At 67.8% G+C, this 113,354-nt stretch carries 104 protein-coding genes (1 of these 104 running past the window's edge); 50 read left to right on the top strand and 54 right to left on the bottom strand.

Translation table 11 applies throughout. From position 1 onward, the window contains the following. A protein-coding gene (locus tag DDE23_RS04630) for an MFS transporter (protein WP_107750751.1) crosses the window boundary here: on the top strand, positions 1–311 show its 3' portion. It extends 853 nt beyond the left edge of the window; the window shows 311 of its 1,164 coding nt (coding positions 854–1,164); its start codon lies off the left edge, out of view; it ends in the stop codon at positions 309–311. Here the strand turns inward: DDE23_RS04630 and DDE23_RS04625 are convergent. From DDE23_RS04625 to DDE23_RS04610, 4 genes are all read right to left on the bottom strand, one after another. After that, positions 302–997, bottom strand: a complete 696-nt coding sequence (locus DDE23_RS04625) for a hypothetical protein (protein WP_107750752.1) — start codon at positions 995–997, stop codon at positions 302–304. The two genes, DDE23_RS04630 and DDE23_RS04625, sit on opposite strands and share 10 nt — an antisense overlap. Before the next feature lie 78 nt (positions 998–1,075). Then, entirely contained in the window at positions 1,076–2,473 is a 1,398-nt protein-coding gene (locus DDE23_RS04620) for a TolC family protein (RefSeq protein ID WP_107750753.1), read from the bottom strand. A gap of 53 nt (positions 2,474–2,526) precedes the next feature. Continuing rightward, on the bottom strand, positions 2,527–3,180 hold the full coding sequence (locus DDE23_RS04615) for a protein-L-isoaspartate O-methyltransferase family protein (RefSeq protein ID WP_107750754.1): 654 nt from the start codon (positions 3,178–3,180) through the stop codon (positions 2,527–2,529). Between the two features lie 181 nt (positions 3,181–3,361). Continuing rightward, the gene (locus tag DDE23_RS04610) at positions 3,362–4,078 is read right to left on the bottom strand and encodes a glutathione S-transferase N-terminal domain-containing protein (RefSeq protein WP_107750755.1); all 717 of its coding nucleotides are present in this window, start codon (positions 4,076–4,078) and stop codon (positions 3,362–3,364) included. A gap of 132 nt (positions 4,079–4,210) precedes the next feature. On the opposite strand from DDE23_RS04610, the gene mscL reads away from it, so the two are divergent. Beyond that, positions 4,211–4,666 carry a large conductance mechanosensitive channel protein MscL gene (mscL, locus tag DDE23_RS04605; protein ID WP_107750756.1) on the top strand — a complete coding sequence of 152 codons (456 nt, stop codon included), beginning with the start codon at positions 4,211–4,213 and terminating at the stop codon, positions 4,664–4,666. A 56-nt stretch (positions 4,667–4,722) separates the two neighbouring features. Here the strand turns inward: mscL and DDE23_RS04600 are convergent, their stop codons facing one another. From DDE23_RS04600 to DDE23_RS04590, 3 genes are read right to left on the bottom strand one after another with little or no spacing between them, the layout of a single operon-like run. Further along, positions 4,723–5,424: an NYN domain-containing protein gene (locus DDE23_RS04600; protein ID WP_107750757.1), complete on the bottom strand. Its 702-nt coding sequence runs from the start codon at positions 5,422–5,424 to the stop codon at positions 4,723–4,725. A gap of 53 nt (positions 5,425–5,477) precedes the next feature. Next, entirely contained in the window at positions 5,478–8,897 is a 3,420-nt protein-coding gene (mfd, locus tag DDE23_RS04595) for a transcription-repair coupling factor (RefSeq protein WP_107750758.1), read from the bottom strand. A 3-nt stretch (positions 8,898–8,900) separates the two neighbouring features. Further along, positions 8,901–9,422 (bottom strand): component of SufBCD complex, encoded by a 522-nt coding sequence (locus DDE23_RS04590; RefSeq protein ID WP_238149902.1) that lies wholly within the window; start codon positions 9,420–9,422, stop codon positions 8,901–8,903. A gap of 128 nt (positions 9,423–9,550) precedes the next feature. On the opposite strand from DDE23_RS04590, the gene hemB reads away from it, so the two are divergent. The 4 genes from hemB (at position 9,551) to DDE23_RS24850 (ending at position 13,344) form a co-directional block, all read left to right on the top strand. Continuing rightward, positions 9,551–10,549, top strand: coding sequence for a porphobilinogen synthase (gene hemB / locus DDE23_RS04585; protein WP_107750760.1), 999 nt, complete (start codon positions 9,551–9,553; stop codon positions 10,547–10,549). A gap of 133 nt (positions 10,550–10,682) precedes the next feature. Then, positions 10,683–11,261, top strand: coding sequence for a lipid-binding SYLF domain-containing protein (locus DDE23_RS04580; RefSeq protein ID WP_107750761.1), 579 nt, complete (start codon positions 10,683–10,685; stop codon positions 11,259–11,261). A gap of 119 nt (positions 11,262–11,380) precedes the next feature. Beyond that, positions 11,381–13,024 (top strand): HAL/PAL/TAL family ammonia-lyase, encoded by a 1,644-nt coding sequence (locus DDE23_RS04575; protein WP_157957969.1) that lies wholly within the window; start codon positions 11,381–11,383, stop codon positions 13,022–13,024. 92 nt (positions 13,025–13,116) lie between these two features. After that, a complete protein-coding gene (locus DDE23_RS24850; protein ID WP_133239520.1) occupies positions 13,117–13,344 on the top strand; it encodes a hypothetical protein in 228 nt (75 codons plus the stop codon). A gap of 193 nt (positions 13,345–13,537) precedes the next feature. Here the strand turns inward: DDE23_RS24850 and DDE23_RS04570 are convergent, their stop codons facing one another. Then, on the bottom strand, positions 13,538–14,581 hold the full coding sequence (locus DDE23_RS04570) for a YeeE/YedE family protein (protein ID WP_107750763.1): 1,044 nt from the start codon (positions 14,579–14,581) through the stop codon (positions 13,538–13,540). Between the two features lie 227 nt (positions 14,582–14,808). On the opposite strand from DDE23_RS04570, the gene DDE23_RS04565 reads away from it, so the two are divergent. Continuing rightward, complete coding sequence (locus DDE23_RS04565) at positions 14,809–15,726, top strand: MBL fold metallo-hydrolase (RefSeq protein WP_107750764.1); 918 nt, start codon at positions 14,809–14,811, stop codon at positions 15,724–15,726. Between the two features lie 166 nt (positions 15,727–15,892). On the opposite strand, the gene DDE23_RS04560 is transcribed toward DDE23_RS04565, so the two are convergent. The 3 genes from DDE23_RS04560 to DDE23_RS04550 all read right to left on the bottom strand — a co-directional run bounded on the left by DDE23_RS04560 (position 15,893) and on the right by DDE23_RS04550 (position 18,010). Next, a complete protein-coding gene (locus DDE23_RS04560) occupies positions 15,893–16,960 on the bottom strand; it encodes a YeeE/YedE family protein (protein WP_107750765.1) in 1,068 nt (355 codons plus the stop codon). Positions 16,961–17,077: 117 nt separating this feature from the next. After that, positions 17,078–17,470, bottom strand: coding sequence for an ArsR/SmtB family transcription factor (locus tag DDE23_RS04555; protein WP_238149901.1), 393 nt, complete (start codon positions 17,468–17,470; stop codon positions 17,078–17,080). A 123-nt stretch (positions 17,471–17,593) separates the two neighbouring features. Beyond that, the gene (locus DDE23_RS04550; protein WP_238149900.1) at positions 17,594–18,010 is read right to left on the bottom strand and encodes a thioredoxin domain-containing protein; all 417 of its coding nucleotides are present in this window, start codon (positions 18,008–18,010) and stop codon (positions 17,594–17,596) included. A 181-nt stretch (positions 18,011–18,191) separates the two neighbouring features. Here DDE23_RS04550 and DDE23_RS04545 point away from each other — a divergent pair, with 181 nt between their 5' ends. The 9 genes from DDE23_RS04545 (at position 18,192) to DDE23_RS04505 (ending at position 26,211) form a co-directional block, all read left to right on the top strand. Further along, complete coding sequence (locus tag DDE23_RS04545; protein ID WP_107750766.1) at positions 18,192–18,929, top strand: cytochrome c biogenesis CcdA family protein; 738 nt, start codon at positions 18,192–18,194, stop codon at positions 18,927–18,929. Positions 18,930–18,945: 16 nt separating this feature from the next. Continuing rightward, positions 18,946–19,542, top strand: a complete 597-nt coding sequence (locus tag DDE23_RS04540; protein WP_107750767.1) for a thioredoxin family protein — start codon at positions 18,946–18,948, stop codon at positions 19,540–19,542. A gap of 211 nt (positions 19,543–19,753) precedes the next feature. Then, a complete protein-coding gene (soxX, locus tag DDE23_RS04535; RefSeq protein WP_107750768.1) occupies positions 19,754–20,233 on the top strand; it encodes a sulfur oxidation c-type cytochrome SoxX in 480 nt (159 codons plus the stop codon). A 40-nt stretch (positions 20,234–20,273) separates the two neighbouring features. Further along, the gene (gene soxY, locus DDE23_RS04530) at positions 20,274–20,690 is read left to right on the top strand and encodes a thiosulfate oxidation carrier protein SoxY (protein ID WP_107750769.1); all 417 of its coding nucleotides are present in this window, start codon (positions 20,274–20,276) and stop codon (positions 20,688–20,690) included. A gap of 39 nt (positions 20,691–20,729) precedes the next feature. Next, positions 20,730–21,059, top strand: coding sequence for a thiosulfate oxidation carrier complex protein SoxZ (soxZ, locus tag DDE23_RS04525; RefSeq protein WP_107750770.1), 330 nt, complete (start codon positions 20,730–20,732; stop codon positions 21,057–21,059). Positions 21,060–21,094: 35 nt separating this feature from the next. Then, positions 21,095–21,964 (top strand): sulfur oxidation c-type cytochrome SoxA, encoded by an 870-nt coding sequence (gene soxA / locus DDE23_RS04520; protein ID WP_107750771.1) that lies wholly within the window; start codon positions 21,095–21,097, stop codon positions 21,962–21,964. A 159-nt stretch (positions 21,965–22,123) separates the two neighbouring features. Beyond that, a complete protein-coding gene (gene soxB / locus DDE23_RS04515) occupies positions 22,124–23,821 on the top strand; it encodes a thiosulfohydrolase SoxB (RefSeq protein ID WP_107750772.1) in 1,698 nt (565 codons plus the stop codon). A gap of 22 nt (positions 23,822–23,843) precedes the next feature. Continuing rightward, entirely contained in the window at positions 23,844–25,142 is a 1,299-nt protein-coding gene (gene soxC / locus DDE23_RS04510) for a sulfite dehydrogenase (RefSeq protein WP_107750773.1), read from the top strand. Further along, positions 25,123–26,211 carry a c-type cytochrome gene (locus DDE23_RS04505; protein WP_107750774.1) on the top strand — a complete coding sequence of 363 codons (1,089 nt, stop codon included), beginning with the start codon at positions 25,123–25,125 and terminating at the stop codon, positions 26,209–26,211. Before soxC ends, DDE23_RS04505 begins: the two co-directional genes overlap by 20 nt. Positions 26,212–26,384: 173 nt before the next feature. On the opposite strand, the gene DDE23_RS04500 is transcribed toward DDE23_RS04505, so the two are convergent. Next, positions 26,385–26,957: a biotin transporter BioY gene (locus DDE23_RS04500; RefSeq protein ID WP_107750775.1), complete on the bottom strand. Its 573-nt coding sequence runs from the start codon at positions 26,955–26,957 to the stop codon at positions 26,385–26,387. A gap of 229 nt (positions 26,958–27,186) precedes the next feature. Here DDE23_RS04500 and DDE23_RS04495 point away from each other — a divergent pair, with 229 nt between their 5' ends. Then, positions 27,187–27,894, top strand: coding sequence for an SDR family NAD(P)-dependent oxidoreductase (locus DDE23_RS04495; protein ID WP_107750776.1), 708 nt, complete (start codon positions 27,187–27,189; stop codon positions 27,892–27,894). A gap of 5 nt (positions 27,895–27,899) precedes the next feature. On the opposite strand, the gene DDE23_RS04490 is transcribed toward DDE23_RS04495, so the two are convergent. After that, positions 27,900–28,379: a peptidase S1 gene (locus DDE23_RS04490; protein WP_202863210.1), complete on the bottom strand. Its 480-nt coding sequence runs from the start codon at positions 28,377–28,379 to the stop codon at positions 27,900–27,902. Between the two features lie 264 nt (positions 28,380–28,643). Here DDE23_RS04490 and DDE23_RS04485 point away from each other — a divergent pair, with 264 nt between their 5' ends. Together DDE23_RS04485 and DDE23_RS04480 are read left to right on the top strand one after the other, a co-directional pair. Next, on the top strand, positions 28,644–28,988 hold the full coding sequence (locus DDE23_RS04485) for a hypothetical protein (protein WP_107750777.1): 345 nt from the start codon (positions 28,644–28,646) through the stop codon (positions 28,986–28,988). Beyond that, on the top strand, positions 28,981–29,580 hold the full coding sequence (locus DDE23_RS04480; protein ID WP_107750778.1) for a DedA family protein: 600 nt from the start codon (positions 28,981–28,983) through the stop codon (positions 29,578–29,580). Before DDE23_RS04485 ends, DDE23_RS04480 begins: the two co-directional genes overlap by 8 nt. Here DDE23_RS04480 and DDE23_RS04475 read toward each other — a convergent pair. Continuing rightward, positions 29,577–31,400: an ABC-F family ATP-binding cassette domain-containing protein gene (locus DDE23_RS04475; RefSeq protein ID WP_107750779.1), complete on the bottom strand. Its 1,824-nt coding sequence runs from the start codon at positions 31,398–31,400 to the stop codon at positions 29,577–29,579. The genes DDE23_RS04480 and DDE23_RS04475 overlap by 4 nt on opposite strands. Before the next feature lie 108 nt (positions 31,401–31,508). Here DDE23_RS04475 and DDE23_RS04470 point away from each other — a divergent pair, with 108 nt between their 5' ends. Further along, the gene (locus DDE23_RS04470; protein ID WP_107750780.1) at positions 31,509–31,901 is read left to right on the top strand and encodes a YccF domain-containing protein; all 393 of its coding nucleotides are present in this window, start codon (positions 31,509–31,511) and stop codon (positions 31,899–31,901) included. Positions 31,902–31,957: 56 nt separating this feature from the next. Here DDE23_RS04470 and DDE23_RS04465 read toward each other — a convergent pair whose 3' ends face one another. The 13 genes from DDE23_RS04465 to DDE23_RS04410 all read right to left on the bottom strand — a co-directional run bounded on the left by DDE23_RS04465 (position 31,958) and on the right by DDE23_RS04410 (position 44,832). After that, positions 31,958–32,383, bottom strand: a complete 426-nt coding sequence (locus tag DDE23_RS04465) for a hypothetical protein (RefSeq protein ID WP_107750781.1) — start codon at positions 32,381–32,383, stop codon at positions 31,958–31,960. A 148-nt stretch (positions 32,384–32,531) separates the two neighbouring features. Further along, on the bottom strand, positions 32,532–33,296 hold the full coding sequence (locus DDE23_RS04460; protein ID WP_107750782.1) for an alpha/beta hydrolase family protein: 765 nt from the start codon (positions 33,294–33,296) through the stop codon (positions 32,532–32,534). Positions 33,297–34,036: 740 nt separating this feature from the next. Next, positions 34,037–34,645, bottom strand: coding sequence for a hypothetical protein (locus tag DDE23_RS24845; RefSeq protein WP_146179594.1), 609 nt, complete (start codon positions 34,643–34,645; stop codon positions 34,037–34,039). 278 nt (positions 34,646–34,923) lie between these two features. Further along, positions 34,924–36,876: a DNA topoisomerase IV subunit B gene (parE, locus tag DDE23_RS04455; RefSeq protein ID WP_107750783.1), complete on the bottom strand. Its 1,953-nt coding sequence runs from the start codon at positions 36,874–36,876 to the stop codon at positions 34,924–34,926. 254 nt (positions 36,877–37,130) lie between these two features. Then, positions 37,131–37,790 (bottom strand): glutathione S-transferase family protein, encoded by a 660-nt coding sequence (locus tag DDE23_RS04450; protein WP_107750784.1) that lies wholly within the window; start codon positions 37,788–37,790, stop codon positions 37,131–37,133. A gap of 135 nt (positions 37,791–37,925) precedes the next feature. Further along, positions 37,926–38,255, bottom strand: coding sequence for a hypothetical protein (locus tag DDE23_RS04445; protein WP_107750785.1), 330 nt, complete (start codon positions 38,253–38,255; stop codon positions 37,926–37,928). 120 nt (positions 38,256–38,375) lie between these two features. After that, positions 38,376–38,807: a Na+/H+ antiporter subunit G gene (locus DDE23_RS04440; RefSeq protein WP_107750786.1), complete on the bottom strand. Its 432-nt coding sequence runs from the start codon at positions 38,805–38,807 to the stop codon at positions 38,376–38,378. Positions 38,808–38,819: 12 nt separating this feature from the next. Beyond that, on the bottom strand, positions 38,820–39,089 hold the full coding sequence (locus DDE23_RS04435; protein ID WP_107750787.1) for a K+/H+ antiporter subunit F: 270 nt from the start codon (positions 39,087–39,089) through the stop codon (positions 38,820–38,822). Beyond that, positions 39,086–39,577: a Na+/H+ antiporter subunit E gene (locus tag DDE23_RS04430; protein ID WP_107750788.1), complete on the bottom strand. Its 492-nt coding sequence runs from the start codon at positions 39,575–39,577 to the stop codon at positions 39,086–39,088. The genes DDE23_RS04435 and DDE23_RS04430 overlap by 4 nt, the downstream gene beginning before the upstream one ends. Position 39,578: 1 nt before the next feature. After that, the gene (locus DDE23_RS04425; RefSeq protein ID WP_107750789.1) at positions 39,579–41,213 is read right to left on the bottom strand and encodes a monovalent cation/H+ antiporter subunit D; all 1,635 of its coding nucleotides are present in this window, start codon (positions 41,211–41,213) and stop codon (positions 39,579–39,581) included. Between the two features lie 10 nt (positions 41,214–41,223). Continuing rightward, positions 41,224–41,571 (bottom strand): Na+/H+ antiporter subunit C, encoded by a 348-nt coding sequence (locus tag DDE23_RS04420; RefSeq protein ID WP_107750790.1) that lies wholly within the window; start codon positions 41,569–41,571, stop codon positions 41,224–41,226. 1 nt (position 41,572) lies between these two features. Next, on the bottom strand, positions 41,573–44,419 hold the full coding sequence (locus tag DDE23_RS04415; RefSeq protein ID WP_107750791.1) for a monovalent cation/H+ antiporter subunit A: 2,847 nt from the start codon (positions 44,417–44,419) through the stop codon (positions 41,573–41,575). A 206-nt stretch (positions 44,420–44,625) separates the two neighbouring features. Beyond that, complete coding sequence (locus tag DDE23_RS04410; protein WP_107750792.1) at positions 44,626–44,832, bottom strand: cold-shock protein; 207 nt, start codon at positions 44,830–44,832, stop codon at positions 44,626–44,628. A gap of 306 nt (positions 44,833–45,138) precedes the next feature. Between DDE23_RS04410 and DDE23_RS04405 the strand changes: the two genes are divergently transcribed. The 5 genes from DDE23_RS04405 to DDE23_RS04385 are packed head-to-tail and all read left to right on the top strand — an operon-like array spanning position 45,139 to position 50,129. Continuing rightward, positions 45,139–45,798 carry a transglycosylase SLT domain-containing protein gene (locus DDE23_RS04405; RefSeq protein ID WP_107750793.1) on the top strand — a complete coding sequence of 220 codons (660 nt, stop codon included), beginning with the start codon at positions 45,139–45,141 and terminating at the stop codon, positions 45,796–45,798. Beyond that, the gene (gene flhA / locus DDE23_RS04400; protein ID WP_107750794.1) at positions 45,795–47,873 is read left to right on the top strand and encodes a flagellar biosynthesis protein FlhA; all 2,079 of its coding nucleotides are present in this window, start codon (positions 45,795–45,797) and stop codon (positions 47,871–47,873) included. The genes DDE23_RS04405 and flhA overlap by 4 nt, the downstream gene beginning before the upstream one ends. Beyond that, positions 47,870–48,655 carry a flagellar biosynthetic protein FliR gene (locus DDE23_RS04395; RefSeq protein ID WP_238149899.1) on the top strand — a complete coding sequence of 262 codons (786 nt, stop codon included), beginning with the start codon at positions 47,870–47,872 and terminating at the stop codon, positions 48,653–48,655. Before flhA ends, DDE23_RS04395 begins: the two co-directional genes overlap by 4 nt. Then, positions 48,652–49,746, top strand: coding sequence for an EscU/YscU/HrcU family type III secretion system export apparatus switch protein (locus DDE23_RS04390; RefSeq protein ID WP_107750795.1), 1,095 nt, complete (start codon positions 48,652–48,654; stop codon positions 49,744–49,746). The genes DDE23_RS04395 and DDE23_RS04390 overlap by 4 nt, the downstream gene beginning before the upstream one ends. Then, a complete protein-coding gene (locus tag DDE23_RS04385; RefSeq protein WP_107750796.1) occupies positions 49,746–50,129 on the top strand; it encodes a hypothetical protein in 384 nt (127 codons plus the stop codon). Before DDE23_RS04390 ends, DDE23_RS04385 begins: the two co-directional genes overlap by 1 nt. Before the next feature lie 79 nt (positions 50,130–50,208). On the opposite strand, the gene DDE23_RS04380 is transcribed toward DDE23_RS04385, so the two are convergent. Further along, the gene (locus DDE23_RS04380) at positions 50,209–51,585 is read right to left on the bottom strand and encodes an FAD-binding oxidoreductase (RefSeq protein ID WP_107750797.1); all 1,377 of its coding nucleotides are present in this window, start codon (positions 51,583–51,585) and stop codon (positions 50,209–50,211) included. Further along, positions 51,582–53,237: a thiamine pyrophosphate-requiring protein gene (locus DDE23_RS04375; protein WP_107750798.1), complete on the bottom strand. Its 1,656-nt coding sequence runs from the start codon at positions 53,235–53,237 to the stop codon at positions 51,582–51,584. Before DDE23_RS04375 ends, DDE23_RS04380 begins: the two co-directional genes overlap by 4 nt. A gap of 428 nt (positions 53,238–53,665) precedes the next feature. On the opposite strand from DDE23_RS04375, the gene DDE23_RS04370 reads away from it, so the two are divergent. From DDE23_RS04370 to DDE23_RS04355, 4 genes are all read left to right on the top strand, one after another. Further along, positions 53,666–54,694 carry a TRAP transporter substrate-binding protein gene (locus DDE23_RS04370; protein ID WP_107750799.1) on the top strand — a complete coding sequence of 343 codons (1,029 nt, stop codon included), beginning with the start codon at positions 53,666–53,668 and terminating at the stop codon, positions 54,692–54,694. A gap of 73 nt (positions 54,695–54,767) precedes the next feature. Next, positions 54,768–55,280, top strand: a complete 513-nt coding sequence (locus DDE23_RS04365) for a TRAP transporter small permease (protein WP_238149898.1) — start codon at positions 54,768–54,770, stop codon at positions 55,278–55,280. Between the two features lies 1 nt (position 55,281). Then, positions 55,282–56,574 (top strand): TRAP transporter large permease, encoded by a 1,293-nt coding sequence (locus tag DDE23_RS04360; RefSeq protein ID WP_107750800.1) that lies wholly within the window; start codon positions 55,282–55,284, stop codon positions 56,572–56,574. Further along, positions 56,574–57,026 carry a DUF3237 domain-containing protein gene (locus DDE23_RS04355; RefSeq protein ID WP_107750801.1) on the top strand — a complete coding sequence of 151 codons (453 nt, stop codon included), beginning with the start codon at positions 56,574–56,576 and terminating at the stop codon, positions 57,024–57,026. Before DDE23_RS04360 ends, DDE23_RS04355 begins: the two co-directional genes overlap by 1 nt. 79 nt (positions 57,027–57,105) lie before the next feature. On the opposite strand, the gene mdlC is transcribed toward DDE23_RS04355, so the two are convergent. Continuing rightward, positions 57,106–60,234 (bottom strand): benzoylformate decarboxylase, encoded by a 3,129-nt coding sequence (gene mdlC, locus DDE23_RS25680; RefSeq protein ID WP_272947868.1) that lies wholly within the window; start codon positions 60,232–60,234, stop codon positions 57,106–57,108. Positions 60,235–60,338: 104 nt separating this feature from the next. On the opposite strand from mdlC, the gene DDE23_RS04340 reads away from it, so the two are divergent. Then, complete coding sequence (locus DDE23_RS04340; protein WP_107750802.1) at positions 60,339–61,235, top strand: LysR family transcriptional regulator; 897 nt, start codon at positions 60,339–60,341, stop codon at positions 61,233–61,235. 3 nt (positions 61,236–61,238) lie between these two features. Here DDE23_RS04340 and DDE23_RS04335 read toward each other — a convergent pair whose 3' ends face one another. Then, the gene (locus tag DDE23_RS04335) at positions 61,239–61,988 is read right to left on the bottom strand and encodes an RlmE family RNA methyltransferase (protein ID WP_107750803.1); all 750 of its coding nucleotides are present in this window, start codon (positions 61,986–61,988) and stop codon (positions 61,239–61,241) included. A gap of 26 nt (positions 61,989–62,014) precedes the next feature. Beyond that, positions 62,015–63,172 (bottom strand): Ppx/GppA phosphatase family protein, encoded by a 1,158-nt coding sequence (locus tag DDE23_RS04330; protein WP_107750804.1) that lies wholly within the window; start codon positions 63,170–63,172, stop codon positions 62,015–62,017. 237 nt (positions 63,173–63,409) lie between these two features. Here DDE23_RS04330 and DDE23_RS04325 point away from each other — a divergent pair, with 237 nt between their 5' ends. The 8 genes from DDE23_RS04325 (at position 63,410) to DDE23_RS25000 (ending at position 68,934) form a co-directional block, all read left to right on the top strand. Next, positions 63,410–64,111, top strand: a complete 702-nt coding sequence (locus DDE23_RS04325) for an outer membrane protein (protein WP_107750805.1) — start codon at positions 63,410–63,412, stop codon at positions 64,109–64,111. Positions 64,112–64,331: 220 nt separating this feature from the next. Next, the gene (locus DDE23_RS04320; RefSeq protein WP_107750806.1) at positions 64,332–64,979 is read left to right on the top strand and encodes an outer membrane protein; all 648 of its coding nucleotides are present in this window, start codon (positions 64,332–64,334) and stop codon (positions 64,977–64,979) included. 224 nt (positions 64,980–65,203) lie between these two features. Continuing rightward, positions 65,204–65,524, top strand: a complete 321-nt coding sequence (locus DDE23_RS04315) for a virulence factor (protein ID WP_107750807.1) — start codon at positions 65,204–65,206, stop codon at positions 65,522–65,524. 10 nt (positions 65,525–65,534) lie between these two features. Next, positions 65,535–66,440: a methylenetetrahydrofolate reductase gene (locus DDE23_RS04310; protein WP_107750808.1), complete on the top strand. Its 906-nt coding sequence runs from the start codon at positions 65,535–65,537 to the stop codon at positions 66,438–66,440. 92 nt (positions 66,441–66,532) lie between these two features. After that, positions 66,533–66,940 carry a hypothetical protein gene (locus DDE23_RS04305; protein WP_107750809.1) on the top strand — a complete coding sequence of 136 codons (408 nt, stop codon included), beginning with the start codon at positions 66,533–66,535 and terminating at the stop codon, positions 66,938–66,940. 109 nt (positions 66,941–67,049) lie between these two features. Further along, complete coding sequence (locus tag DDE23_RS04300) at positions 67,050–67,724, top strand: HAD family hydrolase (RefSeq protein ID WP_107750810.1); 675 nt, start codon at positions 67,050–67,052, stop codon at positions 67,722–67,724. After that, a complete protein-coding gene (locus tag DDE23_RS04295; protein ID WP_107750811.1) occupies positions 67,721–68,701 on the top strand; it encodes a methyltetrahydrofolate cobalamin methyltransferase in 981 nt (326 codons plus the stop codon). Before DDE23_RS04300 ends, DDE23_RS04295 begins: the two co-directional genes overlap by 4 nt. 89 nt (positions 68,702–68,790) lie before the next feature. After that, entirely contained in the window at positions 68,791–68,934 is a 144-nt protein-coding gene (locus tag DDE23_RS25000) for a hypothetical protein (protein WP_157957968.1), read from the top strand. Positions 68,935–68,938: 4 nt separating this feature from the next. On the opposite strand, the gene DDE23_RS04290 is transcribed toward DDE23_RS25000, so the two are convergent. Both DDE23_RS04290 and DDE23_RS04285 read right to left on the bottom strand, forming a co-directional pair. Continuing rightward, positions 68,939–69,388 (bottom strand): hypothetical protein, encoded by a 450-nt coding sequence (locus DDE23_RS04290; RefSeq protein WP_116548227.1) that lies wholly within the window; start codon positions 69,386–69,388, stop codon positions 68,939–68,941. Between the two features lie 86 nt (positions 69,389–69,474). Further along, positions 69,475–70,089: a LysE family translocator gene (locus DDE23_RS04285; protein WP_107750813.1), complete on the bottom strand. Its 615-nt coding sequence runs from the start codon at positions 70,087–70,089 to the stop codon at positions 69,475–69,477. A gap of 71 nt (positions 70,090–70,160) precedes the next feature. Here DDE23_RS04285 and DDE23_RS04280 point away from each other — a divergent pair, with 71 nt between their 5' ends. Together DDE23_RS04280 and DDE23_RS04275 are read left to right on the top strand one after the other, a co-directional pair. Then, the gene (locus DDE23_RS04280) at positions 70,161–70,772 is read left to right on the top strand and encodes a Pr6Pr family membrane protein (protein WP_107750814.1); all 612 of its coding nucleotides are present in this window, start codon (positions 70,161–70,163) and stop codon (positions 70,770–70,772) included. Positions 70,773–70,837: 65 nt separating this feature from the next. Then, positions 70,838–71,248 carry a universal stress protein gene (locus DDE23_RS04275; protein WP_107750815.1) on the top strand — a complete coding sequence of 137 codons (411 nt, stop codon included), beginning with the start codon at positions 70,838–70,840 and terminating at the stop codon, positions 71,246–71,248. Positions 71,249–71,251: 3 nt separating this feature from the next. Here the strand turns inward: DDE23_RS04275 and DDE23_RS04270 are convergent, their stop codons facing one another. The 4 genes from DDE23_RS04270 to DDE23_RS04255 all read right to left on the bottom strand — a co-directional run bounded on the left by DDE23_RS04270 (position 71,252) and on the right by DDE23_RS04255 (position 78,765). Further along, a complete protein-coding gene (locus DDE23_RS04270; RefSeq protein WP_107750816.1) occupies positions 71,252–72,799 on the bottom strand; it encodes a trimethylamine methyltransferase family protein in 1,548 nt (515 codons plus the stop codon). A 97-nt stretch (positions 72,800–72,896) separates the two neighbouring features. Next, on the bottom strand, positions 72,897–75,314 hold the full coding sequence (locus DDE23_RS04265; RefSeq protein WP_170121788.1) for a GcvT family protein: 2,418 nt from the start codon (positions 75,312–75,314) through the stop codon (positions 72,897–72,899). 8 nt (positions 75,315–75,322) lie between these two features. Continuing rightward, positions 75,323–76,210, bottom strand: coding sequence for a homocysteine S-methyltransferase family protein (locus tag DDE23_RS04260; RefSeq protein ID WP_272947869.1), 888 nt, complete (start codon positions 76,208–76,210; stop codon positions 75,323–75,325). 134 nt (positions 76,211–76,344) lie between these two features. Further along, positions 76,345–78,765 (bottom strand): GcvT family protein, encoded by a 2,421-nt coding sequence (locus DDE23_RS04255; RefSeq protein ID WP_107750818.1) that lies wholly within the window; start codon positions 78,763–78,765, stop codon positions 76,345–76,347. Between the two features lie 174 nt (positions 78,766–78,939). Here DDE23_RS04255 and DDE23_RS04250 point away from each other — a divergent pair, with 174 nt between their 5' ends. After that, positions 78,940–79,848 carry a metal ABC transporter solute-binding protein, Zn/Mn family gene (locus tag DDE23_RS04250; RefSeq protein ID WP_107750819.1) on the top strand — a complete coding sequence of 303 codons (909 nt, stop codon included), beginning with the start codon at positions 78,940–78,942 and terminating at the stop codon, positions 79,846–79,848. Between the two features lie 211 nt (positions 79,849–80,059). Here the strand turns inward: DDE23_RS04250 and ade are convergent, their stop codons facing one another. Together ade and DDE23_RS04240 are read right to left on the bottom strand one after the other, a co-directional pair. Beyond that, positions 80,060–81,751 (bottom strand): adenine deaminase, encoded by a 1,692-nt coding sequence (ade, locus tag DDE23_RS04245; protein WP_238149897.1) that lies wholly within the window; start codon positions 81,749–81,751, stop codon positions 80,060–80,062. Then, positions 81,748–82,620, bottom strand: a complete 873-nt coding sequence (locus DDE23_RS04240) for an NAD(P)-dependent oxidoreductase (RefSeq protein WP_107750820.1) — start codon at positions 82,618–82,620, stop codon at positions 81,748–81,750. Before DDE23_RS04240 ends, ade begins: the two co-directional genes overlap by 4 nt. 98 nt (positions 82,621–82,718) lie before the next feature. Between DDE23_RS04240 and DDE23_RS04235 the strand changes: the two genes are divergently transcribed. From DDE23_RS04235 to DDE23_RS04205, 7 genes are all read left to right on the top strand, one after another. Next, positions 82,719–85,208 (top strand): penicillin acylase family protein, encoded by a 2,490-nt coding sequence (locus tag DDE23_RS04235; protein ID WP_107750821.1) that lies wholly within the window; start codon positions 82,719–82,721, stop codon positions 85,206–85,208. A gap of 40 nt (positions 85,209–85,248) precedes the next feature. Then, the gene (locus tag DDE23_RS04230) at positions 85,249–86,121 is read left to right on the top strand and encodes an ATPase (protein WP_107750876.1); all 873 of its coding nucleotides are present in this window, start codon (positions 85,249–85,251) and stop codon (positions 86,119–86,121) included. A 50-nt stretch (positions 86,122–86,171) separates the two neighbouring features. Then, the gene (gene metA, locus DDE23_RS04225; protein ID WP_107750822.1) at positions 86,172–87,092 is read left to right on the top strand and encodes a homoserine O-acetyltransferase MetA; all 921 of its coding nucleotides are present in this window, start codon (positions 86,172–86,174) and stop codon (positions 87,090–87,092) included. Between the two features lie 264 nt (positions 87,093–87,356). Next, entirely contained in the window at positions 87,357–88,268 is a 912-nt protein-coding gene (locus tag DDE23_RS04220; RefSeq protein ID WP_170121789.1) for a LysR substrate-binding domain-containing protein, read from the top strand. Positions 88,269–88,398: 130 nt separating this feature from the next. Beyond that, on the top strand, positions 88,399–90,087 hold the full coding sequence (locus DDE23_RS04215) for a sulfatase-like hydrolase/transferase (protein ID WP_107750824.1): 1,689 nt from the start codon (positions 88,399–88,401) through the stop codon (positions 90,085–90,087). A gap of 66 nt (positions 90,088–90,153) precedes the next feature. Continuing rightward, positions 90,154–91,206, top strand: a complete 1,053-nt coding sequence (locus DDE23_RS04210) for a TAXI family TRAP transporter solute-binding subunit (RefSeq protein ID WP_107750825.1) — start codon at positions 90,154–90,156, stop codon at positions 91,204–91,206. A 78-nt stretch (positions 91,207–91,284) separates the two neighbouring features. After that, positions 91,285–93,621: a TRAP transporter permease gene (locus DDE23_RS04205; protein ID WP_238149896.1), complete on the top strand. Its 2,337-nt coding sequence runs from the start codon at positions 91,285–91,287 to the stop codon at positions 93,619–93,621. A 4-nt stretch (positions 93,622–93,625) separates the two neighbouring features. Here DDE23_RS04205 and DDE23_RS04200 read toward each other — a convergent pair whose 3' ends face one another. From DDE23_RS04200 to DDE23_RS04185, 4 genes are all read right to left on the bottom strand, one after another. Continuing rightward, positions 93,626–94,615, bottom strand: a complete 990-nt coding sequence (locus DDE23_RS04200) for a bile acid:sodium symporter family protein (RefSeq protein WP_337589826.1) — start codon at positions 94,613–94,615, stop codon at positions 93,626–93,628. Between the two features lie 85 nt (positions 94,616–94,700). Further along, positions 94,701–96,677 (bottom strand): TRAP transporter permease, encoded by a 1,977-nt coding sequence (locus tag DDE23_RS04195; protein WP_107750826.1) that lies wholly within the window; start codon positions 96,675–96,677, stop codon positions 94,701–94,703. Positions 96,678–96,694: 17 nt separating this feature from the next. Beyond that, positions 96,695–97,141 carry a DUF1850 domain-containing protein gene (locus DDE23_RS04190; RefSeq protein WP_107750827.1) on the bottom strand — a complete coding sequence of 149 codons (447 nt, stop codon included), beginning with the start codon at positions 97,139–97,141 and terminating at the stop codon, positions 96,695–96,697. Between the two features lie 26 nt (positions 97,142–97,167). After that, positions 97,168–98,139 (bottom strand): TAXI family TRAP transporter solute-binding subunit, encoded by a 972-nt coding sequence (locus tag DDE23_RS04185; RefSeq protein WP_107750828.1) that lies wholly within the window; start codon positions 98,137–98,139, stop codon positions 97,168–97,170. 229 nt (positions 98,140–98,368) lie between these two features. On the opposite strand from DDE23_RS04185, the gene DDE23_RS04180 reads away from it, so the two are divergent. Continuing rightward, positions 98,369–99,658: a malonyl-CoA decarboxylase gene (locus tag DDE23_RS04180; protein WP_107750880.1), complete on the top strand. Its 1,290-nt coding sequence runs from the start codon at positions 98,369–98,371 to the stop codon at positions 99,656–99,658. Here the strand turns inward: DDE23_RS04180 and DDE23_RS04175 are convergent. The 10 genes from DDE23_RS04175 to DDE23_RS04130 form a co-directional block, all read right to left on the bottom strand. Continuing rightward, complete coding sequence (locus DDE23_RS04175) at positions 99,655–101,733, bottom strand: 3'-5' exonuclease (protein ID WP_107750879.1); 2,079 nt, start codon at positions 101,731–101,733, stop codon at positions 99,655–99,657. The genes DDE23_RS04180 and DDE23_RS04175 overlap by 4 nt on opposite strands. Further along, entirely contained in the window at positions 101,726–102,166 is a 441-nt protein-coding gene (locus DDE23_RS04170) for a response regulator transcription factor (protein WP_107750829.1), read from the bottom strand. The genes DDE23_RS04175 and DDE23_RS04170 overlap by 8 nt, the downstream gene beginning before the upstream one ends. Next, complete coding sequence (locus tag DDE23_RS04165) at positions 102,144–102,698, bottom strand: hypothetical protein (RefSeq protein WP_107750830.1); 555 nt, start codon at positions 102,696–102,698, stop codon at positions 102,144–102,146. Before DDE23_RS04165 ends, DDE23_RS04170 begins: the two co-directional genes overlap by 23 nt. An 18-nt stretch (positions 102,699–102,716) precedes the next feature. After that, positions 102,717–104,540 (bottom strand): DUF294 nucleotidyltransferase-like domain-containing protein, encoded by a 1,824-nt coding sequence (locus tag DDE23_RS04160; protein WP_107750831.1) that lies wholly within the window; start codon positions 104,538–104,540, stop codon positions 102,717–102,719. A 67-nt stretch (positions 104,541–104,607) separates the two neighbouring features. Then, a complete protein-coding gene (locus tag DDE23_RS04155; RefSeq protein ID WP_107750832.1) occupies positions 104,608–106,371 on the bottom strand; it encodes a sodium:solute symporter family protein in 1,764 nt (587 codons plus the stop codon). Between the two features lie 18 nt (positions 106,372–106,389). Beyond that, complete coding sequence (locus tag DDE23_RS04150; protein ID WP_192883708.1) at positions 106,390–106,644, bottom strand: DUF4212 domain-containing protein; 255 nt, start codon at positions 106,642–106,644, stop codon at positions 106,390–106,392. Positions 106,645–106,741: 97 nt separating this feature from the next. Further along, the gene (locus DDE23_RS04145; protein WP_107750834.1) at positions 106,742–107,431 is read right to left on the bottom strand and encodes an adenylate kinase; all 690 of its coding nucleotides are present in this window, start codon (positions 107,429–107,431) and stop codon (positions 106,742–106,744) included. Further along, positions 107,428–109,392: an acetate--CoA ligase gene (gene acs, locus DDE23_RS04140; RefSeq protein WP_107750835.1), complete on the bottom strand. Its 1,965-nt coding sequence runs from the start codon at positions 109,390–109,392 to the stop codon at positions 107,428–107,430. Before acs ends, DDE23_RS04145 begins: the two co-directional genes overlap by 4 nt. Before the next feature lie 457 nt (positions 109,393–109,849). Next, a complete protein-coding gene (locus DDE23_RS04135; RefSeq protein ID WP_107750836.1) occupies positions 109,850–112,141 on the bottom strand; it encodes a glycosyl hydrolase family 28-related protein in 2,292 nt (763 codons plus the stop codon). 127 nt (positions 112,142–112,268) lie between these two features. Then, positions 112,269–112,661 carry a DUF4864 domain-containing protein gene (locus DDE23_RS04130; RefSeq protein ID WP_107750837.1) on the bottom strand — a complete coding sequence of 131 codons (393 nt, stop codon included), beginning with the start codon at positions 112,659–112,661 and terminating at the stop codon, positions 112,269–112,271. Positions 112,662–112,767: 106 nt separating this feature from the next. Here DDE23_RS04130 and DDE23_RS04125 point away from each other — a divergent pair, with 106 nt between their 5' ends. Further along, complete coding sequence (locus DDE23_RS04125) at positions 112,768–113,265, top strand: DUF1194 domain-containing protein (RefSeq protein ID WP_157957967.1); 498 nt, start codon at positions 112,768–112,770, stop codon at positions 113,263–113,265. Positions 113,266–113,354 lie beyond the last annotated feature (89 nt).

The following is a 113,354-nucleotide window of genomic DNA, read 5'->3' as shown; positions in this document are numbered from 1 at the left end:
TGCCCGCCTTCGATCCGCGGCTGGGGCTGGGGGCGGCGATGACCGCCGCGGTCATCGCGGTCTATGGCTCGGGGGTGCTGACCGGCTTCACCTTTGCCGCCGTGCCGCGGCTTGCCCCCTCACCGGCCGAGGTCGGGCCGACCAACGGGCTTATCGCCCAGCTGGGCAGCATCGGCGCCTTCCTCGGCCCGCCGCTGATCGGCGGGCTGGTCACGCGCTACGGATGGCAGGCGCTGTCGCTGGCCATCATCGGCTTCACGCTGAGTTTTCTGATCCTGGGCTGGGCGGCGCTAAGGGCCGCTCAGAGGTAGGAGCGCTCGTCCAGGGCCTTGGCGATCTCGGCCCGGACCAGCTTGCGGACCTGCTGGGTGATGCGCTCGCCCAGCTGGCCTTTCAGCTCTTCGCGGACGATCTGCGCGACGAGGAGGCGCAGGGTCTCCTCGTCGAGGAAGGCCTCGTCCTCGCCCGGCAGCGCCGCGTCGTCATTCGCCGCGGCGTGGAGGTAATCGGCGAGGTCCGCGGCCGGTTCGGCGGCGGGGGCGTCAGTCATGGCGGGGGCTTCCGGCGCCGGTTCCACCGAGGCGGGCGGGTCGGCGACAGCGACGGTGGCCGCGGCCGTCGCCGGTTCGGCCTGGGTCGCGACCTCGGCCTCCTTGCCACGATGGGCGAAGCTGAGGCGGCCGTAGAGTTCCGTCACGTTCGAGGCGCGCGGCGCCTCGCTGTCGGCGGCGTTGTCGCCTTCGAATTCACTGGTGGCAAAGGCGGCTTCCAGCTCGGCGATGGTCGCTTCGAGCTTGCCGAAATCGGGGGCCGGGATGGCGACCTGCGCCGCGTCCGCGTCTTGCTCGGCCTCGGCCTCGGGTGCCGCATTGACGCGCTGGGCCTCGGTCAGGATCAGCCGCCCGGCTTCCGCCCCGCGCCCGCCTTCCTGCGCAACCAGACGACGGATCGACGTGAGAACGTCCTCAATCTCGCGATTGGTCATTGCGTCCGACATGGATTGGCCTCTGCTCGTTTTGAAACGAGGATAGCGAAGGAAGGCCCTCGAAACAATGGCGGATCGGAGAGGACGCGCTCAGGGAGCGCTGTTGCGGTGGCGGCCCATGATCCGGTCCAGCGCCGCGCCCTGCGGCGAGGGCGTGCGGCCCTGCGTGGCATGGGGCAGCGTGGCCGAATAAGCCTCGACATCATAGGTCGGGATGCCGAGGTTCAGGGCCGAAACCGTCAGTTGACCCATCGACTCGAGCAGGCTGTAGGCCGCGAGCTGCACATTCGCCGCCGCCAGGATGCGCGAGGAACGGGCGTCCAGCAGCTCCTGCTCGGCGTCGAGCACATCGAGCGTGGTGCGCGAGCCCAGCTCCGCTTCCGCGCGCACCGCATCATAGGCCGATTGCGCGGCCGAGATCTGCAGATCCCCGGCGCTGAGCGTCGCACGGGCGATCTGCAGCTGCGCCCAGCTGGCGGCCACCGATTGCTGGACGATGGCCACGGTCTGATGTAGCGCCGAGCGGCGCGACTGGGCGCGGGCGATGCCCTGCCGTTCGACCGACCGCAGGCGGCCGGCGTTGAAGAGCGGCACCTGATAGGTGACCGAGGCGCTGACATCGCTGTCGCGGGTTTCCGGCAGCGGACGGGCGCGGGTGATATCGGCGCTGAGCCCGACCGAGCCCGTGACGGTGCCGCGACGCTCCAGCCCGGCGATCTCGGTCGAGATGTCGGCGGCGGCGACCTCGTGCTGGGCCTGGGTGATGGCCGGATGATTGCGCCGGGCGATGTCCTGCGCTTCCTCGAGCGACGAGGGCAGGCGCGGCAGCCGGGGCGGCGCCGCCAGTTCGGCGGGATATTGCCCGACGGCGAGGTTATATTGCTCACGCGAGATGGCGACATCGCCCTGCGCGGCGGCCAGCGCCGAACGCGAGGCGGCGAGGCGGGCCTCGGCCAGCGCGACATCGGTGCGGGTCGAATCGCCCAGTTCGAAACGCTCGCGCGCGGCGCGCAGCTGTTCGCTGATGACGCCCACGTTGTTGCGCTGCAATTGCAGGGTCTGCAGGTTGGTATAGAGCCCCATGTAGGACGAGACGGCGTTCAGCAGCACGTTCTGCTCGATCACCACCAGCGCCGAGCGGGTCGAGAGAACCATCTCATGGGTCATGTCGATGGCGCGGCGGTTGCGGCCGAAATCATAGACCGGGATGGAGGCGGTGATGCCGAAGCTCAGCCGGTAATCGGGCGTGCCCGAGGCGGTGCTGAGCGCGGTGGTCGCGAAACTCACCACCGGATAGAGCGCCGAGATCGCCTGCTGCACATCCTCGTCCGCGGCGCGCAACAGGGCACGGTTCTGTTCCAGCAGGTTCGAATTGCGATAGGCCGCAACCAGCGCATCCGCCAGCGAATCGGCCGACGCGGGGGCGGCCAGAGCCAGAGCCAGCGCGCTCGCACTCAGGGCAGCGCGTATCCGTATGCGAACGCTCATCGCGCCCTCCGTGCTTTGGGTCCGGCCCTCGCCCGCGCGGGCGTGTGCCTGTGTTAAAGGGCAAAGCCCCGTTCGGCGGCAAAGCCCTCGAGCACCGGCGCCGTCGCGTTGAACGCATCCCGCCAGCGGATTCCGTCGCCGTGACGCACGCCCAGACGAACCGTGCCGAGCGCGCCCTGCATGAAGATGGCGACGACGCGGCCGCCCTCCTTCACTTGCGATTCCAGAGCAGCCGGAAAAACCTCGATCCCGCCTTCGACGATGATCGCGTCATAGGGACCGTGTTCCGGGGCGCCCGCGGTGGGGGCGCCCGTCTCCAGCGCGACATTGGTCACGCCGATCGATTCGAGTGCGGCGCCAGCTTCGGCGGCAAGGCTCTCATCGGCCTCCACCGCGACGACGGCCTGCGCCATATGGGCGATGACGGCGCTGGAATAGCCGGTGGCCACGGCCAGGTCGAGCACCAGATCCGAGGGCTTGATATCCAGCGTATCCAGCATCTTGGCCAGCGTGCGCGGCTCCAGCAGCACACGCCCGCCCCCCAGCGCGACATTCTCGCCGATATAGGCGGCCTCGACCATCGGGCCGGGCACGAAACGTTCGCGAGGGATGGTCAGCATCGCCTGAATGATCGGCAGCTTGGTCACGTCCGAAGGGCGAACCTGAGTGTCGACCATCACGGTACGGCGGGCGGCGAAAGCGGACATGGCACGGGCTCCGTCTGGGTCTGTCAGCCCCTCTTGCCACAGGGGCCGCGCGCTTGGCAATGCCGCCCCCCGGGGCGGGATCAAGCACCCGGTGAACTGTGGCTTCGTGACACGCGCATGGGTCGGGCGCAAGCGGAATGTTCAGCCGTGACTGAACAAAGACACCCGCGCCCTGCCCCGCTCAGCCCGCTGCCGGAACGTCGAGGCCGCGCTGCACCGCCGGCCGGGCCAGGAAGCGCTCCATCCAGGCGGGGACGTTCTTCAGCCCATCGAAGCCGACCAGCGGCCCCGCCTCGTAGAACCCGGTCAGCGAGCGGACCCAGGGGGCGATGGCGATATCGGCCACGGAATACGCGCCGACGATCCAGTCGCGGCCTTCAAGCTGGCCGTCCAGCACCTTGAGCAGACGCTCGGATTCGGCGCGGTAGCGTTCGAAGGGGCGCTTGTCCTCGATCTCTTTCCCGGCGAATTTGTGGAAGAAGCCCAGCTGCCCGAACATCGGCCCGACGCCGCCCATCTGCCACATCAGCCATTGCACCGCCTGCCAGCGCAGCGCGGGATCCTCGGGCAGGAATTTCCCGGATTTCTCGGCCAGATAGAGCAGGATCGCCCCGGATTCGAACAGCGCGAGCGGCGCCCCCCCCGGCCCGTTCGGGTCCAGGATCGCCGGGATCTTGTTGTTGGGATTGAGCGACAGGAACTCGGGCGTGAGCTGATCGTTGTCGCCGAAATTGACGCGATGCCCCTCGTAGGGGATGCCGGTTTCTTCCAGCATGACGCCGACCTTGATCCCGTTGGGCGTCGGCAGCGAGTAAAGCTGCAACACATCGGGATTGGCGGCGGGCCAGCGGCGGGTGATCGGGTGATCGGTCAGGCGGGTCACGGTGGAACGGGTCATGGGAACTCCGGCTAAGGCGGCAAATGGGCCTTGGAATTGGCCTGCGCCGCGCGCATCATCGCCCGGGACGAGGTAAACAGCCGGTGAACCCGGTTCAAGCGTCACGCCGAAGAAACGCAGAGGGGACAATCTATGCTCAAGGAATTCAGGGACTTCATCGCCCGGGGCAATGTCATGGACATGGCCGTGGGTATCATCGTCGGGGCGGCTTTCACCGCCATCGTCAGCTCCATGGTCGCCGATCTTATCAACCCGATCATCGGACTCATCATCGGCGGCATCGACTTCAAGAACATGTATTGGGTGATGTCGGGCGACGTGCCCGCCAATGCGGGCCTCGATACCGCGCGCGAAGCGGGCGCGGCTGTCTTTGCCTATGGGTCCTTCATCACCGCGGTGATCAACTTCGTGATCATCGCCTGGGTCGTGTTCATGCTGGTCAAGGGCGTGAACAAGATCAAGGATTCGGCCATGCGCGCCGAAAAGGTCCAGGCCCCCGCCGCCGAGGAACCCGCCGCGCCCCCGCCCCCCTCGACCGAGTCGCTGCTGGCCGAGATCCGCGACCTGCTGAAGGACCGCACCGCCTGACGGATACCGCGGCCTGAGATCTTCCCCCGCCGGGTCCGCCCGGCGGGGGTTTTCCGTCAGTCCTTGCGCCGGACCTCGACCTGCGCGCCGACGCGGCGCATCTGATAGCGCCCCGCCTTTTCCACCAGATCGGACAATTTCCCGCAGCCAAAGGACCGGCTGTCGAAATCAGGATGCGTCGACTGGATGGTCTGGCCGATCAGCCCCAGCGGGAACCATTCGCCTTCCGGATCAAGGGCATGCATCGCGGCGTTGATCAGGACCACGGCGTCGCGCGGCGAGGCTTTCGAGGGCAGCGGCACCTGAGGCTCGGGTTCCTTGATCAGGTTTTCCACGAAGATGAAACGCTTGCAGGCCTTGCGGAAGGCCTCGGGCGTTTTCTGCTGGCCGATGCCGTAGACATCGAGCCCCTGTTCGCGGATGCGGCTGGCCAGCCGGGTGAAATCACTGTCCGACGAAACCAGCACGAAGCCGTCGAACCGGCCCGAATGCAGCAGGTCCATGGCGTCGATCACCAGGGCAATGTCAGACGAATTTTTCCCAACGGTATTCGCAGGTTGATGGTGCGGCACCAGCGCCAGCGCCGGCAGTTTCTCCTGCCAGCCGGACATCTGCTGGCGCGAGAAATCGCCGTAGATGCGGCGCACCGAGGCTTCGCCGAGGCTGGCAATCTCCTCGAAGATCGATTCCGCCCATTTTGGCGAGGAATTGTCGGCATCCACAAGGACAGCCAGGATCGGGGTTCCGTTTCGGGCCATGAAGGGCTCCTTTCGGGGACAGGATGGGCCGGGGCCGCCGGGGGCGCAAGGGCTCAGACGGCGGCCTTCTCGGCAAGGTCACGGGCGATGGCGAAGGCACCGCGCAGTCGGTCCTTCTCGCTGGTCCATTCCTGCGGCAGGACCAGCTTGTTGTCGCGAATTTTCGCGCCCGGATGGGTGTGAAGAAACTCAACCAAGCCCTTGGGATTGGGGAACTTGTCGAGGTGGAACTGAACCGTGGCGCCCTTCGGCCCCGCGTCCAGCCGGGCGATCTGCGCCTTCTTGCACAGCGCCTTGATCCGAACGACGGCCAGCAAGGTGTTGACCTCACGCGGCAGCTCGCCGAAGCGGTCGATGAGTTCGGCGGCGAAACCCTCGAACTCGACCTTCTTCTCCAGCGTTGCCAGCCGCCGGTAAAGCCCCAGCCGCACGTCCAGATCGGTGACATAGGTATCGGGGATCAGCACCGGCACGCCGAGGTTGATCTGCGGCGCCCAGGCGCCGTCGGTCAGGTCCTGCAACTCGCCCGAGCGCAGCCTGGTGATCGTCTCTTCCAGCATCTGCTGGTAAAGTTCGTAGCCTACCTCGTTGATATGGCCCGATTGTTCTTCGCCGAGGATATTGCCCGCGCCCCTCAGGTCCATGTCCTGCGAGGCGATGGTAAAGCCTGCGCCCAGGCTGTCGATGGAGCCCAGCACTTTCAACCGCCGCTCGGCCTGCGGGGTCAGCGGCGTGCGGGGTTTCGTCGTCAGGTAGCAATAGGCGCGGGTCTTGGACCGCCCCACGCGCCCCCGGATCTGATAGAGCTGCGACAGGCCGAACATATCGGCGCGGTGCACGATCATCGTGTTGGCGCGGGGAATATCCAGCCCGGATTCGACGATGGTCGTGGCCAGCAGCACGTCATATTTGCCGTCGTAGAAGGCGTTCATCCGCTCATCGAGTTCGCCCGCCGCCATCTGGCCATGGGCGACCAGGACCGAGACCTCGGGCACCTGGGTTTTCAGGAAATCCTCGATATCCGGCAGGTCCTTGATGCGCGGCACGACATAGAACGACTGCCCGCCCCGGAACCGTTCGCGCAGCAGCGCCTCGCGGATCGTGACCGTGTCGAATTCGCTGACATAGGTGCGGATCGCCAGCCGGTCGATCGGCGGGGTCGAGATCAGCGACAGGTCGCGCACCCCGGTCAGCGACAATTGCAGCGTGCGGGGGATCGGCGTCGCGGTGAGGGTCAGGACGTGAATGTCAGACCTCATCTCCTTGAGCCGTTCCTTGTGCGTGACGCCGAAATGCTGCTCCTCGTCGATGACCATCAGGCCGAGGTTGCGGAACTTGACCGCCTTGGCCAGCAGCGCATGGGTGCCGACCACAATATCGACGGTGCCGTCGGAAATCCCCGTCCGTGTGGCCGAGGCATCCTTGGCCGAAACGAAGCGGGACAATTGTCTGACAACAAGAGGAAAGCCGCGGAAGCGTTCGGAAAAGCTGTGGAAATGCTGGCGGGCCAGCAGCGTCGTCGGGCAGATGACCGCCACCTGCAAGCCCGACATGGCGGCGATGAAGGCGGCGCGCATCGCCACCTCGGTCTTGCCGAAACCCACGTCGCCGACCACCAGACGGTCCATCGGCCGGCCGCGGTCGAAATCCTCGATCACGTCCTCGATGGCCTTCAGCTGGTCCTCGGTCTCGGCATAGGGGAAGCGGGCGGCGAAGGCCTCCCACATGCCCTCGGGCGGGTTCAGCACCGGCGCCTTGCGCAGCTCGCGCTCGGCGGCGATGCGGATCAGCTTGTCGGCAACCTCGCGGATGCGCTGCTTGAGGCGGGCTTTCTTGGCCTGCCAGGCGCCGCCGCCCAGCTTGTCCAGAAGCCCTTCCTCGTGGCCATACCGGCTGAGAAGTTCAATGTTTTCAACGGGAAGATAGAGCTTGTCGCCGCCCGCGTATTCCAAGGCCAGACATTCATGCGGGGCCTTCATCGCGGTGATGGTTTCCAGCCCCAGATAGCGGCCGACCCCGTGCTCGACATGCACGACCAGGTCGCCGGGCGAAAGGCTCTGCGCCTCGGACAGGAAATTCTCGGCCTTGCGGCGCCTGGGGCCGCGCACCAGCCGCTCGCCCAGAACGTCCTGTTCCGAGATCACCACCAGATCCGGCGTCACGAACCCGGCCTCCAGCGGCCAGACGGCCAGCGAGACCTGACCCTTGGCACCGATCCCGCGGGCGTCGGCGATCAGCTTGGCGTCCTTCAGCTTGTGCTCGGCCAGAAGCCCCTGCAGCCGGTCGCGCGCCCCCTCGGACCAAGAGGCGATGACCACGGCGCGGGTCTCGCGCTCTTTCTGAACATGGTCGCGCAGGGCCTTGAAGATGTTGACGTTATCCTGCTGGCGCTCCAGCGAGAAATTGCGCCCGGCGCGGCCTTGCGCGTCCAGAACGCCGGGCCCCGGCGGCTGCGGCAGGGGCGAGAGCTGGATCACCCGCTGGCCGGCCAGCGCCGCGTCCCAGCCGGCATCGTCCAGATAGAGCGTGTCAGGTGCGGCGGGTTTGTAGACGGTATCGACCCGGGCCTTGTGGCTCAGCGCCTCCTGCCGGTTCTGGTATTGGTCGGCGATCGTCTCCCACCGGGCGGCACGAACGGCGGCCGACTGGTCGTCCAGCATGACGCTCGCGCCGGGCAGATAGTCGAAGATCGTCTCCAGCCGGGCATGGAAATAGCCCAGCCAATGCTCCATCCCCTGATGCTTGCGCCCGGCGCTGACCGCCTCGTAGAGCGGATCATCGGTCCCGGCCGCGCCGAATTCGACGCGATAGGTCTGCCGGAAGCGGGCGATGGAGGCCTCGTCCAGGATCACCTCGGAGGCGGGCGCCAGTTCCAGCCGGTCCAGCTTGCCGGTGGTGCGCTGGGTGCCGGGGTCGAAATGGCGCAGCCCGTCCAGCACATCGCCGAAGAGATCGAGCCGCACCGGCTCGGCATCGCCCGGCGGATAGATGTCGACGATCCCGCCCCGAACCGCGAAATCGCCGGGCTCGGTCACCGTCGGGCTGGGGGAATAACCCATCCGCGCCAGGTAGTTCCGCAGCGCGCCTTCATCGACGCGGCGCCCGACCTCGGCGATGAAGCTCGACGCCGCGACCGTCTCGCGCGCGGGGAGCTTCTGCATTGCCGCGCTCAGCGTCGTCAGCAGGACGAAGGGCCCCGGCACCCCCTGCGCAAGGCCGGCCAGCGTCGCCATCCGGCGGGCGACGATCTCGGGGTTCGGCGAGACGCGGTCATAGGGCAGGCAATCCCAGGCGGGCAGCGTCAGCACCACCAGATCGGGGGCGAAGAAGGCCAGCGCCCGGCGCATCGCCTCCAGCCGCTTGTCGTCGCGCGCGACATGGATCAGCGGCGCGCCGCGCCTGGCGACCTCGCGGCGCAGGAGGTCGGCGTCAAAGCCCTCGGGGGCACCGCCCAGCAGGATCCGCTCAGCCATCGGTCACAGCATCCGGGCGGTGAGATTGTGCCACATGCCCCACATCGTGGTCACGAAGATCGCCGAGAGCCCGATCACCTGGATCAGCATGCGGGTCCAGAAGATCGCCTTGACCAGCGCCTCGCCCTGCAGCGCCTGCGCCTCGACCCGGGCCGACAGGCGCAGGCTCAGCCAGGCGCCCAGTGTCAGCGGGCCCAGCAGCAGGAACAGCGCCTGCGACAATTCGTAGCCGTACCAGAAGCCCAGCACGCCCAGCATGGTCAGCACCGTCAGCCAGAAACCCACCAGCCACGCGCCCGAGCTGCGCAGGATAGTCATCCGCCGCCGGGCCTGGATCAGGGCGAGCGTGTTGAGATCCTCCAACCCCTCGCCGCCGCGCCGACGGGCGCGCTGCACCATGTCGAAGGGCACGCCCATGACGAAATGGGTGACGTTCGACCACGCCACCGCCAGCACCAGCCAGAACCACAGGTTGGAAAACGACCTGAGGTCGATGGTAGATAAAAGCGAGTCCGTCAGATTCACCCGGAGCCCCTTGCCTGTTGCCCTCCTGATTAGTCGGCTTTCACGCCGGGGCCAAGCCGGGAAACCCGCCCGGGCTTGAGCTTGCCGCCCCCGCGTGGCACCAAAGCGCCGAAGACCGGAGAGAAGTCATGCCCGTCCACACCCCCGCCCCCTATCCCGCCGCCCGCCTCCGCCGCCTGCGCCGCACCGGCGCGCTGCGCGATCTGGTGGCCGAGAATGCCGTGACCGCCGCCGATCTGATCTGGCCGGTCTTCATTCGCGAGGGCGAGGGGGTCGAGGAGCCCATCGCCTCGATGCCGGGGGTGAACCGGCTGTCGCTGGACGTGATGCTGAAAAAGGCCGCGGCGGCCCATGCCGATGGCGTGGGGGCGATCTGCCTTTTCCCCTATACCGCGCCCGAACTCCGCACCGAGGATTGCGCCGAGGCCTGGAACCCCGAGAACCTGACCAACCGCGCCATCCGGCTGCTGAAGGCCGAGCTGCCGGAGATGGCGGTGATGACCGACATCGCGCTCGACCCCTACAACATCAACGGCCATGACGGTTTCGTCGTGGACGGCCAGATCCTGAACGACGAGACGGTCGAGGCGCTGGTCAAAATGGCGCTGGCGCAATGCGAGGCCGGGGCGGATATCCTCGGGCCCTCGGACATGATGGATGGCCGGATCGGCGCGATCCGCGCGGCGACCGAGGCCGCAGGTTTCCAGCAGGTCGCGATCCTCAGCTACGCGGCGAAATTCGCCAGCGCCTTCTACGGGCCGTTCCGCGATGCGGTCGGCGCCTCGGGGCGGCTGGTCGGCGACAAGAAGACCTATCAGGTGAACCCCGCCAACCGGCTGGAGGCCCTGCGCTGCGTCGCCCGCGACCTCGATGAGGGGGCGGACATGGTCATGGTCAAGCCCGGCATGCCCTATCTCGACATCTGCCGGTCGGTGAAGGACGAATTCGGCGTGCCGACTTTCGCCTATCAGGTCAGCGGCGAATACGCGATGCTGGCCGGCGCGATGGAGCGCGGCTGGCTGGGCGAGGCGGTGATGCTGGAAAGCCTGCTGGCTTTCAAGCGTGCCGGATGCGACGGGGTGCTGACCTATTTCGCCCCGGCGGCGGCCAAGGCGCTGAAGGTCTGACCTATATCAGCGGCGATTCGCCCAGCGGATCCCCGCGCGCGTGACAAGCGCGTGATCGCGCCGTATACTTCGGCCACAGGCATTTTCCGGTGACAGGGGCGACAGATCCCGCGCCAAACCTTTGAGGATGAGCATGACCCAGACCTTGCGCCTTTCGCGCCCGCTTTCGCGTCGCAGCCTGCTGGTGGGCGGCGCGGCCACCTCGCTGCTGGCCGCCTGCGGCAATCCCGTGGGGAATTTCAACGCCGAGCGCCTCGATGCGCGCGTCGATGCCACCCGCGACTACCTGCGCCAGAACCACGCCGAGCTGAGCAACCTCTTCGCCAACGCGCAGGGCATCCTCTACATGCCGCTGGTGACCGAGGCCGGGTTCTTTGTCGGCGGATCCTTCGGGCAGGGTGCGCTGCGGATCAACGACGCCACGGTTGATTATTATTCGGCGACGCGGCTCAGCGCCGGGCTGCAGATCGGCGCCCAGCAATACGCCCATGTGCTGTTCTTCATGACCCCGCAGGCGTTGCAGGATTTCCGCGCGGGCGAAGGCTGGGCCGCCTCGGCCGACCTGCGCTATGCCACGCCCGAGATGGGCGGTTCGGCCGGGGTGCAGACCACGACCATGTTCTCGCCGGTCATCGCCGTGGTCTTCGGTCAGGCCGGGCTGATCGCCGGGGCCTCGCTGGCCGGCGTGCGCTATCAGCGCATCATTCCGTAAGCCACGAAACACCGTTTCCGATGGGCGTCCCGCCGGGGCGCCCTTTTTCGTTTCCGTGGAAAATATCCATTTACCCATCCGCCCCGCCTGATAGCCTGCCCGTCAAACGGGAGGACATCATGATCACCATCAGCGGCGAGGGCCTGACCCTCGCGGATATCGTTGCCGTGTCGCAGGGAGCCGAGGTGCGGCTGTCGGCCGATCCGGCGGTTCTGGCCCGGGTCGAGGCCAGCCAGGCCCGGATCGAGGCCGCCGTCGCCGGGGGCGAGCAGGTCTATGGCGTGACCACGCTCTATGGCGGGATGGCCGACCAATACGTCCCCGTCGAGCGGATGGTCGAGTTGCAGCACATCGCGCTCTGGCACCACAAGACCGCTACCGGGCCCCGCCTGCCCGAGGCCGATGTCCGCGCCGCCATGCTCTTGCGGGTGAATTCGCTGATGAAGGGCTATTCCGGCGTCCGGCTTGAGCTGATCCAGCGCTATGTCAGCTTCCTCAACGCGGGTGTCACGCCCCATGCCTATCAGCGGGGCTCCATCGGCGCCTCGGGCGATCTGGTGCCGCTCAGCTATATCGGCGCCTCGGTCATCGGCCTCGACCCTGCGTTCCTGGTCGACTGGAACGGCGAGACGCTCGATTGCCACACGGCCCTGTCCCGGCTGGGGCTGGCACCGCTCACGCTGCGCCCCAAGGAGGGGCTGGCGATGAACAACGGCACCACCGCCTCGACCGGCGTCGCCGCCAATGCCATGGGCCGGGGCGTGACGGTCTTCGCCCTGTCGATGGCGGTGCAGGCGATGCTGGCCGAGGCGCTTCTGGCCACCAACCAGAGCTTCCACCCGACCATCCAGGCGATCAAGCCGCATCCCGGGCAGATCTTCGTGGGCTCCCTGTTCCGCGACCTGCTGGAAGGCTCGCAGCTGATCCGCTCCGAGGCCGCCGGCGCCCGTGGCCACCGTCAGGGCAAGCTGATCCAGGACCGCTATTCCCTGCGTTGCCTGCCGCAATACACCGGCCCCATCGCCGACATGCTGGCCGTCGCTGCCCGCCAGATCACCACCGAGGCCAATTCCGCCAATGACAATCCGTTGGTCGATCCCGACACGGGCGAGGTCTATCACACCGGCAATTTCCTGGCGCAATATACCGGCGTCGCCTGCGACACGCTGCGCGCGCAGCTGGCGATGCTGCTGAAGCATCTCGACGTGCAGATCGCCATGCTGGTCACGCCCGAATTCAACAACGGCCTGCCGCCGTCGCTGGTGGGCAACACCGGGCACGGGCTGAACATGGGGCTGAAATCGCTGCAACTCACCTGCAATTCGGTGGCGCCGCTGGTGCAATTCTACGGCCGCTCGATGGTCGACCTCTACCCAAGCCACGCCGAGCAATTCAACCAGAACATCAATTCGCAGGCGATGAACGCGGCCAATCTGGCGCGCGAGGCGGTCGAGGCCTCCGAGCATTTCCTCGCCGCGGCGCTGGTCTTCGCCGTGCAGGCGGTGGAACTGCGCGCCCAGACCGTGCGCCCGGGCTATGACGCCTCGGACCTCTTGTCCCACCGCAACGCCGCCCTCTACCGCGCCGCCCGCACCGCGGCCCTCGGCGCCCCCGATCCCGAGCGCCCGATGCTCTGGGACGATACCGAGGGCTTCATCCAGCCCAAGGTCGAGGGGATCCTCTCCGATCTGCGCACGGGTCAGGCGATCCGCGACGCCATCGGCCCGACGCTGGCCGATGTCGAAGCCTTCCTCGCCGCCTGAGCCCGCGACCCATCGCCGCTGCCCCGGCCCGGCCCCTTGCCAGGGGACCCTGGCCGGGCGAAGGCTCACCCCCCGGGTGAGGTTCACGAGGGGTGCGAGCCCTGCGACAGGCAAAGATCGGCGCGCTTCTGGTCCTGCTCTCGGCGGGCGCCGCCGCAGCCGGAACGCCGCCCCCCGCCGGCGGCCTCTGGCAGCAGTTCCTCAGCCAGATCCCGCATCCCCGGCCCGCCTCCTGCTGCCGGATCTGCACCCGGGGCAATGCCTGCATCAGCCGCAACCGCCGCTGCCACCAGCCCCCCGGCTGCGCCTGCGACGGCTGAGCCCACGCCAAGACACCGGGCCACGCCCCCCATCGGAGCCGGAAGACCCCTCCAACGCCGCCCGCCGCCACGAACGCACCGGCCGCAGAGCGCCCCCCGCCAAGACCCCGCCCATCTTTGTTCTGAAAATATTCTCGGGGGGTCCGGGGGGTGGAAAACCCCCCGGTTCCGCAACCCCCACCAGCGCCGCCGCCTATTCCGCCGCGACCCCGATCAGCCGCCTGAGCCCGAACACCGCCCCCGCCGCGATCGCCGCCAGCGTCACCGGCCCCGACCAGGCCAGCGTGGCGAAGGCGCTGACACCCTGCCCGACCGAACAGCCCATGGCGATGACGCCCCCCACGCCCATCAGCGCCGCGCCGCCGACCTGCCGGCCCAGTTCCCGCGGATCCTCGCAGGCCTCCCAGCGGAACATCCCGCGCCAGAGGGACCCCGCCAGCGCCCCCGCCATCACCCCCAGCACCGCGCCGACCGAGAAGTTGATCCCGCCCGCGGTCGAGGTCATCAGATACAGGATCGTCCGCCCGACCGGCGCGGTGAAGGACAGCCCCTCGACCCCGATCTCGCCGAAACTCTCGTGGCTGATCCAGCCGGTGCCCCAGAAGGCCAGCACCACCGCCCCGCCCGCCACCGCGCCCCAGACCATCTCGCCCGGGCGGCCCCGCAACGGGCCATAGGCCAGCGCCCAGATCAGCAGGGCGGCGGCGATGACCAGCGCGGTGACCAGCGGCGGCACGCCCGCCAGCCCCTGCAGCGCGGCGGTGATCCCCTGCTCGCCGGTCGCCGGATCCTGCGGGAACAGCGCGACCCTGAGGGGCGCCAGCGGACCCGACAGGGTGATGAAGCCGAAGACCCCCATCACCACCACCACGACCAGCGAGCGCAGATCCCCGCCGCCGAAGCGCACCAAGGCACCGAAACCGCAATTGCCCGCCAGCGCCATGCCATAGCCGAACAGCAACCCGCCCGCGATCGAGGCCAGCGGATTCCAGGCGATCTGATGATAGAAGGTCTCGCCCAGCCGCAGGAACCCCAGCTCGACACCCAGGAACGTGCCGGTGATCGCCACCGCCAGCACGATCCCCCAGAGCCTGAGCCGCCGCTGGTCGCCGCCAAAGACCGCCATCTCCAGCGCCCCCAGCGTGCAGAAATTCCCCAGCCGCGCCGAGAGACCCAGCACGATTCCCGACACCAGCCCGACAAGGGCGGCCATCACACCATAGGAAATGCCGTCCATCCCCGCCTCCGCTTTCCTGACTTGCCCGTCCGCTGAAAGGCCGGGCCAGAATCCCGATATACCCCCCGGAATGCAAGCCCCCACACCCGGTCTTGCGGAATTCCTGCGGCAGGGGGCTTGCCTTTGCCCGGCTTGCCCCTAGACTCCGGCCCACGGGCGTTCTCTCCCATCCGCACCGCATCGTCTCAAACCCGCCCTTCCGGCGGGCCTCAGCCATGGGAGTCATCATGCAGATCACGCGACGCGCTTTCACCACCGGCGGGCTCATGCTCGGCGGTCTCGCCCTCGGCCCCGGCCTCGGGCTCCCCGCCCGGGCCTCGGCCCGGTTCGGGTCCATGCAGATCGACATGGTCTCGGACGGCAATCTGGTGCTGCCCCGCGACTTCATCACCGGGCCGATGCCCGCCGAGGAACTGGCGGCGATCCTGACCCGCAACGGCATCACCGGCGAGGCGCTGACGCCCCCCTGCAACGTGACGCTGCTGCGGCACGAGGACCGCGTGATCCTCTTCGACGTCGGCTCGGGCTCGGATTTCCAGCCCTCGGCCGGGCTCCTGCCCGAGACGCTGGACAGCCTCGGCCTCGCGCCCGAGGACATCACCCATCTGGTCATCACCCATGGCCACCCCGACCATATCTGGGGCCTCCTCGACGAATTCGACGAGCCCTTCCTGCCCGAGGCGCAGATCCTGATGGGGCGGGCCGAATTCGACTATTGGATGGATCCCGGCACGCTCGACAGCATCGGCGCGGCACGGCAGGCCTTCGCCATCGGCGCCCAGCGCCGGCTCGAGGCGGTGGCGGATCTGGTGACCTTCTTCGAGGACGGGGCCGAGATCCTGCCCGGCGTCGCCGCCCGCCTGACCCCCGGCCATACCCCGGGCCACATGAGTTTCGAACTCCGCGACGGGTCGGAAAGCCTGATGGTGCTGGGCGATGCCATCGGCAACCACCATGTCGCCTTCGAGCGCCCGGCCTGGGAATCCGGCTCGGACCAGGACCCCGCCACTGCCGCCGCCACCCGCGTGGCGCTCTTCGACCAGCTGGCCAGCGCCCAGATGCCGATCGCGGGTTTCCACCTGCCCGGCGGCCTCGGCCGGGTCGAGGCCCATGCCGACGGCGGCTACCGGTTCCAGCCCGCCTGACCCGCCCATCTTTGTTCCGGAAATATCCTCGGGAGGATTTTCAAGGAGGGTGGAAAACCCTCCTTGAAGCGGGGGGCGCGGGGGGCGGCAGCCCCCCGCCGTGTGGAGTCTCGGGGGGCGGCAGCCCCCCGCCTTTTGCGTCACCTTGGGGCGGCAGCCCGCGGACTCACGCCGCCGCCAGCCGCGCGCCCCGCTGGTCGACCAGAAGATCCGTCGCCATCGCCCCCAGCCAGAAGCAGAACAGCGCCAGCCAGGCCGTCGCGGCGAAGATCGAGCCGCCGGTGACGCCCGCGCCGATGGCGCAGCCCCCGGCCAGCATGCCGCCGAAGCCCATCAGCACCGCGCCGAACATCGAGCGGCGCATGGTGGCCTCGCCCTCGAAGCCCTGAAACCGGAACTCGCGGCGGACCAGCGCGCTGAGGAACGCCCCCAGAAACACCCCCGGCACCAGCCCGATGTCGAAATTCAGCGCGGGCGAAGGTTCGAGGAAGAACATCAGCGTATTGGCCGAAGGCCCGGTGAAGGTGGCCGAGGTCACGTTGACCGGCTCCCAGGCCACCTCCGCCAGGGTCCAGGTCAGCACCCAGCCCATCGCCACGGCAAAGCCCACGCCCGAGGCGAAGATCAGTGTCGCGACCGGCATCTTCGCCCGCACCGCCACGCCAATCGCCACCAGCGCCAGGATCAGCCCCAGCACCAGCCCCGCCTCGTCCGGCAGGCCGATCAGCGTCAGCAGGTTCAGGTTCTGCCCGTCGGGCGTGGTCCAGAGCCCGGCGAGCCAGGAGCGGACGGGCGCGAGCCAGCCGTGCAGGCTCATCTGCGCCACCACGGCGAAGATGAGGCCCGAGACGACGCTGCGCAGGTTGCCGGTCGCGGCCAGCACCAGCAGGCGCCCGGAACAGCCCCGCGCCAGCACCATGCCGACGCCGAACATCAGCCCGCCGATCACCGCGCCCGACCAGCTGCCCGCCACCCCCATCATTCGGGCATCCCGCGCGTCGAAGAGGCCCAGCACCTGCGCCCCCTGCACCCAGACCATGGCGGTCGAGAAGGTCAGCAGCCACACGCCGACCTTGCCGCCCAGAATGCCGCGGGCGAATTCCACCGTGGCCGCCCGCAGGCAGAAGGACGAGCGCTGCGCGGCGATGCCGAAGACCATGCCGGTCAGCAGGCCGAACAGCGCACCCGCGCGGTCTTCGCCGATCCATTCGACAAAGGCGATGAAACTCTCCATGCGCGATCCTCCGGGTCAAGCTGCCCGGTACATATTGCTATATCGGAATGAAGGCTTTGATCTGGATCAGGCCCCGGCTCCGGCCCCAGCTCCCGCCTCGGCCCCGGCGCCCGCCCCTCAGGGCAGGCGGAACAGCCGCTGGATCACCATCACCATCTCGCGCACCCGGTTGTCGGCCAGCGAATAGATGATCTGGTTGCCGTCCCGCCGCGTCGTGACCAGCTTTTCATGCCTGAGCCGGGCCAGCTGCTGGCTGACCGCCGCCTGCCGCGACATGATGAGCTGTTCCAGTTCGGTGACGGTATGGTCGCGTTCGCAGAGGTGATAGAGCATCAGCAGACGCCCCTCATGCCCCATCGCCTTGAGGAAATCGGCCGCCTGACGCGCCTCCAGCGCCATCGCCTCGGGCGAGGCGGCGGGGGCGCAGCTGCGCTCGACCGGGCGCGCCATCGCCGGGCGCTCGGCACGCGCGGTCTCTTCGTGATCGGCGTTTCGCCCGTCTGGCGCCATATGGTCCCACCCTGCCCCGCCTCAGGCGGCGACAGCCCTCTTCCATCGTCGCGGCGACCCTAGCATGCCGTGACAGGGGAATCGAGCGCGGCAAGGCGGGAATGCGACCTTCGTCCGCCCCCGTCAGCCGTTGGGCTGGGTGCGGGCGCGGTCGATCATCTCGTTGACATAGGGCCAGAAGAAATCCTGCCCCGGAAAGCCGGTCAGGCGGCCCACTTCCACCCCGTCGGGCCCGAGCAGGATGAAGGTGGGCGTGACGAAAGGACGCGAGGCCAGCGTCACCCCCTCGGGCAGCGGGCCGCGCAGATCGGCGCGGATCAGCGGCGCGGCCTGCCCCTCGGGCGAGACCTCGTAGGCGGGGGCGATGTCGCGGTTGAAGGCCGCGCAATAGACGCAGCCGACCTGTTCGATCATCAGCAGCCTCAGCTCCTGCGCCGCGGCGGATCCGGCCGTCACCAGCGTAGCCGACACCATCGCAACCGCGGCCAGCGCGGCACCGCCGAGCAGCCGGCGCAGTCGAATCGGAAGGGTGACAGCCATGGTATCCTCCTCGCCCCGAGGGCGATTCCATCCTACCAGAGAAACTGCACGCGTGCACGAATCCGGTTGACGGGTCCAAAATAACATATGAACATTGTAATGTTTTCAGACCGTCGGAACAAGGCCCAGCGCAGGACGCTTGTGCGCCGCGTCCGGCGGCGCCTTGGGAGGGGCGCGTCTCATGTTCGATATCTCCTTCGGCGGGGCGGCGCTGGCCGGGATCCTGTCGTTCCTGTCCCCCTGCATCCTGCCCATGGTGCCCTTCTATCTGTGCTACATGGCGGGCCTCTCGATGGCCGAGCTGCGCTCGGACCAAGGGCTCGCGCCCGGGGCGCAGCGGCGGCTGGTGCTGTCCTCCATCGCCTTCGCGCTGGGCGTGACCTCGATCTTCATGCTGCTGGGGCTGGGGGCCACGGCGCTGGGTCAGGCCTTCATCCAGTGGAAGGACTGGCTGCGCTGGGTGGCGGCGGCGGTGCTGCTGGTTTTCGGCCTGCATTTCCTGGGCGTGGTGAAGATCGGCTTCCTCTACCGCCAGGCGCGGATCGAGAACGCGGGCTCCCCGCAGTCCATCCTGGGCAGCTATGTCATGGGTCTGGCCTTCGGCTTCGGCTGGACGCCCTGCGTGGGCCCGGCGCTGGCGGCGATCCTGATGATCGCCTCGGGCATGGGAGATCTGGTGCGCGGCACGCTCTTGCTGGCGGTCTACGGGCTGGCCATGACCCTGCCCTTCGTCATCGCCGCGCTTTTCGCCCGGCCCTTCCTGGGCTGGGTCGGCCGCCACCGCGACAAGCTGCAATATGTGGAGAAGGTGATGGGCGTCATGCTGATCGTCTTCGCCCTGCTGATCGCCACCAACAGCCTGAACTATATCGCGCAATGGATGATCGAGACGATGCCCTGGCTCGCCACGATCGGATGACCCGAGGGAGGAACGCATGACCAACAGACGCCGCCTGATAACCACCGGCCTCGCTTTGGGCCTGGCCGCCCCTGCCCTGCTGCGCCCCGGCAGGGCCCGCGCCGACCAACCCGTGCCGCCCCTGGGCGAGGATGGGCTGCACAAGCCCGACTGGATCGTCGAGACCTTCCGCGACATGCGCGACGACCTGACCGAGGCCAATGCCCTGGGCAAGCGGATGCTCATCATGGTCGAGCAGCGCGGCTGCATCTACTGCACCCGCATGCACGAGACGGTCTATATCGACGACGAGATCAACCGCATGCTGCGCGAGGATTTCTTCGTCGTGCAGATGAACCTCTTCGGCAATATCCCGGTGACCGATTTCGACGGGACCGAACGGGACGAGCGCGACATGATGGTGCGCTGGAACGTGGTCTTCACGCCCACCATGCTGTTCATGCCCGACACGGTTCCCGAATCGGGGACAGCGGCGCAGAATGCGGTCATGATGATGCCCGGCGCCTTCGAGCGGGGAACCACCCGGCTCATGCTGCGTTGGGTGCTGGAGAAAGGCTATGAGGGCGACGAGCATTTCCAGCATTACGTCGCACGCAACCTCGGCGGCAATTGACACGCTGCGCCGCAGAAATGAAAAAACCCGGCGCGCCAGACCCTTGGCGCGCACTCCTCGCAGCCTCGCGCGGGGTCGCTTTCGATAATTTTTCACTATATGCAGATAAATGAATTTCCTGTTGCTCTCACGGTACGCCATCGTCTACGATGAGCCCGTGATGCGTTTGGGAGAGCGCAACGCCATCTGCTGAATGTCAGGGAGGACATCCATGAAGCTGAACGCTGTGACCGGGCTCGTCGCCGCCCTCGTGCTGGCCGGAACTGCCTATGCCGAGACCGCGCCGGCGGATGTGGTCTGGGTCGACGACGTCCAGATCCCCGAATCGCTGACCGGCGCCCCCGGCAATGCCGAAGCCGGCGTTGCCGTCGTCTCGAGCCGCGCGCAGGGCAATTGCGTCGCCTGCCACGAATTCACCGCCCTGCCCGACGTGCAGTTCCAGGGCAATATCGGCCCGGCGCTGGACGGCGTGGGCAGCCGCTGGTCCGAGGCCGAGCTGCGCGGCATCATCGTCGATGCCAAGCACATGTTCCCCGACACGCGGATGCCGTCCTTCTACCGCGTCGACGGTTTCATCCGCCCGGGCGATGCCTTCACCGGCCGCGCCGCCGATCCGGCGACCTTCGGCCCGCTGCTGACCGCGCAGCAGATCGAGGACACGCTGGCCTATCTCATGACGCTGACCGAGTGATCCGGTCGGCCCCGTCCCCCTTTCGAAAAGGAGTATCCCCATGCTGACAAGACGCGACACCTTCGCGATCGGTCTGGGCGCCTCGGCCGTGGCCCTGCTGCCGGCCACCGCCTTCGCCGACGCCGTTGAGGACTGGATCACCGCCTATACCGGCGGCGCGGCCATGGAAGAGGGCGGCGTGACCATCACCGCCCCCGAGATCGCCGAGAACGGCAACACCGTGCCTGTCTCGGTTTCGGCCGAGGGCGCGACCGAGATCGTGCTCGTGGCCACCGGCAACCCGACCCCCGGTCTGGGCAGGTTCACCTTCGGCCCCGGTTCGGGCGCGCCGATGATCGCCACGCGCATCCGTCTGGGCCGCACCCAGGACGTGGTCGCGATCGCCAAGATGGCGGACGGCACCTTCAAGACGACCCGCGTCGAAGTGAAGGTCACCATTGGCGGCTGCGGCGGCTGATCCCTCTCGGATCCGCCCCACCGACCTTATCAGGAGCACATCATGACCGACGTCAGACCCCGCATCCGCCTTCCCCGCTCGGCCTCGGCCGGGGATTCGATCACCGTCAAGACGCTGATCAACCACGACATGGAAACCGGCCAGCGCCGCAATTCGGCCGGCGAGACGATCCCGCGCCAGATCATCAACCGCTTCACCTGTGAATTCAACGGGGTGATGGTGATCGACGTGGCGATGGAACCCGCCATCTCGGCGAACCCCTACATGGAATTCGAGGCCGTGGTGCCCGAATCCGGCGAGTTCGTCTTCACCTGGTACGATGACAACGGCGAAGTCTACACCGCGACCGAAGCCTTTGAAGTGAGCTGAGCATTCGGCGCAACAGAAGTCTGGGAGGAGACATTATGCAGCACCTGAAGCCTGCAAGATCGCTGGCGCTGGCCTCGGCCTGCGTGGCCGCGCTGTGGAGCGGCGCGGCCCTGGCCGATCCCGACCTTACGGCGGATCTGGTCATCGACGGCGAATTGCACATCGTGACCCGCGCCCCGAGCGACGACATCATCACCCCCAACCTGCCCGAGCGCTATTCGGGCTGGCTGTTCCGCAGCGAAGACACGCGGGCCATGGAGATGGATGATTTCGAGAACCCGGCGATGATCGCGGTCGAGGCGGGGGCCGAACTGTGGACCACCGTCGACGGCACCGCGGGCCAGTCCTGCCAGGATTGCCACGGCGACGCCGAGGAAAGCATGCGCGGCGTGCGGGCGATGATGCCGCATGTCAACGAAGACGGCGTGCTGTGGTCGATGGAGAACTACGTCAACAATTGCCGGACCGAACGCATGGGCGCCGAAGCCTGGCGCTGGTCGGGTGACGAGATGACCTCGATGACCTCGTTCCTGTCGCTGCAATCGCGCGGCATGCCGGTTGCGGTGCAGATCGACGGTCCCGCCGCCCCCTATTGGGAGCAGGGCCGCGAGATGTACTACACCCGCTACGGCCAGCTGGAACTGAGCTGCGCCAATTGCCACGAGGACAGCACGGGGCAGATGATCCGCGCCGACCACCTCAGCCAGGGCCAGATCTCGGGCTTCCCGACCTACCGGCTGAAGAACGCGGGCATCGTCTCGGTCCACAACCGCTTCCGGGGCTGCATCCGCGACACCCGCGCCGAGACCTTCGCCGAAGGTTCGGACGAGTTCCGCGCGCTCGAGCTTTATGTCGCCTCGCGCGGCATCGGGCTGGGCGTCGAAGGTGTTTCGGTTCGTCCGTAACCTCCTGGCCGGGGGGCGCGCCTGTCGCGTCCCCCTCCCCTCCTCCCTGCCGGTTGAGCGACCGGATTTCCGGTCGCCCATCTATATTCAACTCTATGAAGGTTGGCATGCATTCCTCCCGGCATGCCCCTTCTCCGACCGCTTCCAAGGAGCATCCCTATGATTTCCCGGCGCGAGTTCCTGCAAGCCTCGGTGGCTGCGTCCGCCCTCTACGGCGCTTCCGGCTTTGGCAATTGGTCGAAAGTGGCCGCGCAGCAATCCCTGACCCAGGATGACCTGCTGCGTTTCGACACTTTCGGCAATGTGTCGCTGATCCATGTCACCGACATCCACGCGCAGCTCAAGCCGATCTGGTTCCGCGAGCCCGAGTTCAACTTCGGCGTCGGCGACGTGCGGGGCCTGCCGCCGCATGTCACGGGCCAGGACTTCCTGAACCTCTATAACCTGACCCCCGGGTCGCGCGATGCCTATGCGCTGACCTATCAGGATTTCACCGCGCTGGGCCGTGAATACGGCAAGATGGGCGGCCTCGACCGCATCGCGACCGTGGTCAAGGCGATCCGCGCCGACCGTTCGGACGCGATCCTGCTGGATGGCGGCGACACCTGGCACGGGTCGATGTCCTCGTACCTCAGCCGGGGTCAGGACATGGTCAATCTGATGAACCTGCTCGGCACCGAGGCGATGACCTCGCATTGGGAATGGACCTTCGGCACCGAGAGGGTGATGGAGCTGATGGGGCAGCTCAACTTCCCCTTCCTCGGCCAGAACATCTTTGACGCGGAATGGGACGAACCCTACGAGGATATCCCGTCTTACACCTTCTTCGACCGGGGCGGCGTCAAGGTCGCGGTGATCGGTCAGGCCTTCCCCTATACCCCCATCGCCAACCCGCGCTGGATGTTCCCCGAATTCAGCTTCGGCATCCGCGACGAGCGCATGCAGGAGATGGTGGACGAGGTCCGCGCCGAGGGGGCCGATGTGGTCGTGGTGCTGTCGCACAACGGTTTCGACGTGGACCGCAAGATGGCGGGCCGGGTCAATGGCATCGACGTGATCCTGACCGGCCATACGCATGACGCACTGCCCGAGCCCGTGCTGGTGGGCGAAACGCTGCTCATTGCCTCGGGCAGCCACGGCAAGTTCGTGACCCGTCTGGATCTGGATGTGCGCGACGGCCGCATGATGGGCTTCCGCCACAAGCTGATCCCGATCTTCTCGGACGTGATCGCGCCCGATGCCGAGATGGCCGCCGCCATCGAGGCCGAGCGCGCGCCCTACAAGGACCAGATGGAGGAGGTCGTCGGAACCTCGGAAAGCCTGCTCTACCGGCGCGGCAATTTCGCCGGGACCTGGGACAACCTGATCTGCGACGCGGTGATGAGCGAGCGCGACACCGAGATCGCCATGTCCCCGGGCGTGCGCTGGGGCGCCAGCATCATGCCGGGTCAGGAGATCACCCGCGAGGACATCCACAACGTCACCTCGATGACCTACGGGCAAGTCTATCGCACGGAAATGACCGGCGAATTCATCCACACGATCCTGGAAGACGTGGCCGACAACCTGTTCAACACCGACCCCTATTACCAGCAGGGCGGCGACATGGTGCGGCTGGGGGGCCTTGGCTATGCCATCGACATCTCCAAGCCCATCGGCGAGCGGATCACCGGCCTCACGCTGCTCAGGACCGGCGAGGCGCTGGACCCCGCGCGCAGCTACACGGTCGGCGGCTGGGCCTCGGTCAATGAGGGGACCGAGGGGCCGATGATCTGGGACGTGGTGGAAGCCCATATCCGCAAACTCGGGACCGTCAGCGCCGAACCCACCGGGTCGGTCACGGTCACCGGCCAGTAATCCGAACGAAGGAGCAAGCGTCATGACCGACAGGACCGACGACGACGCGCTTGAAGGCGCCGGAATCGACGTCAGCCGCCGCGGCTTCCTGCGCACGGCCAGTCTCGCCGCTGGCGGGGCCGCGCTGGGCGGGGCCGCCGCCGCGCAGGAAACCCCCGATCCGCTGATTACCGACGTGCAGGACTGGGCCTCGGCCACCGGCGAGGGCGTGGACGCCACGCCTTACGGCCTGCCGATCCGCTTCGAGGGCGACGTGGTGCGCCGCACCGTGTCGTGGCTGACCGCCGATCCGATCAGCTCGATCAACTTCACGCCGATCCACGCGCTGGACGGCACGATCACCCCGGCCGGCTGCGCCTTCGAGCGGCACCATTCGGGCGCCATCGAACTCAGCAAAGACGATTACCGGCTGATGATTACCGGCCTCGTGGACCGGCCGCTGGTCTTCACCTGGGAAGACCTGCAACGCTTCCCGCGCGAAAACCACGTCTATTTCTGCGAATGCGCGGCGAACTCGGGCATGGAATGGGGCGGCGCGCAGCTGAACGGCGCGCAATTCACCCATGGCATGATCCACAACATGGAATATTCCGGCATCCCGCTGCGCGTGCTGCTGGAGGAAGCGGGCGTCCAGCCCGAGGGCCAGTGGATCTATGTCGAGGGCGCCGATGCCTCGTCCAACGGCCGCTCCATGCCGATCGAGAAGGCGATGGACGACGTGCTGGTGGCCCTGACCGCCAACGGCGAGGCGCTGCGCAAGGAGCATGGCTATCCCGTGCGGCTGGTCGTGCCGGGCTGGGAAGGCAACATGTGGGTCAAATGGCTGCGCCGCATCGGCGTCACCCATTCGGCGGTCGAGGCCCGCGAGGAGACCTCGAAATACACCGACCTCATGCCCGATGGCCGGGCCCGGAAATGGACCTGGGCGATGGACGCGAAATCGGTCATCACCTCGCCCTCGCCGCAGAAACCCATCACCCATGGCACCGGGCCGCTCGTCATCACCGGCCTTGCGTGGTCGGGTCGCGGCGCCGTCACCCGCGTTGATGTCTCGCTCGACGGTGGCGTCAACTGGCAGGAGGCGCGGATCGGCACGCAGGGCGGCAAATACGCCCTCTCGCGCTTCTATCTCGAAATCGACTGGGACGGCTCGCCGATGCTGCTGCAATCGCGCGCGACCGATGACACGGGCTATGTCCAGCCCACCAAGGACGCGCTGCGCGAGATCCGCGGGTTGAACTCGGTCTACCACAACAACGGCATCCAGACCTGGGCTGTCTACGAAAACGGAGCGGTGGAAAATGTCGAAGTCGGTTCTTAAACTTCTGGCAAGCACGGCCATCCTGTTCGCTGCCCTGCCCGCCGCGGCGCAGACCCTGAACCTGGGCCGCACCGCCCTGCCCGAGGAAATCGCCGCCTGGGACGTGGCGGTCGAACCCGATGGCACCGGCCTGCCGGTGGGGTCCGGCGACGTGCTGACCGGCGAGGACCTCTGGGTCGAGAATTGCGCCATGTGCCACGGCGATTTCGGCGAGGGCGCGGGCGCTTATCCGGTGATCGCCGGGGGCGAGGGCACGCTGCGCGACCGGCGGCCGGTCAAGACGGTGGGCAGCTACTGGCCCTATCTCTCGACCGTCTGGGATTACGTCCACCGCTCCATGCCTTTCGGCAATGCGCAGATCCTGTCCGCGGACGAGACCTATGCCCTGACCGCCTATATCCTCTATTCGAACGGCATCGTTGAGGATGATTTCGTGCTCTCGAACGAGAATTTCACCGAAGTGCCGATGCCCAATGCCGAGGGCTTCTATGCCGATGACCGGGTGGAAACCGAGTTCCCGCTCTTCACGGCCGAGGCCTGCATGGCGGATTGCGGCCCGGCGGTGCACATCACCCGCCGCGCCACCGACCTGCAATCGACGCCCGAAGGCGCGGTGACGGTCTTCGCGCCGGACCGCCCCAACGGCGTGGCCGATGGCGCGGGCGCGCCCGAAGGGGGCGAAGGCGCCGCGCCGGTCCAGCAGGCCGCCGCCGAGCCCGAACCCGAGCCCGAACCCGCTGCCGGGCCGGACCCGGCGCTGGTGGCCCAGGGCGAGGGCCTCTGGCGTCAGTGCCGCAGCTGCCACACGGTCGGCGACAATGCCCGCAACGGCACCGGCCCGCAGCTCAACGGCGTCGTTGGCCGCCACGCCGGGGCCGTCGAAGGCTTCCGCTACTCGCCGCCGATGCAGCAAGCGGGCGAAGCGGGCCTGATCTGGACCGCCGAGGAACTGGACCAGTTCCTGGCCGACCCCCGCGCCTATATGCGCGGCACGCGGATGAGCTTCCGCGGCCTGCGCGACGCGGGCGACCGGGCGGCGATCATCGCCTATCTGCAAGCCCATCCCTGACCTGCGGCAGCGTGGGTGAAACGAAGGCCCCGGGCGCTCTGCCCGGGGCCTTTTCCGTTACCGGGGCGCGCTTGCCGCCCGCCCCTCCCACCCCCGCAGTCGCGGGCAAGGAAAAACCCCCGATGGCGGTGCCACCGGGGGTTCTGTCGTTCCGGGACGGGTCCGGGACCGGATCAGCCGCGGCGGGTGCCCAGCGCGTTCCAGGCGCCGCTGACGATCAGCGCGGCGGCAACGGCCTTGACCACATCGCCCGGCAGGAAGGGCAGCGCACCGGCGTTGATGGCGCCGGTCAGGTCCAGGGGCGTGACGGCGGTCAGCCAGGCCAGGCCCGGGACATAGAGCGCGGCCGACACGGCCAGCGCGGCCAGCGCGGTGCCGACCAGGCCGCGGGCAACGCCCCGCTCGGCCAGCAGGCCGGCGGCCCAGGCCATCGCCACGAAGCCCAGCAGGAAGCCGCCGGTCGGGCCCATCAGATAGGCCGCGCCCGCGCCGCCACCGGCGAAGACCGGCAGACCCGCCGCGCCTTCGAGCAGATAGGCCACGACCGCGGCGGCGCCGAGGCGCGAACCGGCGGTGAAGCCGACCATCAGGATGGCGAGGGTTTGCAGGGTCATCGGCACGGGCAGCATGGGCACGCTGACCTGGGCACCCACCGCGATCAGGGCCGAGCCGCCCAGCACGATGAGGGCTTTCTTGACAAGCGAGGACGTCCCGAGAGACGCCTGAAGAAGGGTTTGCTGGGCCACGAGTATCTCCCTGATCGTAGGTCCGAGTTGTAGCGTTTATCCAGCGCCCGGCGCAGGCGGTCAAGCGTCCGTGCGGCTGCGCAGCGAAATTCGCGCCCCGGACTTTGCAAACTGGCGCCTTTGCAAAGGGCCGGAATTTACAACGCGCGGGCGCCGCGAAACCCCGGACCGTGCCACCGCGGCCCAACGCCGCCTTGCCTTGCACCCGGCCCGATGGCATGAGCCAGCCATGACCGAGAGCCCCCGCACCCCCGAATCACCCGCACCCCGACTCGCCCTCATCACCGGCGCCTCGCGCGGCCTTGGCGCTGCGCTGGCCGAGGCTCTGGGCGGCTCCGGCTGGCATGTCATCGCGCTGGCGCGCACCACCGGCGCGCTGGAGGAACTGGACGACCGCATCCAGGCCAAGGGCGGCAGCGCCACGCTGGTGCCCGTGGACATCACCAATGACGATGCGATGCGCCAGATCTGCCTGTCGATCCACCAGCGTTGGGGCAAGGTCGACCTCTGGGCCCATCCGGCGGTGCATGTGCCGCCGCTGGCCCCCGCCGGGCATATCGCCGCCAAGGATTGGGACAAGACGCTGGCCACCACGCTGCGCGCCACCGGCACGCTGATCCCGATGATCGAGCCGCTGCTGCGGGCCAGCGCTCAGGGCACCGCGCTGTTCTTCGATGACGCCGCCTGGCATGAGGGCGAGGGCACCAGCAAATTCTTCGGCGCCTATGGCGCGGCCAAGGCCGGGCAGATCGCGCTGGCCCGTGCCTGGCAAGCGGAGAACGCGGCGCTGGGCCCTGCCCGCGCGCCGCGCGTCCTGATCGACACGCCCGCGCCGATGCCGACCGCCACGCGCGGCCGCTTCTTCCCGGGCGAGGATGCCACTCAACTGACGCCCTGCGCCGATGAGGCCAAGCGTCTGCTCGGCCTCATCGGCTGAGGGGCTCAGCGCAGCTCGGTCACATAGAGCCGGGTGTTGCGCACGCGCGAACGGTTGTAGGTCGCGATCCAGATATCGTACTGGCCCGAGCGCGGGCTGCCGAAGCGGATCGCCGGGTCCAGCCCGTCGGTGTCGTCGTTGCAATACCAGTTGCCGCTCGGATCGTTGATCAGCAGGATCGTGTCACCCGGGGCGCGGACGTAGAAGGTCAGCGGCCAGGTGCTGGCCTGATAATGCACGCGGAAATCGGGCGCGTTGGCGACCCAGCCGCCGCCCGGGCAGCCGTTGACCGGGTTGAAATGCACGTCGCCCCCGGCCCGGCCCTGCAGCCATTGCGGGTCCGGCGTGAAGCCCGCCACCAGGTTGAACGACCCGTAAGACGGCCGGAGGTTGTAGTTCTGCGCCTCGGCCTGACGGGTGCCGACGGCGGCGAGCGAGGACACGGCCAGGGCCGCGGCAAAGGCGAGTTTGATAAATTTACGCATCGTAGTCTCCATGGGTATCTCAAATCCGCGACCGGGAAACTTTGGGCTGGGCAGCGAAGAATAATTGCCTGGCATCACCTCCCGGATCAGGCGGAATGCTGCGCGAAAATCCGCCAACTGTCCAGTTTCATTCCATTTGTTCAGGCCTTTGTTAGGGATTGAAACAATCCGCTGACACCAGGCCCCTGCCCCGCGGCGCCATGGCCCCTTGCCCGCGCCAGACACCCGGGTAAGCTGCCTGCCCGTGTCCTGCCCGAGGCGCCGATGATCCTGTCCTCTCCGACGTTCCGCTGGCTCCTGCGCCTCGGCTTCGCGCTGGCGCTGATCGGCACGCTCTATTTCGGCATCCGGGTGGCGATGGGCGCCTTCTACTGGTCGGACCCCGCCCATCAGGACCAGGCGATCGAGGGCTGGATGCCGCTGGGCTATGTCGGCCGCTCGTGGAACGTCCCGCGCGAGGTGATGGTCGAGATCGCGGGCATCCCGCCCGAGGGCCGCCCGCGCCGCAGCCTCGACATGATCGCCCGGGACGAGAACATTCCCCTGCCCGTCCTGCTCGAACGGATCCGCGCGGGGATCGCCCAATGGCGTGAGCGGACGCATGACTGACTGGATGCTGGCCCAGGTCGCCGATTGGGGGCCGCTGGCGCTGGCCATCGTCACCTTTCTGTCCTGCCTGGCGATCCCGGTCCCCTCGTCGATGATGATGCTGACCGCCGGGGCCTTCGCCGCCTCGGGCGATCTGGCGCTGGCCCCGGCGGCGGCGGCGGCGCTGGCGGGGGCGGTGCTGGGCGATCAGGCGGGTTATCAGCTGGGGCGGCTGGGCTTCCGGCAGGCCGAGGGCTGGCTGCTCAGATCCCGCACCCGGGCCGCGGTGCTGGAGCGTGCCCGGCATTCGGTCCAGAAGGGCGGCGGCGTCGCCGTCTTCCTGTCGCGCTGGCTGTTCAGCGTGCTGGGGCCCTACGTCAACCTCTTGGCGGGGGGCGCGGGCATGACCTGGCTCACCTTCACGGTGATGGGCGTGCTGGGCGAGATGATCTGGGTCGTGGCCTATATCGGCCTTGGCTATCTGGCGGGCGGCCAGATCGCCCAGGCGAGCGAGATCCTGGGCAATGCGCTGGGTCTGCTGGCCTCGCTGGCGCTGACGCTTGGGCTGGGGTGGATGCTGTGGAGACGCACCCACCGCCACTCGGCGCCCTAGCCTTCGTCGCGCTCGGCCAGTTCCAGCCATTCCTCCTCGGCCGCGGCAAGCGCCGCCTGACGCTGGCCCAGCATCTCGGTCGCCTTGGCGGCCTTGACCGGCTCGCGGGTGTAGAGGTCGGCATCCGACAGCAGCTCGGACAGCTTGCCGATCTCGGCCTCAAGCCTCGCAATCTCGGCCGGCAACGACGCGAGGCGCTTCTTCTCGGTGAAGGTCAGCGTCGCGGCCTTGATCGCCGCCTTGGCCGCGGCCTTGGAACCCGGTTTCGGCACTTCCGCCTTCACCGTCGCCGGGCGCTCGGGCTCCTCGGACAGCGCCTTCTGCGCCCGGTAATCCGACCAGCCCCCGGCATAGGCGGTGATCCTGCCCTGCCCTTCGAAAGCCAGCGTGGTCGTCGCCACCCGGTCGATGAAGTCGCGGTCGTGGCTGACCAGCAGCACGGTCCCCGGGTAATCGCCGAGCAGGTCCTGCAGCAGATCCAGCGTTTCCACGTCCAGATCGTTGGTCGGTTCGTCCAGCACCAGCAGGTTGGACTCGCGCGCCATGATCCGCGCCAGCAACAGCCGCGCCCGTTCCCCGCCCGACAAGCTGCGCACCGGCGCCCGGGCCTGCTGTTCGTCGAAGAGGAAATCCTTGAGATAGGCGACCACATGCTTCGGCACGCCCCGCACCATGACCTGATCGGCCTGCCCGCTGACCCGCATCAGGGGATCGCCGGTCAGGTTCTCCCACAACGTCGCCTCGGGGTCGAGCCGGGCGCGGGTCTGGTCAAAAACCGCCATCTCCAGATTGGTGCCCAGCCGGATCGTGCCGCTGTCGGGCTGAATCTCGCCGGTCAGCAGCTTCAGGAGCGTGGTCTTGCCGGCGCCGTTCGGCCCGACCAGCGCCACGCGGTCGCCGCGCAGCACCTTGAGGGTGAAATCCCTGACCACCGGCACGCCTTCGAAGGATTTCGAAATCCCGACCGCCTCGGCCACCAGCTTGCCCGATTGCTGCCCGGCCTCCAGCGCCATCGCCGCCGTGCCCTGCCGCCGGATCTGCGAGGAGCGCTCGTCGCGCAGCGCCTCAAGCGCGCGGACCCGGCCCTGGTTGCGCTTGCGCCGGGCGCTGATGCCCTCGACCGCCCATTTCGCCTCGTGCTTGATCTTGCGGTCCAGCTTGTGGCGGGCCTCGTCCTCCTCGGCCCAGATCCGGTCGCGCCAATCCTCGAAGGCGGCAAAGCTCTGGTCCAGACGGCGCACCTGCCCCCGGTCGACCCAGAGCATCGCCCGGCTCAGCGCATTCAGGAAGGCCCGGTCGTGGCTGATCATCACGAAGGCCGCGCGCGTCTCGCGCAGGCGCTCCTCCAGCCAGCCGATCGCCTGGATGTCGAGGTGGTTGGTCGGCTCGTCCAGCAGCATCAGCTCGGGCGCCTCGGCCAGCAGTTTCGCCAGCGCCGCGCGCCGCCGCTCGCCGCCGCTCGCCGTCTCGACGGCAACGGACGGATCGAACCCCAGCCCCTCGGCCGCGATCTCCACCCGGTAGCCCTCGGACGGGTCGAGCCGCGACAAGGCGTAATCACCCAGCGTGGCGAAGCCCTTGAAATCGGGCTCCTGCTCCATGTAGCCGACACTCGTGCCCGGGGTCAGCACGCGGCCGCCCTGATCGGCATCGACCAGCCCCGCCATGATCTTCATCAGCGTCGATTTGCCCGAGCCGTTGCGGCCGACCAGCGCCAGCCGGTCGCCCGGCTGGATGACCAGATCGAGCCCGTCAAAGAGCGGGTTTCCACCATAGGTGAGCGAAATGCCGGAAAGCTGGAGAAGGGGTGCGGGGGCCATGCGGGCGGGCTATCCCGGCGGTTTGATGCGGTCAAGGGTTCACGCATCACGGGTCTTGAAACAGCGCCCGGCTGCCCCATGTAAATACCATTAACATATGGAGCTGCAATGAACCTGATCCTGAACGTGCTGTGGATTGTGCTGGGCGGCGCCTGGATGGCGGCGGGCTGGCTGCTGGCGGCGCTGCTCATGGCGCTGAGCATCGTCGGCCTGCCCTGGGCGCGCTCGGCGGTGGTGATGGCGGGCTACACGCTGCTGCCCTTCGGCATGCGCGCGGCCGACCGGGCCGAGGTCACCGGCCCCGATATCGGCACCGGCACGCTGGGAACGCTGGGCAACCTGCTGTGGCTGGTGCTGGCCGGCTGGTGGCTGGCGCTGGGGCATCTGATGGCGGCGGTGCTGAACGCGGTGACGATCATCGGCCTGCCTTTCGCCTGGGCCCATCTGAAACTCGCGGGCTTCGCCCTCTGGCCGGTAGGGCGGACGCTGGTCCCGCGCTGAGGCGCGCTCTCCGCCCCCTGCGCGGTACGGCCGGAAGGCCGCGCCGCGCGCTGCCATCAAGAGCCCCGACAGATCCGGGCCAGCGAGCGGAGGTAATTCTCCAGATCGTTGAGCATGGCGGCGCTGTCGCTCAGGCGCTCGACATTCCCCTCGGCCCGGCCGCGGTTGATCCCGTGGCAGAGCGCCGCCGCCAGCTGGAACCGGCGCTGCGCCTCGCCCAGATCGCGGCCGACGCGGGACAATCGGTCCTGCACCACCTCCACCTCTTCGCAGGCGGTGGTTCTGGCCGAACGCTCCTCCAGCCGGGCCAGAACACCCCGCCGCGTGACCCAGCCGAGGCCCGCATAAAGCGTCACCTCGATCTCAGCAAGGCGGCTGTCGACCAGGCGATAGGCGGTCAGCCCGGCGCGGAAATGATCTTCGCAGGGATCGGCGGCGACGGCGGGATGGGTCAGGAGCAGGAGGGCGATGAGAAAGCGCATGATCTTTCGGGGGCGGGCAAGTCCGACCCCATCCTGCGCCCCACGGGTTAAGGAATCGTGCCGCCGCCCTGCCCGTTCCCGCGTACCCGCCCCTGCGTCGAGGGGGGCAGGCCGGGCCGGAAACGGCCGACGCCCCGTCCGCTGCCGCTTACCGCTGAATCTCGGCCTCGACCGCGCTCAGTGCGGCGCTCCGCAGCGAGCCATTGAAATCGTGGGAGGCACCTCGGACCAGCATCATTCCCGCCGGAACACCGCGCGCCTGCAGCGCGGCCACGTAATCCTGCGACAGGGCCGGGGCGGTGTTGGAATCATTGGCCCCGACGACAGCGATCACCCGGGTCGACCGCGACACGCGCGAGGCGAACTGGCTGGGGGATTCACTGTTCTGCCAGGCGCTGCGCCCGCGCATGCTCCGCCAGCGGCCGATGTCACAGGGGCACGAGACCAACACCGCGCTGTCCACCAGCTGGGGAAACCGCCCGATGATCGCGCCGACTTGCGCCGCGCCCCCCGAATGCCCCACCACGATCACCCGCCGCGCGCCGGTCGCCCGTTGCAGGGCCCGGATGCTCTCGGCCACCAGATCGTTGTTGGTCCGCGTGTAATGGTCGCGCCGGTTGTTGTTGCTGCCCGCGCTTTGCAGGCCCCGACCGCCGGAATACCCCGGCCGGATCAGCGCCACGGCGGTGACATCGCTGTGGCGCCGCGCGATATCCTCGGCGAAACCCCGGTGGTAGGTGGCATCGCGGCCATTGGACAGATCGCCGTGCAGCACGACGACCAGCGCCCGTTGTCCCGAGCCGAAGATCGAGCCCGCCAGAGGGCCGGGAATTTGTGCGGAGGCGAGCGAGGCGAAGGCCAGGGTGACGACGGCGGCGAGCAGAAATGCCAGTCTTTGTGAGGCAATGCGCATGATGAACTCCTTGAATACGACACGGTGATACAGGTTCAGGCTGCCGGATATGGCCCCTTGGCACAACCTTTTCCGGTCCAGACCGCGGAGCGCGGCCCGGTTTGCAGCCCTTCCGGCGGTGTCGCCGAGGGGTTGTCAGCCGGTATCATCGCGGCAATCGGGGTGCGGCGGCGTTGCGAGCGGGGGTAGAGATCGGCCGTTGCGCAATGCCCGGGTCGTCCCCGACCTTTGCAACCGCCCGACGGAAGGGCGCCTTGTAGGGTGGGGTTTCACCCCACCCTCGCGGAGCGGCTGGACTATACGCGGCGGCGCGTCAGGCAGGCACCGGCCCGTGGGATGGTGCCGCGACGGTTGGTCGGGGCGGTTTGTCGGGCAAGGCCTTCGGACGATTGTTCGGAGTATGGGGGGAACAAGGCGCCAGCCTGCCGGGGCGGCTCGGCGCATGCCTGACGCCTCCGGCTGGCTTTCGGGCTGGGGGGTGGGTGTAGGCTGCGCATTCATTGCGCACCGACCGCAATGGCCAAAGGTGCGCAATGAAAGCGCACCCTACGGCTTGCCACTCTTCATGGTCGTCTGGCCCGCTCTTTGGGCCGAGCTCTACCATCGGATGGAAGAGTCATCGGGGGGGCAGAGTACAATTGTCGCTCAAGGCGCCGACCGCTTAGGTCAAATGCGACTCAGACAAATCCTGAAGAGAGACATCAAGAGAATTCCCAGTAATGGAGTATATACCGGTCACTTCACGCGCCCCTGAATAATATCATACTGTAGTTATCACACCTTTCACTCACCCAGGACACACCATTCACTGCGCCGCTCGACGAAAGTATTTGATAGCCGTTCCGAAGGTCTGCGGTCAATATTGCTTGGACGAACTCATTCTCGGTCGCGACAGTCGCGTTCGGTGCGAGAAGAGCCGCGTTACTCCGAGCATCAAGGAATTCCTGAACATCGGGAACTTCGCCCGAAAAGAATACCGCAAACTGCATCGGTCGGGACTGCACCATGACGGAAAACGTATCAAGGGTCTCGTCTAAGCCGTAGCCAGAAAGTTCTACCGGCAAGCCGCATCCAGTAATCTCGCCGGGATAATGCTCTATGGCCGTGCGAATATCTGCTACCAATTGGCTTCGGATCGCTCGTCCGCTAATTGTGTCGTGATGGCTCCGTATTTCTCTACCTTGAAGGATCATCGAGCGAACAACAATGTTCGGCAAGAAATGATAGGCACTGGATATCCGCTCTTCATCTCTCAACGCAAAAAACAAATAAGCGGAACCGCCTGCAAGCGCCGCTACCAAACAGGCAACAGCCACTCTACTGACCGCCCCTACAGAGACCACAAGCACCTCTGAACTCCAATCAGGTCGCGATGGATGGCTAATCCCAAGATGAACCAATAATGGATTTCCCGTCCAGCATAGCCGGCGCAGGGAGCATCCTGGATCGAAAGTCACACGGCATGATGGTTCACTGTGTCAAATTGTAGGACCAACGGCACAATCACTTCGCATTCATGTTGGGTGGGTTGAGGGACGTGCGGCCGGTTCCGACGATGAGTGCCAGAGCGTGTTCTTCTCGTCCATCGCCCGCACCCCGATCATGTCGGCTGTCGCGCGACCGCCCCTCACACATCCACATCCTCAACAAACCGCGCGTTCTCGCTGATGTACTGAAACCGCAGTTCCGGCTTCTTGCCCATCAGCCGCTCGACCAGATCGCCCGTCTCGCCCGGGATGTCCTCGTCGATGGACACCCGGATCAGCTTGCGGGACGACACGTCCATCGTCGTCTCCTTCAGGTCCTTGGCGTCCATCTCGCCCAGGCCCTTGAAGCGCGACACGTCGATCTTTCCCTTGCCGCCCAGACCCTTGGCCAGCCACAGCTCCTTCTCGGCCTCGTCGAGGCAATAGACGCGCTTGGCCCCCTGGGTCAGTCGGAAGAGGGGCGGACAGGCCAGATAGAGATGCCCGTGGTCGATCATCGGCCGCATCTGGGTGAAGAAGAAGGTCATCAGCAGGGACGCGATATGCGCGCCGTCGACATCGGCGTCGGTCATGATGATGACCTTGTCATAGCGCAGGTCGTCGACGCGGAACTTCGAGCCCATCTGCACGCCCAGAGCCTGGCAGAGGTCGTTGATCTCCTGGTTCTGGCCCAGCTTGCCCGAGGCCGCGCCCAGCACGTTCAGGATCTTGCCGCGCAAGGGCAGCAGGGCCTGGGTGCGGCGGTCGCGGGCCATCTTGGCCGAGCCCCCGGCCGAGTCACCCTCGACGATGAACAGCTCCGTCCCCTCGCGGTTGGTGGCCGAGCAATCGACGAGCTTGCCGGGCAGGCGCAGCTTCTTGGTGGCGGTCTTGCGCTGGGTCTCTTTCTCCTGGCGGCGGCGCAGGCGTTCCTCGGCCCTGAGAACGAGGAAATCGAGGATCGCGCCCGCCGCCTTGGGATCACCCGCCAGCCAGTTGTCGAAATGGTCGCGCACCGCGCCCTCGACCAGCCGCGCGGCTTCGGTCGTGGCCAGCCGGTCCTTGGTCTGGCCGACGAATTCCGGCTCGCGGATGAAGCACGAGACCAGCGCGCAGCCCCCCGTCAGCATGTCGTCGCGGGTGATCTGCTCGGCCTTGCGGTTCTTGGTCAGCTCGCCATAGGCGCGGACGCCCTTGAGGATCGCCGCCCAGAACCCCGCCTCATGCGTGCCGCCCTCGGGCGTTGGCACGGTGTTGCAATAGCTCTGCACGAAGCCGTCGCGCATCGGCGTCCAGTTGATCGCCCATTCGACCGAGCCGGGGACGCCGAACTTCTCCTGGAAATGGACCTTCCCGGCGAAGGGCTTGTCGGCATAGGTCGAATCCTTGCCCAGCTGTTCGTTCAGGTAATCGGCGAGGCCCCCGGGGAAGTGGAACACGGCCTCCTGCGGGGTGTCGCCGTCGGGGATGGCCGATTTCCAGCGGATCTCGACGCCCGAGAAGAGATAGGCTTTCGAGCGCACCATCTTGAAGACCCGCGCCGGGCGGAAGCGGTGGCTGCCGAAGATCTGTTCGTCGGCGTGGAAGGTGGTCGTCGTGCCCCGCCGGTTCGGGGCGGCGCCGAGTTCCACGACCGGGCCTAGCGGGATACCGCGCGAGAAGCGCTGCTCGACCAGTTTGCGGTCGCGGGCGACCTGCACGACCATCGAGTCGCTGAGCGCGTTCACCACCGAGGCGCCGACCCCGTGCAACCCGCCCGAGGTCTCGTAGGCCTTGCCCGAGAACTTGCCGCCCGCGTGCAGCGTGCAGAGGATCACCTCCAGCGCCGACTTGCCCGGAAACTTCGGGTGCGGATCGAAAGGCATGCCGCGGCCGTTGTCGCGGATCGTGACCGAGTAATCGGCCAGGATCTCGACCTCGATGCGGTTGGCGTGCCCGGCGACGGCCTCGTCCATCGAATTGTCGAGGATCTCGGCGACGAGATGGTGCAGCGCCCGTTCATCGGTGCCGCCGATATACATGCCGGGGCGTTTGCGGACGGGTTCCAGCCCTTCGAGCACCTCGATGGAGGAGGCGTCATAGGTTTCGGGCTGGCCGGCGAGGAAATCGGTCATGCTGCTCTGCGACTCTGGGTTCGTGATTGGCCCCCAATAGACCACCGGGGCGGGTCAGGCGCAAGGATTGGGGGGTGACCGAGGCACGGATCGCCAGATAGCGTGGCGGGAATGCACGGCAGGGCGGCCGGGGGACCGGCGGGCAACGGATGTTCAGGACAGCGTGGGGGTCCCGTGGGACGCGGGAAGGGATAGGTGCGGTGGGGTGAAATCCCACCCTACAGGGGCCGTGGAAGGGGGCAGGCCCCCTCCTCTCACGCCGGTTCGGCGTTGCGTTCGGCCATCATCTGCTGAAAGGCCGGGCGGGCCTGGCAGCGGGTGATCCAGTCGCGGACCTTCGGACAGGCGGCCAGCGCCGGGGCATGGGGCTGCACGTAGCGCACGCATTCGGCCATCAGGATATCGGCGACGGTGAAACGCCCGCCCATCAGCCAGTCCGTCCCCTGAAGATGCGCCTCGATCCGGCCCAGCGGACGGGCCAGCGCGGCGGTCTTCTCGGCGAGCTTGGCCTGACCCTCGGGCGTCTGTTGCCCCTTGTTGGCATAGGTATAGAGGATATCGAGCGCCGGACCCTCGATCCCGGTGATGGCGGCAAAGCCCCATTGCATCGCCTCGCCCTCCTCCGCCAGCGTCGCGGGGGCCAGCGGCCCGCCGAATTTGCGCGCGAGGTAAAGCGGAATCGCCATGGATTCAGTCAGCACCAGATCGCCGTCCACCATGACCGGGATCTGGCTGGCCGGGTTGAGAGCCAGGAAATCGGCCGAGGCGGTGTGGAAGGGCGCATCGGCCGCCCCGGGATCGGACAGGCGATAGGCCTGGATCACCGGCACATGGCGGAACTCGACCCCCATCTCGCGCAGCAGCCAGAAGGGCCGCGTGGCCCGCGATCTGAGAACGCCGTAAAGGGTAATCATGTCCTGCTCCCTGCCCCCGTTGTGCCGCCACTCTAGCGGGCCGGATCGGGCAGGCAAGGGGCTGTGGCCAGGGGCGGTTCCACAGGGCCCGGCGCGGGAAGCCGCCCGCGACAGCGTGGGCCCGCCCTGCCCCGCTTACCCCTGAACCGATCCGAACACCTCATCCCCCCGGCGCCAGAGGGACCACAGGTCGGCGATGCTGGCGTCGCCCTCGCCCCCCTTCAGGACCAGCACATCGGTCCCGATCAGCGCCGCTACCCGCCAGGCGTCAAGCGCGGCGATGCGGGCCGCGGGGGCGGCGCCCAGCATTTCCTCGATGGTGGCGGCGGCGAGGCTGAAGGGCAAGGCCAGCGCCAGCGCCGGCAGCTCGGGCCGGTCGACGGCAAGACGCGCGGCAAGCTCGATGGCCACCGCGCGCGCCTCTGCTGCCTCGACCAGAAGCCGCGTCATCACGGTCTCGGTCAAGGTGTCGATTGCTTCCGCATCCCACACCGCCGGGGATCCCAGGTCAGACAGCCCCCAAGCTTGGGGCTGCCCCCCGTCATAGCGCAACGCGACCGGCACGGATACGCCCGCCGCCCAGGCTCAAGCGGTTTTGTCCGGGGCGCCCGGCTCGACCGGCTGCCTGTCGCGCACGCCGCGCGCCGGACCGTCGGCGGTGAAGCTGGCCCAGCCCGAGGCATCGCGCGGCTCGGGCAGGGTCTCGGGCTTCTCGCGCATGTGGATATGCACCTTGGCGATGAACAGCGCGGTGATCGGCGAGGTGATGACCAGGAAAAGGGTGATGAGCAGCTCGTGCATCGACACCCGGCCCTCGGCGGCGAAGATGTAGATCATCGAGGCGATCAGCACGCCCCCCACCCCCAGCGTGGTGGCCTTGGTCGGCGCGTGCAGCCGGGTCATCGGGTCGGGCAGTTTCAGCAACCCGAACGAGCCGACGAGGCCGAAGAGCCCCCCCACGACCAGGAAGAAGGTGACGGCGATCTCGGCCCAGAGCGGCAGGTCAGCGATTGGCATGGATCCGGGTCCTCACTCGATGATGTCGCCGCGCAACAGGAAGCGGCAATAGCTGACGGTGGAGACGAAGCCGACGAGGGCGAAGAGCATCGCCACTTCGAAGAAGATCGGCGAGCCGAGGGCGAAGCCCAGCAGGATCAGGAGCGCGATGGCGTTCACCGTCATCGTGTCCAGCGCCAGGATCCGGTCCGAGATGCGCGGCCCGCGGACCACGCGCCACAGGTTCAGCAGCAGGCCCAGCGCGAAGCTGCCGATGCAGAAGATCAGGGCATAGGTGATCATTCGAAGATCTCCTTCAGGCGGCGTTCATAGCGCGACTTGATCTCGTCGCGGATCGCGTCGGGGTCGGGCGCATGCAGCGCATGGACCAGAATGGCCCGCCCATCGGCCGAGAGGTCGCAGGACACGGTCCCCGGCGTCAGGGTGATGGTGCTGGCGAGTGCGGTGATCGCCTCGGGCGAGCGCACGTCGAGCGGCACGCAGATCCAGGCCGGGCGGATGTCGCGGGCCGGTTTGAAGACCACGATCAGCGCCACGTCGATATTGGCCTTCACGATGTCGTAGAGCACGACGAAGGTGTATTCGATGGCCCTGAGCGGGCTGCGCAGGCGCGGCATGTCGGGCCAATAGGCCCGGGTCAGCATCGGGATCACCAGGCCCAGGATCACCGCGAAGACGATCGAGTTCAGCTTCAGCGAATTGACCAGCAGAAGCCAGGTCGCCACCAGCGTCAGCGACAGAAGCGGATGGGGCAGAAAGCGCGACAGCATGTCAGTGTCCCTCCGAAGTGGCGGGGGCGTCGCTGTGCGCGGGCGCCCCGTGGTCGGCGCCGTGCAGATCGTCGGCGCGGGCTTCCTCGGCCGCGAGGCGCGCGGCGCGCTCCTCGGGCGTGCCGAGCACGGCGTAGATATAGCCCTGCGGCGCGTAAAGCTGCGCGGCGGTGGCGTTTGTATAGCCGGTCACCGGCCCCGCGGCGACGGTCAGCGCCACGATCAGCGCCAGCAGCCCGCCCAGCGCCGCCATCCCCCAGCCCGAGAGCGTGCCGGGGGCGATCTGGAACTCGTCGCTGGGGGCGGGCGTGTTGTTGTCATGCGGCCGCCAGAAGAGGACCGAGCCCGCCCGGGCAAAGCCCACCACGGCGATGAGCGAGGTGACCAGGATGAAGGCCCAGCCCCAGACCCACCAATCGGCCTGCCGGACCGCCTGCAGCACCATCAGCTTGCCGAGGAAGCCGGAGAGGGGCGGCATCCCCGCCATGGCGATGGCGGCGGCGAAGAAGAAGGCGGCGACGAGGCCCGAGCGCACCAGCGGCGCCTGCGGCACCAGCGCCGAATTGCCCCGCCTTGCGCGGACCTGATCGACGACCAGGAACAGCGCCGCCGTCGCCAGCGTCGAATGGATCAGGTAATAGAGCGCCGCGCCCGTAGCCAGTTCGCTGAAGGTGCCGATGGCCAGAAACAGCGTCCCCATCGAGCCGATGGCCGCGAAGGACACCGTGCGGGCCAGCGTACCGCCGCCCAGCACGCCGATCATGCCGATGGCCAGGGTCACCAGCGCCGCGGGCACCACGACATCGGCGACAAGCCCGCCCATCGGGGCCAGCGTCACCGGGAAGATCAGGGTGAAGACGCGGATCACCGAATAGGCGCCGACCTTGGTCATCACCGCAAACAGCGCCGCGACCGGCGCGGGGGCCAGCGCATAGGTGTTGGGCAGCCAGAAATGCATCGGCAGAAGCGCGCCCTTCAGGACGAAGACCAAGAGCAGCAGGACCGCGGTGACGCGCAAGAGCGCCCCGTCGCCCGCCGGCAGTTCCGCCGCGCGCTCGGCCAGATCCGCCATGTTGAGCGTGCCGAAGACGGCGTAAAGCGTGCCCAGCGCGAACAGAAACAGCGTCGAGCCCGCGAGGTTGTAGATGACGTATTGCACGCCCCCCCTCAGCCGCATCCGCCCGCCGCCATGGGTCATCAGACCATAGGAGGCGATCAGCAAGATCTCGAAGAAGACGAAGAGGTTGAAGATGTCGCCGGTCAGCATGGCGCCGAACAGGCCCATCAGCTGGAACTGGTAAAGCGCGTGGAAATTGCGCCCCCGCTGGTCCCAGTTGGTGGCCACGGCATAGGCCAGCACGACGAGGCCCAGCACGGCGGTCAGCGTGACCATCAGCGCGCTCAGCCGGTCCAGCACCAGCACGATGCCGAAGGGCGCGGGCCAGGAGCCCAGCTCGTAGCTTTCCACATTGCCGCCCGCCGCCGAGACCAGCAGCGCGCCGGTCAGCCCGACCAGCAGCACGGCCGAGGCCAGCGAGGCCACGCGTTGCAGCGTCACGTCATGGCGCATGGCCAGGGTGATGAAGGGGCCCATCAGAGCGGGCAGGATGATCGGGGCGATGATCCAGTGTTGCATGGTCAGGGCCTCAGTTGTCGGCGTCGGGCTGCTCGCCCGGCCGCTCGATGTCGATCTGGTCGGTCCCCGCGTTGAGGTAGGACCCCAGCGCCAGGATGACCGTCAGCGCCGTCATCCCGAACGAGATGACGATGGCGGTCAGCACCAGCGCCTGCGGCAGCGGGTCGGTCATGGTCGGCGCCGCGCCGAGGATCGGCGGCGCACCGGCCACGAGGCGACCCGAGGCGAAGATGAAGACGTTCACCGCATAGGTGAGCATCGACAGGCCCAGGACCACCGGGAAGGTCCGAAGGCGCAGCATCAGATAGACCCCGGATGCGGTCATCGCGCCGATGGCGATGGCGACAAGCGCTTCCATGTCAGGTCTCCTCCGGGTTCTTGGGTTGGCTCTCGGCCCGTGGGTCGACGTCCATGGGCGTCAGGTTGATCCCCTCGCCCGCCCGCACGCCGATCCGGCTGAGGCTGGCCAGCGCCAGCATCACCGCGCCGACCACGGTCAGGAACACGCCCAGATCGAACGAGGCGGCGCTGGCGAGGTGGATGCGGTCCAGGGGCCAGATCTGCACGTAGTCGCTGGTCGAGGTGAGGAAGTTCCACCCCAGGATCACGCTGGCGATGCCGGTGAAGACGGCGATCAGCACGCCCGCCGAGATCAGCCCGTGATAGGCCACCTTCTGCCGCGCCTGGGTCCAGGCAAAGCCCGAGGCCATGTATTGCATGAGCAGCGCGATGGCCACGACCAGACCGGCGATGAAGCCCCCGCCCGGCTCGTTATGGCCGCGCAGGAAGATGTAGACCCCGACGGTCAGGGCGATGGGCAGCGCGAGGCGCGTGGCCACGACCATCATCAGCGGGTGGCGGTCGCGAGCCTGCGCCATCTCGGGCACCCAGTTCTGCAAGCGGCGCGAGGCGGGGCCGTGCAGCATCACCTCGACCAGCGCGTAGATCACGAGGCCGGCGATGCCCAGAACGGCGATCTCGCCCATGGTGTCGAAGCCGCGGAAGTCGACGAGGATCACGTTGACCACGTTGTTGCCGCCGCCCCCGGTATAGGAATTGGCGACGTGGTAATCCGAGATCGTCGGCAGCGACATGTCGCGGGTCAGGATGGCAAAGGCCAGCGCCCCGACCCCGCCGCCCGCGGCCAGCGCGATCACCCCGTCCCTGACGCGACGCGCCGGGCGGGATTCGACCGGGGTCTCTTTCGGCAGGTAGTTCAGCGCCAAGAGCAGCAGGATGACCGTCACCACCTCGACCGTGAGCTGGGTCAGCGCCAGATCGGGGGCCGAGAATTGCACGAAGGTCATCGACACCACGAGCCCGCAGATCGAGATGACGATCAGGGACAGGAAGCGCATCCGGTGCAGCAGCGTGACCCCGGCGACCGCGACCATGAGGATGGCGAAGAACACCAGCTCGACCGGGCCGACCGGCAGCATGGCGCGCGTGCCGGGGGTGAACTCGCCCCCCCAGAAGGCCCAGCCGGCATAGGCCACGATCACCGCCGTCAGGATGCCCAGATAGCGCGAGATCGCCCCGTCATGCAGCGCATCGGTCAGGCTGATTGCGCCCTTGGCCGCGTTGTTGACGACGGCGTCGAAGATCGCCTTGGCCTCGGGGCGCGGCGCGCGGTCCCACAGCGGCGCCAGCCCGCGCTGGAACGACAGCAGCACGATACCCACCGCCACGGCGATACCCGACATGATGAGCGCGGGCGTGACCCCGTGCCAGAGCGCCAGATGCACATGGACATCGGTCCCGGTCACGGCGCTGGCCACGGTATCGACGAAATGGCCCACCGTCTGGTCGGGGAAGAGGCCGATCGCCAGCACCAGCACGCAGAGCACGGCGGGCGAGATCCACAGGCCGAAGCCCGGGTCATGCGGATGGTGGGGGTAATCGTCCCTCACCTTCCCCATGAAGGTGTGGAAGATGAAGCGGAAGGAATAGGCGACCGAGAAGATGGCGCCGATGGTGGCGACCACGCCGAACCAGGTGCCCGCGTCATGCGTGGCCTCCAGCATCATCTCCTTCGACAGGAAGCCGTTGAAGAAGGGGATCCCGGCCATCGACAGCGCGGCGATGGTGCCGATGGTGAAGGTCACCGGCATCAGTTTCCTCAGGCCGCCCAGCAGACGGATGTTGCGGGTATGCGCCTCGTGATCGACGATGCCCGCGGTCATGAAGAGCGCGGCCTTGAAGGTGGCGTGGTTGATGATGTGGAAGACGGCGGCGGCGGCGGCATACTCGGTGCCGAGACCCAGCAGCAGGGTGATGAGCCCCAGATGCGACACGGTCGAGAAGGCCAGAAGCGCCTTCAGATCATCCTTGAAGAGCGCGATCACCGCGCCCAGCACCATGGTAATCAGCCCCGCCCCGCCGACGATCCAGAACCATTCCGGCGTGCCCGACAAGACCGGCCAGAGCCGCGCCATCAGGAAGAGGCCCGCCTTCACCATGGTGGCCGAATGCAGATAGGCCGAGACGGGCGTGGGCGCCGCCATGGCGTGCGGCAGCCAGAAGTGGAACGGGAATTGCGCCGACTTGGTGAAGGCGCCCAGCAGGATCAGCAAGAGCGCCGGCAGGTAGTACTCCGACGACTGGATCAGATCCTTCTGTTCGAGGATCACGTGCAGGTCATAGCTGCCGGCGATCTGGCCGAGGATCAGCATGCCGCCGATCATCGCGAGGCCCCCCATGCCGGTCACGGTCAGCGCCATGCGGGCGCCCTGACGGCCCTCGGGCAGGTGCTTCCAATAGCCGATCAGCAGAAAGGAAGAGAGCGAGGTCAGCTCCCAGAAGATGAGCAGAAGCAGGATGTTGTCGGACAGGACAATCCCCACCATCGCGCCCTGGAACAAGAGCAGATAGGTGTAGAAATTCCCCATCGGGTCAGTCTTCGACAGGTAGAACCGCGCGTACAGGATAATCAGCAGGCCGATGCCCAGGATCATCGTCGCGAACAGGAACCCCAGCCCGTCGAGCATGAAATTCACGTTGAGGCCGAGTTGCGGCAGCCATTCATAGCCTTCGGTCACCACCCCTCCGGCGCCGATGACGGCGGGGGCGTGCAGCATCAGGCCGATGAAGGCAAGGCCCGTGGTGGCGAAGGTCACGCTGGCGCAGGTATTGCGACCCGAGCGGATCAGGAGGCCGGGCAGAAGCGCGCCAAGGAAGGGCAGCGCCGCGATCAGGGCAAGGGACATGTCGGTTCCTTTGTCCGAGGGCGGCCCGCCCGGGATCGGACGGAAGGGCCGGTGTACGAAACGGGCCTCACGGCCCGCGGCCCTAAAATTGAAAATGGGGCCGTGAAGTCAAGCGAAACCGGACGCGGAAATGCCGGATTCGACCGCCGCAACGAAAACGGGCGACCCCTGGGTCGCCCGTCCGAATTTCACTGTGGCAAATCGCCTCAGGCCAGCGCCAGGTTCGAGGCCGATTCCCGACCGTCGCGGCTGGTCTGCAGGTCGAAGGTGACCTTCTGGCCGTCCTTCAGGCTTTGCAGGCCCGAACGCTCGACGGCGCTGATGTGAACGAAAACGTCCTTGGAACCGCCATCGGGCTGGATGAAGCCGTAGCCCTTGGTGGCGTTGAACCATTTCACGGTGCCAGTTGCCATCGTGAACACTCCTGTCGTAGCGCTGCCCACACTATGCGGCAGCCCGGCTCAGTCAAATCGGGATCGAGCGCAGAGTGCCTTTGCGGGCCGAACAGGTCGATAGAGATAACGTCGCGTTGTTTTTCATGCCTGATTCCATGCCCTCGCGCAAGACGCTTGAAGGGCCGGAAATCGCGCTTTTGCTGAGGTTTCGACGCATGGGGGCGCTATCAGCCGCGCGGCGTGCGGGGGCTCTCGCGTCAACGCTTCCTCAATCTTGTCGGCGCTAGCCTCGGGTTCCCTTTCCGGTGGAACCGGCTGCCCGCGATGAAGAAGTCTCGCCTGATCCCGACCCTGGCCCTCATGGCCCTGCTGCTCTCGGTGGCCCCGGCCCCGGCGCGGCCTGAGCTGTGCGAAACCGCCGCCGCCGCCGCCGCGCGGGAGACGGGCGTGCCGCTCGATGTGCTGCTGGCCATCGCCCTGACCGAGACGGGGCGCAGCCGCGACGGCACCAGCCGCCCCTGGCCCTGGACCGCCAATGCCGAGGGGCGCGGCCATTGGTTCGACACGCGGGAAGAGGCCGCGCGCTTCGCCCGCGCGCTGCTGGCCCGGGGGCAGGACCTGTTCGACCTCGGCTGTTTCCAGATCAACTGGCATTGGCACGGGCGGCAGTTCCGCCAGCCCGAGGATCTGCTGGATCCGCTGACCGCCGCGCGCTACGCCGCGCGGCTCCTCGCCTCCCTGCACGAGGAATTCGGCTCGTGGGAAGGGGCGGCGGGTGCCTATCACTCGCGCAACCCCACCCATGCCGAGCGCTACCGCGCCCGTTTTCGCAGCCTCCGCGCGGGGCTCGACGCCGCACCCCCGCCCCCGCCGGTGGCCGAGCGGGTCAATACCTTCCCGCTGCTGGCCGGAACCCCCGCCGGTGCCTCGCTGGTGCCGCTCGCCCTGCCCTCCTCCCGCCCGCTGATCGAGGCCCTGCCGTGAAACTGACCGCCTCCCGCATCTTCCAGCCGACCGTTCTGCTGGCCATGGCCCTGATGGCGGTCATCGTCATGATGATCCTGCCGATGCCGTCGTGGATGCTGGACATCGGCCTCGCCGCCTCGTTCGGGCTGGCGATCCTGATGTTCACCATCACGCTTTTCATCGAGCGGCCGCTCGATTTCTCGATCTTCCCCACCGTGCTGCTGGCCTCGCTGATGCTGCGGCTCTCGCTCAACGTCTCCTCGACCCGGCTGATTATCGGCGAGGGGCATACCGGGCCACACGCAGCGGGCGCGGTCATCCAGGGCTTCGCCAGCTTCATCATGGGCGGCAGCGTGTTTCTGGGCGTCGTGGTCTTCTGCGTCCTCTTGATCGTCAATTTCATCGTCATCACCAAGGGCGCGGGCCGCATGGCCGAGGTCGGCGCGCGCTTTGCCCTCGACGGCATGCCCGGCAAGCAGATGGCCATCGACGCCGACATGTCGGCGGGCGCCATCAGCCATGCCGAGGCCAAGGCCCGGCGCGAGCGGGAACAGGCGGAAACCACCTTCTTCGGCTCGCTCGACGGGGCGTCGAAATTCGTCAAGGGCGACGCGGTGGCGGGGCTGTTGATCACGCTGCTGAACATCGTCGTCGGCCTTCTCATGGGGACGCTGGTGCACGGTCTCTCGATGGGCGAGGCGTTCGAGACCTATGCGATCCTCACCGTCGGCGACGGGCTGGTCAGCCAGATCCCGGCCGTCATCATCTCCATCGCCGCGGCGCTCTTGCTGGCGCGGGGCGGGGCCAATGGCGCGACCGACAGCGCGCTGATGGCGCAGCTGGGCCGCTACCCGGCGGCACTGGGCACGGTCGCGGCGCTGATGCTGGTCTTCGCACTGGTGCCCGGGCTGCCCTTCCTGCCCTTCGTCGCCGGGGCCTGCCTGCTGGCCGCCGCCGCATGGCTCGCCCTGAGGGCCGCGAAGGCCCGCGACAAGGCCGCCGCGCCGCAGCCCGAGGCGGTGCGGCCCACCTCGCTGGGCGATGTGCTGGACCTCGACGAGGTGCATGTGACCTTCGCCCCCGATCTGGTGCCGATGGTGCTGGACCCCGCCACCGGGCTCGATGCGCGGATCATGAACATGCGCAACCACGTGGCCCGCAACTGGGGCCTGATCCTGCCCGAGATCCGGCTGACCGACGACCCGGCGCTGAACCCCGGCGAATACGCGATCCTCATCCAGGGCGTGGAACAGGGCCGCGACCGGCTGCGCCCCGACCGGCGCCTGGCGCTGCTGCCCGATGGCGCCAGCGCCGGCGCCCCCTCGGGCATCGACGTGAAGGAGCCGGTCTATGCCGCCCCCGCCCGCTGGATCGCCCCCGAGGACGAGGAGGAGGCAGCGCTGGGCGGCCTCACGGTCGTCGGCCCGGCCGAGGTTCTCGCCACCCATCTGCTGGAGGTGCTGAAGGTCAATTTCGCCCGCCTGCTGACGCTGCGCGGCCTGCGCCGGATGCTGGACGAGATGACCAACCTTTCGGACAGCCGCCGGGCCGAGGCCAACCGCCGCCTGATCGACGAGCTGATCCCCGACAAGGTGCCGGTCGACACGCTGCTGGCGGTGCTGCGGCTTTTGCTGGACGAGAGGGTCTCGATCCGCAACCTGCCGATGATCCTGGAGGCCATCGCCGAATTGCGCGTCCAGCATTTCTCACCCGAGGCGATCTGTGAACATGTCCGCCAGCGGATGGGCTTCCAGCTGGTCGCCGGGCTGAAGCGGCAGGACGGGACGCTGCCGCTGGTGCAGCTGGCGCCGGAATGGGAGGAGGTCTTCACCCGCTACCAGATCGAGGGCGAGCGGGGCGGCACCGACATCGCCCTGCCCCCCGCCGATTTCGGCAAGCTGGCCAATGCCCTGGCGCAGACCTTCTCCTCGCTGTCCGAACACGGGACGCAGGCCGCGCTGGTCTCGCCCGCCCGGCGACGGCGGTTTCTCAGGACGGTGATGGCGGCGCGCGACGTGCCCGCGCCGGTCCTCTCGTTCGAGGAAATCGGCATGGAGGCCCGTCCCGCGCTGGTCGGCCAGATCGCCGCATGACGCCCGAGATGATCGCCGCGCTGACCGCGCTGGCCACCCAGGTGCAGGCCTGGATGGCGGGCGGCGGGCTGGTCTTCGCCCGGATCGGCCCGGTCTTCGCCCTGGTCCCGGTGCTGGGCGAACGCAGCGTGCCCGCCCGCATCCGGCTGGTGGCGGCGCTGGCCATGACGCTGGTCGTGGCCCCGGCGGTCGCCCCCCGGATCCCGCTTCCCGCCCCCGACCCCATCGGGCTGGTGCTGTTCGTCGGCGGCGAATCGCTGGTCGGGCTGATCCTGGGGCTCAGCCTCAGGCTGATGATCCTGGCGCTGATGATGGCCGGGACCAAGGCCGCGCAGGCGACCTCGCTGGCGCAGGCCTTCGGCGGCGCGGGCGTCGATCCGCAACCGGCGATGGCCCAGCTGCTGGTCATGGGCGGGCTTTGCGTCGCGGCGATGAGCGGTATCCCGGAGCGGCTGGCGCAACTGCTGGTCCTGTCCTACGACCTGTTCCCGGCCGGGATCTGGCCCTCGCCCGAGGGTGTCGCGCAATGGGGGGTGGAGCGCGTCGCCCATGCCTTCGCGCTGAGCTTCTCGCTGGCCGCGCCCTTCGTCATCGGCGCCGGGCTCTATAACCTGGCGCTCGGCGCGATCAACCGGGCCATGCCGCAGCTGATGGTGGCCTTCGTCGGCGCCCCGGCCCTGACGCTGGGCGGGCTGGTGCTGCTGATGCTGTCGGCGCCCGTCATGCTGGCGATCTGGGCGCCCGCCTTCCTGTCGGTCCTCGGCAATCCGGTCGCGCCATGAGCGCGCAGGGCCAGGACGACGGCGCCGACCGCCCGCATGAGGCGACACCGCGCAAGCTGGACGAGGCGCGCAAGAAGGGCGACCTGCCGCGCAGCGCCGATGTCACGGCGGCGGCAGCGACAGCCGGGTTTCTGGTGCTGGCCCTTCTTCCCGGCGGCTGGGTGCCGCCCCGGCTGGGCGAGCTGGGCCGGACGCTTCTGGACCGGGCCGAAGATCTGGGCCCCGAGATGCTGGGCGGCGGCACGGCGATGACCGGGGCGCTGTTGCAGGGCGTGGTCGTCGCCATGGCCCCGGCGCTGGCGATCCCGGGCCTGCTGGCGCTGACCGTGCTGATCGCGCTGCGCGGCATCGTCTTCGCGCCCGAGAAACTGTCGCCCAAACTCTCTCGCCTCTCGCCGATCTCGAACGCCAAGAACAAGTTCGGCCTCTCGGGTCTGGTGGAATTCGCCAAATCGGCGCTGAAACTCACGCTTTATGGCGGGTTGTTGTGGGTCTATCTGCTGTCGCGCCTGCCCGAACTGATGGACACGATCGGCCAGAGCCCCGGCCAGGCGACGCTGGCGCTGTTGCATCTGACGGTCGAATTCATGGCCATCGTCGTCCTCATCATGCTGGTTCTGGGGGGGCTCGATTACCTGTGGCAGGTCTTCGACCACCGGCGGCGCCAGCGCATGAGCCATCAGGAATTGCGCGAGGATCACAAGCAATCCGAAGGCGACCCGCATCTGAAAAGCGCCCGGCGCCAGCGCGCCCAGGCCTATGCCACCAGCCAGATGATGGCCGATGTGCCGAAGGCGGCGGTGGTGATCGTCAACCCCACCCATTACGCCGTGGCGCTGAAATGGGCGCCGGGGGTCGAGGGGGCGCCGGTCTGCGTCGCCAAGGGCGTGGACGAGGTGGCAGCCCGGATCCGCGAGGCGGCGGCGGAGGCCGGCGTGCCGATCCATTCCGACCCGCCCACGGCGCGCGCGCTCTATGCCAGCGTCAAGCTGGGGGCCGAGATTGCGCCCGAGCATTACGCCGCCGTCGCCGCCGCCATCCGCTTCGCCGAGGCGATGCGGATGCGCGCCCGCCAGCAGGGACGGCGCTGATGGACCGCAAGCGGGCCGAGGCTCTGGCACGGCTGGCGGCCCTGGCGGCGCTGAAGCGCGAGGCGGAGCTGGCGAAACTGGCCGCCGTGGCGCAGTCCCGCGCCCGGTTGCAGGGGGCGTTGCAGACCCTGAAGGCGGTCGAGGCGCCGCTCGATCCGGGCGAGGCGGTCAGCGACCCGGCGCTGGTCGGCGCGCGCCTCGCCCATCGCCGCTGGTCCGAGGCGCAGAGCCGGCGGCTGAACCAGCAGCTGGCCATGGTGACCGTGGACTGGATGCGGCAGAAACCGGCGGCGGCGAAGGCTTTCGGCCGGGCGGCGGTGCTTGAGGAGCTGGCGGGGAAGGCCGAGGCGGCCCGGAAAGCCGAAGCGGCGAAGGGGGAATGAGCGGGTGCGGGGGGCCAGCCCCCCGGCCCCCCGCCCAAGGGGACCCGCAGGTCCCCTTGGGAAACCCCTGCGCCGCGCCCTAGCCTGCCTGGCCGAGCTTGCCGGGGTTCAGGATGCCCTTGGGATCCATCGCCCGCTTCAGCGTCTTCATCAGCTCGACCGCCGCATCGCCATGCTCGGCCCGCAGGTATTTCAGCTTGGCAAGGCCTATCCCATGCTCGCCGCTGGCCGTCCCCCCGACCTGCAAGGCCCGTTCGACCAGCCTTTCGGCCAGCCGCGCCGCTTCGGCCATCTCCTCGGGACTGTCGCGCATCACCAGATAACCGGCGTGGTAATTGCCGTCGCCGACATGGCCGATGATCTGCCCTTCCAGGAAACTCGCCTCGATATCCGCCCGCGCCGCCTCGATCTGACCCGCCAGTTCCGAGATCGGCACGCAGATGTCGCCGGTATAAAGCTCGCACCCCGGCCGCCGGGCCTTGGTCGCCCAATAGAGGTCGTGGCGCGCCTGCCAGAGGCGCCCGCGTTCCTCGGCATCCGCGGTCCAGACGAAATCGGCCCCGCCATGGCCCTCGGCCAGGCTTTCGACGATCTGCGCCTGTTCGGCCGCCCAGGCCTCGGTCCCGTGGAACTCGAAGAGGAGCGTCGGCGCGACCCTGAGCGTCAGCCCGGAATAGGAATTGACGTTCGAGACCGCCACCTCGTCCAGGAACTCGACCCGCGCCATCGGCAGGCCGTATTGCACGGCCTCGATCACGCAGGCGACGGCGCTTTGCGCATCGGGGAAGGCGCAGATGGCCGACGACACCGCCTCGGGGATCGGATGCAGCCGCACGGTCAGCTCGGTGATGACGCCCAGCGTCCCCTCGGCGCCGACGAAAAGATGCGTGAGGTCATAGCCGGTCGAGGATTTCCGCGCCCGGCTGCCGGTCCTGACCACTTGCCCGTCCGCCGTCACCACCCTCAGCGCCAGCACATTGTCGCGCATCGTGCCATAGCGGTAGGCCATGGTGCCCGAGCCCCGGGTCGAGGCCATGCCACCGAGCGAGGCATCGGCCCCGGGATCGACCGAGAACATGAGGCCCGTGGCCCTGAGTTCGGTGTTCAGCTGCTTGCGGGTGACGCCCGCCTGCACCACGGCCAGCCCATCCTCGGGCCGGATTTCCAGCACCTTGTTCATGTCGCGCATGTCGATGGTGATGCCGCCGCGGGTCGGGATCGTGTGCCCCTCCATCGAGGAACCCGCGCCGAAGGGGATGACCGCCACGTCATGCTCGGCGCAGAGGCGGACGATTGCCTGCACCTCGGCCTCGGTCCGGGGGAAGGCCACGGCATCCGGCAGCGCGGCCGGATGCCAGGAACTGTCGTGGCTGTGATGGTCGCGCACCGCGTTCGAGGTGGCGAGGCGGTCCCCCAGCAGGGACCGCAGGCCGGTGATCACAGTCTCGACGCTCACGGGTAGAGGTTCCCCGAGCCGCGGGGATATTTGGACGATTCGATCTCCTGACAGGTGATGAATTCCAGCAGCGCGGGCTGCCCGGCTTCGGTCGCGGCGATGCCGCGCCTGATGGCGGGGATGATCTCGGACACGTCGGTGATCCGCTCGCCATAGCCGCCCATCGCCCGGGCAAAGGCCGCGTAATCGCCGCCGATGTCGGTCGAGCGGTATTTCTCGGTCGAGACGGGCATGATCGGCAATTCCATGGCCATGGAATGGTTGTTCAGAAGGATCGACAGGATCGGGATGCGCTCCCTCACCGCCGTCTCGAAATCCATGCCGGTGAAGCCGATCGCCGCATCGCCCCAGACGTTGATGCAGAGCTTGTCCGGGCAGGCGAGTTTCGCGCCCATCGCCAGCCCCAGCCCGTAGCCCAGCTGCGTGGACTTGCCCCAGCCGATGTAGCTGAGCGGCGTGGTGGACACCCAGAAAGGCGACAGCTGGTCGCGCGGCGAGCCCGCGTCATGGGTGATGATCGTGTTCGCCACATCGACCGTCTGCTGAAGGTCCCACAGCACCCGGTAGGGCCGGAACGGCGCCTCGTCCGAGCGCAGCTTGACCATCCATTTCTTCATCCATTGCGCGCGGATGCGCTGGATCTCGTCGGCGACCGCCTGCGGATCGGGCCTGGGCAGGCGCCGGCCCTCGATCTCGGCCAGAACCGCGTCCAGCGTGAGGGCGGCGTCGCCGATCAGCGCCACCTCGGCCTCCAGGTCCTTGTTGACGTGATCGGGGTCCAGCGTGGCGTGGATCACCCGTTTGCCCAGCGGCATCTCCACTCCGAAGGCGGTCTCGGTGAAGGAGCAGCCGATGCCGAAGATGACGTCCGCGTTGTCGAGGAAATGCCGCACCGTCAGCGGCAGCGCCGCCCCGCCCGAGCCCAGCGCCAGCCTGTGATCCTCGGGGAAGGCGCTTTTCCCTTCCAGCGAGGTGCAGACCGGGATCGAGAGCCGCTCGGCCAGCGCCTTCAGCTGCGGCCAGGCCTTGGCGTAATGCACACCCTGCCCGGCGTAGATCACCGGGCGTTTGGCGCTCGCGAGCAGCGAGACCGCCTCGACCACCGCCGCCGGATCGGGCCCGAACCGGGTGCGCAGGACGGGTTTGTAAGTCAGGGGTTCCGGCACCTCGTCGCCCCAGATGTCGTTCGGGATCTCGACCAGCACCGGACCGCCACGGCCGTTCTTCAGCCGCGAGAAGGCGCGGCGCATGATGGCCGGGATCTCGCGCGCATCGTTGATCGGCTCGGCCGATTTGGTGATGTCGCGCATGGAAATGGTGGAATTGTAATTCGGCGAGACATGGGCAAGCCGCCGGTGATAGCCACCCGGCATGACCAAGAGCGGCACCGATTCCGCATAGGCCTGGGCGATGGCGCCATAGGTATTCTCGGCCCCGGGTCCCGATTGCATGACGAAGACGCCGATCTTCTCGCCGCTGGTCATGCGGCTGATCGCATCGGCCATATGGGCGCCGGTGCGCTCCTGACGGACGATGATCGGCCGGATATTGGCGATGGCGGCATATTCCAGCACATGGTTGACCGGGTAACCGATCACCATCTCGACGCCTTCGCGCCGCAGGATCTCGGCGATTGCATCCCCGACTTTCATGGCCACCCCTCCCTGGATGTATACATTGCTTGCGAGACTGCCCGACCCTTCCGGGCAGTGCAACGGGCGAGTGCGACCCTGCGGGGGCTTCGCGGCGGAAATCGGGCGCAACCGAGGCATGTTCGGCGCCCTGACATGAAAAGCGCCCCGACTGCCGGGAAAAACCGGGGCGGAATCGGCCTTGAAATCCCGTCAAAAAAGCGGGTGATGCCAGGCGATTCGGCCGGATGGGGCGCGGAGCGGTACGCCGCCGGTCCCGGGCGGGAAATGCCGCACCGCAGCGGAAGTCCGGGCGGCTCCGCCATCCGATGTCATTTGATAATCCAGAAATTGCTTGTCCGAATCCCCCCGGCATGTACACATATTTGCAGAAGCCCTGCCCCTGCGGACTCCGCGGCGGCAGTCAGGACTTCACAGGGAGGAGAAGAATGACCGTCAGAACCTTGGCAGCCGCCACGGCCGTCGCCCTGTGCCTTGGCCACACCGCCACCGCGCAGGAATACAACCTCAGCCTCGCCCATTGGGTGCCCGCCACCCACCCGCTGCAAGTCCTGGGGATGGAGCCCTGGATGCAGTCGATCACCGAGGAATCGGGGGGCCGCATCACCTTCACCGTCTATCCCGCCCAGCAGCTGGGCGCCGCGGCCGACCATTACGACATGGCCCGCGACGGGATCGCCGACATCGCCTTCATCAACCCGGGCTATCAGCCGGGCCGCTTCCCGATCCTCGCTGCCGCGGAACTGCCGTTCCTCTTCGCCAACGCGACGGGCGCGGTGCGCGGGCTGACCGAATGGTATCAGCAGGGCGGCTATGACGACATGGAAATGGGCGATGTCTATTTCTGCATGGCGCTGACCCATGACCCGGGCACGATGCACGGCAAGGAGCCGATCCTGGTGCCCGAGGATGTGCGCGGCCGCACCGTGCGCCCGGCCAACGCCACCGAGGCGCGCTTCGTCAACCTACTGGGCGGGGCCTCGGTCCAGGTGCCGGCGCCGGCGATGCGCGAGGTGCTGTCGAACGGCACCGCCGACATCACCCAGTCGCCCTGGCAATCGCTCTATATCTTCGGCGCCGACACGCTGGTCACGCATCACCTCGACATGCCCTTCTATGCCTCGATCAACGGTTTCGTCATGAACCGCGGCATGATCGACGGCATGCCCGAGGATCTGCGCACCATCATGACGAACCATTGCTCGCCCGAAGCGGCCGAGACCATGTCGACCGGCTGGGCCGGGGCCGAGGCCGCGGGCCGCGCCTCGATCGCTGCCGATCCCGCGCATACGATGCACACGCCCAACGCCGAACAGGTGGCGCTGTGGCAGGCCGCGGCCGAGCCGCTGACCGCGGAATGGCTGGCGCTGATGGCCTCGCAGGGCCGCGACGGCGAGGCGATGCTGCAAGGCCTGCGCGATGCGCTGGCCCGCTATGACGGGCTCTATGGCCAGTAACCGGCCCTGATCCCCTATCGGCACCGGGCGGCGGGACCGCCCGGGCCTTCCTTCTGACAGACGGACCCTCGCCTTGGTCAAGATCCTGGAACGTTTCTGCCAGATCGTGGAAATGCTGGCCGGGCTGCTGCTCGGCCTGTGCACGATCCTCATCGTCGTCTCGGCCATCGGCCGCTATGCGCTGACCACCCCGGTTCCCGACAGTTTCGACGTCTCGCGCCTGCTGATCGGCGCCTGCATCATGTGGGGCTTTGCCTCGGTCGGCTATCGCGGCGGCCATATCACCGTCGACCTCTTCGTCGAGATGATGCCCGAACGCGCCCGCCGCTGGGTCGAGTTCCTGGCCTGGGCGGTGCTGCTGCTCTTTGTCGTGCTGCTGGCCTGGAAGATGTTCGGCCGCGTCGACAGCGCCATGCGCTCGAACGAATCGACCTTCGATCTGCGCCTGCCGGTCTGGCCCCTGATGGCGCTGATCTGGGCCGGGACCGCGATCAGCATCTTCACCGTCACCGTGCGCCTGTTCCTGCTGGCCTCGGGCAAGGCGACCCCCGAATTCGAGCGCGAAGCCGCGCAGAAGCTGGACTGACATGACGACCCCTGACCTTATCGCCCTCGTCGGCTTCCTCGCGCTTTTCGGCATGATGGCGCTCCGGGTGCCGATCGGCATCGCCATGGGCTTGGTCGGCGTCTTCGGCTTCGCCGCGATCCGCGGCATCAACCCGGCGCTGAACCTGCTCGCCACCTCGCCCATCCGGGTGATTACCGATTTCAACCTGACGCTGGTCAGCTTCTTCATCCTGATGGGGATTTTCGCCACGAATTCAGGCATCAGCAAGGAGTTGTTCAAGGCGGGCAACGCCTGGCTCGGCCCCTTCAAGGGGGGCCTGGGCCTGTCGACCATCGCCGCCTGCGGCGGGTTCGCGGCGATCTGCGGATCCTCAGTCGCCACCGCCGCGACGATGACCAAGATCGCGCTCCCTGAGATGCGCCGCTATGGCTATCGCGAGGATGCGGCGACCGGCGTCATCGCCGCGGGCGGCACGCTGGGCATCCTGATCCCGCCCTCGGTCGTCATGGTGGTCTATGCCTACATCACCGAAACCGACGTCGGCAAACTCTTCATCGCCGGGATCGTGCCGGGGCTTCTGGCCATCGCCATGTACATGGCGGCGCTGCTCATCGGGCACCGCAAGTCCCTGCCGCCCGGCACCCCCTTCAGCCTGCGTGAGGCGATGCGCTCGCTGGCCGGGATCTGGGCCGTGGTGCTGCTTTTCGTCATGGTGATCGGCTCGATCTACTGGGGTGTCGCCACGCCGACCGAGGCCTCGGCCATCGGCGCCACGCTGACCATGGTCGTGGGCATCGTCCGCGGGCGGCTCAATTTCCGCCAGATCGTCGACAGCCTGACCGAGGCGCTCAGAACCTCGGTCTCGGTCTATACCGTGCTGATCGGGGCGATGCTGTTCGGCTATTTTCTGGCCATCACCCAATCGCCGCAGAAGCTGACCGCCTGGCTGGTGGCGCTCGATTTCGGGCCGATGGGCACGCTGGCGCTGATCCTGCTGGTGTTCATCATCGCCGGCTGCATCCTTGATTCCATGGCGATGATCATCCTGATGGTGCCGATCGTCTATCCGGTGATCGTGCATCTGGGCTTTGACCCGATCTGGTTCGGCATCATCATCGTGATGACCGCGGAACTGGGGTTGATTACGCCGCCCGTCGGGATAAACGTCTATGTCATCAACATGATAGCCAAGGAAGTGAAACTGCCCGTCATCTTCCGCGGCGTGCTGCCCTTCATCGCCGCCGATGTGCTGCGGCTGGGCATTCTGGTGGCCTTCCCGGCCATCGTGCTCTGGCTGCCGAGGACGATGTGATGCAGACCCCCGCGCTCCGCCCCGTTTGCGAGATCCGCTGCGCTCTGGCCCCGCCGCTGGAAAAGGGCGCGGCCGACGGGCTGAGCTGGCGGATCATCCCGATCATCGGCGGCACGGTGACCGGGCGGATCGAGGGCAAGGTGCTGAACCTCGGCGCCGATTGGCAGACGATCTACCCGGGCCATGCCGAACTGGACACCCGCTACGCCATCGAGACGCATGACGGCGCCCTGATCGACATCCGCAACTTCGGCTATCGCCACGGCCCGGCCGAGGTTCTGGCCCGCGTGGCCAAGGGCGAGGCCGTGGACCCGGCGGAATACTACATGCGCACCCAGCCCCGCCTGCACACCGGCGATCCACGCTATGCCTGGGTCAACCGGACGGTCTTTGTCGGCACCGGGGCCCGTTTCGCCAGTTCGGTCGAGATCGGGATCTGGGAGGTCGTCTGACCCCCGGCCCCCGTCGGAGGAACGAGAAACGGCCCGGGTGATCCCCGGGCCGTTCCCTTCTCCGCTCCCAACCCGCGGATTACCCCATGTGGATCGACTTGGTTTCGAGGTAGTTCTCCAACCCCTCGATGCCACCCTCGCGCCCCTGCCCCGATTGCTTGAAGCCGCCGAAGGGCATGGTGATGTCAACGATCATCGAATTGACCGACATGTTCCCCGCCCGCATCCGCCGGGCAAAGGCATAGGCCTTTTCCGGGTCCTGCGAGAAGATGGCGCCCGCCAGCCCATAGACCGAGTCATTGGCCTTGCGCGCCGCGTCCTCCTCGTCCCGGTAGCCGATGACCGAGACGACCGGGCCGAAGATCTCCTCCTGGAAGATCTTCATGCCAGGGGTGACGTCGGTAAAGACCGTGGGCTCGATGAAGAAGCCCTTGTCCATCCCCGCGGGCCGCTTGCCCCCGCAAAGCACCCGCGCGCCCCCTTCGATCCCGGCCTTGATGTAGCCCTCGACCCGCTCGCGCTGGCGGGCCATGGTCAGGGGGCCCATCTGGGTGGAGGGATCGGAGGGATCGCCCAGTTTCAGCGATTGTACGGCCGGGACGAACAGATCCAGGAACTCCTGCTTGCGCGCCTCGGGCACCAGGATGCGGGTCAGCGAGAAGCAGACCTGCCCGGTGATCGGCATCGAGTAGATCAGCAGCGGCATCAGCGCCTTCTGGAAATCGGCGTCAGGCAGCAGCACGGCGGCCGATTTGCCACCCAGCTCCAGCGACACCCGCGCCAGACGCTCGGCGCAGACCCCGGCGATATGCTTGCCCGCGGCGGTCGAGCCAGTGAAGGCCACCTTGTCGATATCCGGGCGGCGGATCAGATAATCGCCCACCTCGCGCCCGGCGGGCACCAGGTTGAAGACCCCGGCCGGCAGCCCCGCCTTCTCGATGCATTCGGCCATGATATAGGCTTCCAGCGGCGTCTCGGGCGAGGGTTTGGCGACAAAGGTGCAGCCCGCCGCCAGCCCGGCCGCGATCTTGTAGGTCAGCAGCACCATCGGCGCGTTCCAGGGCGAGATTGCGGCGGTCACGCCGACCGGCTCCTTCACCACCCGCGTGATGCCGCCATCGGCGCGCTTGCGGTGGTCGATGAAGGGATAGCTTTCGATCATGTCGGCGTAGAAGTCGAAAAGCTGCGCGTTCTGTGGCGCCAGTTTCCTGGCCAGCATCACCGGCACGCCGACCTGCGCCACCCAGGCCGCGACGATATCGTCCATCCGGTCTTCGATGTTGCGGGCGATCTTGCGCAGGTAGCGGGCGCGCTCGGTCGGCGACAGGCGCGGCCAGGGGCCCTCGTCGAAGGCATGGCGCGCGGCGGCGACGGCGCGGTCGATATCGGCGGTCCCGGCCTCGGGGTAGCTGAGGATCACCTCCTCGGTCATCGGCGAGACGACCTCGAGGCTGGCGCGCGACAGGGGCTCGACCCATTCGCCGTTGATGAAGAATTTCTCGGGCGCCTTCAGGCGGCCCGCGCCGGTGGTCTGGGCCGCCGGGGCGGTATTGGTCATCACGTTCATGGGCTCTTCCTCCCGTTGAGCTGTCTCGGTTTCGGGCTGCGGCCCGATCATCACTTCCAGAAGGCGCGGACCTTTGCGCGCCAGCATCTCGCGGATCGCGCCGGGCAAGGCGGCGGGGTCGGCGCAGCGCTCGGCGGGCACGCCCTGCGCCCGGGCGATCTGCACGAAATCGAGGTGGTTGATCGCCACGCCCGCCACGTCGCGCGCCTGCGTCTTTTCGGCGATGCCCTTCAGCGCGGCATAGCCGCCGTTGTTCAGGACCAGGATGCAGAGGTCGGCGTCATGCTCCGCCGCCGACCAGAGCGCCTGAATGGAATAGAGGCTCGATCCATCGCCCATGATCGCAACGACAGCCCGGTCCTGCCCGGTCAGTGCCGCGCCCACCGCCGCCGGAAGCCCAAAGCCCAGCCCGCCCGAGGCCGTGGCGAAGAAGCCCCCGGGCCGGTCGATGGGAAAGTAATCGTGCAGCGCGTCGCGGGCGCTGGGGGCTTCCTCGACCACGATGCTGTCGGGGTCGCGCAGGTCGCTGAGGACCTGCATGAACCATTCGTTGGTGATGGTCACGGGTTGGGCCACGCCCGGGATCTCGCGCATCGGGCGGGCGGGCAACTCGCGGGCGGTGCAGCGGTCGGTCAGGAAGGCCGCCGCCGTGCCGCAATCGGCGACCAGCGACAGGCCGATCGCCGCGCCCGCCGCCTGCGCCGGGTCGTCGGTGATCTGGTAGAGCCGGGTGCCGGGGCGGACATGCTCGGGCAGGCCCGGGAAATGATAGGTGAAGACCGGGGCGCCGAGGACCAGCACCGCATCGGCGGGCGCCAGACGGTCGGAAATCGCCGGCTGCACGGCGGGCAGGAAGCCTGCGAACAGCGGGTGGGTCTCGGGGAAGGAACAGCGCGGCGACATCGGGCTGACCCAGACCGGCGCTGCCAGTTTCTCGGCCAGCGCGATGACGGGATCCCAGGCGCCATCCCGGTCGACGCCGGGGCCGACCACCAGCGCCACCTGCCGCGCCGCCTCCAGCCCCTCGGCCACCCGCTCCAGCGCCTCGGTGTCGGCGCCGAGCCGCAGCGAGACCTCGCGCGGCTCGATGGGCGCGGCGGGGCGGGACCAGTCGTCCAGCGGCACCGAGACCAGCACCGGCCCCCGGGGCGCCTGCATCGCCCGCCAATAGGCCTGTTCCAGCGCGCGCGGCACATCCTCGGCCCTTGCCGGCTGGGTCGCCCATTTGACGCAGGGGGCGGGCATCGTCTCGGGCGCCTCGTTGCCCAGAAACGGCTCGCCCGGCAGCAGGGCGCGGGTCTGCTGGCCGGTGGTCACGATCAGCGGCGTGCGGTTCTTCATCGCCGTGTAGAGGTTGCCCATCGCATGCCCCAGCCCCGCGGCGGAATGCAGGTTCACGAAGGCCGCGTTGCCGGTGATCTGGGCATGGGCATCGGCCATGCCGACCGCCACGGATTCCTGCAAGCCCAGCACATAGGTGAAATCCCCGGGCAGGTTCACGAACATCGGCAGTTCGGTCGAGCCCGGGTTGCCGAAGATCTTGTCGATCCCGTGCCGCCGGAGCAGCGCGAAGCTGGCCTCGGCCACGGTTTCGACAGCGCTGCGGACGCCCTGCTGTGCCGGACGCGATTGGTCGTTCATCAAAGCCTCCCTCGCGGATCGGGGAACCGCGGAAAGGCCAATCTGGCACGATTCGCCCCTGCGACAGAATTGCCAAGTTTGTTCAAAAGTCATACTCTTTCGTTATGGCTTTCGATGTCCGCGACGCCCGTATCCTGCTTGCCTGCGCGCAGAGCCGCTCCATCGGCCGGGCGGCGAAGGCGCTGAACATGGCGCAGCCCGCCGTGACCCGGGCGCTGAACCGGCTGGAGGCGCAGCTTGCCGCGCCTCTCTTCGAACGCACGACGCGGGGGGTGGAACCCACGCCCTATGGCGCGGCGCTGCTGCCTTATGCGGAACTGATGGTGTCCGAATCCGCGCAGGCCGAGGAACTGATCCGCCAGATGCGCGGCGCCGGGCGCGGGCTGGTCAGGATCGGTGGCGTCGGCTCGGTCGCGGGCGGGCTGCTGGTCGAGGCGCTGACGCTGCTGCGCCAAAGCCACCCGGAGGTCGCCTTCAGCGTCACCGAAGAACTGGAGGACCGGCTGGTCGAGGGGCTGAAGACCGGGACCGTCGATCTGGCCGTGCTGCCGGATTCGGCGCTGGATGACGAGATCCGGCTGGCCGCCGAGGAGAGTTTCCACGACGAGGTGCGGGTCTATGTCCGGGCCGGGCATCCGGCGGCCGGGCGCGACCTGAGCCTTGCCGAGGCCGCCGCCCTCGACTGGGCGATGCCGCCGCAGGCCACGCCGATCACCCGCGAATGGATGCGGCGGTTCCACGATCAGCGGCTGGAGCCCGGCCTGCCGGTGCTGCAATCGCGCTCGACGGCGGTGATCCGGGCGGCGGTGCTGGCGGGGGATCTGGCCTGCTGGATGCCCGAGCCGGTGCTGCTGGGCGATCTGGCACAGGGACAGGTGGCCCCGGTCAGGGTGCCGCACCTCGACTGGCGGCGCAGCTTCAAGATCTACCGCCGCCGCCGGGGCCTGCTTCCGCCCAGCGCCGATCTGCTGCTGGGCGCGCTGCGGCGGCTGGCGGGTTAGCGGCTACGCGTCGTCCTCATCCGCAGCCCGTTCCTCGGGCGCACCGCGATAGCCCATGGCGACCACGTATTTTTCCGAGGAATCCGAGCGGCTTGCGGGTGGCTTCACGTTATGGACCTTGGTGAAACGCTGCTTCAGCAGGCCCTGCAACTCGCCCTCGGCCCCACCGGCCAGCACCTTGGCGACAAACGTCCCGCCCGGCGCCAGCACGTCGAAGGCGAACCAGGCCGCGTGTTCACACAGCGCCATGATCCGCAGGTGATCGGTCTGCTTGTGGCCCGAGGATGCCGCGGCCATGTCGGACATCACCACATCCGCCTGCCCCCCCAGCCAGGCCTTGACCTGATCGTCGGCGCCATCGGCCATGAAATCGAGGACATGGACCTCGGCCCCGGCCAGCGGCTCGACCTCCTGCAGGTCGACGCCCAGAACGGTGCCCTGCCGCTTGCCCGACTTGGCGCCCAGCGCGTTGATGCGGTCGACCGCCACCTGCAGCCAGCCGCCCGGCGCGCAGCCCAGATCGACCACCCGGGCGCCCGGCACCAGAAAGCGGAACTTGTCGTCGAGTTCCACGATCTTGAAGGCCGCGCGGCCCCGGAACCCCTCGCGCCGCGCGCGGGCGACATAGGGGTCGTTGAGCTGCCGTTCCAGCCAGCGCGTGGACGAGAGTTTCCGTCCCTTCGCCGTCTTGACCTTGACCTTGAGCTCGCGCTGACCGCGGCCCGAGGTGTTCTTGCCGCCCTCGTTCGCCATGTTGAAACCTTTCAGAGAAGCCCGTTTTACAATCCGGCCAAGACGCCGTCGTGGGTCATCTGCGCATAGAGCAGCCCCTCGCGCAACCCGCGGTCGGCGACCGACATCACGTCGGTGGGCCAGACCCGCATCAGCGCCTGCAGGATCGCCGCGCCCGACATGATCAGGCCATGCCGCTCGCGCCCGATGCGGGGATCGGTGCGCCGCCCCTCGGGGCCCAGCGCCAGATAATCGCGGATCACCTTGTCGATCTGCGCCGAGGTCATGGTCAGCCCGTCGACCTTGTTGCGGTCATAGCGCTTGAGGCCGAGATAGGACGCCGCGACCGTGGTCACGGTGCCCGAGGTGCCGATGATCTGGAACCCGTCGCGCGGGGCGGGGTTCTGGTAGGGAGAGAAATCGTGGAGCTGTTCCTCGAAATGCCAGGACATCAGCGCGAACCGGGCGGCGTCGTCCTCGACATCGTTGAATTGCTCGCGCAGCGTGGCGACACCCAGCGGCACGCTGATCCAGTCGACCACCCGCGCCTGACCCGGCAACTGCGGCGCCTGCACCTGGCTGCGCAGCCCCAGCTTGACGGCAAGGATGGCGCGGCGCCGTTCCTCGGGCGTGACGGCGGCGAGGTCGATCCAGACCAGTTCGGTGGAGCCCCCGCCGATGTCGATGACCAGCAGCTGCTCGGTCTCGGGCGCGACCAGCGGCGCGCAGGAGATCATGGCGAGCCGCGCCTCCTCCTCGGCCGGGATGATCTCCAGCCTGAGGCCGGTCTCGCGCTGGATCTTGCGGATGAACTCGGCCGAATTGCGCGCGCGGCGGCAGGCCTCGGTCGCCACCAGCCGCATGCGGATCACCGCGTGGTCGTCCAGCTTGCGGCGGCAGATCCTGAGTGCCTGCACGGTGCGGGCCATGGGCACATGACCCAGCCGGCCCGTGCTTTCCAGCCCGGTTCCCAGCTCGACGGCGCGGGAAAAACTGTCAATGACTTCGAATTGCGCGCCGTTGGGACGCGCAATCAGCATGCGACAGGAATTTGTCCCCAGGTCGAGGGCAGCATAAAGCCCCCCGTCCTCGGGACCTGACTGGCGCTTCGGCTCTTTTCCGGCCGGAGTCCGACCCCGTTTGGGTGGCCTCGACGATTTCGGAGTCGGATGCGCCGCCGCGCCTGCGGGACGCTCGGGCGTCATGGCCGCCCTCCATTTCGTGTTGCCCTCTACCCTAAAGACCGCCCGCTGCGCGCGCAAGCGCGTTCCGGCCGGAAGCAGGCGCGCGGACCCCGCGGAAATCCGCCGGTCGCGGCCGGGTCACTCGAAAAACGCGGGCTTGTGATTTGAACCTCCCCGCCGGAAGCCCAAAATAACGGCAGACCAAACAGGGAGCCCCTCAAGGAAGGGGCGCGAGACGCCCTGAGACTGGAGACGACGATGAACAGATCTGGCATTGCCGCGCTTGCCGCGGCGCTTGCCCTGACCGGTTCGGCGGCCCTTGCCACGGGGCCTGTCGCGCCTCAGGCAAGCATCACGACGGGCAGCGTGATCGCGCCCTACAGCAGCTACAACTGGACCGGCGGTTATGCCGGGGTCCGGCTGGGCACGCCCCTGGGCGAAAACAACTGGGCCGAACGCAGCATCGGCGCCGAATCGATCCCCGGCAACTGGGACGGCACCACCTGGGGCCTGACCGGCGGCTACGACGTGCAGAGCGGCACGCTGGTCTATGGCGGGGCGCTGGACTACACCGGCGGCGAGATCAACGCCAGCTCGTCCCAAAGCCTGACCTTCGGCTGCCCCGGCGGCAGCTGCGAGACCTATGTCGAGAACGCGATGGCGCTTCGCGGCCGCATCGGCTGGGCCATGGACCGGACGCTGTTCTACGCCACCGCGGGTCTTGCGACCGGCGAGGCGCGGGCCAATTTCACCGGCGGCGCCACGCTGGGATCGGACCGGCTGAACGGCTGGACCGCGGGCCTGGGCGTCGAGCATGCGGTGACGGATTCCTTCTCGCTCAGCGCCGAATACCTGTTCACCGACCTCGGCCGGCTCGAGATTCCCGCCAGTTGCGGGACCGATTGCTACACCGATGTATCCTATGGCCGGATCCGCCTGGGGGCGAATTTCCGGTTCTGAGTAACCCTGTGAGGACAGCCCCGACGATCCCTCGACACCGAGGGCTGGTGAAACTTCTGCTGTCCTCACCCGTATCTTGATCGAGCGTGACCAAGGAAACACGCGTTCGTCAGGGAAATGTCCGGAAGCCAGGCGGAACCTTTCGCAGCCTCGGACGTTAACAAGCAGGATCCCGGCTCAAGTCGGGACAAACAGTGGAAACGACTTCGTGGAGACCACAATGAAAACCATTATCGCCGCCGCCGCCCTTGGCCTCGTCGCGACCAGCGCGCTTGCCTCGGGCCCCGTCGCCCCGCAACCCTATGTCCCCCCGGTCACCGTTCCCGTCTCCTCGGGTTATGACTGGAGCGGTGCCTATGCCGGTCTCGGCATCACCTATGGCCGCGCCCAATACGACACCAACGGTGCCATTCCGTCCTATCCGGATGCCGATGGCTGGGGTCTGAGCGGCATCGCCGGCTACAACTGGCAGAGCGGCAACCTCGTGTTCGGTGGCGAAGTCGTCGCCGACTTCTCGCAGCGGTCGGGCAGCAACGATTGTGGCGCCCCGGGCAACACCTGCAGCAGCGATGTCGAGAACCAGGCCTCGATCCGCGGCCGCGTCGGCTATGCCATGGACCGCTCGCTGATGTTCATGACCGTGGGCTACGGCCGTGACGAGCGCGGCGCCGCGGGCACGCTGGGTGGCGGCTCGGCCGTCTATTCGGGCGCGATGCTGGGCGTCGGCTATGAACAGGCCATCGGCAGCGGCGCCTGGACCATGCGCGGCGATCTGGAGCACTATTTCTACGGTGACGAGCAGATCAACGGCATCGCCACCAACGGCGACACCTCGATCCTGCGCTTCTCGGTCATCCGCCGCTTCTGATCGACGGCTTGCCCGACCTAACGACCCGCCCCCTCACCGGGGCGGGTTTTCCTTTGCGCCTCACCATGTTGGTGAGGATTTTTCATGTCCGGGCGGCTGGCCGCGCCCCGGGCGCAGCTGTTATCAAGGCCGCGTCGCATCCTGGCGCGGCGCGGTCGGAAACGGCACGGCGGCAGGCCCCGTAAGCGGCGAGGAATGGGGGGTCCAGCCCCCGAGGAGCCCCCATGTCTGACGCAACCCTTCAGCCCGTCACCATCGTCTTCTGGCGCGACATTCCCGCCCAGGTCATCGTCGGCAAGGGACGGCGCGGCGCCAAGGTGCAACTGCCCGAACGCTTTGAGCAGGCCATCGACCGCTGCGCCATGAAGATCGGCGCCCGGGACAGCGATTCCTATCTGGCGGAATGGCGCAAAGCCGACCCCTATGATGTCGCTGGCGAACAGGAACAGGTCGCCCGCGCCGAGGCCCTTCGGCTGGAAGCGGAATACGACACCGACAGGATCAAGGCGCTGATCGCCAACGATGGTTGGGACCGGCGCGCATAGGGAGATTTCCATGGCCCTCTTCCCCTTCGCCCGCAAATCCGGTGCCACCGGCTCGGCCGCGGTCGCCCCCTTCCTGGATGGCTTCTCGATCGAGGTGATGCCCCGCACCGCCGAGAAGATCGAGGATTTCCGCGCCCTTCTGCCCCAGGGCACCCGGGTCTACATCGCCCATATCGACGGCACGCCGATCGAGGAGATGGTCGCCACCGCCCGCCGCCTGCGCGGCGAAGGCTATGAGCCGATGCCGCATTTCCCGGCGCGGATCATCGCCGACAAGGCGATGCTGACGGAGTGGGTCGCGCGCTATCAGGGCGAGGCCGGGGTGAAACAGGGCCTGATCCTGGCCGGCAACCCGCAGCAGCAGAAGGGCGAGTTCCACTCGTCCATGCAGCTCTTGGAATCGGGTGCCTTCGACGGGTTCGAGCGGCTGCATGTCGCCGGTCACCCCGAGGGCAACAAGGACATCGACCCCGATGGCTCGGACCGGATGGTGATGGAAGCGGCGCGCTGGAAACAGGCGTTCTCCGAGCGCACCGATGCGAAAATGGCCATGGCCACGCAATTCTGCTTCGAGGCGAAGCCGGTCATCGACTGGGTCAACAACCTCAAGGCCAACGGCATCGACCTGCCGGTGCATATCGGCGTCGCCGGTCCCGCCAAGCTGCAGACGCTGATCAAGTTCGCCATCGCCTGCGGCGTCGGCCCCTCGCTGAAGGTCCTGCAGAAGCGGGCCATGGACGTGACCAAGCTGCTCCTGCCCTACGAGCCCGACGAGTTCGTCACCGAACTGGCCGAGCACAAGGCGGCGAACCCCGATTTCGGCATCGAGGCGGTGCATTTCTTCCCGCTGGGCGGGATCAAGACCAACGCCGACTGGACCCAGCGCAACGGCCAGCGCCCGGCGCAGGCAGCCTGAATCGATGGAAACGGCATCACACAGCTTTGATGTGAATGACGCGGGGATCGGTTACCCTTTCCCCCTGCTCATTTTCAAAAAAGGTTTCTGCGATGGTCCGTTTCCTTCTTTCCGCGGCCGTTCTGGCCAGCGTTCCGCTGAGCGCATCCGCCCAGGGTCTGCCCATCGTGGGGGTCTGGCGCTGTGTCATGAATTCGCAACCCGCCAGCATCGACATGACGGTGCAACTGGCCCCCGATCAGAGCCTCTATGCCGAGGGAACCTATATCCTGAACGGAACCTCGGCCTTCTATCAGATCCGGGGGCCGGGCCGCTGGGCGGTCGGGCCGGACAATTCGATGCCGGGCCAGACCTTCGTGCACATGCAGGTGATCCCGGGCAATGTCGCGACCTTTTCGATTCACCCGGCGTGGATTGGCGACCCGAACAACATGTACGCCTTGTTCCAGCCGCCCGGCGGGGGTGGCCCGGTCGAGACGGCCTGCCAGCGCATCGGCTGACCACCTGCGGTGACCGCCAGACCCCGTTGGCCGGCGTATCGGCAACCGGGGTTCCGGTGGTCGGCATTGCGCGCAACCGTGTCGCGCACCCGGCAACCGGGGGCCGCGCATGAGCCCCGCGCCGCGCGCCGCGCTGCTGTTCGATCTGGACGGCACGATGCTGCATACCGATCCGATCCATTTCGCCATCTACCGCGAGCTGATGGCGGCGCGGGGAATTGCCATCGACCAGGCCTTTTATGACCGCCACGTTCTGGGGCGCCTGAACTCGGACGTCTTCCGCGAATTCCTGCCGGACGAGGCCGATCCCCATGGCCTGTCCGACATCAAGGAAGCCGAGTTCCGCCGCCGCCTGCCCCGCCCCTTTCCCGCAACCCGGGGTCTGGGGCGACTGCTGGACCGCGCCGAAAACGCCGGGCTGGGGCTGGCCGTGGTGACCAATGCCAACCCGCTCAACGCCGAGGCGATGCTGGCCGCCATCGGCCTGCGGGACCGTTTCGCCGTGGTCATCAGCGGCGAGACCTGCGCCCGGGGCAAACCCTTCCCCGATCCCTACCTGTCCGCCATGGACCGTCTGGGCGTCGCGCCCGCCGATTGCATCGCCTTCGAGGACAGCCCCTCGGGCATCCGGTCCGCCTCGGACGCCGGGGCCTTTGTCATCGGCCTGCGCTCGACGCTGGACGATGCCGGGCTCAGGGCCGCGGGCGCCCGCCTCACCCTCGCCGATTTCACCGATCCCGCGCTCGAGGATGCCCTCACGCGCCTAGAAGGAGTTTCCTCATGACCCGTACCGTCCTCGAATCCGCCACCAAGACCGTGATTATCGGCTTTGACGAGCCCTTCTGCGTGATCGGCGAGCGCATCAATCCGACCGGCCGCAAGAAACTGGCGGCCGAGCTGGAGATGGGCGATTTCTCGACCGTCGAGAGGGACGCGCTGGAGCAGGTGATCTGCGGCGCGACCGTGCTCGATGTGAACTCGGGCGCCGTCTTCACCAACAAGATGGCCGAAGACCCGCGGTATGCCGACAACAACTTCGTCGAACCGCCGCTGATGAAGGCGCTGATCGAGCGCATTCAGGCCATCACCGATGTGCCGCTCTGCATCGACAGCTCGGTCCCCGGCGCGCTGGAGGAAGGGCTGAAAGCCGCGCAGGGCCGGCCGCTGCTGAACTCGGTCACCGGCGAGGAAGAGCGTCTGGAACTGGTCCTGCCGCTGGTCAAGAAATACAACGTCCCGGTGGTCGCCATCTCGAACGACGACACCGGCATCTCGCAGGACCCCGACGTCCGCTTCGCCGTGGCCAAGAAGATCGTCGAGCGCGCCGCCGATTTCGGCATCCCCGCCCATGACATCGTGGTCGACCCGCTGGTGATGCCGGTGGGCGCCATGGCCTCGGCCGGGCGGCAGGTCTTCGCGCTGGTCAAGCGCCTGCGCGAGGAACTGGGCGTCAACACCACCTGCGGCGCCTCGAACATCTCGTTCGGCCTGCCCAACCGTCACGGCATCAACGGCGCCTTCCTGCCCATGGCCATCGGCGCGGGCATGACCTCGGCGATCATGAACCCGGTCCGCCATCAGGAGATGGAGGCGATCCGCGCCGCCAACCTGCTGATGGACCACGATTCGAACGGCGGCGAATGGATCCGTCTGGCCAAGGTGCTGGAAGCGATGCAGGCGGGCGCCACCTTCGCCGAAGCCTCGGCCGCGGCCTCGGCCGCATCCTCGGGCCGCCGGGGCGGACGCCGCGCCCGGGGCTGAGCCGCGCCTCCCCGACGACCAAAGGGCGGCCCGTGACGGCCGCCCTTTTTCGTGGCAACATCGCTGGGCGCAGAGCAACGGGTGTCCCCATGTCGCAGCGGGCGAAGGTCTGGCTTGTCGTCATCCTCGTGGTCGTCGCGGTCCTGGTGCTGGCCTATGCCAGCCCCGAGGTCGCGCGGCTTCTGGGGCAGATCCTGCGGCTGATCGGCCTGATCGGCCGGGCCTTCGGCTGAGGCCTCAGTCCAGGGGCAGCGTGATCCGTTCGATCATCGCGGCGTCGGCGACCTCGACATGGTTGGGGAACCAGGTCCAGGCGATCTGCTCGCAATCGGCGGAATAGAGGGGCGTGGCCAGCGTCTGCCCGGTGCCGAGGTCGATGACCGCATTCCTGACCATCGTCACCAGCGCCGAGGTCCCCGGATCGCCCGAGAAATACTGCAGCAGCGCCACCCGCCCGCCGTAGCGGTCGAGTTGCACGAAATCCAGCACCTCGGGGATGACCGGCGCGTCCATCGTCAGTTCGACCGTGAGACCGGGGAAGGCCGGGTTTTCAGCGGTGAAGGCGAAATCCTCGCCCTCGATCACCTGCCAGCCGCTGGCCGGGGCGCTGGGTTCCGGCAGCGCGCATTCGGCGAAGGCCGCGCCGCCAAGCCCCGTCCCGATGATGGCCGCCGCGATAAGCCGCATCGGCGATTCCCCTTTGGTCCCTGTCAGCGCCACCATAGAGAGCCGCCGCCCGGCCGATCAACCTTCGGGGCGGAAAATCGGCGGCATCACGCCTTTGCGGCAATCGCTGCCGCCGCGCCGCCCATGACCAGCGCACTCAGCCGCCGGGACAGGCGGATCGCGCGCGGCGTCCTGAGGAGCCTGCGGGCATGCTGCGCCAGCAGGATCCAGCCCAGATCCGCCACCGCCAGCACCGCCAGCGTGACCAGCGCCAGAAGCCCGGCCTCGCCCCAGCCCAGGGCCCGCGTGTCCAGCAGCGTCGGCAAGAGCGCCAGATAGAACAGCATGATCTTGGGATTGCCCAGCGTCACCGCCATCCCCGCCCCGAACATCGACCAGGCCGATCCCCGGCGCGGCAATTCCGCCTCGCCGCCGTCGCCCGGCGCGCGCCACATGCTCCAGGCGAGCCAGAGCAGATAGGCCACGCCCAGCCATTTCAGCCCGGCAAACAGCCAGTGAAACGCCTGCGCCAGCGTCGCCAGCCCCGCCAGCGCCGTCAGCAGCCAGATCAGCTCGCCCAGCCACATGGCCAGCACGAAGGGCATCACCTCGCGCCAGCCGCGCGACAGCACCCGCGCCACCAGCGCCGCGATCGAAGGACCGGGCGTGCCCGCCGCCAGCAGAAGCGCCAGCGCGAAAACCGAAACCGACAACATGTCCATGCCGAACCCCCGCCAAGCCGCGTGACATCTTTCGCGGCCCTTGTATCCTGCCCTTTCAACCCGGAGGTGTCATGTCCCGAAATCTCGCCGCCCTCGTCGCCCTGGCCGCCCTGTGCGGGCTGGTCCTGCAATTCCTCGCCAGCGGCGCGACCGAGGGGCTGGCCGACCCGCTGCTGCGCCTCTGGGCGCTTGGACGGTTCTTCACCATCCTGACCAATGCGCTGGTCTTCGTCAGCTTCGCCCTCGTCGCGCTTGGCCGGAACCCGGGCGACGGCTGGATGGCGGGGGTCGTGCTGTCGATCGGCATGGTCGGGATCGTCTTCCACCTGCTGCTGGCGCCCGAGGTGCCGCTGACCGGGCTGACCTTCTGGGCCGATCTCTGGCTGCACACGCTGACGCCGCTCTTCGCCGTGCTCTGGTGGCTGGGCTGGGGCGGGCGGGCCCTGACGCTGGCCGATGTGCCGCGCTGGCTGATCTGGCCCGCGGGCTATTGCCTCTATGCGCTGCTCAGGGGCCAGATCGACGGCATCTATCCCTATTTCTTCCTCGATGTCGGCCGGTTCGGTGCCACGCGCATCGCGCTGAACATCGCCGGGCTCTGCCTCGGCTTCGCGCTGGCCGGACTGGTGCTTCTGGGGATCGCCCGTGCCCTCGCCCGGGGCGCGAGACTGGCAAGACCTTGACCCAGATCATGTCCGGGGGCGATCCTCGGCCCTATCTTCACCCTACGCGAACTGGAGAGAAGACCATGTACAAACACATCATCGTCGCCGTCGACCTCAGCCATGGCGAAGCCGGCAAGGCCCTGATCGACAAGGCCGTTCAACTGCTGGATGCGGGCGGCGTGATCCGGCTGCTGCACGTTCTGGAAGATGTGCCGAGCTATATCGCCGCCGAACTGCCCCGCGACCTGAACGACCGCCGCCAGGCCGAGGCAAGGGTCGAGCTGGGCCTTCTGGCCGATGGCGTCAGCGCCGATGTCCAGTCCGAGATCCGCACCGGCGCCCCGGCCAGCCAGATCCTGCAATGCGCCGACGATACCGGCGCCGATCTCATCATGATCGCCTCGCACCGCCCGGGCTTGAGCGATTACTTCATCGGCTCGACCGCCGCCCGCGTGGTGCGCCACGCGCAATGCTCGGTGCTGATCTCGCGCTGAGGCTCAGCGGAAGTGAATGTTGAACCGGCTGCGGATCGCCAGATCCGTGGCCGGGTCGATCTGGCTGGGCGCCTGGGCCAGCAGGTCCGCGACCCGCTTCTGCGCCGCGTCCAGCAGCAGGGGCCGCCCGGCCTCGTTCCATTCCTTGGGGCTCATCCGGTTGCCCAGCGCCGGATAGATGTATTCGGTCTGCATCAGCTTCAGCGTCTGATCGGAGCCGAGGTAATGGCCCGCTCCGCCCAGACAGACCTCCTTCATCACCTCGAGGCTGACGGAATCCTCGGTCACGTCGATGCCCCGCACGCAGCGCAGGGCCTGCCCCAGCAGATCATCGCCCAGCACCAGCGATTCAAAGCTGAATCCCAGCAGCGAGGCATGCATCCCCACCGCCTCGTAGCACAGGTTCAGCCCGGCGAGCCCGGCCAGGACGTTGGTGATCCCCTGCTCCCAGCCCGCCTGCATGTCCGGCAGCTTGCTGTCCGAGATGCCGCTCGCCGCGCCGCCCGGCAGGCCATAGAAACGGTGCATCTGCGCGCAGCCGGCGGTCAGCAGGGCCTGTTCGGCGCTGCCGCCCGACATGGCGCCGGTCCTGAGATCGCTGACAAAGGGCCAGGTGCCGAAGATCGCCGGATGCCCGGGCGCGATCGCGTTCACATAGACCACGCCCGCCAGACACTCCGCCACCGCCTGCACGATGGTCGCCGCGATGGGCGCGGGGCTGGTGGCGCCCGCCTGCCCCGCTGACAGCAGCAGCACCGGCATGCCCGCCCGGATGCAGGCCTCCATGGTGATGCAGCTTTCCTCGGCGAATTTCATCGGCGGCACGACGAAGCAATTGGAATTGCTGACGAAAGGCCGGGCGCGCCAGGCCTCCTCGCCCCCCGCCACCAGGTGCAGCAGGTCGAAACACCCCGCCACATGCGACGGGTCGCTGAACGAGGTGCCGACATGCTTGGTCGTCCCCGCCAGCGCGCCGTAGAGCGTGTTGATATCCATGTCGAAATTGTCGGTCACATCGCGACAGACGCAGATCCGCTGGAAGAAATGCACATTGTCCAGATGATGGACGATGCGCGCCGCGTCATGCAGGTCCTGCGCGGTCGACTCGCGGTAATCCAGGGTCTCCAGATCGACCACATGCACCGCCGCCCCCGCCGTGCCGTAATGCACCCGCGTGCCCTCCAGATGCAGATCGTGCCTCGGGTCGCGGCCATGCAGGGTGATCCCCCGCGCCGCCTTGGCCAGCATGTCCTCGACCAGCGCGCGGGGATAGCGAAGCCGCCCGTCCTCCCCCAGCACCGCCCCGGCGCGGGTCATAGCCTCGATGCCCGAGGCGGGCGCATTGGCCAGCCCCACCACCTCCAGCGCCTCCAGCGCCGCCTGATGGATGCGCAGCACGGCCGCCTCGCTCAGCGGCGCATATTGCCCGCCCGGCAGGCCCGCCCTGACCGGCCGCTTGCCCTCTTCCAGCGGCGCCGAGCGCAGGGCGACCCGCGCGCCCCGCCCCCCGCTCCGCCGCGCCTTCACCGGAGCACAGACTTCCTCGTCCATCTTTGTTCTCCAAATATCCACGGGGGGTGTCCAGAGGGGGGAGCGTGCTCCCCCCTCTGGGCAGGGGGTCCGGGGGGCGGCAGCCCCCCGGCCTTCGTCACATCCGAACGCGCAACGCCTTCGGGTCATACATCGGGCTCAGCGAGGCCCGGGCAGGCACCCGCCGCCCCGCCACGTCGATCTCGAACACGCCGTCGAAACCGCCTTCCACCGGCACATAGCCCATCGCCACGGAGCCCCCGAGGCTATGGCCGTAATTGCCCGAGGTGACGGTGCCGACGATCGCGCCATCGCACCAGATCGGCTCGTTGTGCCAGGCCATGGCTTCGGGGTCCTGCAGCAGGAACTGGACCATCCGCCGCTCAAGCCCCGCCTCGCGCTTGCGAAGGACCGCGTCGCGGCCGATGAAATCGCCCTTTTCGGGCTTCACCGCAAAGCCGAGGCCCGCTTCCAGCACATGATCCTCGTCGGTGATGTCATGGCCCCAGTGGCGGAAGCCCTTCTCGATCCGACAGCTGTCCAGCGCGTGCAGCCCGCAGAGGGTGATCCCGGGCGCGGCCTCCATCAGGCTTTCGAAGACATGCGCCGCCTGATCGGTTGGCACATAAAGCTCCCAGCCCAGCTCGCCCACATAGGAAACCCGATGCGCGCGGCCGAGGCCCATGCCCAGCTCGATCTCCTGCGCCGTGCCATAGGGGAAAGCCGCGTTATCGAGCGCGGCGGGCGTGATCCCGGCCAGCGCCTCACGCGCCTTGGGCCCCATCAGGCACAGCACCGCCTCGCCCGCCGTGACATCCGTCACCACTGCGAAAGCCTCACCCAGATGCCGCCTGAGCCAGGCCAGATCCCGTTGCAGCGTCGCCCCCGGCACCACCAGCAGGAAGGCGGTGTCCGTGAGCCGCGTCACCGTCAGATCGCTCTCGATCCCGCCCCGCGCGTTCAGCATCTGCGTGTAGACGATCCGCCCCGGCGCCACGTCCATGTCGTTGGCGCAGACGCGTTGCAGGAAGGCGCAGGCATCCCGCCCCTCGACCCGTATCTTGCCGAACGAGGTCATGTCGAACAGACCCACGGCGTTGCGGACGGCCAGATGCTCGGCCCTCTGGTTCCCGAACCAGTTCTGCCGCCCCCAGGCATAGCGGTATTCGCGCTCTTGCCCCGGGGCGGCGAACCAGTTCGCGCGTTCCCAACCCGCAACTTCCCCGAACACCGCGCCCCGCGCCTTCAGCGCCTCGTGCAGGGGCGAGCGGCGGACGCCCCGCGAGGTGACCACCTGCCGGAACGGAAAGTGATCGGCGTAAAGCAGGCCCAGCGTCTCCGTCACCCGCTCCCTCAGATAGCGGCGGTTCTTCTGGAAGGGCTGGGCGCGGCGGATATCGACCTCCCAGAGGTCAAAAGGCGCCTCGCCCTCGGTCATCCAGGCGGCCAGCGCCATGCCCGCGCCGCCCGAGGAGACGATGCCTACGGAATTATACCCCGCCGCGACCCAGTAATTCCCTAGCTCAGGCGCGGGGCCCAGGTAATAGCGGTCATCGGGGGTGAAACTCTCGGGCCCGTTGAAGAAGGTGTGGATACCGGCATTCTGGAACAGCGGCATCCGGTTCATGGCCTGCGCCAGGATCGGCTCGAAATGCTCGAAATCCTCGGGCAGGCTGTCGAAGCAGAAATCCTCGGGGATGCCGCCCATGCCCCAGGGCTTGGCCTTGGGTTCGAAGGCGCCGAGCATCATCTTGCCGGCGTCCTCCTTGTAATAGGCGCATTCGTCGGGGACGCGCAGGACGGGCAGCCGGCCTAGCCCCTCGATCGGTTCGGTCACCAGATAGAAATGTTCCGCCGCGTGCAGGGGCAGCGTGACGCCCGATTGCGCGGCCAGATCCCGGCCCCACATGCCGCCGCAATTCACCACATGCTCGCAGGCGATGGTGCCGGGGCCCTCCGGCCCCTCATAGGCGACGCCCGTGACCCGGGCACCGTCGTCCAGCACGCGCGTGACCTTGACGCCCTCATGGATCTGCGCGCCGCGCATCCGCGCACCCTTGGCCAGCGCCATGGCGATGTTCGCCGGGTCGCATTGGCCGTCCAGGGGCAGATGCACCGCCCCCACCACGTCGCCCACGTTCAGATGCGGGTACATCGCCTTGACCTCGGAGGGGCTGATCTCGGTCACGTCCACGTCGAAGGCCCGGGCCAGCGCCGCCTGACGATAGAGTTCCTCCCGCCGCGCCTCGGTCAGCGCCACGGAGATGGAGCCGGTCTGGCGCATCCCCGTGGCGATCCCGGTTTCGGCTTCCAGCTTCACGTAAAGATCCGCCGAATAGCGCGCGAGCCGGGTCATGTTGCGCGAGCCGCGCAGCTGGCCGATCAGCCCCGCCGCGTGCCAGGTGGTGCCGCTGGTCAGTTGCTTACGCTCCAGAAGCACGATGTCGGTCCATCCGGCCTTGGCCAGATGATAGGCAACCGAGCAGCCGGAGACCCCGCCCCCGATGATGACAACGCGCGCGTGGCTGGGCAGCATCTGGGACCTCAGCGGATTGGGTGGCCGGCCGCACGTAAGCGGCGGGCGAGTTCGGCGATATGGGCGGGCCCCGTCTCGCAGCAGCCGCCGACCAGCGTGGCGCCCTGCCCGACCCAGCCCATGGCGAAATCGGCATAGCGTTCGGGGGTCAGTTCCGGGCGGTTGCTCAGCGCGTCGACCGTGGCATTGTCCTTGAGGAAATCCGAGGTGATCTGCTGGAAGCCGTTGGCATAGGCGCCGAAGGGCTTGCCGAAGGATCTGAGCAGCGGCATAGCCTGATCCATCGCCTCGGGCGCCGAGCAATTGGCCAGCACCGCGTCCACGCCCTTGAGCAGCGGCGCGAGGTCGGCGAGGTTTTCGCCCGAGCGCAGGAGGGTCCCGTCGCGATCCTCGACCGTCACCGACAGCCAGAGCGGTGTGTCCGGCGCGCCTTGCTTTGCGCCCTCGATCAGCGACCGGGCATGGTCGAGGGACGCCACGGTTTCCCCGATCAACAGGTCCACGCGGGGCGCCATGATGGCCGCCACCTCGGCGTATTTCGCCACGGCCTCGGGGTGCGGCGGCAGGGTTTCCGGCCGGTAGGAGGCGACGAGCGGGCCCATGGAACCGGCAAGCAGGCCCCTGGCTGCCTTGGCGCGGGCCGCTTCGGCCTCGGACAGCGCGGCCTCGTAGAAGTCGAGGAAGCGGTGGTCGAGGCCGAATTTCAGGAACCGGTCGTGGTGCAGGGCGTAGGTGTTGGTGGTGGCGAGGCTGGCACCGGCGGCGAAGTAATCGTCATGCACGGCCTGCACCATGCCCGGATGGTCGATCATGACCCGCGTGGCCCAGAGCGGCGTCGGCTGGTCGCCGGCGCGGTGGATCAGTTCCTGGCCCATGCCGCCGTCGAGGAGGGTAATCTCGGAAGGCGGGGGGGCTGCTCGCCCTGAGTCATCGGAAGACGGGGGGGCTGCTCGCCCCCCCGGGCCCCCCTCGCCAAAGGGGGAGTACACTCCCCCTTTGGAAACCCCCGTGCGTATTTCGGGCAAAGTGATCATGAGCGGAGCCTTTCATTCGACGCGTCCCAGAGCGGACCCGCCCCTTCTACCCGCGCCTTGTAGCGGCTGCCGTAGATTTCGACCTCAAGGGCGGTGCCGGGGGCGATGTATTCGCGGCGCAGGGTGGCCAGCGCCACGCAGGCGCCGGTCCGGTAGCCCCAGGCGGCCGAGGTGACCTCGCCGACGATCCGGTCGCCGGCCCAGACATTGGCCATGTAGGGCGGGTCGAAATCGGGGGCGTCGACGGTGAGCATGGTGAAGGCTTTGGCCGGGCCCTGCTGGCGCTCGCGTTCCAGCGCGGGCTTGCCGGGGAAGTCCTTCGACCAGTCGATGAAGCGGTCGAGCCCGCCCTCCAGCAGCGAATAATCGGTGGAGAGGTCGCCCTTCCAGGCCCGGTAGCCCTTCTCGATCCTGAGCGAATTCAGGGCCTTCATGCCGAAGGGCACCGCCCCTTGCGCGAGGATCGCGTCGTAGATCGTGGGCGCATCGGCGCGGTCGCAATGCACCTCCCACCCCAGTTCTCCGGCGAAGGAGACGCGGATCAGCGCCACGTCCTTGCCCGCGACCTTCGCCTGATACTGGACCGAGAGCCAGGGCAGCGACAGGTCGCCTTGGGTGATCGGGGCGAGGATCTCGCGCGCTGTCGGGCCGGTGACGATGAAGCAATGGATCTTGTCGGACCAGTCTTCCAGCACCACGCCCTCGGGCAGGTTCCGGCGCAAGAGATCCGCGTCGTGGCTTTGCGCCACGGCCGCCGTGATCACGCCGATATCCTCGTCGCTGAAGGGCAGCGCCGTCATTTCGGTGACGATCCGCCCGCGGTCGTCGGCGAAATAGAGGAGGCCGGTGCGCCCCGGCGCCGGAATGCGCGAGGCGGTGAGACTGTCGAGATGCGCCCGCGCCCCGGGACCGGCGAGCCGGAGCCGGGTGAAGCCGGGCAGGTCCAGTACGCCGCAACCGTCGCGCACCGCCTCGCATTCCGCCCGGATGCGCGCCTGCCAGGGGCCGTCGCGGCGGAAGGTCTGCGTCGCCTGCCACGACGTGTCATCGCCGGGCTGCGCGAAATATTCCGCCCGTTCCCAGCCGTTGTAGGGGGCGAATTGCGCGCCCAGCGCCTTCAGCCGGTCATGGACCGGCGAGAGCTTGCGGTCGGACGCAGCGGGCCAGCGCGCCATCGGGAAATGGATGGCGTATTCGTGGCCATAGACCTCCATCCCCTTGGCGACACAATAGTCGGAATCCTCCCAGCCGGTGAAGCGGCGCGGGTCGCAGGACCACATGTCCCATTCCGTGCCGCCCTCGGTCACCCATTCGGCCAACACCTTGCCCGCACCGCCCGCCTGGCAGATGCCGAAGGTGAAGACGCAGGCCTCAAACGCATTGGGCACGCCCGGCATCGGGCCGATCAGGGGATTGCCATCGGGCGTGTAGGGGATCGGGCCGTTGATGACCTTCTGGAGGTTGGCCTTTTCCAGGAGCGGCACCCGGGCCATAGCGTCGTTGATATGCCATTCCAGCCGCTCCAGATCGTCGGGATAGAGCTGGAAGCTGAAATCCTCGGGCATCGGGTCGTCGGGACTGGCCCAATGGGCCCGGCAAGGGTTCTCGTAGGGGCCGAGGTTGAAGCCCATCTTCTCCTGCCGGAGGTAATAGGAACTGTCGACATCGCGCAGAAGCGGCAGCTTGCGGCCGCTTTCCTTCGTCCATTGCTCCAGCTCGGGGATCGTGTCGAACAGCAGGTACTGGTGGCTCATCACCATCATCGGCACGCGGCGGCCGAACATCGCGCCGACGCGCCCGGCGTAATAGCCGCCCGCGTTCACCACGAATTCGCAGCGCACCTCGCCCTTCGGCGTCTCCAGCACCCATTCGCCCTGCTCGCGCCGGGCGCCGGTGACCGGCCGGAACCGCTCGATCCGCGCGCCCAGCTGGCGGGCGCCCGCGGCCAGCGCCTGGGTCAGCTGCGCCGGGTCGATATCGCCGTCATAGGGATCGTAGAGCGCGCCCTTGAGGTCATGGAGTTCCAGGAACGGGTATTTGGCGCGGATCTCACCGGGCGAAAGCGTCTCCAGATCCATCCCCTGGGTGCGACCCATGCCGACCACCTTCTGGAATTCGCGCATCCGCTCGTCGCTGTGACCGAGGCGCACGGAGCCGGTGACGTGGTAGTTCATCGGGTAATCGACCGCCGCGCCGAGGCCCCGGTAAAGCCCCGCCGAATAGCGCTGCATGTTCATGATCGACCAGGAGGACGAGAAGGTCGGCACATTGCCCGCCGCGTGCCAGGTCGAGCCCGCGGTCAGCTCGTTGCGTTCCAGAAGCAGACAATCGGTCCAGCCCCTGAGCGCCAGATGGTAGAGCGCCGAGGCCCCGACCGCCCCGCCCCCGATGATGACCACACGCGCTGTTTCGACCATGACCCGCCTCCGCTTGCCCTCCATTTGAGCGCAGCGGCGGGCCCAGAGCAATTCGCCTCTCTGAGCCGAATTGATCGGATTCTCCGATCAGGCGGAGGGAGCGCGGCTCATTTGTAGACGTTGACACAGAATGTAGCCTCGACTACATTCTCCTCGACATCAACGGAGAATCCCATGCGCACTGGCCTTGCTGCCCTCACCCTTGCCCTCGGCCTCGCCACCCCCGCGGCGGCGCAGCCAGTGCTGCTGGCGACGATCGGCATGATCGGTGACCCGGCGCAGCGGATGGCGGGCGACTGCGTCCGGGTCGAGGTGCTGATCGGCCCCGGCCTCGACCCGCATCTCTATCAGGCGCGGCCCTCCGACATCGCCAGATTGCGCGAGGCCGACCGGATCGTCGCGCTGGGGCTGGGGCTGGAGGGGCGGCTCGGCTCGGTGCTGGAACGGGTCGGCGCGGCGGTTCTGGGCGCCAGCGTCCCGGAGGACAGGCTCCTCACCCATGGCGAGGCGCCCGATCCGCATATCTGGATGGACCCCGCGCTCTGGGCCACGACCTTTCCGGCGCTGGCCGAGGTGCTGACCGCGATGGCACCCGAGTGCGCCGACAGCATCGCCCGGGGCCGCGACGCCGAGATGGCGCGGGCGGCGGCGCTCGATTCCTGGGCGGCCGAGGCGCTGGATTCGATCCCGGCCGAACAGCGGATCCTGCTGACCGCGCATGACGCCTTCCAGTATTTCTCGCACCGCTACGGGCTGGAGAATGCGGCGATCCAGGGGATTTCCACGGAAAGCGAACCCTCCATCGCCGACATCGACGCCACCGCCGACCTCGCCGCCGCCCGGCAGGTGCCCGCAGCCTTCATCGAGACCACGCTCAACCCCCGCGCCGTCCGCGCCCTGGTCGAGGCGGCGGCTTCAAAAGGCCACAGGCTCGAAATCGGCGGCTCGCTCTATTCCGACGCCCTGGGCGAGGCGGGATCGGGGGCCGAGACCTGGCCCGGGATGATCGTGGCCAATGTGACGACCATCACCGAGGCGCTGGGGGGCAATGTGCCGCCCGTGCCGGGCGAGGTATTGCCGTAGGCCAAACCGGGGGACTGCCGTCCCCCGGACCCCCTGCCCAAAGGGGGGCACGCCCCCCTTTGGAAACCCCGTGGATAGTTGAGGAACGAAGATGCCCTTCTTTGTTCTGCAAATATCCTCGGGGGGCGGGCTCGGCACGAGCCCGGCGGGGGGCAGACGGCCCCCCGCGCGGCGCGGGGGCCCTCAATGGGGCCCCGCGCCGCGGGCTCCGTCAGCCGATCACCTCGAACCGGTCCACATCGACCAGGCCGAAATCGGTGATCTTCAGATGCGGGATCACCGGCAGCGCCACGAAGGCGAGTTGCAGGAAGGGCTCCTCCAGCTCGACCCCCAGCGACCGCGCGGCCTGGCGCAGCTCGACCAGCCGGTCGCGGACGTGCTCGAAGGGTTCCAGCGACATCAGCCCTGCCACCGGCAGGGCCAGTTCCGCCAGCACCTTCCCGCCCTCGACCACGACGAACCCGCCCTCGATCTGGCCCAGCCGTTCGGCCGCCAGCTTCATGTCGGCGTAGTCGGCCCCCACCACGGCGATGTTGTGGTGGTCGTGGCAGACGGTCGAGGCAATCGCGCCGCGTTTCAGGGCGAAGCCCCGCACGAAGCCGTTGGCGATGTTGCCGTTCTTGCCGTGCCGCTCGATCACCGTGATCCGGGCCAGGTCCTGCGAGGGATCGGGCCGCTTGTCGCCATCCGTCGCCGGCACCGTCAGCCGCAGGTGTTCGGTCAGGATCTTGCCGGGCCAGATCCCGATCACCGGCGTCTCGGGGTTGTTCGAGGCGTAGCGGAAGCTTTCGACGCTCAGGGGCGGGACGTGGACCGAGGCGCGGGCCACCGGCGCGATGATCTCCCGGGCGGCGAAGGCCTCGTCCGAGGCCAGAACGCCGCCGCAGAACACCATCTCGGCGCGGCATTGGGCCGGGTCGTCCAGCACGACGATATCGGCGCGCTTGCCCGGGGCGATCTGGCCGCGGTCCTTCAGCCCGAAGGCCTCGGCAGCGCTGAGCGACGCCGCGCGGTAAACCGAGAGCGGATCGCAGCCCTTCTCGATCAGGCGGCGGATCATGTAGTCGAGGTGGCCGTGTTCGGCGATATCCAGCGGGTTCCGGTCGTCGGTGCAGAGGCACAGATAGGCCGAGGTCACCGGGGTCAGGATCTCGGCCAGCGCTTCGAGATCCTTGCTGACGGAGCCCTCGCGGATCAGCACCCGCATGCCCTTCTGCAGCTTCTCGGTGGCTTCCGCGGCCGAGGTGCTCTCATGCTCCGTCCGGATGCCCGCCGAAATATAGGCGTTCAGGTCCTTGCCGCGCAGCAAGGGCGAATGGCCGTCGATATGCCGCCCCTCGAAGGCCCTGAGCTTCGCCATGCAGCCCGGATCGCGGTGGATCACGCCCGGGTAGTTCATGAATTCCGCGAGGCCGATGACCCGGGGGTGGTCGGCCAGCGGCGCCAGATCCGCGGCTTCCAGCACCGCGCCCGAGGTCTCCATATGCGTCGACGGCACGCAGGAGGACAGGTTCACGCGGATGTCCATGACCGTGCGCGCCGAGGCCTCCAGAAAATAGCGGATGCCGGTCAGACCGCAGACATTGGCGATCTCGTGCGGGTCGCAGATCGCCGTCGTCACGCCGCGCGGCAGCACGCAGCGGTCGAATTCATAGGGGGTGATGCAGGAGCTTTCGATATGCAGATGCGTGTCGATGAAGCCGGGGACCAGCAGCTTGCCGGTCACATCGACCTCGCGCTTGCCCGTGTATTCCGCGCCGATGCCGACGATCCGGTCACCGCAGATGGCGACGTCGCCGGGGATCTTCGCCCCCGTCACCATGTCCCAGACAACGCCGCCCTTCAGCACGAGGTCGGCGGGTTCGTCCCCCCTGCCCTGGGCGATGCGGGTCTCCAGGCTCACGAGAGCCTCCGCAGCCGCTCGATCAGCGAGGACGTGTCCCAGCGCCCGCCGCCCATCTGCTGCACGTCCTTGTAGAACTGGTCGACGAGCGCGGTCATCGGCAGCGGCGCGCCGATTTCATCGGCGGTCTGCAGGCAGATGCCCAGATCCTTGCGCATCCAGTCCACCGCGAAGCCGTAGTCGAATTTGCCGTCCAGCATCGTCGCATGGCGGTTGTTCATCTGCCAGGACCCCGCCGCGCCGCCCGAGATGACCTCGACCACCGCCTTGCCGTCCATCCCGGCCTTCTCGCCAAAGCGCAACGCTTCGGAGAGGCCCTGCACCAGCCCGGCGATGCAGATCTGGTTCATCATCTTGGCGATCTGGCCCGCGCCCGACTCGCCCAGCCGCTTCACCGTACGGCCGTAGGCCTGCATCACCGGCTCGGCGGCGGTGTAATCGGCCTCGGTCCCGCCGCACATGATCGAGAGGACCCCGTTCTCGGCCCCCGCCTGCCCGCCCGAAACCGGCGCATCGACAAAGCCCAGCCCCAGCGCGGCGGCCTCGGCCGACAGGGCCAGGGTGATGCCCGAGGAGACGGTGGTGTGATCAACGAAGATCGCGCCCTTGCCCATGCCGGCAAAGGCGCCGTCGTCGCCCCGGCAGACCCCGGCCAGATCGGCGTCGTTGCCGACGCAGGCCATGACGAAATCCTGGCCCCCGGCCGCCTCGCGCGGGGTCTTGGCGGCCCGGCCGCCATGGGTCGCGACCCAGGCCTCGGCCTTGGCGAAGGTGCGGTTGTAGACGGTCACCTCATGCCCCGCCTTGACCAGATGTCCCGCCATCGGGGCGCCCATGACCCCCAAGCCCAGAAATGCCACCTTGGCCATGTCGTCCCCTCGCTGCCGCTGGTTTGAATTGCGCTTGCGCGCCCGAGGTCATAGGAAACGAACCTGCATCCGAGGTCAACACGACGAGGCTCCCCGCCATGCTCACCCTCTTCCGCTGGCTTCTGCGGATCGCCACGGCGCTGGTGGTCCTGTCGGTCGTGGTCGTCGTCGGCGTCTATTATTTCCTGTCGCGCTCGCTGCCCGATTATGACGCCACCTGGCAGGTGCGCGGCGTCTCGGGCACGGTCGAGATCGCGCGGAACACCTGGGCGGTGCCGCATGTTTTCGGCCCGACGGATGCGGATGTGTTCTTTGGCCTGGGCTTTGCCCATGCCCAGGACCGGCTCTGGCAGATGACCATCCTGCGCCGCACCGTGCAGGGGCGCCTGAGCGAGGTCTTCGGCGAGCGGACGGTCAGGACCGACGAGCTGATGCGGCGCCTCGACCTTTACACGCTGGCGCAGGAATCGGTGGCGGTGCAGGACAACGACACGCTGAATGCGCTCGATGCCTATGCCCGCGGCGTCAATGCCTGGATCAACCTGGTGAACGAGCGCGCGCTGGGCCGCGGCGCGCCGGAATATTTCCTGTTCCCCGGTGAGATCGGCCTCTGGCAGCCCGCGGATTCCATCGCCATCGTCAAGCTGATGGCGGTGCAGCTGTCCGGCCATCTGGAGAACGAGGTCCGCCGCGCCCGCCTTTCCGCGCTGATCGGCGAGGAGCGGACGGTCGATCTGATGCCCGGCGATCCCTCGGCCGGGATGGCGGCGCTGCCCGATTTCGCCAGCCTCTTCCCGGGCCTCACCGATACGCAGCTGGCCATGGCCCCCTCGGTCCCCGGAGAGGCCCCGGGCGAGGCGCTTTCGCCCTTCAATTCCATCGAGATGGCGGGCGCCTCGAACGCCTGGGCGGCGGGGGTGCTCAGATCGGCCAACGGCGGGACGCTTTTGGCCAATGACCCGCACCTGCCCTTCGCCGCGCCGTCGATCTGGTATCTGGCGCGACTGGACCTGACCTCGGGCGCGGTCACCGGCGGCACGATCCCCGGGATCCCGGTGGTGCTGGTCGGCCGGTCCGAGGCCCTGGGCTGGGGCCTGACCACCGCCTATCTGGACGATCAGGACCTGTTCCTTGAGGAATTGAACCCCGAGAACCCGCAGGAATACCGCACGCCGGACGGCTGGACGGCGTTCGAGACCCGGCGCTCGATCATCACCGTGGCCGACAGCGACCCGGTGACCATCACCCTGCGCTGGTCGGAAAACGGCCCGATCCTGCCCGGTACGCATTACTCGCTGGCCGCGGTCACGCCTCCCGGCCATGTCGCGGCGCTGTCCTGGACGGCGCTGGCGGGCGACGACACCTCGTTGAGCGCGGCCATCGGGCTGATGCGGGCGCAGAATGTGGACGAGGCCATCGCCACGATGGAGCGATACGTCGCCCCGGCGCAGAACCTGACGCTGATCGACCGCGAGCATATCGCCATGCAGATGATCGGCCGCATGCCCCGGCGCGATGCCGCCAGCCCGACGCGCGGCATGATGCCCGCCCCGGGCGCCGATCCGGCGGCGCGCTGGGACGGGTTCTTCCCCTACGAATCGAACCCGCGTTTCGTCGATCCCGAGACCGGGCTCTTGGGCAATACCAACAACAAGCCGCTCGACCGGCCCTTCCCGCTGCATGTCAGCTTCAACTGGGGCGATACGGTACGCATCCAGCGCTGGGTGCGGCTGATGCGCCAGCGCTCGGTCCATACCCGCGAAAGCTTCATCGAGGCGCAGCTCGATACCGTCAGCCAGGCCGCACGCCTGCTGCTGCCGCTGGTCGGCGCCGAACTCTGGTTCCAGGGCGAGCCCGCCCAGCCCGGCACCTCCGAATCGCAGCGGCAACTGGCCCTGCAACTCCTCGCCGACTGGAACGGCGAGATGTCCGAGCATCTGCCCGAACCGCTGATCTATGCCGCCTGGATGCGCGAGCTGCAATTCCGGCTGATCCGCGACGAGCTCGGCCCCTCGGTCGACATGTTCACGCATATGGAGCCCGAATTCCTGGAACGGGTGTTCCGCAACACCGATGGCGCCGGGGTCTGGTGCGACGTGGTGCAATCGGCGGTGGTGGAAACCTGCGTCGACATCGCCCGCACGGCAATGGACGCGGCGCTGCTGGACCTCACGCGGACCTATGGCCCGGCCATCGAAAGCTGGCGCTGGGGCGACGCGCATCAGGCGACGCATGACCATCCGGTGCTGGGCGATGTGCCGATCCTGCGGCATTTCGTGAACATCCGGCAATCGACCTCGGGCGGGGATCACACGCTGATGCGCGGCCGTACCGCCGGCGGGCCGCCCGGCACGCGCGAACCGTTCCTCAACGTCCACGGCGCGGGCTATCGCGGCGTCTATGACATGGCCGACCCCGAGGCGAGCGTGTTCATCATCTCGACCGGCGAGAGCGGGCACCCGCTCAGCCGCCATTACGACGACCTCGGCGTCCTGTGGCGGCGGGGCGAATATATCCCGATGACGCTGGACCCCGATCTGGCCCGCGCGGGCGGCGTCGGGATCACCCGCCTTGAACCCCGGCAATGACAGGGGCATATAGAGGCCCATGGCCGCCGAGAATACTCCGATGATCTACGAGACCCGCGCCGAATGGATGGATGCAGCCCGCAAACGCGTGCTGCTGTTCGGCATGTCGGGTCTGGGCAAGACGCGGATCTCCTCGATCCTGCGGGACGGCGGCTGGTTCCATTACTCGATCGATTACCGGATCGGCACCCGCTACATGGGCGAGGCCATCGCCGACAATTTCAAGCGCGAGGCGATGAAGGTTCCGCTGTTGCGCGAATTGCTGCTGTCGGATTCGGTGCGCATCGCGTCGAACATCACCTTCGACAATCTGGCGCCGCTGAGCACCTATCTGGGCAAACCGGGCGATCCGGCGCTGGGGGGCCTGCCCTTCGACGAATACCGCCACCGCCAGAACCAGCACCGCGAGGCCGAGATCGCCGCGCTGCTGGACACGCCGCATTTCATCGACCGCGCGCATGACCTTTATGGCTATGACAATTTCGTCTGCGATTCCGGTGGCTCGATCTGCGAGGTGGTGAACCCCGACAGCCGCACCGACCCGGTGCTGAGCGTGCTCTCGCGCCACGCGCTGATGGTCTGGATCGAAGGGTCGGAGGCGCATACCGCCGACCTGATCCGCCGCTTCGACAAGGCACCGAAGCCGATGTATTACCGGCCGGAGTTCCTGCTGGAGTGCTGGCACGCCTATCTGAGCGAAACGGGCCGAATGCCCGGGGCGGTGGACCCGGACGCCTTCGTGCGCTGGACCTACGCCCGCGCGCTGGCACATCGCCAGCCCCGCTACGCGGCGATGGCAGCCAATTGGGGGCTCAGGGTCGCCGCCGACGAGATCGCCCGCGTCCAGACTCCCGGGGACTTCCGGGAGCTGATCGGCGCGGCACTGGACAAGCGCGCCTCGCAGGCGGCCTGACCGGGACATCCCGGGCCGCCTTTCTGCTGAAAATTCGACGGATTTTTCCGATGCCCATCACCCTGCCCGCCAACCTGCCCGCCTATGACGTCCTCTCGCGCGAGGGCGTCATGGTCATGTCGGACACCCGCGCCGCCCGACAGGACATCCGCCAGATCAAGATCGGCCTTCTCAACCTGATGCCGAAGAAGATCCAGACCGAGAACCAGTTCGCCCGGCTGATCGGCGCAACGCCCCTGCAGATCGACTTCCGCCTGATCCGCATGTCCGAGCATCAGACCAAGAACACCGCCGCCGAGCACATGGAAGAGTTCTACAAACCCTTCCAGGAGGTGAAGGACGAGAAATTCGACGGCCTCATCATCACCGGCGCCCCCATCGAGCACCTGCCCTTCGAGGAGGTGACCTATTGGGACGAGCTCTGCGAGGTCTTCGACTGGACCCAGACCAACGTCCATTCCACCTTCGGCGTCTGCTGGGGGGGTATGGCGATGATCAACCATTTCCACGGCGTGCCGAAACACAGCCTCGACGCCAAGGCCTTCGGCTGCATCCGGCACAGCAATTGCGCCCCGGCCTCGCCCTATCTGCGCGGCTTCTCGGACGATCTGGTGATGCCGGTCAGCCGCTGGACCGAACTCAGACGCGACGAGATCAAGGCCAGCCCCGGGCTGGAGATCCTGCTCGACAGCCCGGAAACCGGCCCGGCGCTGGTCGAGGATGCGGGCCATCGCGCGCTCTATATCTTCAACCATTTCGAGTATGACTCGGGCACGCTGAAGGAAGAATACGACCGCGACGTGGAAGCGGGCAAAACCATCAACGTGCCGGTGAACTATTACCCCGAGAACGACCCGACCCGCCCGCCGACCAACCGCTGGCGCAGCCATGCGCATCTGCTTTACGGCAATTGGATCAACGAGATCTACCAGACCACGCCCTTCGACATGGCGGAGATCGGCACTTCCTGAGGCGGGAGGGGTTTCGCCCTCCTCCCCCGCTGCCGCGGGCTCGTCGGGCGACCAGCGGCGCCGCGTTCCGCGGCGCCGTGTGGCGGGGGGCGCCGCCCCCCGCGCCCCCTGCCAAAGGGGGTTTTCCACCCCCTTTGGAAACCCCCGAGGATATTTTCAGAACAAAGATGGGACAGGCCGGGTTGCGGTCGGGGCGCGGCTCTGTAGACTGCCGCCCCTGTCTGTGCATAGCAAAAGCGCATGGCGGAACCGCTGGGAGGGAGCATGGATCATCGGGTCAGGCTGCGCCATCTGCGGCATTTTCTGGAGATCGCCCGCACCAAGTCGATGACGCGGGCCGCCGAGGCGCTGCATACCGTGCAGCCCGCCCTCTCGCGCAGCCTGAGCGAGCTGGAGGCGGATCTGGGCAAGCCGCTCTTTCACCGCACGCCGCAGGGGATGATGCTGACGCCCGCCGGGCTCGACTTCTATCAAAGCGTGGCGGGGCCGATGTCGATGATCGACGAGGGCATCGCCCGGGCCCGGGGCGTGCCCGAACGACAGGTGGTGCGGGTGGCGATGGCACCGGCCATCACCCGTCTGCTGGGCGTGCAGGCGGTCTGCGCCTTTGTCGAGGCCTATCCCGAGGTGCATGTGGTGACCGAGGCGCGCTCCTATTCCGAGGCGGTGGGGCGGTTGCATGAAGGCGAGATCGACTTCGCCGTCGGGCGGCTGCTGGATCCCAAGGCGCTGGGCGGCCTGTCCTATGAGCAGCTCTTTTCCGAACCCATCATCTTCAGCGCCCGAGCCGGGCATCCGCTGGCCGGGCGGCGCGGCCTGACCCTGGAAGACATCGACGAGTATCTGGTGATCGGCCCCGAGGCCAAGGCGATCATCTGGACCGAGATCGACAAATTCCTGATGAAGCACGGGCGGCCGCGGTTCCGGCGGTTGCTGGAATCCTCGTCCTACGAATTCTCGCGCTCGATGGTGCGGCTGACGGATGGCATCGCCTGCCTGTCGCTCAGCATCGTCCGGCCCGAGCTGGAGAGCGGCGAATTCGTCCGCCTCGACCTCAATGTCGATGAGCTGATCGGCTCGGTCGGCGTGACCTATCGCTCGGGCACGCGGCATTCGCCGATGGTGCGGGCGCTGTTCGATCTGTTCCGCCAGAAGGCGCGCGAGCTCTACCCATAACGATGCTGATATGATGCGGCGGGAATTTCTATTTCCCAAACGCCGCCCCGCGCCGCAGTCTGGGCCCCGGGAGAGAGGGGTGCGCGGCGCGTGAGGCGGGCGGCTGCCTCGACGACGGGAGGCGCTGCGGATGGCGAGAGCCAAAAACGTTCTGTTCATCATGTTCGACCAGCTGAGGCGGGATTACCTGTCCTGCTATGGCCATCCGCATCTGAAGACGCCGCATATCGACCGGCTGGCCGCCAAGGGCGTGCGCTTCGACCGGGCCTATATCCAGGCGCCGATCTGCGGCGCCTCGCGCATGTCGACTTATACCGGGCGCTATGTGAACAGCCATGGGGCGGGCTGGAACAACATCCCGCTCAGGGTGGGCGAGCCGACCATGGGCGACCATCTGCGCAAGGCGGGGATGAGCTGCTGGCTGGTCGGCAAGACGCATATGGCGGCCGATACCGAGGGGATGGAGCGTCTGGGCCTGTCCCGCGGCACGACCATCGGCGACCGGGTGGCCGAATGCGGCTTCGACGTCTGGGAACGCGACGACGGCATGCGCCCCGAGGGGCCGGACGGGCTTTATGATCCGAACGGGGCGCAGGCCTATAACGCCTATCTGCGCGCCAAGGGCTATGGCGGCGACAACCCCTGGCACGACCACGCCAATTCGGCCATCGACGCCGAGGGCAATGTGCTGTCGGGCTGGTTCATGGAAAACAGCCCCCGCCCCGCCAATATCGCCGAAGAGGACAGCGAGACCCCCTACATGATGCGCCGCGGCATGGAATTCATGGAGCAGGCCGAGGGGCCCTGGTGCTGCCATCTGAGCCTTATCAAGCCGCATTGGCCCTATATCGCGCCCGAGCCCTATGCCGGGATGTACGGGCCCGCCGATTTCCTGCCGGTGAACCGGACCCAGGCCGAATTCGACGCCGCGCATCCGGTGCTGAAGGCGGCGATGACCAATCCGGTGAGCCTGACCTTCGCCCGGACCGAGGTGCGCGAGGCGGTGCTGGGCGCCTATATGGGCCTCGTCAAGCAGATCGACGACCAGATCGGCGTGCTGCTCGACTGGCTGGAGCGGACCGGGAGGATGGCGGACACGATGATCGTGCTGACCTCGGACCATGGCGATTTCCTGGGCGATCACTGGCTGGGCGAGAAGAGCTTCTTCTTCGACGCCTCGACCCGGGTGCCGCTGATCGTCTATGACCCCTCGCCCGAGGCCGACGCCACCCGGGGCACGGTTTCGGACGCGCTGGTCGAACAGATCGACGTGGTGCCGACCTTCTACGCCGTGGCCGGGGGCGACCCCGAGGAGATAGGCCATATCGCCGAGGGCCATTCGCTGCTGCCCATCCTGCATGGCGAGAGGACCGAGCAGCCGCGCCAGATCGCGATCTGCGAATACGATTATTCGGCGACGCCGCTCAGGGGGCGGCTGGGCGTCTCGGTCGAGGATGCGCGCTGCTTCATGGCGGCCTCGAAGCGCTGGAAGCTGATGCATTTCGAGGGCGGCTTCCGGCCGATGCTCTTCGATCTGGAGAATGACCCCGAGGAGCAGCACGATCTGGGCGACAGCCCCGAACACGCCGGGATCCGCGAGGAGATGTACGGCCATCTCCACGCCTGGTTCCGCCGCTGCGACCAGCGGATCACCAAGTCGCGCCGCGACCTGGCCGCGATCAGCGCCAAGATCGGGCGGCGGGGCGTGGCGACCGGCATCTACGCCGAATCCGAGGCCGACCCCGAGAGGGTCGTGAAATACCGGGGCCGCAAGGCGCAGCCCTGGCAGGACATCGTGAAGAACCAGAGCACTACCTGATCGCAGGACCCCGCCACCGTGCCTGAGGAGGGGTGCGGCGGTGGTTACCATCAAGGGAGAGAGAGAATGACGCATTCGTTCCTGAAATCGACGGCGCTGGCCCTGGTCGTCACGCTGGCGGCGGGGGCTGCCGGTGCGCAGGTCAACCTGACCATGGCCACCGCCAGCCCCGGCAGCATGGTGCATGTCACCACCCATCACCTGGCCCGGGTTGCGGGCCAGCGCGGCGTCGCCTCCCTGCAGGTGGCCGATGGCCAGACCCTGACCAACACGGTCCTCGACGTGGCCGAGGGGCGCATGGACATCTCGGAATCGCCGATGATCCTGCCCTTCATGCTGTCGCGCGGCATGGGGCCCTATTCCTCGGTCGAGAACGGGGCCGAGGTCGCCTCGAGGCTCCGCGCGCTCTATCCTTTCAACGCGGGCGCCTTCAACGTCTACAGCCTGACCAGCAGCGGTATCGAAAGCTGGGAGGATCTGCGCGGGCACACGGTCTTCAACGGCCCGCCCCGGGGCGCGGCGCTGACCAATGCCCGTCAGGCGGTGACGCTGGCCACCGGGATGGAGGACGGACCCGATTACACCGGCTTTCAGGCCAATTGGGGCCAGATCAACGCCATGATGACCGACGGCTCGGTCGATGCCTTCGTCTTTCCGACCAACCATCCGTCGGACCGGATCATCCTGATGCAGGCGGCGGGCGACGTGAACATCGTCTCGGTGCCGCAGGACGTCTTCGAGAGCGAGGCCTTCCAGCGCATCTTCCAGGTGCCGGGCAATATCCCGATCGAATGGAATTTCGCCGACTTCGGCTATGACGATCACGTGCATCTGCTGGGCTCGGAGGACGGGATCCTGCGTGGCATGGGCACGGCCTTTGCCACCGTGGTGAACGCCGCCATGGACGAACAGCTGGCCTATGACCTGACCTCGGCGCATATCGAGACACTGGACGAGCTGCGCGCCTCGGCGCCGCAGGCGCCCAGCGCCAACCATGGCGATCTGGACCCGGTGCGCTCGGGCTTTTGCGGCAACAACCAGCTGCGCTACCACCCCGGCGCGATCCGCGCCTGGGAGGATCACGGCTATACCGTGCCCGATTGCGCGCGTCCCGAATAACCGCACGCCCCTCCCTTGCCCTGCCCCGGCGGTGCCTGGCGCCGCCGGGGAGCCTCCCATCTTCTTGAGGATCGCGCGATGGCCGACCCGACCGACGAAACCGCCGCCCCGCCCCGGGATCTGGGCATGCGGCTGGCCCTGATCCTGGGCTTCCTGCTGGTGTGTCTGGGCATGCTCAACAGCATGCCCGCCATCCCCGGGCTGCAGGATCTGGTCAATGCCGTTACCGGGATCGAGGGCCTGCCGATCCGGCGGTTCAGCTACGAATACCTGTTCCCGCTGGCCTTCATCGTCATGATGGTCATCGTCGTCGGCCGCCATTCGCAATGGCGCCATTACCGCGACCGGGGCGCGCGGCTCAGGGCCTTTGGCCTCTTCATGGACGCGGCGCTGCTGGTCATGGCCGTCACCGTCGCCCTCTCCTACCTGATCGAGATCGACTCGGTCTGCCTGATCGACCAGTTCACCGGCGAACGCGCCCGCCTCATCGCCCGGGCGCTGGAGCGCGAGGTCGAATTCGCCACGATGATGGGCCTGCCGGTGCCGACCTCGGTCGAGGATCCCGAATGCGTGCAGAACCTCGGCGTCTGGATCTTTCTGGTGGTGGGCCTCGGTGTCAGCACCTTCCTGGCCTATAACATCCGGGTCTGGGGCCTGCCGCTGGTCGCCGTCGCCATCGCCATCACCGCCTATACGATGATTACCATCGCGGTCTGGTACTTCTCGGGCCCCGATCACAACCGCTATCTGGTCACCCTGCTGGGGGGCGAGCCGCGGACGCTCTGGGACGGGCGGCCCAACGTCAAGGACGTGCTGGTCAACAATGCCCAGGGGCTGCTGGGCCAGTTCATGAACATCCTTCTGAACACGGTCTTTCCCTATATCGTGCTGGGCAACCTGTTCGGGGTCTCGGCCGGGGGGCAAGCCCTCATCAAGCTCGCCTTCCTCGCCACGCGGCGCCTGCGGGGCGGACCGGCGCATGCCGCCATCGTCTCCTCGGCGCTTTTCGGCACGATCTCGGGCGGGCCGGTGGTCAATGTGCTGTCCACCGGCGTCCTGACCATCCCGATGATGCTGCGCCGGGGCTTCAGCAAGGTCTTCGCCGGCGGGGTCGAGGCCGCGGCCTCGTCCGGCGGGCAGATCATGCCGCCGGTGATGGGCGTCGCCGCCTTCGTGCTGGCGACGATGACCGCCGTGCCCTATTCGCAGGTCATCATCGCCGCGGTGATCCCGGCGGTGGCCTATTTCGGCGCGCTCTTCATCTCGGTGGTGTTCCAGGCCCGCAAGCAGGGCATCCAGGCCCAGGGCGAGGTGACCGAGGACATGCGCCTCACCCGCCGCGACTATGCCAATCTAGTGATGATCTTCGCCCCGGTCGGGCTGATCCTGTTCCTGCTCATCACGCCCAAGGACGCCATCGGCTGCGGCCCGATCACCGCCTTCTTCGGCACCGTGGCCAGCTGGAACGGCAACAATTGCCGCATCGAGCATCTGCCCTGGTTCTTCGAACTGGTACGCAACTCGGCCGGGGATGCGGGCTCGGCCGGCTGGTGGGCGGCGGCGCTGCTGATGGTGCTGTTCTTCATCGACCCCGAGATCCGCCGCCAGCCCGGCCGTCTGGTCACCGCCCTGTCCGAAGCGGGCGTGCTGGTCGCCACGCTGTACCTGATGTTCCTCGCCGTCTCGGTCATCGACTTCTGCCTGAACCTGACCGGCCTCTCCAGCTACATCGCCCGCGATGCGACCTATCTGCTGGCCGATTTCGGCGGCAGCATCGGCCACAACCGGGTGTTCCTGTTCGCCGCGCTGCTGGTGACCATGCTGCTGGCGATCCTCTTGGGCATGGGGATGCCGACGGTGCCCGCCTATCTCAACGTGGCACTTCTGATGGGGCCGCTGCTGGCGGGGCTCGGCATCGCCAAGTTCACGGCGCATATGTTCATCTTCTACTTCGCCGTGGCCTCGGCCATCACGCCGCCGGTGGCCATCGCCGCTTTCGCCGCCGCCTCGATCACCAAGGCCGATCCGATGATGACCGGGATCTCGGCGGTGCGCTCGGGGATCGTGATGTTCGTGATCCCCTTCGTCTTTGCCTTCTACCCCGAACTTCTGCTGATCCAGCCGGCGCTGATCGACCCGAACTCGGCCACCGGCGCGCTGCTGCCGGGCTATGACGGGGGCATCCACGGGCCGACGCTGGCCTGGCTCTGCGCCCGGATCGCGCTGGCGCTCTACCTCCTGGGCAGCGTGCTGGCGCAATTCGACCGGCGGGCGCTGTCCCTGCCCGAGATGGCGCTCAGGCTACTGCTGGCGGTGCTGATCGTCACCAGCTGGCCAATGGTCGCCCTGCCCGCGATCGGCGCCACGGCGCTGCTGCTCTGGTGGCACGGGCGCGGGGCGCCGGCGCTGGCCTGAAACCTCAGGCGGCGGCGCCTTCGGGGGCCGCCGCCATGCGCTGCGAGATCAGTGCGCAGGTGACCAGCTGGATCAGGTGATAGAGCATCAGCGGCAAGAGGATCGCCGCCACATCCTGCCCGACGAACAGGATCCCGGCCATCGGCAGCCCCGTCGCCAGCGACTTGGTCGAGCCGCAGAAGAGCAGCGTCGCCCGGTCGGCGCGGTCCAGCCCCGCCCCCCGGCCCAGCAGGATCGTCGCGCCGAAGGCCAGCGCCAGCATCAGCGCCATCACCCCGGCCAGCGCCGCCAGCACCCAGGGTCCGGCACTGGCGAAGGTGCCGCCACTGACACCGGCGCTGAAGGCGACGTAGACGATCAGCAGGATCACCCCCCGGTCATAGAGCGTGACGGTGGATTTGTAGCGGTCGAGAAAGCCGATCAGCAGCGGCCGCGCCAGCTGGCCGATGAAGAAGGGCAAGAGGATCTGTTGCGCGATCTTCCAGACCGCATCGGGGTTGATGCTGACCGGCCCGCCGGTGGTCATCAGCAAAGAGACCAGCAAGGGCGCCAGCACCACGCCGATCAGGTTCGAGATCGAGGCGGCGCAGACCGCCCCCGCCACGTTCCCGCGCGCCAGCGCCGTGAAGGCCACCGCGCTCTGGATCGTCGACGGCAAGCAGCCGACATAGATCAGCCCCGCCGCGAAAGCCGCGCCCAGCAGCGGCGCCGTCAGCGCCGCCATGCCGATCCCCAGCAGCGGGAAGACCAGAAAGGTCGTGGCCAGCACGCCCAGTTGCAGCCGCCAATTGGTCACCCCGGCGATGATCGAGGCGGTCGAGAGCTTGGCGCCATAGAGGAAGAACAGCAGCGCCACCGCCCAATAGGACACGCCGTCCAGCACCTCGGCCACCCGGTCATGCGCGGGCACCAGCGCCGCGCCCAGCACCGTCGCGAAAAGCAGCATCAGATACGGGTCGATCCCGAAGCGTTTCAGGCGGGACATCAGCGGCATGGGCGGGCCTTTCGGGGTCGGAGCGAGTCGCGCGGCACACTAGGCGCCTCTGCCGCTGGCTCCAAGCCCCGACCGGCCGCCCGGCTCAGGCAGGCGTCACCGCGCTGCGCGATGCCTGTCTGTTCATCGCCAGCAGAACGACGATCACCGCCGTGCCCACCGCTTCGACGGCAATCGACGGCCAGAAGACGCCGACGATGGCCGGCACCAGCGCCAGCCGCATCCAGAGCGGCATCGGCCCCCAGAGGAACCCCTCCAGCACCGCGGCGAAAGCCACCAGCGCGACGATGACGATGAACCCGTTCCACAGCACCAGCGGCACCGGGCCGCCCATGATGATCGGCTCGTTGTAGACCATGAACAGCGGGATCAGATAGAGGCCCTTGGCGAATTTCCACGCCTGCAGGCTGGTCTCCATCGGTTTCGACCCGGCGATAGCGGCACCGGCGAAGCCTGCCAGGGCCACGGGTGGCGTCACGTTCGAATCCTGCGAATACCAGAAGACGACCAGATGGGCGATCAGCAGCGGCACGCCGAATTCGTTGTGCAGCGCCGGGCCGACCAGGATGATGAGCACGATATAGGCCGCGGTCACCGGCAGGCCCATGCCCAGGATCAGGCTGGCGATGACGACGAGGAACAGCGCGATCAACAGGTTGCCCTGGCTCAGCGCCAGCATCATGGCGCTGAACTTGAGGCCGAGGCCGGTCAGCCCGACCACGCCGACGATGATCCCCGCCACCGCGCAGGCGACCGAAACCGTCACCGCATTGCGCGCGCCGAGTTCCAGCGCCTGGATGGTCTGCATGAGCCCCGACCAGAGCAGCCGCTTCATCTCGGCCCAGGTCGGCCCGTTGGCCAGATAGGTCCAGAGCGCCCGCGCGATGGCGGCCGCGGCAATCGACAGCGTGGCGTAGAAGCCGACCCGCATCGGCGAATAGCCCGCGACCAGCAGCGCCACCAGCGCCACCAGCGGCAAGAGGAAATGCCAGCCCTCGGCCAGCACGCTGCGGACCCGGGGCAGCTCGCTCGCCGGCATCCCCTGCATGCCCAGCTTCACCGCGGCGATATGCACAAGCAGGTAGATCGCCCCGAAATAGAGGATCGCCGGGAAGATCGAGACCATGACGATCTCGATATAGGGGACCTGGGTAAACTCGCTCATCAGGAACGCCCCCGCCCCCATCAGCGGCGGCATGATCTGCCCGCCGGTCGAGGCCGCGGCCTCGATCCCCCCCGCCTGCGCCGGGCGGTAGCCGAGGCGCTTCATCAGCGGGATGGTGAAGGCGCCGGTCGTCACGACATTGGCGATGGCCGAGCCCGAGATCGAGCCCATGCCGGCCGAGGCCACGACCGCCGCCTTGGCCGGGCCGCCCCGCTGGCGGCCGGTGGTGGCATAGGCGAGGTCGATAAAGAATTTGCCCGCGCCGGTCACTTCCAGCACCGCGCCGAACAGGACGAAGACGAAAATGAAGGTAGCCGCCACGCCCAGCGGCAGGCCGAAGATGCCCTCCGCCCCCAGCGTCATCTGGCTCGCCACCCGGTCGAAGGAATAGCCACGGTGGTTCAGGATCCCCGGCAGCCAGTCGCCCGCCCAGGGCAACGCGCCGCGCCGTCCGGCAAAGGCATAGGCCAGGAAAAAGGCCGCGATCACCGTCATCCCCAGCCCGACCGCGCGCCGCGCCGCCTCCAGCACCAGCAGCACGGTGATGACCCCCACCGTCACGTCGATGGAACGCGGGAAGATGGCATTGGCGATGGTATCGATGTTCATCGGCACCCAGAAGCCGACCAGCACGCCCCCCGCGATCAGCGGCGCGTCGATGGCCCAGCCCAGCGCGCCCCGCGGCCGGTAGGGGCCGAAGACCGGGTGGATCAGGAAACACAGGACCAGGATGAAGCCCAGATGGATGGGTCGCTGGAAGAACAGCCCCAGGGGCTGCACCCCCGCCGCCCAGAGCTGGAACAGCGAGAGCGCCACACCGATGACGGTGATGAGGCGCAGGATCGAGGGGCGCTGGGGCAGCGCCGGGCGGGTGATCTCTTCCAGCGTGTCGGCCATGGTCCGGCTCCGGGATGTCAGGGGTCGGGAATTAGGGCGATGCGGACCCGCCGGTGTTCGGCGAGCGCGGTCAGCGAGATTTCGTCAGCCTCGGTGCGCAGCCGGTGGTTCACCGCGGCGCGCCCGGGGCGCAGGACATAGGCATTGCCCGGCACCGGCTCGTCGATATCCTCGATCCAGTAGCCGCCCGCGCCGTCCGAGGTCTGGCGCCCGCGGCCCGGGATATGCCCCAGCCCCGCGCCGAAATCGGGCAGATGCGAGCGCACCAGCAGCATGATGCCGTCGCGGTCCTCGTAGACGTCCTCGACCTCGTAGCCATCGACGGAGTGGTGCCAGAGCACGCTCCAGCGCCCGCCCTCCTCGATGGGCAGCCGGGCCAGAACCTCGCCGCTATCGGCAAGGCTCACGCGGATCTCGGCGGCCGGGGCGTAACCCGGCACGAGGCAGAGAAGAAGGGCGGCCACGACGGGCCGCCCTCGGGATCCACGGCTCACGGACGCAGGCGGTCCGGGATGGTGGCGCCGATCTCCTCGAAATAGCGGATCGCGCCGGGGTGCAGCGGCACCGGCGTCGCGTTCAGCGTGAACTCGACCGTGGTCTCGTTCGCGGCCGGGTGGACGGCCTGCAGGTCGGCGATGTTCTCGAACATGGCCTTGGTGATCGCATAGGCCAGATCGTCGTCCATCTCGGCGGACACCACCAGCACGTTGGGCACGCCGACCACGGCGACGGCCTCGTCCACGCCGGTATAGGTGCCGCCCGCCAGCTGGGTGCGGGCGAAGACTGGGTTGGCGCCGATGGCCGCGGTCATCTCGTCCTCGGTCAGCGGGATCACATGGATCGACTGCGTGGTGGCGAGGTTCAGGATCGACGAGGTCGGCGCGCCGACCGACCAGAAGCCGACGTCGATATCGCCATTGGCCAACGCATCGGCGGTCTCGTTGAAGTTCAGCCGCTGCTCGTCGATATCGTCATAGCTGATGCCGTTAGCGGTGAGGATCTGTTCGGCGTTCACCTCGGTGCCCGACCCCGGCGCGCCGACCGATACCCGGCGCCCGCGCAGATCGGAAAGCGAGGTCACACCCGAACTGTCCAGCGCCACGATCTGCACCATGTTGGCGTACATCGAAGCCAGGCCCCGCACCATCGGCAGTTGCTGGCCCTCGAACCGGCCGGTGCCGGAATAGGCCTGCTCGACCGTATCGGCCAGCGCGATGGCCAGATCCGCGTCGCCCGTGGCGATCAGACCCATATTCTCGACCGAGGCGCCGGTGACTTCGGCGGTCGCCGAATAGCCGTCGATGCGGTTGTTGATGATCTCGGCCAGGCCGCCGCCCATCGGGTAATAGACCCCGCCGGTGCCGCCGGTGGCGATGGACAGCTGGGTCTGCGCCATGGCCGGGACAGCGGTCCCCAGCGCAATGGCGAACATGGCGGCCGAAAGCCGGTACGAATGGAACATTATGGTACCTCCCTTTTTTATGGACCCATCCTTGACCGAACCGGTCAAAGAGGCAACCTTGAAACAAGGTCGCAGCAGCGACTTGTCAAGAAACCCCGGGCCTCGCGTTGCGTCGGCGAGGGCCCGAACCACCCGCACCGCCCCGGTCGGTGCCCGATGTCAGAGGCTCACCGTGATCAAGGTCTTTCTGCCCGAACGCCCGGCTTTCCTGGGCGATCTTCTGGACGCGATGAGCGAACGCGGCCGGGCGCTGATCGGATGGCGCAATCCCGAGGGGCCGGTCAGCGCGCCGGATCTGGTGCAATTGGCCGATCTGCTTCTGTCGCGGCGGGGCGAGGCCTCGGGCGTGGCGCTGGCCCGCTCTCTGGTGCGCGCCTATGGCGCCGCGCCGATGGCCGAGCGCCACGCCTTCCTGCTGCTGCTGGCCGAGCGGTATGGCCCGGATGCCGAGGGCGTGGCCCGCGCCGTCGCCGCGCTGCAGGCCGGCGAGCCCGCGGCGCTGGAGGGGCTGCACGCCGCCGCCGAACCCCGGCGGCAGGAACTGTTCCGCCGCATCAACCTGGCGCCGGGTGGCACCGCGGCGCTGGTCGGCATGCGCGAGGATCTGCTGGGCGCCCTGCCCGAGACCCCGGCCCTGCGCCCGGTGGACGAGGATTTCGCCCATCTCTTCGGCTCGTGGTTCAACCGCGGCTTCCTGACGCTACGCCAGATCGACTGGAACACCCCGGCCAGCATCCTGGAAAAGATCATCCGTTACGAGGCCGTGCACCAGATCCAGAACTGGGACGACCTGCGCAACCGCCTGCAACCCACGGACCGGCGCTGCTTTGCCTTCTTCCACCCGCAGCTGGTGGACGAGCCTCTGATCTTCGTCGAGGTGGCGCTGACCCGCGAGATCCCGGGCGCCGTCGGCCCGCTGCTGGACCTTTCCCGCCAGCCGATCCCGGCCGAGGAGGCGACGACCGCGGTCTTCTATTCGATCTCGAACACCCAGCGCGGGCTGGCGGGCGTGTCCTTCGGCAATTTCCTCATCAAGCAGGTGGTGGAGGTGCTGCGCGAGGCCCTGCCCGGCATCCGCAACTTCGTCACCCTCTCGCCCGTGCCCGGCTTCGCCCGCTGGCTGGCGGCCGAGCGCAAGGCGGGCGATCAGGGCTTGCTGGCCGCGCCGCTGAGGGAGGCGCTGACTGTGCTCGAACAGCCCCTCTGGCACCAGGATTCTGAGGCCGCCGCCCGGGCCAAGGCCGCGCTGATCCCCGCCGCCGCGCTCTATTTCCTCAAGGCCCGCGACCGGCGCGGCCGGCCGGTCGATCCGGTGGCGCGCTTCCATCTGGGCAATGGCGCGCGGCTGGAGCGGCTGAACCCGCTGGGCGACCTGTCGGAGAATGGCCTGCGGCAATCGCAGGGGCTGATGGTGAACTACCTCTATGCCCCGAACGAGATCGAGCGCAATCACGAGGGCTTTGCCGAGGCCGGGACCATCGCCGCCTCGGACGCGCTGCGCAAGGCGCTGCCGGGCTAGCCGTTCAGATCCTTCAGGAGCCGCCCGTGCTTGCGGACCTCGGCCACCACCTGACCGAAGGTGGTGAGCCCCCGCGCCTTCAGCATCGGCACCAGCTTGAGGAAGGCGTCAGCCGTGGCAATGGTGTCGCCGATGGCGGTGTGGCGCGCCTCCTCGGGGATGGTGATGCCCAGCCGGGCGGTCAGCGCATCGAGCGAATGCTGTTCCAGCTGGCCATAGACCACCGCCGACAGCAGCACCGTGTCCAGAATGGGATGGTCGAAGACCTTGCCGATCGCCCCCTCCTGCCGGCGCAGGAATTCCATGTCGAAGGGCGCGTTATGGGCGACCAGCACCGCGCCCTCGGCGAATTTGTGGAACCGCCGCCCGGCCTCGGCGATATCCGGGGCGCCGACCACCATGGAATCGGTGATCCCGTGCACATCGGTGGAGGCGGGCGGGATCGGGCGGCCCGGGTCGACCAGCGTGTCGAAGACCTCGCTTTCCACCCGCTTGCCGTTGACCAGCCGGACGGCGGCGATCTGCACCACCGCGTCGGACGAGGGGCTGAGGCCCGTCGTCTCGGTGTCGAACACCACAAGCGTCAGGTCTTCGAGCCTTGTGTCGGCCACCGCGGCATTGCGAGCCTTGGACAGCAGGTCGAAGTCATAAACCACCTTGCGGCTCAGCGGCGCCACCCGACGCCCGGCGCGGCGGACCGAGCGGATCGGCATCACCACGGCGTTGCAGCCCTCGCCCGCCTCGGGCCAGGCCTCGGTCCCGTGGGTCTGCAGCACCGCCCGCGCCGTCAACTCGCCGGTATCGCGGCCCATGGCGCCCGGCAGCCAGCCGTCGAGCCGCCCCACCGACAAGGGCTCACCCTGCCAGCACAGCCGCATGACGGCGCCGGGCCCGTCCTCTTCCTCGATGACGATGCGGAAGGCGGTTGCCAGCCCTTCGCCCGCGATCCGGCCCGCCAGCCAGGCCCAGAAAGCCACGATCTCGAACCCGTCGACCTGCAGGATCAGGTCCAGGCTCTCTGTCTCAAGGCTGAAACCATCGGCCTGAAACCGCCCCTTCAACCCGTCGAGCAGATCGCCCGAGCGGGTGTTCATCAGCGGCCGCCAATCGGTCTGGATCGCGTCATAACGCGCGCCCAGCTCGGTGATGGCCAGCGTCAGCGCCTCGATCTCGGCCCGCATGGCCGCCGACAGGTCGGGCGCGTCCTCGGCCCCCTCCAGTTCCGACAGCACGCCGATCACCGTCTGCAGATTGGCCGCCGGACGCCGCACCCGGTCGAAGACCTCGGACAAGAGCGCGTCGCGGCTGGTATGGGCGGCGATATCGGCGGTCACGTCGCGCAGGGTCAGCACATAGCCGGGCGCCACGCCCTCCTCCCGCCGCCGGAGCACCCGCATCCGCCCCGCCAGCAGCCGCGCCCCGGTGACCGTGGCGCACAGAAGGTCCGAGGCCGCATCCGGGTCCCCCGCCCCGGCCAGCCGGTCATAGGCATGGCGGATCGGCCCCTCGCGCAGGTAATCCAAGAGGTTGCGGTCCAGCCCCGGCGCGGTGCCGCCGCCCAGAATATCCACCGCCTGCCCGTTGTAGAACGCCAGCTGATGCTCGGCCGAACAGAGCAGCACGGCGACCGGCACATCGGCGAGCAGCGTCTCCAGCCGCGATTTCTCGGCGGCAAGCCGTGTGGTTTCCCGCGCCACGCTCTCGGCCAGCGCATTGCGCGTCTCGACCAGCGAGCGGGTCACGGCCTCGGCCGCGGGGGCCAGATCGCCGAGGTAGCGCGCCGCCTTCGCCTCGGCCGCCAGGTCGCGTTCGATCCCGGCATGGGCCCGGGCGCGGATCGCCGCGGCCAGCGTGTCGATGGCCCGGGCGACGTTGTGATCGAAGAGGAACCAGACCCAGACCACCAGCCCGAGGATCGCGAAACCCGCCACCAGCGCGCCCTGCACCGCCTCGGGCGTGAGCCCGCCGTGGCGCCCGGCGACGGCAAGCCCCGCCGCCATGGCGAGCAGCGCGCCACCGGCCAGCAGCGCGAAGAACAACAGGATCCGCAGGCGCAGGCTCAGCCGGTCAAGCATGCCGCGCCTCACCGGGCGCGCGGCTGGCATCGGGACTGTCATCGGCCGGCTCCCCGGCCAGGATTCGGCGAACTTCGGCCCGCAAAGCCTTCAACTCAAAGGGTTTCGAGATGAAGCCATCGGCGCCCATCGCCAGCCCCTTGCGCCGCTCCATCGCCGAGCCGCGGGCGGTCATCATCAGGATCTTCACCCCGTTCAGCGCGGGGTCGAGCCGCACGTTCTGGCAGATCTCATAGCCCGAGACCTCGGGCAGCATCACATCGAGCAGCACCAGATCCGGCCGCGTCTCGCGGATCAGCTCGACCGCACCGGCGCCGGTGGCGATGCGCTGCTGGCTGTAGCCCTCGCGCGTCATCAGGTAATCCAGCGCGACGGCGATATTGTCCTCGTCCTCGACGACAAGGATGCGCTTAGGCTCCGTTGGCTGGTTCATCGCTCCCCTCCTCCTGAGCCGCGCAGGCAGCGGCCAGCACCGGGTCATCGGCCTCGACCGGCACCCAGGTCGCCCCCTCCAGCGTGCCATCGGCATTGAGGCTCACGCCCTCGACCAGATCGGCCCGGGCGGGCGCCCGGCAATCGTAGACCACGGTTACCGCGCGCACCGGCTCCCACCGGCCGATCAGCACGACGCGGGTCATCACCAGCCCGGGCTGTTCGGGATGGGTGCGGGTCTGCGAACGGTCGATGGCGATCATCCGCGTGGTGCGCGGGAAGACATAGCTCCAGGGCCGGTAGAAGGCGGGCGAGCCGCTTTCGCGCGCCAGTTCCAGCTGCGGCATGGCGGCGATGGTGCGGTCGGCCCAAGTGTATTCGGCCCAGACCGTGTAGCTGACCATGCCCAGCGCCACCGTCGCCGGATAGATCCAGCGCCCGATACGGCCGCGCAGGAGCACGCGGTTGACCAGCAGGACCAGCCCCAGAAGGCCCAGTCCGGCGGCCAGCGCCCCGATCAGATCAAGCAGCATCGCGCGTCCCTTCTCTTGTCATCCCAGAACCCCGCTGCGCTGGCCCAGCGCCGATTGCATGGTGCGGATCACCACGAAGGCGTCCCGCAGGTGGCTGCGCTCGAAATCCGACAGATCCGAGGGCGCGAGGAAATTGTCGGGCTTGCGCCCCGCCTTGACCAGCGCCGCCTGGTTTTCCAGCCTGAGGCGGGCGATCAGGTCATACGCCTCGATCAGGTCGCGCGCGCCCGAGACCGAGACGACGCCGACCGCCTCGGCCGCCTCGATCCGGGCGCGGGTGTTGACCTCGGTCAGCTCGCCCCGCAGCGCATAGACCCGGGCAATATCCGTGACAGGCACGACGCCGTTGTGCTTCATGTCGATGTGGTTCTTGTGCTCGCCCGAGCGGATCGTGGCGAAGCCCCTGAGCAGGCCCAGCGGCGGCTGGTGCTTCAACGAATTCGAGATCATGTGCGCGACGAAGATCGAGTTCTTCGCGGCCAGATGCAGCGTCTCTTCCTGCAGGTCGCGGAACAGCGCGACGGTGCCGCCGATCGGCCGCAGGTCGAACATGACCGAGGCCAGCATCTGCGCCTCGGGGCTGGGCGTGTCGATCCAGCCGCGGAAATAGCGCCGCCAGACCGCCTTGGGCTGGCACCAGCGCTCGGCCGTGGCCATCATGTCGCCGGGGCAATAGACATAGCCCGCGAGGTTCAGCCCGTCCGAGACATAGCGCGCGAGCGCCCGGAAATAGGCCATGTCGTCCGCCGTCACGGCATCGTCGAGGATCAGGCAATTGTCCTGATCCGACACCCCGGTCTGTTCCTGCCGGCCCTGGCTGCCGCAGGCGAGCCAGACATAGGGCACCGGCGGCGGGCCCAGCTGCGCCTCGGCCAGTTTCAGCAGCCGCCGCGTCACGGTATCGGCCACGTCGGTGATGAGCCGCGTCACCACCTCATGCGCGCTGTTGGCGGCGACCAGCTGCACCAGCAATTGCGGGATGCGGGCGGTGACGGCGGCCATTTCCTCGGGCGTCTCGCCGGTCGCGGCATCACGGACCAGCTGGGCGGAACTGACCGCCTGAAAGCGGGTGAGGTCGGTCTGGGTGACCATGCCTTTCAGGCGGCCGTCCTGCACCACCGGCAGATGGCCGATCCGGCGTTCCAGCATCGTGTGCAGGATGTCCGAGCCCAGCGCATCGGGGCTGAGCGACAGCGGATCGGGGGTCATCACCGCGCTCAGCGGCGTGGCGCCCGGCAATTCCTCGGCCAGCACCTTTTCCGTCAGGTCGCGCGTGGTGACGAGGCCCAGCAGCAGCTCGTCCCGCGTCACGGCCACGGAACTCACATGCCGCTCGCGCATCAGGCGGGCGGCCTCGGTCACGCTGGCCTCGGGCGGCAGGGTGACCGGCGCGCGGGCCATGAGGTCGGCGACCTTCAGCGTCGACAGGTCGTTGCCCCGCGTCTCGGCCGAGCGGTTGCGGCTGAAGAACCGCTCGAAGGCGGGGACCGTGGCGATCAGCTGGCGCCAGCAGACCTCGGGCAGGACCAGCACGACCGAGGGCTCGACCGCCGTGGCCGTGGTCACCGCCAGCCCGTCGCGCAGGAGGCCCCGCTCGCCGAAGGAATTGCGCGGGCCCAGGATCGAGACGGTGACGCCGTTGCGGTCGGTGACCTCGACCGAGCCGCGCTTGATCAGATAGAGGCCCTTGAGCGGTTCGCCCGCGGCATAGATCTCGTCACCGGCGAAGTATTCCCTGCGGCCGAAGGAGGCGGCGACCCGCGCCATCTCGTCCTGCGGCAGGCTGTCATAGGGATGCACGGTCTCGAGGAAGGCGAGGATCGTCTCGATCTGCGTTTCCATCGGCATTTCCCGGGATCGGAGGGGGGTGGAGGGGCGCGCGTGGCGCCCCTCCGGGTTCAGGCAGGGCTCAGTGCGACTGGGCCGCACCGGCGCCGCGCGGCACGCGGATCGATTCCACCAGCTCCTGGATTTCCTTCGGCGCCGGTTTGGTCATGGCGAGCACGACATAGGCGACGATGAAGTTCAGGATCGCGGCAACCACACCGAACGAGGCCGGCTGGATCCCGAAGAGCCAGTTGTCGGCGGTGTTCGGCAGGGTGTTGGTGCCGGGGATGAAGAACCAGCCGAGGTAGGTGAAGATGTAGACCATCTCCACGACCAGACCGGTCAGCATGCCCGCCACGGCGCCCGTCGAGTTCATCGACTTCGAGAAGATGCCCATCATGATGGTCGGGAACAGCGAGGCTGCGGCCAGACCGAAGGCGATGGCGACCACCTGGGCGGCGAAGCCCGGGGGGTTCAGACCGAGGATCGTGGCGATCAGGATGGCGATGGCCATCGAGATCCGCGCGGCCAGCATCTCGCCCTTTTCCGAGATACCCGGGTTGAGCACCGACTTGATGAGGTCATGCGACACGGCCGAGGAGATGGCCAGCAGCAGACCCGCCGCGGTCGAGAGGGCAGCGGCCAGACCGCCCGCGGCGATCAGGGCGATGACCCAGCCCGGCAGACCGGCGATTTCCGGGTTGGCCAGCACGAGGATGTCACGGTTGAAGGTGGTCATCTCGTTCCCGGCCCAGCCCGATTCAGCGGCGATCGCCGGGGCGTTGGCGTCGTTGTAGTACTGGATCAGGCCGTCGCCGTTCTTGTCCTCGAAGGCCAGCAGACCGGTGTTTTCCCAGTTGGTCATCCACTGCGGCTGGTCGGCATAGGCCAGGGGCGTGCCGTCGATACCGTTGGGATAGATGGTGTTGATGATGTTGAGGCGCGCCATGGCACCGACGGCCGGGGCCACGGTGTAAAGCAGCGCGATGAACACCAGCGCCCAGCCGGCCGAGGCGCGGGCATCGGACACTTTCGGCACGGTGAAGAAGCGGATGATGACATGCGGCAGACCCGCGGTGCCGATCATCAGCGCCATGGTGAACAGCACCATGTCGAGCGTGTTGGCGTGGTGCTCGGTATAGGTGCGGAAGCCCAGGTCGGTCAGCAGACCGTCCAGATTGGCCAGCAGCGGCGCGCCCGAGGCATCGTTGCTGAAGAGGCCGATCTGCGGCAGGAAGCTGCCGGTCAGTTGCAGCGAGATGAAGATCGCCGGGATGGTGTAGGCGACGATCAGCACGCAATACTGGGCAACCTGGGTATAGGTGATGCCCTTCATGCCGCCGAGAACGGCGTAGCAGAAGACCACCGCCGAGGCGATCCACAGGCCCGTCGAGCTCGACACTTCAAGGAAGCGCGAGAAGGCGACGCCGGCGCCGGCCATCTGGCCGATCACATAGGTGATCGAGATGACGAGCAGAGCGATCACCGCCACGATCCGGGCGGTCTGGCTGTAGAAACGGTCACCGATGAAGTCCGGCACGGTGAAGCGGCCGAACTTGCGCAGATAGGGCGCAAGCAGCAGCGCCAGCAGCACATAGCCGCCGGTCCAGCCCATCAGATAGGTGGAGTTGTCGTAGCCGACGAAGGCGATGATGCCGGCCATCGAGATGAAGGACGCGGCCGACATCCAGTCGGCGGCGGTGGCCATGCCGTTCAGCACGGGATGCACGCCGCGGTTGGCGGCGTAGAATTCCGACGTGGACCCGGCACGGGCCCAGATCGCGATCCCGATGTAGAGGGCGAACGAGGCGCCCACCACGATCAGGTTAAGGGTAAATTGATCCATCTGTCCCCTGGCTCCCGGTTATTCGTTCACGCCGAAGTCGCGGTCGATGGCGTTCATCCGCGCGGCATAGAAGAAGATCAGCACGATGAAGGTCAGGATCGAGCCTTGCTGGGCGAACCAGAAGCCGAGATCCGTACCGCCGATGGCGATGCCCGAGAGCAGCGGGCGAAGCAGAATGCCGAAGCCGAAGGAGACGACGGCCCAGATCACCAGGCAAATGGTGATGAGCCGGATATTCGCCGCCCAGTAGGCACTGGCCGATTTGTCAGACATGATTGTCCTCCCGGTTTTTCCTCCTGCAGACGCCCCGGCACGGGACGCCCGCCTCTTTCACCCTCCGCCGCCCCTCCGTCCTGCGGGGCGGCGACGGTCAGGCCGTCACCTGCCCGACGATGGCGCCAAGCTCGGCCGCGATCGTGTCGATGGCTCCCATGCCATCGACCGTCCGCAGCACTCCGCGCGTCTCGTAATAGGCGATGAGCGGCGCCGTCGAGGCGTGGTAGGCCGTCAGCCTGGCCCCCACCGTCTCGGCGTTGTCGTCGGCCCGGCGTTTGAAATCCGTGCCGCCGCATTTGTCGCAGCACCCGGCGACCGCCGGTTGCTTGAAGCTGTCGTGATAGCCCTCGCCGCATTGGGCGCAGGTGTAGCGGCCCGAAACCCGGGTCACCATGGCCGCGTCGTCAACCTCCATCGAGATCGCGGCCGAGATCTTCAGCCCCTGCCCGGCCAGAAGCGCATCGAGCGCCTCGGCCTGACCGGGGGTGCGGGGGAAACCGTCCAGGATCACGCCCCGGGCGGTGTCGGGCTCGGCCATGCGGTCCTTCAGGATCGCCAGCACGATCTCGTCGGACACGAGGCCTCCCGCCTCCATCACCGACTTCGCCGCACGCCCGGCCCCGGTCCCGGCCGCGACCGCGGCGCGCAGCAGGTCGCCCGTGGACAGCTGCACCAGCCCGAATTTCTCTTCCAGCATGCGGGCTTGCGTGCCCTTGCCCGCGCCGGGCGGGCCCAGCAGGATCAGGACGGCGGCCTGGGTCATGGTCTCGCTCGCCCCCGTCATGCGCGGTTCATCCGGTTCTCGATCAGCTCGTCCACGACCGAAGGGTCGGCCAGCGTCGAGGTGTCGCCCAGCGCGCCGTAATCATTCTCGGCGATCTTGCGCAGGATGCGGCGCATGATCTTGCCCGAGCGGGTCTTGGGCAGGCCGGGGGCCCATTGGATCAGGTCGGGGCTGGCGATAGGCCCGATCTCGGTGCGGACCCAGGCGACCAGCTCCTTGCGCAGCGCATCCGAGGGTTCGACATCGTTCATCAGCGTGACATAGGCATAGATGCCCTGCCCCTTGATCGCGTGCGGGTAGCCGACCACGGCGGCCTCGGCGACCTTCTCATGGGCGACCAGCGCGCTTTCAACCTCGGCCGTGCCCATCCGGTGGCCCGAGACGTTGATGACGTCATCGACGCGCCCGGTGATCCAGTAATACCCGTCCTCGTCCCGGCGACAGCCGTCGCCGGTGAAGTAATAGCCGCGGTACTGGGCGAAATAGGCTTCCTGGAAGCGCTCGTGATCGCCCCAGAGGGTGCGCATCTGCCCCGGCCAGCTGTCGGCGATGCACAGCACCCCGTCGGTCGCGGTCTCGGACTTGATCTCGGCCGTGGCGGGGTCGAGGATCACCGGCTGCACGCCGAAGAAGGGCTTGGTGGCCGAGCCCGGCTTGGTGGGGATCGCGCCGGGCAGGGGCGTCAGCATGTGGCCGCCGGTCTCGGTCTGCCAGAAGGTGTCGACGATCGGGCATTTGCCCTTGCCGACATGGGTGTTGTACCAGTTCCAGGCCTCGGGGTTGATCGGCTCGCCGACCGAACCCAGCAGTTTCAGCGACGACAGGTCGTATTTCTCGACCCATTCCGGCCCCTGCCCCATCAGCGCGCGGATCGCGGTCGGCGCGGTGTAGAACTGGTTGACCTTGTGCTTTTCGCAGACCGCCCAGAACCGGCCCGCATCCGGGTAGGTCGGCACGCCCTCGAACATGACCGTGGTGGCGCCATTGGCCAGCGGGCCGTAGATGATGTAGCTGTGGCCGGTCACCCAGCCCACATCCGCCGTGCACCAGAAGACATCGCCGTCATGGTAGTCGAAGGTGATCTGCTGGGTCATCGAGGCATAGACCAGATACCCGCCCGAGGTATGCACCACGCCCTTCGGCCGCCCGGTCGAGCCCGAGGTATAGAGGATGAACAGCGGATCCTCGGCGTTCATCTCGGCATAGGGGCAATAGGGGCTGGCCGCTGCCATCTCGGCCTTCATGTCGACGTCGCGGTCGGCGATCCAGGTGGTCTGGTCGCCGGTATGCTTGACGACGAAGCACTTCACCTTTTCCGAGCAATCAAACAGCGCCTTGTCGGTGTTCGACTTGAGCGGCGTCTTGCGCCCGCCCCGGGGGGCGAAATCGGCGGTGATGACGGCTTTCGCCTCGGAATCGTTGATCCGGTTGGCCAGCGCGTCGGGCGAGAAGCCGGCGAAGACCACGGAATGGATGGCGCCGATCCGGGCGCAGGCCAGCATGGCATAGGCCGCTTCCGGGATCATCGGCAGATAGAGGACCACCCGGTCGCCCTTGCCGATGCCATTGGCTTTCAGCACATTGGCCATGCGGCTGGTCTGTTCCAGCAGCTGCGCATAGGTGATGTGCTGGGCCTCGTGCGACAGGGGATCATCGGGTTCGAAGATGATCGCCGTCTGGTTGCCCCGCGCCGCGACATGGCGGTCGATGCAATTGGCCGAGACGTTCAGCGTGCCGTCCTCGAACCATTTGATGTCGACCTTGCCGTAGTCAAAGGTCGAGTTCTTGACCTTGGTATAAGGGCGGATCCAGTCGATGCGCTTGCCGTGCTCGGCCCAGAAGGCCTCGGGGTTCTTGATCGAGGCGGCATACATCTCGTCATAAGCCTTGGCGTCCACATGCGCCTTGGCGACGAACTCCGCCGACGCTGGGTAGACCCCGGTTTGAGCCAGATCCGACATCGCAATCCTCCTGCCATGAGGCATTCCCGACCGCGAACCGCGTCGTCAGGGAATGCACCTCCTCCATCCACGGACAGCATACTCCAGGGGTCAATTTTTGTGTAACTCTTTTTTTCTCAACGAGTTTTTTGTAAATTTCTTCACCGGTTATTCGGGCAATCTGTAAACACACGCCGAGGGGGCCACAATTCCGCCATGTTTTTCAGCCGCCTGCGGGTCACGGAAAAGTCAACGCCATGACGCGAGGTCACGCTCGCCGGGCACCCCGCGCCGCGCCCGGTCCCGGAACCGCGCGGACCCGCCGCAAGGCGGCATCGCGCGCCGCCGCGGCGCGGCAAAATCGTGAGCGCTCGCAGCTCGGGTGATTCGCCTCGGGCGCGTTTGCCCCGCTAGCGCCAACGCAAAACGCCGGCATCCTGGGGATGCCGGCGCCTGTCGCGCAACGGGAAGGAAGGGGTCAGAGCGGGTTGTCGACCCGGATCGTCACCACCGCCCGCCCCCGGGTGGCGCTGGGCCAGGTCAGGCGCACCTCGTTCTTGTTGCTGCCCTGCTGGATCATCACATAGGGCATCGCCGTGCGCACCTCGTTGGTCGCCGAATTGGGCTGCCCCTCCATCACCAGGGCGCTGACGGTGCGGGCCCAGCCGTCGAAGGGCAGCCGGCCATCCGTGCCGATGGTCCAGTTGGCCGCCGCCGAGCTCTGGTTGTAGCGCAGGGTCATCGGGCTTTCGGGCTGGATGGTGATGCCGTTATAGGTGTTCTCCTGCCAGACCACGTTGCGGAACCGCGAGTAATCGAGGTCGGCAATCGAGGTATTGACCGCATCGGGCCGGGTGGGCGAGGCATTGACCGCGCGGAACACATTGCCGGTCACCACCTGCCCCGACAGGAAGTGCCCCGTGCCATAGGGCTTCACCACGACGAAGCGGAAGCTGGAGATCACGTTCGACACGAGAAACACGTTCGAGGTGATGCTGAGCCCGCCGAAACTGTATTCGCCGCTCCAGTTCGGGGTGGAATCGTATTCGTTGGTATGCTCGATGAAGGTGTTGTCGACGTAATTGCCGGTGAAGGTCGACACGGTGTTCGGCGCGGCGAAGACCAGCCCCGACTGGCGCACCGCGTTCGATTCGTTGTCGCCGTGATAGAAGTGGTTGCCCTCGATCAGGTGATAGCCGCCGCCCATCACTGCGAATTTGGCAAAGCGCTGCACCAGGTTCGAGCGCAGCTTCACGTCATTGGCGTTGACGTTCAGCGCGATCGAGGTCCGGTCCTGCGAGCGGTCGGGGGATTCGGCCGACAGGAAGATGCAATTGTCCACCAGCATGCCCTGACAGCCGCGGTCGATCGAGGTGATCGCCTTGTCCTTGGGCCGGTTGAAGGTGCAATTGCGCAGCGTGAAGATCGGCCCGTCGGTGGACAGGTTCAGGGTGGAACAGATGCCCTTGCACTGGAACTCGACCGAGTCGATCTCGAACCGCTCCAGCGTGCCGAAGCCCGACATGTCCAGAATGTACTGGAAGCGGCGGAAGGTGAAGGTCTGGGTGCCGACCGCGTCATAAAGCGGCTGGCTCAGCTGCAGGGTCTGGGCCGAGACATTGCGCGAGCGGACATAGATCTCGCGCCCGACGCCCGCCCCCTCGACCCGCGATCCGACGGGGATGTTGGCGACATTGGTCACGCCGGTCAGCACATAGGACTGGCTGGTCGAATAGGTCGCCTGCGAGGTCACGGTGACCGTGTTCCAGGCCGAGGTCTCGTTGGCCTCGATTAACCCGTTCTTCAGCACGCGCCGGATGGCATAGGAGGTCAGGCCGGTCGTCTCGGCCAGGTCGATGGGAGCATCGAGCAGGATGCGGCGGCCCTTCAGGTCGAAGGTGTCGTGGTCGGTGTACCAAAACAGCGCCTCGAGCCCCTTGCGCAGCCCCAGCCCCTCGGAATTGAAGGCCGCGGCATAGGTCGGGAAGTCGAAGCTCTTGGACAGTTGCAGCCGGGCGCCGCCCGGCATGCTCAGATGCCCCTGAAAGCGCACCGGCGCCTCGATGGTCAGCGTCTGGCCGATGTAGTAATTCCCCTCCGACACCAGCAGAGACCGGCCCGAGGCCTCGGCCGCGTTGCTGGCGGCGACGAAGGCGGCGTAATCGTCGGTCGAGCCGTTGCCGATGGCGCCGTAATCCCGCACATCGACCCAATCCATCATGTCGCGCAGCCAGTAGCTGGTCACGTCCTCGACGCTGATGTCGTCGATCCGCACCACGCCGCCATTGGCCCCGGTCAGGTCCAGCCCGACATGGCCGTGATGCGCCCCGGCCCAGTTCATGGCGACGCCGGTGCGGCTGGCGGTGGCGATGATGGCGCTGACCTCGACCACCTGGCCATAGGTGGTGAGCGCGGTGCTCGGCCCGCTCACCACCGCGCCGGGCACCGCCCCGTCGCCCGCCGTCGCGGCAAAACCCGCGATCCGCACCGAGGGCAGCGCCCCCGACATCGCCTTCACCCGCGCCGAGACCCGCAGATAGAGGCCGTTGATGACCGGCGTATTGCCCTTCCAGCGCAGTTTCTGCGTGCTCTGGGTCTTCAGCAGTTCCAGACAGCCCTCGAAATCGGGGTCCGACGGCACATAGGCCGCGTTCGGTGCCCCGTCATAGGTCGCCGAGCCCGGCGTGCCGTCACCACTCGACCAGACGCTCAACCCGTCGGCGAAGGGCGGCGGCATCAGGATCAGCCCCTCGGTCACTGCCTTGTTCATGTCAGACCCCTGTCTTGAAACCTCGACGCGCGGGCCGCAAGGGACGCGGCCTGTCGGTCACAGGGGGTATCAAGCGGGGCTTAAGGCGCCTTGAGGCGAGCGCGCGTTGCCGAAGGCGCGGCTGCTGTCAGACCCCGACGCCGGTCTCGGGCAAGAGCCGCACTCCGGCGATGCGCCGCGTCGGCCCCTCGCCGATGAACAGGTATTCCAGCAGGAAGACCGCGCCCGTCCGGTCCTCGATCAGGACGTTCTGAACCTCGAACCCGGCCCGCTCGCCATGGTCGAGGTAGCGTACCTCGGCCGGGTCCAGCACCATCGGATACCCCTGCTCGATCATGCGGCCGAAATTGCCGGGGGTGCCGAAGATCGCGTGCAGGGCGGGCGCGGCGAAGGTGAAGGCGGTCTCGTAGTCGCCCTGGCGCAGGGCCTCGATCTGGGCGTCGATGACCTCGGTCGCGGATTGCCCGAGGGCGGGTCCGGCAAGGCTCAGGAACAGGGGCAGAAGCAGGGTCTGGCGCATGGGAACCTCCTGGCTGTGGGTCGGATACGCAGCCCGCAGTTTATCAGATCACCCGCCGCCCGTATCGCCCGAGACAGAGGCGCACCCGCCGTGGCAGAATGGGCCGATGCTGCTGCGCGTGACCCTGCTGGTGGCGGTCGCTTTCGCCGCCCATCCCGCCCGCGCCTGCCGCCTGGCGCTGGCGCTGGGTTTTGACGTCTCGCGCTCGGTCGATGCGCAGGATTACCGGCTGCAGATCGACGGCATCCTCGCCGCGCTCTTCGACCCCGAGATCCGGGACCTGATCCTGGAGGGCAGCGCGCCCGTCGCCATGGCGGTCTTCGAATGGGCGGGCGCGCGCGAGCAGCTGCTGGTGGCCGATTGGGCGATCCTCGACAGTCCCGCCGCCATCGACCGGCTGGCGCAACAGGTGCTGGTCCATCAGCGACAGGCCCAGGGCCTGACCGCGGTGGGCAGCGCGCTCAGCTACGCCCGGGCGCTGATGGACCGCGCGCCCGACTGCCTGTGGTACACGCTCGACATGGCGGGGGACGGGCAGAACAATCAGGGCGACGAGCCCCAGCGCGGTAAGCATCCGCCGAAGGCCGCAGCCGTGCTATATTGATCAGAGGCTTCTGGGTGCGGCTTTTGGTTTGCGCGGCTTTGGGGCCCATTTTTTGGCGAGGCGCTCGAAGTTGTCGAGGATACGGCCGA

The sequence above is a fragment of the Pararhodobacter aggregans genome, from assembly GCF_003075525.1.
Taxonomy (GTDB): Bacteria; Pseudomonadota; Alphaproteobacteria; order Rhodobacterales; family Rhodobacteraceae; genus Pararhodobacter; species Pararhodobacter aggregans.
Note: the sequence above shows the minus strand (reverse complement) of the source record. Positions and strands in the feature narration are given on the sequence as shown.

Bases quoted from the DNA above. Each gene is read 5' to 3' on its own strand.
- DDE23_RS04235 (WP_107750821.1), top strand. From the start codon at position 82,719: ATGCTCACCCTCTTCCGCTGGCTTCTGCGGATCGCCACGGCGCTGGTG.
- DDE23_RS25000 (WP_157957968.1), top strand. From the start codon at position 68,791: ATGTCGCAGCGGGCGAAGGTCTGGCTTGTCGTCATCCTCGTGGTCGTC.
- DDE23_RS04450 (WP_107750784.1), bottom strand. From the start codon at position 37,790: ATGATTACCCTTTACGGCGTTCTCAGATCGCGGGCCACGCGGCCCTTC.
- DDE23_RS04600 (WP_107750757.1), bottom strand. From the start codon at position 5,424: ATGGCCCGAAACGGAACCCCGATCCTGGCTGTCCTTGTGGATGCCGAC.
- DDE23_RS04160 (WP_107750831.1), bottom strand. From the start codon at position 104,540: ATGGAAACGCAGATCGAGACGATCCTCGCCTTCCTCGAGACCGTGCAT.
- DDE23_RS04170 (WP_107750829.1), bottom strand. From the start codon at position 102,166: ATGAACCAGCCAACGGAGCCTAAGCGCATCCTTGTCGTCGAGGACGAG.
- DDE23_RS04155 (WP_107750832.1), bottom strand. From the start codon at position 106,371: ATGGATCAATTTACCCTTAACCTGATCGTGGTGGGCGCCTCGTTCGCC.
- DDE23_RS04210 (WP_107750825.1), top strand. From the start codon at position 90,154: ATGACGCATTCGTTCCTGAAATCGACGGCGCTGGCCCTGGTCGTCACG.
- DDE23_RS04610 (WP_107750755.1), bottom strand. From the start codon at position 4,078: ATGACCCGTTCCACCGTGACCCGCCTGACCGATCACCCGATCACCCGC.
- DDE23_RS04435 (WP_107750787.1), bottom strand. From the start codon at position 39,089: ATGATCACCTATGCCCTGATCTTCTGCATCGGCAGCTTCGCGCTGGGC.
- DDE23_RS04390 (WP_107750795.1), top strand. From the start codon at position 48,652: ATGAGCGCGCAGGGCCAGGACGACGGCGCCGACCGCCCGCATGAGGCG.
- DDE23_RS04265 (WP_170121788.1), bottom strand. From the start codon at position 75,314: ATGCTGCCCAGCCACGCGCGCGTTGTCATCATCGGGGGCGGGGTCTCC.
- soxX (WP_107750768.1), top strand. From the start codon at position 19,754: ATGAAGCTGAACGCTGTGACCGGGCTCGTCGCCGCCCTCGTGCTGGCC.
- DDE23_RS04335 (WP_107750803.1), bottom strand. From the start codon at position 61,988: ATGGCGAACGAGGGCGGCAAGAACACCTCGGGCCGCGGTCAGCGCGAG.
- soxY (WP_107750769.1), top strand. From the start codon at position 20,274: ATGCTGACAAGACGCGACACCTTCGCGATCGGTCTGGGCGCCTCGGCC.
- DDE23_RS04485 (WP_107750777.1), top strand. From the start codon at position 28,644: ATGATCCTGTCCTCTCCGACGTTCCGCTGGCTCCTGCGCCTCGGCTTC.
- DDE23_RS04540 (WP_107750767.1), top strand. From the start codon at position 18,946: ATGACCAACAGACGCCGCCTGATAACCACCGGCCTCGCTTTGGGCCTG.
- DDE23_RS04565 (WP_107750764.1), top strand. From the start codon at position 14,809: ATGCAGATCACGCGACGCGCTTTCACCACCGGCGGGCTCATGCTCGGC.
- DDE23_RS04550 (WP_238149900.1), bottom strand. From the start codon at position 18,010: ATGGCTGTCACCCTTCCGATTCGACTGCGCCGGCTGCTCGGCGGTGCC.
- DDE23_RS04460 (WP_107750782.1), bottom strand. From the start codon at position 33,296: ATGCGCATTGCCTCACAAAGACTGGCATTTCTGCTCGCCGCCGTCGTC.
- DDE23_RS04250 (WP_107750819.1), top strand. From the start codon at position 78,940: ATGCGCACTGGCCTTGCTGCCCTCACCCTTGCCCTCGGCCTCGCCACC.
- DDE23_RS04165 (WP_107750830.1), bottom strand. From the start codon at position 102,698: ATGCTGCTTGATCTGATCGGGGCGCTGGCCGCCGGACTGGGCCTTCTG.
- DDE23_RS04375 (WP_107750798.1), bottom strand. From the start codon at position 53,237: ATGAAAGTCGGGGATGCAATCGCCGAGATCCTGCGGCGCGAAGGCGTC.
- DDE23_RS04560 (WP_107750765.1), bottom strand. From the start codon at position 16,960: ATGGAGAGTTTCATCGCCTTTGTCGAATGGATCGGCGAAGACCGCGCG.
- DDE23_RS04395 (WP_238149899.1), top strand. From the start codon at position 47,870: ATGACGCCCGAGATGATCGCCGCGCTGACCGCGCTGGCCACCCAGGTG.
- DDE23_RS04480 (WP_107750778.1), top strand. From the start codon at position 28,981: ATGACTGACTGGATGCTGGCCCAGGTCGCCGATTGGGGGCCGCTGGCG.
- acs (WP_107750835.1), bottom strand. From the start codon at position 109,392: ATGTCGGATCTGGCTCAAACCGGGGTCTACCCAGCGTCGGCGGAGTTC.
- mscL (WP_107750756.1), top strand. From the start codon at position 4,211: ATGCTCAAGGAATTCAGGGACTTCATCGCCCGGGGCAATGTCATGGAC.
- metA (WP_107750822.1), top strand. From the start codon at position 86,172: ATGCCCATCACCCTGCCCGCCAACCTGCCCGCCTATGACGTCCTCTCG.
- DDE23_RS04615 (WP_107750754.1), bottom strand. From the start codon at position 3,180: ATGTCCGCTTTCGCCGCCCGCCGTACCGTGATGGTCGACACTCAGGTT.
- DDE23_RS04625 (WP_107750752.1), bottom strand. From the start codon at position 997: ATGTCGGACGCAATGACCAATCGCGAGATTGAGGACGTTCTCACGTCG.
- DDE23_RS04410 (WP_107750792.1), bottom strand. From the start codon at position 44,832: ATGGCAACTGGCACCGTGAAATGGTTCAACGCCACCAAGGGCTACGGC.
- DDE23_RS04385 (WP_107750796.1), top strand. From the start codon at position 49,746: ATGGACCGCAAGCGGGCCGAGGCTCTGGCACGGCTGGCGGCCCTGGCG.
- DDE23_RS04195 (WP_107750826.1), bottom strand. From the start codon at position 96,677: ATGGCCGACACGCTGGAAGAGATCACCCGCCCGGCGCTGCCCCAGCGC.
- DDE23_RS04305 (WP_107750809.1), top strand. From the start codon at position 66,533: ATGGTCCGTTTCCTTCTTTCCGCGGCCGTTCTGGCCAGCGTTCCGCTG.
- DDE23_RS04230 (WP_107750876.1), top strand. From the start codon at position 85,249: ATGATCTACGAGACCCGCGCCGAATGGATGGATGCAGCCCGCAAACGC.
- DDE23_RS04415 (WP_107750791.1), bottom strand. From the start codon at position 44,419: ATGTCCCTTGCCCTGATCGCGGCGCTGCCCTTCCTTGGCGCGCTTCTG.
- soxC (WP_107750773.1), top strand. From the start codon at position 23,844: ATGACCGACAGGACCGACGACGACGCGCTTGAAGGCGCCGGAATCGAC.
- DDE23_RS04405 (WP_107750793.1), top strand. From the start codon at position 45,139: ATGAAGAAGTCTCGCCTGATCCCGACCCTGGCCCTCATGGCCCTGCTG.
- DDE23_RS04280 (WP_107750814.1), top strand. From the start codon at position 70,161: ATGTCCCGAAATCTCGCCGCCCTCGTCGCCCTGGCCGCCCTGTGCGGG.
- DDE23_RS04570 (WP_107750763.1), bottom strand. From the start codon at position 14,581: ATGGACGGCATTTCCTATGGTGTGATGGCCGCCCTTGTCGGGCTGGTG.
- mdlC (WP_272947868.1), bottom strand. From the start codon at position 60,234: ATGAACGACCAATCGCGTCCGGCACAGCAGGGCGTCCGCAGCGCTGTC.
- DDE23_RS04205 (WP_238149896.1), top strand. From the start codon at position 91,285: ATGGCCGACCCGACCGACGAAACCGCCGCCCCGCCCCGGGATCTGGGC.
- DDE23_RS04475 (WP_107750779.1), bottom strand. From the start codon at position 31,400: ATGGCCCCCGCACCCCTTCTCCAGCTTTCCGGCATTTCGCTCACCTAT.
- DDE23_RS04495 (WP_107750776.1), top strand. From the start codon at position 27,187: ATGACCGAGAGCCCCCGCACCCCCGAATCACCCGCACCCCGACTCGCC.
- DDE23_RS04240 (WP_107750820.1), bottom strand. From the start codon at position 82,620: ATGGCCAAGGTGGCATTTCTGGGCTTGGGGGTCATGGGCGCCCCGATG.
- DDE23_RS04575 (WP_157957969.1), top strand. From the start codon at position 11,381: ATGATCACCATCAGCGGCGAGGGCCTGACCCTCGCGGATATCGTTGCC.
- DDE23_RS04215 (WP_107750824.1), top strand. From the start codon at position 88,399: ATGGCGAGAGCCAAAAACGTTCTGTTCATCATGTTCGACCAGCTGAGG.
- DDE23_RS04315 (WP_107750807.1), top strand. From the start codon at position 65,204: ATGTCTGACGCAACCCTTCAGCCCGTCACCATCGTCTTCTGGCGCGAC.
- DDE23_RS04180 (WP_107750880.1), top strand. From the start codon at position 98,369: ATGAGCGAACGCGGCCGGGCGCTGATCGGATGGCGCAATCCCGAGGGG.
- DDE23_RS04325 (WP_107750805.1), top strand. From the start codon at position 63,410: ATGAACAGATCTGGCATTGCCGCGCTTGCCGCGGCGCTTGCCCTGACC.
- DDE23_RS04135 (WP_107750836.1), bottom strand. From the start codon at position 112,141: ATGAACAAGGCAGTGACCGAGGGGCTGATCCTGATGCCGCCGCCCTTC.
- DDE23_RS04470 (WP_107750780.1), top strand. From the start codon at position 31,509: ATGAACCTGATCCTGAACGTGCTGTGGATTGTGCTGGGCGGCGCCTGG.
- DDE23_RS04300 (WP_107750810.1), top strand. From the start codon at position 67,050: ATGAGCCCCGCGCCGCGCGCCGCGCTGCTGTTCGATCTGGACGGCACG.
- DDE23_RS04145 (WP_107750834.1), bottom strand. From the start codon at position 107,431: ATGACGGGGGCGAGCGAGACCATGACCCAGGCCGCCGTCCTGATCCTG.
- DDE23_RS04355 (WP_107750801.1), top strand. From the start codon at position 56,574: ATGCAGACCCCCGCGCTCCGCCCCGTTTGCGAGATCCGCTGCGCTCTG.
- DDE23_RS04555 (WP_238149901.1), bottom strand. From the start codon at position 17,470: ATGGCGCCAGACGGGCGAAACGCCGATCACGAAGAGACCGCGCGTGCC.
- DDE23_RS04200 (WP_337589826.1), bottom strand. From the start codon at position 94,615: ATGCCGCTGATGTCCCGCCTGAAACGCTTCGGGATCGACCCGTATCTG.
- DDE23_RS04275 (WP_107750815.1), top strand. From the start codon at position 70,838: ATGTACAAACACATCATCGTCGCCGTCGACCTCAGCCATGGCGAAGCC.
- DDE23_RS04130 (WP_107750837.1), bottom strand. From the start codon at position 112,661: ATGCGCCAGACCCTGCTTCTGCCCCTGTTCCTGAGCCTTGCCGGACCC.
- DDE23_RS04310 (WP_107750808.1), top strand. From the start codon at position 65,535: ATGGCCCTCTTCCCCTTCGCCCGCAAATCCGGTGCCACCGGCTCGGCC.
- DDE23_RS04220 (WP_170121789.1), top strand. From the start codon at position 87,357: ATGGATCATCGGGTCAGGCTGCGCCATCTGCGGCATTTTCTGGAGATC.
- mfd (WP_107750758.1), bottom strand. From the start codon at position 8,897: ATGGCTGAGCGGATCCTGCTGGGCGGTGCCCCCGAGGGCTTTGACGCC.
- DDE23_RS04580 (WP_107750761.1), top strand. From the start codon at position 10,683: ATGACCCAGACCTTGCGCCTTTCGCGCCCGCTTTCGCGTCGCAGCCTG.
- DDE23_RS04125 (WP_157957967.1), top strand. From the start codon at position 112,768: ATGCTGCTGCGCGTGACCCTGCTGGTGGCGGTCGCTTTCGCCGCCCAT.
- DDE23_RS04420 (WP_107750790.1), bottom strand. From the start codon at position 41,571: ATGGAAGCGCTTGTCGCCATCGCCATCGGCGCGATGACCGCATCCGGG.
- DDE23_RS04175 (WP_107750879.1), bottom strand. From the start codon at position 101,733: ATGCTTGACCGGCTGAGCCTGCGCCTGCGGATCCTGTTGTTCTTCGCG.
- DDE23_RS04150 (WP_192883708.1), bottom strand. From the start codon at position 106,644: ATGTCTGACAAATCGGCCAGTGCCTACTGGGCGGCGAATATCCGGCTC.
- DDE23_RS04545 (WP_107750766.1), top strand. From the start codon at position 18,192: ATGTTCGATATCTCCTTCGGCGGGGCGGCGCTGGCCGGGATCCTGTCG.
- DDE23_RS04290 (WP_116548227.1), bottom strand. From the start codon at position 69,388: ATGCGGCTTATCGCGGCGGCCATCATCGGGACGGGGCTTGGCGGCGCG.
- DDE23_RS04270 (WP_107750816.1), bottom strand. From the start codon at position 72,799: ATGGACGAGGAAGTCTGTGCTCCGGTGAAGGCGCGGCGGAGCGGGGGG.
- DDE23_RS04340 (WP_107750802.1), top strand. From the start codon at position 60,339: ATGGCTTTCGATGTCCGCGACGCCCGTATCCTGCTTGCCTGCGCGCAG.
- DDE23_RS04430 (WP_107750788.1), bottom strand. From the start codon at position 39,577: ATGCTGTCGCGCTTTCTGCCCCATCCGCTTCTGTCGCTGACGCTGGTG.
- DDE23_RS04255 (WP_107750818.1), bottom strand. From the start codon at position 78,765: ATGGTCGAAACAGCGCGTGTGGTCATCATCGGGGGCGGGGCGGTCGGG.
- hemB (WP_107750760.1), top strand. From the start codon at position 9,551: ATGCCCGTCCACACCCCCGCCCCCTATCCCGCCGCCCGCCTCCGCCGC.
- DDE23_RS04505 (WP_107750774.1), top strand. From the start codon at position 25,123: ATGTCGAAGTCGGTTCTTAAACTTCTGGCAAGCACGGCCATCCTGTTC.
- DDE23_RS04185 (WP_107750828.1), bottom strand. From the start codon at position 98,139: ATGTTCCATTCGTACCGGCTTTCGGCCGCCATGTTCGCCATTGCGCTG.
- DDE23_RS04465 (WP_107750781.1), bottom strand. From the start codon at position 32,383: ATGCGCTTTCTCATCGCCCTCCTGCTCCTGACCCATCCCGCCGTCGCC.
- DDE23_RS04425 (WP_107750789.1), bottom strand. From the start codon at position 41,213: ATGCAACACTGGATCATCGCCCCGATCATCCTGCCCGCTCTGATGGGC.
- DDE23_RS04320 (WP_107750806.1), top strand. From the start codon at position 64,332: ATGAAAACCATTATCGCCGCCGCCGCCCTTGGCCTCGTCGCGACCAGC.
- DDE23_RS04360 (WP_107750800.1), top strand. From the start codon at position 55,282: ATGACGACCCCTGACCTTATCGCCCTCGTCGGCTTCCTCGCGCTTTTC.
- soxA (WP_107750771.1), top strand. From the start codon at position 21,095: ATGCAGCACCTGAAGCCTGCAAGATCGCTGGCGCTGGCCTCGGCCTGC.
- parE (WP_107750783.1), bottom strand. From the start codon at position 36,876: ATGACCGATTTCCTCGCCGGCCAGCCCGAAACCTATGACGCCTCCTCC.
- DDE23_RS04295 (WP_107750811.1), top strand. From the start codon at position 67,721: ATGACCCGTACCGTCCTCGAATCCGCCACCAAGACCGTGATTATCGGC.
- DDE23_RS04330 (WP_107750804.1), bottom strand. From the start codon at position 63,172: ATGACGCCCGAGCGTCCCGCAGGCGCGGCGGCGCATCCGACTCCGAAA.
- DDE23_RS04285 (WP_107750813.1), bottom strand. From the start codon at position 70,089: ATGGACATGTTGTCGGTTTCGGTTTTCGCGCTGGCGCTTCTGCTGGCG.
- soxB (WP_107750772.1), top strand. From the start codon at position 22,124: ATGATTTCCCGGCGCGAGTTCCTGCAAGCCTCGGTGGCTGCGTCCGCC.
- DDE23_RS04620 (WP_107750753.1), bottom strand. From the start codon at position 2,473: ATGAGCGTTCGCATACGGATACGCGCTGCCCTGAGTGCGAGCGCGCTG.
- DDE23_RS04370 (WP_107750799.1), top strand. From the start codon at position 53,666: ATGACCGTCAGAACCTTGGCAGCCGCCACGGCCGTCGCCCTGTGCCTT.
- DDE23_RS04440 (WP_107750786.1), bottom strand. From the start codon at position 38,807: ATGCCAATCGCTGACCTGCCGCTCTGGGCCGAGATCGCCGTCACCTTC.
- DDE23_RS04490 (WP_202863210.1), bottom strand. From the start codon at position 28,379: ATGCGTAAATTTATCAAACTCGCCTTTGCCGCGGCCCTGGCCGTGTCC.